The organism is Variovorax paradoxus (assembly GCF_024734665.1).
In the GTDB taxonomy this organism is placed as follows: domain Bacteria; phylum Pseudomonadota; class Gammaproteobacteria; order Burkholderiales; family Burkholderiaceae_C; genus Variovorax.
In genome coordinates, this window is sequence record NZ_CP102931.1 from 6,873,406 (window position 1) to 6,985,720 (window position 112,315).

103 protein-coding genes and 1 riboswitch (2 of these 104 running past the window's edge) are annotated in these 112,315 nt (G+C 66.2%); of the genes, 62 read left to right on the forward strand and 41 right to left on the reverse strand.

The features are described 5' to 3' along the window. From NWF24_RS32150 to NWF24_RS32165, 4 genes are all read left to right on the forward strand, one after another. Positions 1-36 carry the end of a GNAT family N-acetyltransferase gene (locus tag NWF24_RS32150; protein WP_258352064.1) on the forward strand. The gene continues 735 nt to the left of window position 1, outside the view, so only the last 36 of its 771 coding nucleotides appear in the window; its start codon lies off the left edge, out of view; the stop codon is at positions 34-36. Positions 37-80: 44 nt separating this feature from the next. Further along, positions 81-977 (forward strand): pirin family protein, encoded by an 897-nt coding sequence (locus NWF24_RS32155; protein WP_258352065.1) that lies wholly within the window; start codon positions 81-83, stop codon positions 975-977. An 81-nt stretch (positions 978-1,058) separates the two neighbouring features. After that, entirely contained in the window at positions 1,059-2,132 is a 1,074-nt protein-coding gene (locus NWF24_RS32160) for a flavodoxin family protein (protein ID WP_258352066.1), read from the forward strand. Between the two features lie 179 nt (positions 2,133-2,311). Then, the gene (locus tag NWF24_RS32165) at positions 2,312-2,878 is read left to right on the forward strand and encodes a Spy/CpxP family protein refolding chaperone (RefSeq protein WP_258352067.1); all 567 of its coding nucleotides are present in this window, start codon (positions 2,312-2,314) and stop codon (positions 2,876-2,878) included. Between the two features lie 95 nt (positions 2,879-2,973). Here the strand turns inward: NWF24_RS32165 and NWF24_RS32170 are convergent, their stop codons facing one another. Then, positions 2,974-3,408, reverse strand: coding sequence for a serine/threonine protein kinase (locus NWF24_RS32170; protein WP_258352068.1), 435 nt, complete (start codon positions 3,406-3,408; stop codon positions 2,974-2,976). 242 nt (positions 3,409-3,650) lie between these two features. Here NWF24_RS32170 and NWF24_RS32175 point away from each other — a divergent pair, with 242 nt between their 5' ends. The 4 genes from NWF24_RS32175 (at position 3,651) to NWF24_RS32190 (ending at position 7,452) form a co-directional block, all read left to right on the forward strand. Next, positions 3,651-4,445: an endonuclease/exonuclease/phosphatase family protein gene (locus NWF24_RS32175; protein ID WP_258352069.1), complete on the forward strand. Its 795-nt coding sequence runs from the start codon at positions 3,651-3,653 to the stop codon at positions 4,443-4,445. 11 nt (positions 4,446-4,456) lie between these two features. Continuing rightward, positions 4,457-5,728, forward strand: coding sequence for a cardiolipin synthase ClsB (gene clsB / locus NWF24_RS32180; protein ID WP_258352070.1), 1,272 nt, complete (start codon positions 4,457-4,459; stop codon positions 5,726-5,728). Between the two features lie 19 nt (positions 5,729-5,747). Continuing rightward, positions 5,748-6,719, forward strand: coding sequence for a lysylphosphatidylglycerol synthase domain-containing protein (locus NWF24_RS32185; protein WP_258352071.1), 972 nt, complete (start codon positions 5,748-5,750; stop codon positions 6,717-6,719). 235 nt (positions 6,720-6,954) lie between these two features. Further along, a complete protein-coding gene (locus NWF24_RS32190; protein WP_258352072.1) occupies positions 6,955-7,452 on the forward strand; it encodes a polyhydroxyalkanoate granule-associated phasin in 498 nt (165 codons plus the stop codon). Between the two features lie 13 nt (positions 7,453-7,465). On the opposite strand, the gene NWF24_RS32195 is transcribed toward NWF24_RS32190, so the two are convergent. The 3 genes from NWF24_RS32195 to NWF24_RS32205 all read right to left on the reverse strand — a co-directional run bounded on the left by NWF24_RS32195 (position 7,466) and on the right by NWF24_RS32205 (position 9,977). Next, complete coding sequence (locus NWF24_RS32195; protein WP_258352073.1) at positions 7,466-8,713, reverse strand: metallophosphoesterase; 1,248 nt, start codon at positions 8,711-8,713, stop codon at positions 7,466-7,468. A 134-nt stretch (positions 8,714-8,847) separates the two neighbouring features. Beyond that, positions 8,848-9,339, reverse strand: coding sequence for a hypothetical protein (locus NWF24_RS32200; RefSeq protein WP_093174648.1), 492 nt, complete (start codon positions 9,337-9,339; stop codon positions 8,848-8,850). A 113-nt stretch (positions 9,340-9,452) separates the two neighbouring features. Further along, on the reverse strand, positions 9,453-9,977 hold the full coding sequence (locus NWF24_RS32205) for a hypothetical protein (RefSeq protein ID WP_093057146.1): 525 nt from the start codon (positions 9,975-9,977) through the stop codon (positions 9,453-9,455). 321 nt (positions 9,978-10,298) lie between these two features. Here NWF24_RS32205 and NWF24_RS32210 point away from each other — a divergent pair, with 321 nt between their 5' ends. Then, entirely contained in the window at positions 10,299-10,556 is a 258-nt protein-coding gene (locus tag NWF24_RS32210; RefSeq protein WP_258352074.1) for a hypothetical protein, read from the forward strand. A 160-nt stretch (positions 10,557-10,716) separates the two neighbouring features. On the opposite strand, the gene NWF24_RS32215 is transcribed toward NWF24_RS32210, so the two are convergent. The 4 genes from NWF24_RS32215 to NWF24_RS32230 all read right to left on the reverse strand — a co-directional run bounded on the left by NWF24_RS32215 (position 10,717) and on the right by NWF24_RS32230 (position 13,432). After that, on the reverse strand, positions 10,717-10,869 hold the full coding sequence (locus NWF24_RS32215; RefSeq protein ID WP_258352075.1) for a hypothetical protein: 153 nt from the start codon (positions 10,867-10,869) through the stop codon (positions 10,717-10,719). 121 nt (positions 10,870-10,990) lie between these two features. After that, positions 10,991-11,581: a cysteine hydrolase family protein gene (locus NWF24_RS32220; RefSeq protein ID WP_258352076.1), complete on the reverse strand. Its 591-nt coding sequence runs from the start codon at positions 11,579-11,581 to the stop codon at positions 10,991-10,993. A 14-nt stretch (positions 11,582-11,595) separates the two neighbouring features. Next, positions 11,596-12,471: an isocitrate lyase/PEP mutase family protein gene (locus tag NWF24_RS32225; protein ID WP_258352077.1), complete on the reverse strand. Its 876-nt coding sequence runs from the start codon at positions 12,469-12,471 to the stop codon at positions 11,596-11,598. 7 nt (positions 12,472-12,478) lie between these two features. Continuing rightward, positions 12,479-13,432: a tripartite tricarboxylate transporter substrate binding protein gene (locus NWF24_RS32230; protein WP_375338495.1), complete on the reverse strand. Its 954-nt coding sequence runs from the start codon at positions 13,430-13,432 to the stop codon at positions 12,479-12,481. Positions 13,433-13,654: 222 nt separating this feature from the next. On the opposite strand from NWF24_RS32230, the gene prpR reads away from it, so the two are divergent. Beyond that, positions 13,655-15,643, forward strand: a complete 1,989-nt coding sequence (prpR, locus tag NWF24_RS32235) for a propionate catabolism operon regulatory protein PrpR (RefSeq protein ID WP_258352078.1) — start codon at positions 13,655-13,657, stop codon at positions 15,641-15,643. Positions 15,644-15,735: 92 nt separating this feature from the next. Here the strand turns inward: prpR and NWF24_RS32240 are convergent, their stop codons facing one another. Further along, a complete protein-coding gene (locus NWF24_RS32240) occupies positions 15,736-16,638 on the reverse strand; it encodes a LysR family transcriptional regulator (protein WP_258352079.1) in 903 nt (300 codons plus the stop codon). A 55-nt stretch (positions 16,639-16,693) separates the two neighbouring features. On the opposite strand from NWF24_RS32240, the gene NWF24_RS32245 reads away from it, so the two are divergent. After that, entirely contained in the window at positions 16,694-17,443 is a 750-nt protein-coding gene (locus NWF24_RS32245; RefSeq protein ID WP_258355392.1) for an NADPH-dependent F420 reductase, read from the forward strand. Positions 17,444-17,484: 41 nt separating this feature from the next. After that, complete coding sequence (locus NWF24_RS32250) at positions 17,485-18,468, forward strand: MBL fold metallo-hydrolase (protein ID WP_258352080.1); 984 nt, start codon at positions 17,485-17,487, stop codon at positions 18,466-18,468. A gap of 50 nt (positions 18,469-18,518) precedes the next feature. On the opposite strand, the gene gyrB is transcribed toward NWF24_RS32250, so the two are convergent. The 3 genes from gyrB to dnaA all read right to left on the reverse strand — a co-directional run bounded on the left by gyrB (position 18,519) and on the right by dnaA (position 23,835). Beyond that, positions 18,519-21,125: a DNA topoisomerase (ATP-hydrolyzing) subunit B gene (gene gyrB / locus NWF24_RS32255; protein ID WP_093054970.1), complete on the reverse strand. Its 2,607-nt coding sequence runs from the start codon at positions 21,123-21,125 to the stop codon at positions 18,519-18,521. A gap of 134 nt (positions 21,126-21,259) precedes the next feature. Continuing rightward, the gene (dnaN, locus tag NWF24_RS32260) at positions 21,260-22,366 is read right to left on the reverse strand and encodes a DNA polymerase III subunit beta (RefSeq protein ID WP_093054972.1); all 1,107 of its coding nucleotides are present in this window, start codon (positions 22,364-22,366) and stop codon (positions 21,260-21,262) included. A gap of 89 nt (positions 22,367-22,455) precedes the next feature. Then, positions 22,456-23,835 (reverse strand): chromosomal replication initiator protein DnaA, encoded by a 1,380-nt coding sequence (gene dnaA, locus NWF24_RS32265; RefSeq protein WP_019653666.1) that lies wholly within the window; start codon positions 23,833-23,835, stop codon positions 22,456-22,458. 286 nt (positions 23,836-24,121) lie between these two features. On the opposite strand from dnaA, the gene rpmH reads away from it, so the two are divergent. From rpmH to NWF24_RS32300, 7 genes are all read left to right on the forward strand, one after another. After that, entirely contained in the window at positions 24,122-24,256 is a 135-nt protein-coding gene (gene rpmH / locus NWF24_RS32270; protein WP_007834827.1) for a 50S ribosomal protein L34, read from the forward strand. 101 nt (positions 24,257-24,357) lie between these two features. Next, the gene (locus tag NWF24_RS32275; protein ID WP_093054974.1) at positions 24,358-24,771 is read left to right on the forward strand and encodes a ribonuclease P protein component; all 414 of its coding nucleotides are present in this window, start codon (positions 24,358-24,360) and stop codon (positions 24,769-24,771) included. Next, positions 24,768-25,055: a membrane protein insertion efficiency factor YidD gene (yidD, locus tag NWF24_RS32280; RefSeq protein ID WP_093054976.1), complete on the forward strand. Its 288-nt coding sequence runs from the start codon at positions 24,768-24,770 to the stop codon at positions 25,053-25,055. The genes NWF24_RS32275 and yidD overlap by 4 nt, the downstream gene beginning before the upstream one ends. Next, a complete protein-coding gene (gene yidC, locus NWF24_RS32285) occupies positions 25,052-26,743 on the forward strand; it encodes a membrane protein insertase YidC (protein WP_258352081.1) in 1,692 nt (563 codons plus the stop codon). The genes yidD and yidC overlap by 4 nt, the downstream gene beginning before the upstream one ends. Positions 26,744-26,818: 75 nt before the next feature. Continuing rightward, the gene (gene mnmE / locus NWF24_RS32290; protein WP_258352082.1) at positions 26,819-28,225 is read left to right on the forward strand and encodes a tRNA uridine-5-carboxymethylaminomethyl(34) synthesis GTPase MnmE; all 1,407 of its coding nucleotides are present in this window, start codon (positions 26,819-26,821) and stop codon (positions 28,223-28,225) included. 88 nt (positions 28,226-28,313) lie between these two features. After that, entirely contained in the window at positions 28,314-28,775 is a 462-nt protein-coding gene (locus NWF24_RS32295; RefSeq protein ID WP_093054982.1) for a Crp/Fnr family transcriptional regulator, read from the forward strand. Positions 28,776-28,870: 95 nt separating this feature from the next. Further along, the gene (locus NWF24_RS32300) at positions 28,871-29,830 is read left to right on the forward strand and encodes a zinc ribbon domain-containing protein (protein WP_258352083.1); all 960 of its coding nucleotides are present in this window, start codon (positions 28,871-28,873) and stop codon (positions 29,828-29,830) included. Between the two features lie 33 nt (positions 29,831-29,863). On the opposite strand, the gene NWF24_RS32305 is transcribed toward NWF24_RS32300, so the two are convergent. Further along, positions 29,864-31,852: a monovalent cation:proton antiporter family protein gene (locus NWF24_RS32305; RefSeq protein ID WP_258352084.1), complete on the reverse strand. Its 1,989-nt coding sequence runs from the start codon at positions 31,850-31,852 to the stop codon at positions 29,864-29,866. An 86-nt stretch (positions 31,853-31,938) separates the two neighbouring features. Here NWF24_RS32305 and NWF24_RS32310 point away from each other — a divergent pair, with 86 nt between their 5' ends. From NWF24_RS32310 to NWF24_RS32325, 4 genes are read left to right on the forward strand one after another with little or no spacing between them, the layout of a single operon-like run. Next, on the forward strand, positions 31,939-32,940 hold the full coding sequence (locus tag NWF24_RS32310) for a KpsF/GutQ family sugar-phosphate isomerase (RefSeq protein ID WP_258352085.1): 1,002 nt from the start codon (positions 31,939-31,941) through the stop codon (positions 32,938-32,940). Further along, positions 32,940-33,488 carry a KdsC family phosphatase gene (locus NWF24_RS32315; protein ID WP_258352086.1) on the forward strand — a complete coding sequence of 183 codons (549 nt, stop codon included), beginning with the start codon at positions 32,940-32,942 and terminating at the stop codon, positions 33,486-33,488. The genes NWF24_RS32310 and NWF24_RS32315 overlap by 1 nt, the downstream gene beginning before the upstream one ends. Continuing rightward, positions 33,485-34,147: an LPS export ABC transporter periplasmic protein LptC gene (lptC, locus tag NWF24_RS32320; RefSeq protein ID WP_258352087.1), complete on the forward strand. Its 663-nt coding sequence runs from the start codon at positions 33,485-33,487 to the stop codon at positions 34,145-34,147. The genes NWF24_RS32315 and lptC overlap by 4 nt, the downstream gene beginning before the upstream one ends. A 15-nt stretch (positions 34,148-34,162) precedes the next feature. Beyond that, positions 34,163-34,945, forward strand: coding sequence for an SDR family oxidoreductase (locus NWF24_RS32325; RefSeq protein ID WP_258352088.1), 783 nt, complete (start codon positions 34,163-34,165; stop codon positions 34,943-34,945). Positions 34,946-35,023: 78 nt separating this feature from the next. Here the strand turns inward: NWF24_RS32325 and NWF24_RS32330 are convergent, their stop codons facing one another. Then, positions 35,024-35,575, reverse strand: coding sequence for an RNA recognition motif domain-containing protein (locus NWF24_RS32330; RefSeq protein WP_258352089.1), 552 nt, complete (start codon positions 35,573-35,575; stop codon positions 35,024-35,026). Between the two features lie 261 nt (positions 35,576-35,836). After that, positions 35,837-36,024: riboswitch (yybP-ykoY riboswitch) on the forward strand. A 9-nt stretch (positions 36,025-36,033) separates the two neighbouring features. Between NWF24_RS32330 and NWF24_RS32335 the strand changes: the two genes are divergently transcribed. From NWF24_RS32335 to NWF24_RS32350, 4 genes are all read left to right on the forward strand, one after another. After that, complete coding sequence (locus tag NWF24_RS32335) at positions 36,034-36,597, forward strand: TMEM165/GDT1 family protein (protein ID WP_258352090.1); 564 nt, start codon at positions 36,034-36,036, stop codon at positions 36,595-36,597. 127 nt (positions 36,598-36,724) lie between these two features. After that, positions 36,725-37,885: a homoserine O-succinyltransferase MetX gene (metX, locus tag NWF24_RS32340; RefSeq protein WP_093054998.1), complete on the forward strand. Its 1,161-nt coding sequence runs from the start codon at positions 36,725-36,727 to the stop codon at positions 37,883-37,885. Continuing rightward, positions 37,882-38,472: a methionine biosynthesis protein MetW gene (gene metW, locus NWF24_RS32345; protein ID WP_093055000.1), complete on the forward strand. Its 591-nt coding sequence runs from the start codon at positions 37,882-37,884 to the stop codon at positions 38,470-38,472. Before metX ends, metW begins: the two co-directional genes overlap by 4 nt. A 22-nt stretch (positions 38,473-38,494) precedes the next feature. Continuing rightward, entirely contained in the window at positions 38,495-39,082 is a 588-nt protein-coding gene (locus tag NWF24_RS32350; protein ID WP_258352091.1) for an IMPACT family protein, read from the forward strand. Here NWF24_RS32350 and NWF24_RS32355 read toward each other — a convergent pair. Then, on the reverse strand, positions 39,027-39,956 hold the full coding sequence (locus NWF24_RS32355) for an ion transporter (protein ID WP_258352092.1): 930 nt from the start codon (positions 39,954-39,956) through the stop codon (positions 39,027-39,029). The two genes, NWF24_RS32350 and NWF24_RS32355, sit on opposite strands and share 56 nt — an antisense overlap. 114 nt (positions 39,957-40,070) lie before the next feature. Between NWF24_RS32355 and NWF24_RS32360 the strand changes: the two genes are divergently transcribed. Next, a complete protein-coding gene (locus NWF24_RS32360) occupies positions 40,071-40,598 on the forward strand; it encodes a bactofilin family protein (protein WP_258352093.1) in 528 nt (175 codons plus the stop codon). Between the two features lie 3 nt (positions 40,599-40,601). Here NWF24_RS32360 and NWF24_RS32365 read toward each other — a convergent pair whose 3' ends face one another. Further along, entirely contained in the window at positions 40,602-41,372 is a 771-nt protein-coding gene (locus NWF24_RS32365; RefSeq protein ID WP_258352094.1) for a DUF72 domain-containing protein, read from the reverse strand. Between the two features lie 91 nt (positions 41,373-41,463). Here NWF24_RS32365 and NWF24_RS32370 point away from each other — a divergent pair, with 91 nt between their 5' ends. Then, on the forward strand, positions 41,464-42,975 hold the full coding sequence (locus NWF24_RS32370; RefSeq protein WP_258352095.1) for a M20 family metallopeptidase: 1,512 nt from the start codon (positions 41,464-41,466) through the stop codon (positions 42,973-42,975). Continuing rightward, positions 42,972-43,829, forward strand: coding sequence for an alpha/beta hydrolase (locus tag NWF24_RS32375; protein WP_258352096.1), 858 nt, complete (start codon positions 42,972-42,974; stop codon positions 43,827-43,829). The genes NWF24_RS32370 and NWF24_RS32375 overlap by 4 nt, the downstream gene beginning before the upstream one ends. Here the strand turns inward: NWF24_RS32375 and NWF24_RS32380 are convergent. The 6 genes from NWF24_RS32380 to NWF24_RS32405 all read right to left on the reverse strand — a co-directional run bounded on the left by NWF24_RS32380 (position 43,801) and on the right by NWF24_RS32405 (position 51,892). Continuing rightward, on the reverse strand, positions 43,801-44,982 hold the full coding sequence (locus NWF24_RS32380) for an MFS transporter (protein ID WP_258352097.1): 1,182 nt from the start codon (positions 44,980-44,982) through the stop codon (positions 43,801-43,803). The genes NWF24_RS32375 and NWF24_RS32380 overlap by 29 nt on opposite strands. Further along, positions 44,979-47,891 (reverse strand): DUF4132 domain-containing protein, encoded by a 2,913-nt coding sequence (locus NWF24_RS32385; RefSeq protein ID WP_258352098.1) that lies wholly within the window; start codon positions 47,889-47,891, stop codon positions 44,979-44,981. Before NWF24_RS32385 ends, NWF24_RS32380 begins: the two co-directional genes overlap by 4 nt. Before the next feature lie 106 nt (positions 47,892-47,997). After that, positions 47,998-48,450, reverse strand: a complete 453-nt coding sequence (locus NWF24_RS32390) for a YidB family protein (protein ID WP_218132223.1) — start codon at positions 48,448-48,450, stop codon at positions 47,998-48,000. Between the two features lie 101 nt (positions 48,451-48,551). Then, positions 48,552-49,910, reverse strand: a complete 1,359-nt coding sequence (locus tag NWF24_RS32395) for a M20/M25/M40 family metallo-hydrolase (RefSeq protein ID WP_258352099.1) — start codon at positions 49,908-49,910, stop codon at positions 48,552-48,554. Positions 49,911-50,005: 95 nt separating this feature from the next. Then, positions 50,006-50,725, reverse strand: coding sequence for a 16S rRNA (uracil(1498)-N(3))-methyltransferase (locus tag NWF24_RS32400; protein ID WP_258352100.1), 720 nt, complete (start codon positions 50,723-50,725; stop codon positions 50,006-50,008). A gap of 69 nt (positions 50,726-50,794) precedes the next feature. Next, complete coding sequence (locus NWF24_RS32405) at positions 50,795-51,892, reverse strand: aminoglycoside phosphotransferase family protein (RefSeq protein WP_258352101.1); 1,098 nt, start codon at positions 51,890-51,892, stop codon at positions 50,795-50,797. Positions 51,893-52,127: 235 nt separating this feature from the next. Here NWF24_RS32405 and NWF24_RS32410 point away from each other — a divergent pair, with 235 nt between their 5' ends. From NWF24_RS32410 to rsmA, 3 genes are read left to right on the forward strand one after another with little or no spacing between them, the layout of a single operon-like run. Further along, positions 52,128-54,644, forward strand: coding sequence for an LPS-assembly protein LptD (locus tag NWF24_RS32410; protein WP_258352102.1), 2,517 nt, complete (start codon positions 52,128-52,130; stop codon positions 54,642-54,644). Positions 54,645-54,665: 21 nt separating this feature from the next. Further along, positions 54,666-56,072: a peptidylprolyl isomerase gene (locus NWF24_RS32415; protein ID WP_258352103.1), complete on the forward strand. Its 1,407-nt coding sequence runs from the start codon at positions 54,666-54,668 to the stop codon at positions 56,070-56,072. 4 nt (positions 56,073-56,076) lie between these two features. Next, complete coding sequence (gene rsmA, locus NWF24_RS32420) at positions 56,077-56,841, forward strand: 16S rRNA (adenine(1518)-N(6)/adenine(1519)-N(6))-dimethyltransferase RsmA (RefSeq protein WP_258352104.1); 765 nt, start codon at positions 56,077-56,079, stop codon at positions 56,839-56,841. A gap of 68 nt (positions 56,842-56,909) precedes the next feature. Here the strand turns inward: rsmA and NWF24_RS32425 are convergent, their stop codons facing one another. The 4 genes from NWF24_RS32425 to NWF24_RS32440 form a co-directional block, all read right to left on the reverse strand. Continuing rightward, the gene (locus NWF24_RS32425; RefSeq protein ID WP_176928788.1) at positions 56,910-57,053 is read right to left on the reverse strand and encodes a hypothetical protein; all 144 of its coding nucleotides are present in this window, start codon (positions 57,051-57,053) and stop codon (positions 56,910-56,912) included. 77 nt (positions 57,054-57,130) lie between these two features. Continuing rightward, the gene (locus NWF24_RS32430) at positions 57,131-57,556 is read right to left on the reverse strand and encodes a barstar family protein (protein WP_086011111.1); all 426 of its coding nucleotides are present in this window, start codon (positions 57,554-57,556) and stop codon (positions 57,131-57,133) included. Positions 57,557-57,606: 50 nt separating this feature from the next. Then, positions 57,607-58,020, reverse strand: coding sequence for a ribonuclease domain-containing protein (locus NWF24_RS32435; RefSeq protein WP_093055030.1), 414 nt, complete (start codon positions 58,018-58,020; stop codon positions 57,607-57,609). 180 nt (positions 58,021-58,200) lie between these two features. Further along, the gene (locus NWF24_RS32440) at positions 58,201-60,549 is read right to left on the reverse strand and encodes an NADP-dependent malic enzyme (protein ID WP_258352105.1); all 2,349 of its coding nucleotides are present in this window, start codon (positions 60,547-60,549) and stop codon (positions 58,201-58,203) included. 177 nt (positions 60,550-60,726) lie between these two features. Here NWF24_RS32440 and NWF24_RS32445 point away from each other — a divergent pair, with 177 nt between their 5' ends. From NWF24_RS32445 to NWF24_RS32510, 14 genes are all read left to right on the forward strand, one after another. After that, positions 60,727-61,776 carry an SPFH domain-containing protein gene (locus NWF24_RS32445; RefSeq protein ID WP_093055034.1) on the forward strand — a complete coding sequence of 350 codons (1,050 nt, stop codon included), beginning with the start codon at positions 60,727-60,729 and terminating at the stop codon, positions 61,774-61,776. A 103-nt stretch (positions 61,777-61,879) separates the two neighbouring features. Continuing rightward, the gene (locus NWF24_RS32450; protein ID WP_258352106.1) at positions 61,880-63,361 is read left to right on the forward strand and encodes a DUF4178 domain-containing protein; all 1,482 of its coding nucleotides are present in this window, start codon (positions 61,880-61,882) and stop codon (positions 63,359-63,361) included. 57 nt (positions 63,362-63,418) lie between these two features. Continuing rightward, positions 63,419-63,637: a DUF350 domain-containing protein gene (locus NWF24_RS32455; RefSeq protein WP_019653703.1), complete on the forward strand. Its 219-nt coding sequence runs from the start codon at positions 63,419-63,421 to the stop codon at positions 63,635-63,637. Beyond that, complete coding sequence (locus NWF24_RS32460; RefSeq protein ID WP_258352107.1) at positions 63,634-65,190, forward strand: polyamine aminopropyltransferase; 1,557 nt, start codon at positions 63,634-63,636, stop codon at positions 65,188-65,190. Before NWF24_RS32455 ends, NWF24_RS32460 begins: the two co-directional genes overlap by 4 nt. A gap of 6 nt (positions 65,191-65,196) precedes the next feature. After that, positions 65,197-66,840, forward strand: coding sequence for an FAD-dependent oxidoreductase (locus NWF24_RS32465; RefSeq protein ID WP_258352108.1), 1,644 nt, complete (start codon positions 65,197-65,199; stop codon positions 66,838-66,840). Further along, a complete protein-coding gene (locus NWF24_RS32470; RefSeq protein WP_258352109.1) occupies positions 66,837-67,961 on the forward strand; it encodes a saccharopine dehydrogenase family protein in 1,125 nt (374 codons plus the stop codon). The genes NWF24_RS32465 and NWF24_RS32470 overlap by 4 nt, the downstream gene beginning before the upstream one ends. Then, complete coding sequence (locus tag NWF24_RS32475; RefSeq protein ID WP_258352110.1) at positions 67,958-68,341, forward strand: DoxX-like family protein; 384 nt, start codon at positions 67,958-67,960, stop codon at positions 68,339-68,341. Before NWF24_RS32470 ends, NWF24_RS32475 begins: the two co-directional genes overlap by 4 nt. Position 68,342: 1 nt before the next feature. Continuing rightward, positions 68,343-68,819, forward strand: coding sequence for a DUF2269 family protein (locus NWF24_RS32480; RefSeq protein WP_258352111.1), 477 nt, complete (start codon positions 68,343-68,345; stop codon positions 68,817-68,819). Between the two features lie 309 nt (positions 68,820-69,128). Then, positions 69,129-75,140, forward strand: a complete 6,012-nt coding sequence (locus tag NWF24_RS32485; protein WP_258352112.1) for an alpha-2-macroglobulin family protein — start codon at positions 69,129-69,131, stop codon at positions 75,138-75,140. Positions 75,141-75,283: 143 nt separating this feature from the next. Further along, complete coding sequence (gene pbpC / locus NWF24_RS32490; protein ID WP_258352113.1) at positions 75,284-77,569, forward strand: penicillin-binding protein 1C; 2,286 nt, start codon at positions 75,284-75,286, stop codon at positions 77,567-77,569. A 70-nt stretch (positions 77,570-77,639) separates the two neighbouring features. Beyond that, on the forward strand, positions 77,640-78,992 hold the full coding sequence (locus NWF24_RS32495; protein WP_258352114.1) for an esterase-like activity of phytase family protein: 1,353 nt from the start codon (positions 77,640-77,642) through the stop codon (positions 78,990-78,992). A gap of 64 nt (positions 78,993-79,056) precedes the next feature. Then, positions 79,057-79,446, forward strand: a complete 390-nt coding sequence (locus NWF24_RS32500; protein ID WP_309148849.1) for a DUF3649 domain-containing protein — start codon at positions 79,057-79,059, stop codon at positions 79,444-79,446. Then, on the forward strand, positions 79,443-81,110 hold the full coding sequence (locus NWF24_RS32505; protein ID WP_258352115.1) for a PepSY-associated TM helix domain-containing protein: 1,668 nt from the start codon (positions 79,443-79,445) through the stop codon (positions 81,108-81,110). The genes NWF24_RS32500 and NWF24_RS32505 overlap by 4 nt, the downstream gene beginning before the upstream one ends. Further along, a complete protein-coding gene (locus NWF24_RS32510; RefSeq protein WP_258352116.1) occupies positions 81,107-81,469 on the forward strand; it encodes a DUF3325 domain-containing protein in 363 nt (120 codons plus the stop codon). Before NWF24_RS32505 ends, NWF24_RS32510 begins: the two co-directional genes overlap by 4 nt. A gap of 30 nt (positions 81,470-81,499) precedes the next feature. Here the strand turns inward: NWF24_RS32510 and NWF24_RS32515 are convergent, their stop codons facing one another. Further along, positions 81,500-82,567: an aldo/keto reductase gene (locus NWF24_RS32515; protein ID WP_258352117.1), complete on the reverse strand. Its 1,068-nt coding sequence runs from the start codon at positions 82,565-82,567 to the stop codon at positions 81,500-81,502. A gap of 253 nt (positions 82,568-82,820) precedes the next feature. Here NWF24_RS32515 and NWF24_RS32520 point away from each other — a divergent pair, with 253 nt between their 5' ends. Then, entirely contained in the window at positions 82,821-84,575 is a 1,755-nt protein-coding gene (locus NWF24_RS32520; RefSeq protein WP_258352118.1) for an ATP-binding response regulator, read from the forward strand. On the opposite strand, the gene NWF24_RS32525 is transcribed toward NWF24_RS32520, so the two are convergent. Further along, positions 84,576-85,613, reverse strand: coding sequence for a hypothetical protein (locus NWF24_RS32525; protein WP_258352119.1), 1,038 nt, complete (start codon positions 85,611-85,613; stop codon positions 84,576-84,578). A gap of 198 nt (positions 85,614-85,811) precedes the next feature. Then, the gene (locus tag NWF24_RS32530) at positions 85,812-86,459 is read right to left on the reverse strand and encodes a response regulator transcription factor (protein WP_258352120.1); all 648 of its coding nucleotides are present in this window, start codon (positions 86,457-86,459) and stop codon (positions 85,812-85,814) included. A 171-nt stretch (positions 86,460-86,630) separates the two neighbouring features. Between NWF24_RS32530 and NWF24_RS32535 the strand changes: the two genes are divergently transcribed. Both NWF24_RS32535 and NWF24_RS32540 read left to right on the forward strand, forming a co-directional pair. After that, entirely contained in the window at positions 86,631-88,628 is a 1,998-nt protein-coding gene (locus NWF24_RS32535) for a phosphatase PAP2 family protein (protein ID WP_258352121.1), read from the forward strand. Positions 88,629-88,681: 53 nt separating this feature from the next. Continuing rightward, entirely contained in the window at positions 88,682-89,662 is a 981-nt protein-coding gene (locus NWF24_RS32540) for a LysR family transcriptional regulator (protein ID WP_258352122.1), read from the forward strand. Here NWF24_RS32540 and NWF24_RS32545 read toward each other — a convergent pair. From NWF24_RS32545 to speD, 4 genes are read right to left on the reverse strand one after another with little or no spacing between them, the layout of a single operon-like run. After that, positions 89,616-90,191, reverse strand: a complete 576-nt coding sequence (locus tag NWF24_RS32545; RefSeq protein ID WP_258352123.1) for a hypothetical protein — start codon at positions 90,189-90,191, stop codon at positions 89,616-89,618. The genes NWF24_RS32540 and NWF24_RS32545 overlap by 47 nt on opposite strands. 12 nt (positions 90,192-90,203) lie before the next feature. Next, entirely contained in the window at positions 90,204-91,607 is a 1,404-nt protein-coding gene (locus NWF24_RS32550) for an aminopeptidase P N-terminal domain-containing protein (protein ID WP_258352124.1), read from the reverse strand. Then, the gene (locus NWF24_RS32555) at positions 91,604-92,317 is read right to left on the reverse strand and encodes a nucleotidyltransferase family protein (RefSeq protein ID WP_309148892.1); all 714 of its coding nucleotides are present in this window, start codon (positions 92,315-92,317) and stop codon (positions 91,604-91,606) included. The genes NWF24_RS32550 and NWF24_RS32555 overlap by 4 nt, the downstream gene beginning before the upstream one ends. 14 nt (positions 92,318-92,331) lie before the next feature. Further along, positions 92,332-92,712 carry an adenosylmethionine decarboxylase gene (gene speD, locus NWF24_RS32560; RefSeq protein WP_258352125.1) on the reverse strand — a complete coding sequence of 127 codons (381 nt, stop codon included), beginning with the start codon at positions 92,710-92,712 and terminating at the stop codon, positions 92,332-92,334. A 145-nt stretch (positions 92,713-92,857) separates the two neighbouring features. Here speD and tkt point away from each other — a divergent pair, with 145 nt between their 5' ends. Together tkt and gap are read left to right on the forward strand one after the other, a co-directional pair. After that, positions 92,858-94,912 (forward strand): transketolase, encoded by a 2,055-nt coding sequence (gene tkt / locus NWF24_RS32565; RefSeq protein WP_258352126.1) that lies wholly within the window; start codon positions 92,858-92,860, stop codon positions 94,910-94,912. 54 nt (positions 94,913-94,966) lie between these two features. Further along, a complete protein-coding gene (gene gap, locus NWF24_RS32570; protein WP_093076388.1) occupies positions 94,967-95,968 on the forward strand; it encodes a type I glyceraldehyde-3-phosphate dehydrogenase in 1,002 nt (333 codons plus the stop codon). Positions 95,969-96,025: 57 nt separating this feature from the next. Here gap and NWF24_RS32575 read toward each other — a convergent pair whose 3' ends face one another. The 3 genes from NWF24_RS32575 to NWF24_RS32585 all read right to left on the reverse strand — a co-directional run bounded on the left by NWF24_RS32575 (position 96,026) and on the right by NWF24_RS32585 (position 97,684). Next, the gene (locus tag NWF24_RS32575) at positions 96,026-96,574 is read right to left on the reverse strand and encodes a hypothetical protein (protein WP_258352127.1); all 549 of its coding nucleotides are present in this window, start codon (positions 96,572-96,574) and stop codon (positions 96,026-96,028) included. Positions 96,575-96,658: 84 nt separating this feature from the next. Next, positions 96,659-97,222 (reverse strand): hypothetical protein, encoded by a 564-nt coding sequence (locus NWF24_RS32580; protein ID WP_258352128.1) that lies wholly within the window; start codon positions 97,220-97,222, stop codon positions 96,659-96,661. Between the two features lie 153 nt (positions 97,223-97,375). Then, entirely contained in the window at positions 97,376-97,684 is a 309-nt protein-coding gene (locus tag NWF24_RS32585; protein WP_258352129.1) for a putative quinol monooxygenase, read from the reverse strand. Positions 97,685-97,797: 113 nt separating this feature from the next. On the opposite strand from NWF24_RS32585, the gene NWF24_RS32590 reads away from it, so the two are divergent. Continuing rightward, complete coding sequence (locus NWF24_RS32590; protein WP_258352130.1) at positions 97,798-99,123, forward strand: Nramp family divalent metal transporter; 1,326 nt, start codon at positions 97,798-97,800, stop codon at positions 99,121-99,123. On the opposite strand, the gene NWF24_RS32595 is transcribed toward NWF24_RS32590, so the two are convergent. The 3 genes from NWF24_RS32595 to NWF24_RS32605 form a co-directional block, all read right to left on the reverse strand. After that, complete coding sequence (locus tag NWF24_RS32595) at positions 99,120-99,458, reverse strand: protealysin inhibitor emfourin (RefSeq protein WP_258352131.1); 339 nt, start codon at positions 99,456-99,458, stop codon at positions 99,120-99,122. The genes NWF24_RS32590 and NWF24_RS32595 overlap by 4 nt on opposite strands. Continuing rightward, positions 99,455-100,540, reverse strand: a complete 1,086-nt coding sequence (locus tag NWF24_RS32600) for a M4 family metallopeptidase (RefSeq protein ID WP_258352132.1) — start codon at positions 100,538-100,540, stop codon at positions 99,455-99,457. Before NWF24_RS32600 ends, NWF24_RS32595 begins: the two co-directional genes overlap by 4 nt. A gap of 78 nt (positions 100,541-100,618) precedes the next feature. After that, positions 100,619-101,548 carry a LysR family transcriptional regulator gene (locus NWF24_RS32605; protein ID WP_258352133.1) on the reverse strand — a complete coding sequence of 310 codons (930 nt, stop codon included), beginning with the start codon at positions 101,546-101,548 and terminating at the stop codon, positions 100,619-100,621. A gap of 114 nt (positions 101,549-101,662) precedes the next feature. Here NWF24_RS32605 and NWF24_RS32610 point away from each other — a divergent pair, with 114 nt between their 5' ends. From NWF24_RS32610 to NWF24_RS32620, 3 genes are all read left to right on the forward strand, one after another. Then, positions 101,663-102,754, forward strand: a complete 1,092-nt coding sequence (locus NWF24_RS32610; protein ID WP_258352134.1) for a tartrate dehydrogenase — start codon at positions 101,663-101,665, stop codon at positions 102,752-102,754. Between the two features lie 72 nt (positions 102,755-102,826). Beyond that, positions 102,827-103,837 carry a tripartite tricarboxylate transporter substrate binding protein gene (locus NWF24_RS32615; protein ID WP_258352135.1) on the forward strand — a complete coding sequence of 337 codons (1,011 nt, stop codon included), beginning with the start codon at positions 102,827-102,829 and terminating at the stop codon, positions 103,835-103,837. 94 nt (positions 103,838-103,931) lie between these two features. Next, positions 103,932-104,222: a YciI family protein gene (locus NWF24_RS32620; RefSeq protein WP_258352136.1), complete on the forward strand. Its 291-nt coding sequence runs from the start codon at positions 103,932-103,934 to the stop codon at positions 104,220-104,222. Between the two features lie 21 nt (positions 104,223-104,243). On the opposite strand, the gene NWF24_RS32625 is transcribed toward NWF24_RS32620, so the two are convergent. Both NWF24_RS32625 and NWF24_RS32630 read right to left on the reverse strand, forming a co-directional pair. Then, entirely contained in the window at positions 104,244-105,302 is a 1,059-nt protein-coding gene (locus NWF24_RS32625; RefSeq protein WP_258352137.1) for a pirin family protein, read from the reverse strand. Positions 105,303-105,467: 165 nt separating this feature from the next. Further along, positions 105,468-105,884, reverse strand: coding sequence for a VOC family protein (locus tag NWF24_RS32630; protein WP_258352138.1), 417 nt, complete (start codon positions 105,882-105,884; stop codon positions 105,468-105,470). Positions 105,885-106,159: 275 nt separating this feature from the next. Here NWF24_RS32630 and NWF24_RS32635 point away from each other — a divergent pair, with 275 nt between their 5' ends. The 6 genes from NWF24_RS32635 to NWF24_RS32665 form a co-directional block, all read left to right on the forward strand. Next, positions 106,160-107,125 carry a LysR family transcriptional regulator gene (locus NWF24_RS32635; RefSeq protein ID WP_258352139.1) on the forward strand — a complete coding sequence of 322 codons (966 nt, stop codon included), beginning with the start codon at positions 106,160-106,162 and terminating at the stop codon, positions 107,123-107,125. Positions 107,126-107,604: 479 nt separating this feature from the next. Continuing rightward, on the forward strand, positions 107,605-109,125 hold the full coding sequence (locus tag NWF24_RS34235) for an amino acid ABC transporter permease/ATP-binding protein (RefSeq protein ID WP_309148850.1): 1,521 nt from the start codon (positions 107,605-107,607) through the stop codon (positions 109,123-109,125). A 42-nt stretch (positions 109,126-109,167) separates the two neighbouring features. Then, positions 109,168-110,040 (forward strand): phytanoyl-CoA dioxygenase family protein, encoded by an 873-nt coding sequence (locus NWF24_RS32650; protein ID WP_258352140.1) that lies wholly within the window; start codon positions 109,168-109,170, stop codon positions 110,038-110,040. A 26-nt stretch (positions 110,041-110,066) separates the two neighbouring features. Then, positions 110,067-110,897, forward strand: coding sequence for an ABC transporter substrate-binding protein (locus NWF24_RS32655; protein ID WP_258352141.1), 831 nt, complete (start codon positions 110,067-110,069; stop codon positions 110,895-110,897). A 22-nt stretch (positions 110,898-110,919) separates the two neighbouring features. Continuing rightward, positions 110,920-111,651, forward strand: a complete 732-nt coding sequence (locus NWF24_RS32660) for a class II aldolase and adducin N-terminal domain-containing protein (protein ID WP_258352142.1) — start codon at positions 110,920-110,922, stop codon at positions 111,649-111,651. 72 nt (positions 111,652-111,723) lie between these two features. Next, positions 111,724-112,315, forward strand: partial view of a flavin-containing monooxygenase gene (locus NWF24_RS32665; RefSeq protein WP_258352143.1) — the 5' end (the start) only. The gene runs 713 nt beyond the window's last position; the window shows 592 of its 1,305 coding nt (coding positions 1-592); its start codon is at positions 111,724-111,726; its stop codon lies beyond the right edge, outside the window.

Genomic DNA, 112,315 nt, shown 5'->3' on the forward strand with positions numbered 1-112,315 from the left:
AAGTACAACTACTGGCAGCGCCAGCAGTGGCCTTGACGGGGCGGGTGGCGCGGCAGGCGCGTTAGTGCCACCATGGACGCATGATGAATGCCAACCACCACGCCAACCACCCTACCGATCCCGTCGCCACACCGCGCGGCATCGACCACATCGTGGCCGGTGTTTCCACCAGCGACGGCGACGGCGTGAAACTCACCCGCGTGCTGCAGCAGCCCCTGCAGAAGCGGCTCGACCCCTACCTGATGCTCGACGCCTTCGGCAGCGACAACCCGGGCGACTACATCGGCGGCTTTCCCAACCATCCGCACCGCGGCTTCGAGACAGTCACGTACATGATCGCGGGCCGTATGCGCCATCGCGACAGCGAGGGCCACGAAGGACTGCTGGAGAACGGCGGCGTGCAGTGGATGACCGCCGGCCGCGGCCTCGTGCACAGCGAGCTGCCCGAGCAGGAGGAAGGCCTGATGGAAGGCTTTCAGCTGTGGCTCAACCTGCCGGCCAAAGACAAGATGCGCGAGCCCTGGTATCGCGACGTCCAGAGCGAAGAAATTCCCGAGTTCACTACCGCTGGCGGCGCACACGTGCGCGTGATCGCTGGCGCGAGTCACGGCATCGAGGGCGCGGTGCGGCGCGAGCACACCGAGCCGCTGTACCTCGACATCACGCTGCCGCCGGGCGCCGAGTTCGCGCAGCCGCTGCCGGACGATCACAACGCGCTGGTCTACGTGTTCCGCGAATCGCTGTGGATCGCGGGCAGCGAAATCCCGACGCGGCGCATGGCGATCCTGGCCAACGACGCGGGCAGCGACGGCGTGGTGCTGCGCGCCGGCGCAACCAACCACAGCCCGGCGCGCGCGCTGCTCATCGCCGGCAAGCCGCTGCACGAGCCCATCGTGCAATACGGGCCCTTCGTGATGAACACGCAGGAGCAGGTCAAGCAAGCCGTGCACGATTTCCAGAACGGCAAGCTGGGCTGATCGGGCCTGTAGTCGCCCACCTACCGAAAGTCGGCATCGGGCACGGGTCCGGCCGCAGCAGGAGCCGCCTAGATTGCGGACATGCCCTCCACGATCCGGAAAGGACAGGCGCCCGACACGCTGCAGCGCGCCCAGTTCCACGAACGCTTCATGCAGCCCTTCCAGGACCCGGCTTTCCAGGCCGAGACAGATTCGCTGCGGCGCATCGAGCTGATCGCATGGGAGGCCTATCAGCAAGGCCGCAAGGCGCCCGTCACCCGCAAGGCCGGGCCCGGCTACGCGGACCCCGAATACGAACTTTCTGTCGACTGGCTCGAAGCGAAGGCGCGCATCGACGCAGCGCAGGCTGCGTGGAGCCAGCCGCAGACGCCTTCGCGCGTGCTGCTGGTGAACGGCTCGCCGCGCAATGACGGCACCTGCCCCGGCGAAGTCTCCAAGACCTGGCGCCTGGCCGAACTCGCGCGCGAAGTGCTGGACGGCAACGGCATCGAAACCGACCTGCTCGACTTGAGCCTGGTCACCTCCGAATACGGCCTGCAGATCCACCCCTGCAAGGGCTGCGCCTCCACCGCCATGCCGCTGTGCCACTGGCCCTGCAGCTGCTACCCGAACCATTCGCTGCGCCAGACCGGCGACTGGATGAACGAGATCTACGAACGCTGGGTGTCCGCTCACGGCGTGATCCTGCTCACGCCCACGCACTGGTACCAGGCCACGAGCCCGCTGAAGCTCATGATCGACCGCCTGGTCTGTGCCGACGGCGGCAACCCCGACCCCACCAGCACGCACGGCAAGAAACCCGACGAAGCCAAGGCGCTGGAACTGGAAGGCTGGGGCTACCCCAAGCATCTCGACGGCCGCGTCTACGGCGTGGTGGTGCACGGCGACGTGGCCGGCGTCGAGGGCCTGCGGCGCAACCTCTGCGACTGGCTCGACTGGATGGGCCTGGTCGACGCCGGCACGCAGGCGCGGCTCGATCGTTACATCGGCTACTACGAGCCCTACGCCACCAGCCACGACGCGCTCGATGCCGACGCCGACGTGCAGGAAGAAGTGCGCAACGTGGCGCGCGCCGTCGTGCGGGCCGTCGGCGACCTGCGCGCCGGCAAGCTGCAGGTGCCCGATCGCGGGCTGAAGCGGCCGCGGCCCAAGTAGGGCGAGTAGGCTGAGTGATCCAGGAAAAAAGTCACGCTGCGCGGCTGCTCCAGCGGTCGCGGTTCATCATTCTTTACGCAAGCTCACGCAGGGCTAACTGGCGCGACACAGAGCTCTTCCACACTTCGTCTCACCTGCTGCCCATCGGTGGCGGGCTTCTTCGAAAGGAAGCAACTCTCATGATTTCTCTTCGCCAACGCATCGTCTGGGCCAGCCTGCTGGGTTCGGCCGCCCTCGCCTCTTCGGGCGCCTTCGCTCAAGCGCCGGCAGCCGCTCCAGCCGCACCCGCCGCCGCGGTGGCCCAGGCCGACAGCGCCGCCGCGCCCAAGGCGCAGCACAAGCGCATGGACCCCGCCAAGCGCATGGAGCGCATGCAGGAGCACCGCGCCAAGCGTCTTGCCGCCCTGAAGGAAAAGCTCAAGCTCACCTCGGCACAGGAAGGCGCATGGAGCTCCTTCACCACCGCGACGCAGCCGCCCGCCGGCCCGCGCCCGCACATGGATCGCGCCGAGTTCGCCAAGCTGACCACGCCGGAGCGCCTGGAACGCATGCAGACTCGCCAGGCCGAGCGCAGCGCGATGTTCGCCAAGCGTGCCGACGCCACGAAGACCTTCTATGCCGCGCTGACGCCCGAGCAGCAGAAGACCTTCGACACCGAAACCGCGCATTTCGGCGGCCCCCGTGGCCACGATGGCCATCGTGGTCATGACGGCCACCGCGGTGCGCCGGCGCCCGCCAAGGGCTGACCCCCGCTGCGACGCGCCGGTGACGGCGCTGTCGAAGAAAAAGCCCGCAACGCTTTCGCGCTGCGGGCTTTTTCATTGACGGGCGGCCTTGTCAATTAATCCGGCGTGCCGGTGCCGGCCTTGTCCGTCGGGTTGGTCACCACGTTCGGGCGTTCGCCCTTCTGGCCGAACTGCGGCTTGACCTTGCGCCCGGTCTGGCTGACCTCTGCGCGCGACATCTCGCCGGTCGGCTGCGGCATGGCGTTGGGTTGGTGGTTGATCATGGTGGTTGCCTCACCCTTGGGCACCATCGTGGTGGCGTTGCTGCGGTTCTGCGCGCGGGCCTCGGCCTTCACCGCCTCGCGCGATGCGGGCATCGAGTTGTCGGGGCGCTGCGGCGGGTTGGCGACGCCGGCCGGCGTCATGGTGCTGGCCTCGCCGCCCACCGATGCATCGGGCTGGGCGGGAATGGACGTGGTCTGGGCCAGGGCGATGCCTGCCGTGCCCAGCAGCGCGGCGAGAACCGTGGCGCGAAAAGTGACTTGCTTCATGACTTGCTCCTTGTGGCTTGTGTCGGTGTCGATGGATGAAAACGCGGGCTGCTTTTCTCAAGCCCTGAATTCACCGTAGGAGCGGTGAAATCCCCGTCGTGTGGGGGTGCGGCAGGCCTGCCTGTAGGAGCCGGCCGCCATGGGGAGCCCGCCGCCGCGCAGCGAATGGGGCGAATGGGGCCGAAGAAGGTGGCGCGTTCCTACAGTCAGCGCGCGCGGGGCCACGTACAACCCGCACAACGATGTCTTCTTCGCCTATTCCCGACGCCGCGGCGGCCGCGCCAGTCTTGCCGACCTCGCTCAAGGTCATGACGGTGAACACCCACAAGGGCTTCACCGCGCTCAATCGCAAATTCATCCTGCCCGAGTTGCGCGATGCCGTGCGCACCGTGGGGGCCGACGTCGTGTTCCTGCAGGAAGTGCTGGGCACCCACTCGCGCCATTCGCGCAGGGTGAACAACTGGCCCGAGGCGCCGCACTACGAATTTCTGGCCGACACCATGTGGCCGCAGTTCGCCTATGGGCGCAACGCGGTGTACCCGAAAGGCCACCACGGCAACGCGGTGCTCTCGAAATTCCCGATCGTGCATTTCCGCAACCACGACGTGTCGGTGAGCGGCCCCGAGAAGCGCGGCCTGCTGCACTGCGTGCTGCGGCTGCCGGGACGTGTCGTCGACGTGCACGTGATCTGTGCGCACCTCGGGTTGGCCGAGGGGCACCGAGAGCAGCAACTGGAGCTGCTGTGCCACATCGTGCGCGACGAGGTGCCGTCCGATGCGCCGTTGATCGTGGCGGGCGACTTCAACGACTGGCGCGGCCGCGCGCACGACATCCTGGAAAAAGGCGCCGCGCTGCGCGAGGTGTTCGTGCATGCCAACGGCCGCGCGGCCAGGACCTTTCCGGCGCGCTTTCCGGTGCTGCAGCTGGACCGCATCTACGTGCGCAATGCCGGCGTGCACGCGCCCGTGGTGCTGCCGCGCCGGCCGTGGTCGCACCTGTCGGACCACGCCCCGCTGGTGGCGGACATCGACCTGTGAGCGGGCAAGCCATGAGCAACAACAACAACCACTGGATTGGCGGCAACCGCATCGAGCTGCTGGAGAACGGCGAGGAGTTCTTTCCGCGCGTGTTCGACGCCATCAGGCAGGCGCGGCGCGAGGTGATCGTCGAGACCTTCATCCTGTTCGAGGACAAGGTCGGCCTGCAGCTTCATGCCGCCATGCGCGAAGCGGCGCAGCGCGGCGTGAAGATCGATGTGCTGATCGACGGCTTCGGCTCGCCCGATCTCTCGCGCGAGTTCATCGAGGGCCTGACATCGGCCGGCGTGAAGGTGCGGGTGTTCGACCCGGGGCAGCGCTTCATGGGCCAGCGGCTCAATGTGTTTCGCCGCATGCACCGCAAGATCGTGGTGATCGACGGCGAGCGCGCCTTCGTCGGCGGCATCAACTACTCGGCGGACCACATGCTCGACTTCGGTCCCAAGGCCAAGCAGGACTACGCGGTCGAGCTCGCGGGGCCGATCGTGGCGGATATCCACCAGTTCGTACTGCGCGCCATCGCGCTCGGCGGCAAGGGCGCGGGCTGGTTCCGCCGCCGGCTGAAGCAGGCGCCGCGCGCCGGGCAAGTGCACGCCGGCGAGGCCGAAGCCATGTTCGTCACGCGCGACAACCGGCGCCACACCAACGACATCGAGCGCCATTACCGCGCCGCGATCCGGACTGCGCGCGAGCGCATCGTGATCGCCAATGCGTACTTCTTTCCGGGTTACCGCTTCATCAAGGAGCTGCGGCGCGCGGCGCGGCGCGGCGTGGACGTGCGGCTCATCCTGCAGGGCGAGCCCGACATGCCGATCGTGAAGACCGCCGCGAGCATGCTGTACCACCACCTGCTGCACGCCGGCGTGCGCATCTACGAGTACTGCGACCGCCCGCTGCATGGCAAGGTCGCGCTCATGGATGACAAGTGGAGCACCGTGGGTTCGAGCAACCTCGATCCGCTGAGCCTGTCGCTCAACCTCGAGGCCAACGTGATCGTGCGCGACGAAGCCTTCAACAAGGTGCTGTGGGAGCGCATGGACCAGCTGATGCAGCACAGCTGCAAGCAGGTGGAGGCGACCGACCTCGCCAGCGAATGGAGCGGCTGGCGGCTGGTGCGCAGCTTCTTCGTCTTCCACATCCTGCGCTGGTATCCGGCCCTCCTGGGCCGCCTGCCGCGCCACGTGCCGCGCCTGACGCCGGCCGAGGCCACCGACCTTGCGAGCCGGCGCGACACCGGCCGCAGCAATCCGGCCGGCGGTGCTACGCAGACGGAAACCGCCTGAGCGGAAAGGCCGCATCGCAATGAGCACGATGGCTCTCTCCCGCCACAGCTGGTGGCCCTGGGCCCGCCGCGCGGCGATGTGGGGTTTCTTCGCGCTGATCGCGTGGCTGCTCGTGCGGCAGGCGCGCACCATCGACTGGGAAGAGGTGCTCGACGCCATTCGCGCGCTGCCTCTGATCTTCCTGCTCGCGGCCGGCGCGCTGGCTGCCTGCAGCTTCGCGCTCTACAGCACGTACGACCTGCTGGGCCGGTACCTGACGCGGCATCGGCTCGGCACCGGCACGGTGATGGGCGTGACCTTCATCAGCTACGCCTTCAACCTCAACCTCGGTTCGCTGGTGGGCGGCGTGGCGTTCCGCTACCGGCTCTATTCGCGCCTGGGTCTTGCGAACGACACCATCACGCGCGTGCTCGGCTTCAGCATGCTGACCAACTGGCTCGGCTACCTCGTGGTGGCCGGCACGGCCTTCTGCTTCTGGCCGATGACGCTGCCGCCCAACTGGAAGATCGACGGCGGGGGCCTGCGCATCCTCGGCGCGGTGCTGCTGATGGCGGCGCTTGCCTACCTGGTGCTGTGCGCCACGGCACAGGGGCGCACTTGGAGCGTGCGCGGCCATGCGTTCAAGGTGCCGGGGCTGCCGATGGCGCTGCTGCAGCTGGCCATGTCGTGCACCAACTGGTCGTTGATGGGCGGCGTGATCTGGTTCCTGCTGCAGGGACAGGTCGGCTACGCGCATGTGCTCGCGGTGCTGCTGGTGGCGGCCGTGGCAGGCGTCATCACCCATGTGCCGGCGGGGCTTGGCGTGCTCGAGGCGGTGTTCGTGGCGCTGCTCGCGCACGAGGTGCCACAAGCGAAGCTGCTCGGCGCGCTGCTGGCCTATCGCGGTCTTTACTACCTGCTGCCTCTGGTGGTGGCCACGCTGGGCTACCTGGTCACAGAAGCGAGGGCCAAGCGGCTGCGCGTGCCGGCCAGGCCAAGGCACCAGAAGTGACAGGCGTAGCGCAGCTGGTGCATCTCACGATGTGACTTCTGAATGCATGAAGTGGGAATAAGTCGGCATCATTGGTTTCCGCCGCGTTCGATATTCGATCAGCACGTAATTTCCACATCGGAAAGCGGGACTTGATCAACAAAAATGCGGAGTCAGGTTTGCTGCACTGCAACATCTGCAGCCTGCGAAGCCTATAGTGGTCCGACCTCCTCCAAGCGAAATCGCACTGCCCCACATGTCATCTCTTACATCCGCGGCCCGTCTGGCCAATCCGCTCATGCAGTGGCTCGACCTGGCGCTCAAGACCAACGAGATGCTGCTGTCCTCCGGCTCGGTGATCCGCATCCGGACCGAACGCATCGCCAAGGCCGGGCTTGCGCCCAGCGCGGCCGACCTGGCGGAATTCCAGCTCATGGGCGACGAGAAGCTCGCGGCCGCGAGCGAATCGGGCATTGCGATGGTGAAGCAATGGCACCGCAGCCATTTCTCGCTCGCCAACCGCGTGCTGCAGCAATGGGTTCAGAGCACGACGGCTTTCTTCTCGCTGGCGGGCAGCGTCACGCCAGCCCAGGCGGCTGCGCATGGCGACGCATTCGTGCAGTCGGCGGCCGACACGGTCAACGCCGCGAGCCAGTTTCCGGGCATTGCGGTACGCATAGCGCGCGAAGGCCTCAAGCCGATTCACGCGGCGGCCACCTCCAACGCCCGCCGGCTGGCCGAACTGGAATCGTGATCGAGCAGGCCGCTCAGGCCTTCGCCGGCACCAGCGTCAGCAAAGTGATTTCAGAAGGGGCGCCAAAGCGCTTCGGCGGGCCCCAGTAGCCGGTGCCCCGGCTCACGTACACCCACATGTCGTGCAGTCGGTGCAAGCCCGCCGTAAAGGGCTGCTGCATTGGCACGAACAGGTTCCACGGAAAGAACTGGCCACCGTGCGTGTGGCCCGACAGCTGCAGCTGGTAGCCGGCCGCTGCAGCCAGCACGGCGCTGCGCGGCTGGTGCGCGAGCAGCACGCGCGTGTGCACCAGCGGCGGCGCGTCGTGCAGCGCCAGGTGCGGATCGCTGGCATGCGCAGCATCGAAGTGCCCGGCGGTGAAGTCGGTCACGCCGGCCAGCACCAGCGCGCTTTCGAACAGCTCTTCGTCGGTTTGCGCGCCACGCACGTTGCGCGTCTGCAGCACCACGTGTTCATTGAGCAGCACCTTCAGGCCCAGCCGGCGCAGCTCGTCGATCCAGGCATGCGCGCCTGCGTAGTACTCGTGATTGCCCGTGACCACGAAGGTGCCGTGGCGCGCGCGGAGCCCGGCCAGCGGCGCGATGTGCTCGCGCAGTTCAGGCACCGTGCCGTCGACCAGGTCGCCGGTGATCGCGATGGCGTCGGCACCGAGGCGGTTCACCGCATCGACGATGCGCTGGATATAGGCGCTGCGGATCGTCGGCCCCACGTGGATGTCGCTGAGCTGCGCGATGGTGAAGCCTTCGAGCGCCTGCGGCAGGCCCTGGATGGGCACATCCACCCGCTTCACGCTGGCCGTTCGGCGCGCATTGAGAAAACCGACTACCGACGTGGCCGTGGCCATCGCCAGCACCGCCAGCGCGCTCCATGGCTGCAGGGCGTTCCATTGCACCTGCACGCCGCCCAGCGCACTCGCGAGCCAGGTCAGCAGCAGGCCCGCATCGCGCACCAGCGTCAGTACGAACATCGACGAGAACCAGCCCATGCTGATCAGGCCGACCCACTTGAGTACCTCGCCCGTGGAGACATCGCGCCCGATGCGGCGCGATGCGAAAGGCAGCGGAATCGTCACCGCCGACACCACCAGCGCGAGCAGCGCCAACGGCCATGCGGGCGTGAGCATGGCCAGCGCGGGCAGCAGGCGCAGCGCTATATAGACATGCAACAGCGCGGTCAGGGCGCTCAGGGGACGGATCGGCATCGGGGCAATGGGTTCGGGCACTGCCCGGGATACACCACCTGCAAGGCGCATGCCGCGCATTCAAGATACCGGGAGGCGCCGCAATCGCTATTTTTTCTATAGCGCAAGGCGCCCGGATAGCAGGCATTGTGGCCCGGTGGCGTTAACAAAGCGGGTGCCGGCCGGATGCGGTGCCGGCGCCCACTTTCGTCGCGCTACTGCACCGTGCGCGTGCTGGCCGAAGCCATGTCGGTGCCCGCCGGCCAGACGAAGGTCGCCTTGGTCGGCGCGCCCTGCAGCACGTGCAGCGGCTGCTTCAGCACCTGGCTGCCGAGTCGCGCCTCGACCTCGTAGTTGCCCGGGTCCAGCCGCGCCACCATGAACGGGCCGCCCGACACCACGTTGTCGAGCAGCGCGACACCACTGCTGTCGCGCACCGTCACGTGCACATTGGCCGCGAAGTCGGCGCCTTTGCTTTCCTTGACAGCGAACTCGAAGGTGGCGGGCCAGCGCGGCGACACCGTCTCCATCAACTGGGCCTCGTCACTGCCGATGCCGCCGCTCATGTACTCGACGCCGTGCGCCATGTAGATCGGCGGGTTCACAGCCGCCTGGGCCGACGAAAGCGCGCCGAGCAGAACGGCGCCGCAGAACACCGCAGCCGCCAGCGGCCGCATCGTGCGCGATGATGGAAAACGGGGAGTCATGGTCTGGATCCTTTCCTGGTCGTCGTGGCGAGAAGCCACGGTGCCACTGTGCGGCGCGTGGCTTAGGAAAGGCTGACCGGCCCGCCAGGCCGGGTAGCGGAGCGGCCGACCGCTCAGCGGGCGGCGGAAGTTTGCGCGAGAGCCTGCGTCTGGGGCAGCGCCGGCGTCACCGAAGCCATGTCAAAATTCGACGGCCAGACGAACGACGTGCGCGCCGGCATGCCGGCAATCACCACCAGCGACTGCGTCAGCGTGAGACCGCCGAGCGTCACGTTCACGTCATAGGCGCCCGGATTGAGGCGCGCCAGCATGTAGGGGCCTTGCGACTGCACGTCCATCACGACCTGGCCCGTGTATTTCTGGCGCACTTCGATCAAGGCCTTGGCCGGAAAGCCGGCCACCTGCGCGCCCTTGCCGTCGCTCACGCCGAATTCGATGGTCGCGGCCCAGCGCGGCGACACCATTTCCATGAATGCGGCTTCATCCCTGGCGGCGCCACCGCACATGTATTCGATGCCCTGCGCCACCTGGATGGGCGGGTTCGAGAACGCATGAGCCGAAGTCACGGCCCCGAGGAATGCTGCTGTACCGCCCAATACCAGCGCGGCCAGGGGCCGGCGGAGACGCGTAGGGTTCATTGCTGTGTGGTCCTCGATCTTGCGTGACGTGAAATCCGTCGAGGATTTTGCTTAGCAAGAGTCGGGCTAGATATAGCGTTTACGAGGAACGATCTTCGGATTGGAACTGAATGCTATTGTTTTCATAGCTGATGACGGCCGTGTGACGTGCGTGTGGGCTACTTTTATTAACAGACCTCACGGAAACCCTGATCCGTGCCTTTTCGCTGCGTTATGCGGCGTTTTGGCGTCTGAATCCGCAAGCGTGCAGGGGTGCGCGCCTACAGCGGTGCATCGCGGCGCGCGATATGAACTGCTGAACGGACACACGGAGCTTCAGCCATGACCCTCGAATCGACGATCCAAGAGTTCAAGAAAGTGGACGCCCAGCGGGCGGATTACCCGGGCGAGCACTTCGTGGTGCTGGGTGCGGGCGTATTGCTGCTGCTGGCGGCGGGCCGCAGCCGGTCGTTCCTGACGCGCATCGTGGCGGGCGCAGCGGGCGGTGCGTTGATCGGGCGCGCGGCCAGCGGTACTGGCGGAATCGCAAAGCTGGCGGGGACGTTGCAGAGCGGGGGCCTGGCATGGCCGCGGCGCTGAGCGGGCGGCCGGGAACCGGCCTCGGGTCGCAACGCTATTGGGCGCCGTGCCTGGCGCTGGCGTTGCTGGCGGTGTTTCTCTTCTACGTGGCACTGACGGACTTGCTGAGGGAGCGCGCTGCACGAGCGCCTGTCCAGGCGACCGTGGTCCCCGCGGTTGTTCAGTCGCCGCTGGCAACCGCTCGCTCCAGCGATGCGCTACCGGCGAGCACGGCCGCACTGCCCGTTCGGGCATCCACCTTGCCGGCCGCGCCATCCGCCGCCTCCGATGTGTTGCCCGTAGCGGCAACGCCTGCCCGCCTTGCGGTGATCAAGTGCGTCACGCCTTCCGGCACGGCCGAATATTCAGACGGCCCCTGCACCGAAGGCTCGCAGGTCTCGACTCTGCACCTCCAATGACAAGCGCCCGGCAGGACGTGTCCGCGGCGCCCGAAGCTAAGGCGAAATCGCTTCGCAAAACTCCGCCGTACTGACCACGGTCGCCTGTCTTGGAAAGATCTCGCACAACAGGAACTCGTTCACCTTGGCATCCGGATCGGCGCACGCGTCCGACAGGACGATGACCCGGTAGTCGAGGTCGTGCGCCTCGCGAACCGTGGAAAGCACAACGCCACTGGTGTGTACGCCGGCGAGCACCAGGGTTTCGATGCCCGCGCGCTGCAGTTGGGCATGCAGGTCGGTCGTCGAGAAGGCGCCTACCCGCGTCTTGCGAACAATGATGTCGCCCGGCGCGACGCCCAAATCCGGATGGACGGCGGTCGATGGGGAGTCGAGATGCATATGGGCGCCCGCCGCTTTGACGCGCGCGCCCATGGCGCTGTGCCCGGGAAAGCGCTCGAGGTCGGCCGCATCGAAAGCCACGCGCACGAAGCCCACCTTCGCGCCTCGCGAGCGCATTAGCTGCTGTACCGGCATGACCTTCGCGAACAGCTGTGCCGGATCAGGAAGGAAGCCGAGGATGCCGGGCTGGTAGTCCATGATCAGCAGCGCCGATCGCTGGATCTCTGCGGTTGAAAGCCTGTTCATGGCATTGCCTTGACCTAGATGTAGAGACGCTCGAGCGCGTCCCATTGGGGTTTGCCGACGAGACGCTGGCGCTCGGCGAAAGGGGTTACCAGCGCGGGATCTTCCTCCAGGCGCTTGTCGTCGCGCAGGGCGGTGAGCGCTTTCTGCATGCCGGCCACCGCGCCCTGCAATGCGGCGTTGGCGTACAGCACGAAGCCGTAGCCCAGCGCGCCCAGCTCCTGCGCACCGAAGGTCGGCGTCTTGCCGCCGATCACCATGTTCATGAGCTGCGGCTTGTTCAGCCGCTGGGGCATCGCGCGCACTTCGTCGGCCAGTGTCACGGCTTCGACGAACAGGATGTCGGCGCCGGCCTCGCTGAACTTCTGCGCACGCTCGATGGCGGCCTCGAAGCCGTGCACGGCGGCCGCATCGGTGCGGGCCATGACGAGCAGGTCGCTGTCCTGCCGGGCGTCGACAGCCGCCTTGATCTTGCCGAGCATCTCGTCGGTGTCGATCACCGCCTTGCCCGAGAAGTGGCCGCAGCGCTTGGGGCTGACCTGGTCTTCGAGCTGGATGCAATCGGCCCCTGCCCGCTCGAGCACGCGCACCGTGTGACGCACGTTGAGCGCATTGCCGAAGCCGGTGTCGGCGTCGACCAGCAGCGGCAGGTTCACTGCATCGCGGATGCGCGCCGTGTGCTCGGCGATCTCGTGCAGGCCCATGAAGGCCTGGTCGGGCAGGCCGAGGTACATGTTGGTGACGCCCGCGCCGGTGATGTAGATCGCCTCGAAGCCGAGGTCTTCGATCACGCGCGCCGACATCGCGTTGAACGCGCCCGGCACCAGCACGCCACGGCGTGCATCGGCCAGCCGGCGCAGGGTTTTCTTCGGAGATTCGTTGGTCGTGCTCATTGGGTTCTCAGTCTTCCTTCATGCCGGTGGCCTTCACGACGCCACCGAGCCTTGCGCGCTCTTCGTCGACGAACTTGGTGAAGCTCGCACGCGTGCCGCCGATGGGCTCGATGCCCATGTCTTTCAGGCGCTTGGCCGTCTCCGGCGATTTCATGGCCGCGTCGATCGCGGCGGCCATCTTGTCGAGGATGGCATCGGGCGTGCCGCGCGGCGCATGCACGCCGGCCCAGTGCGCGATGCGGATCTCGGGGAAGCCCTCTTCAGTCGCTGTCGGCAGTTCGGGGTAGGCCGAGATGCGTTGCGTCCACGTGCCCGCCAGCGCCTTCAGCTTGCCGCTCTTGATGTACGGCAGCACCACGATACTGGCCTCCGACGTCGCCTCGACCTGGTTGCCCAGCACCGCGGTGATCGACTCCGAGCCGCTCTTGTAGGGCACCACGTCGAGCTTGCTGCCGTACTTCGTTTCGAGAATGCCTTCGACGAAATGCGGCGTGCTGCCGGTGCCCGCCGTGGCCCAGTGGAAGCCGTTGCCGGCCTTCTTCGACGCGGCGACGAACTCTTTCAGGTCCTTGTAGGGTGCATTGGCCGGCACCACCACCACCGAGGGCGCCAGCGCGATCATGGCCACCGGCACCAGTGCGTCGTCTTTGTAGGGCATGTTCTTCTTGATCATGCTGTTCGACACCACGCCGGCCGCGCTCACCAGGAAGGTGTAGCCGTCGGGCGCGCTCTTGGCGACCACGTCGGCACCGAGGATCGCGCCCGCGCCGGGCTTGTTGTCGATGATCACCGGCTGGCCGAGCTGCTTCGAGGCACCTTCGGCCGCGGCGCGCGCCATCAGGTCGTTGGCACCGCCCGCCGAGAAAGGCACGACGAGCCGGATCGGCTTGGTGGGCCATGTCTGTGCCTGGACGCTCGGAGATAGCGTGCAAGCCAGGGCGGCGGCGGTTGCGCATGTCACTGCGGAAAGGCGACGGAAGTTCACGGTTGGCTCCTGGTTATTTGGGAAAACAAGACCACGGGAGGTCTTATCCAAGGTGCGCAAGCGCTATGCCACAGACCGGATTCGCAAGTCGTTAGATATAAGTCATTGATCCAAAACGAATTTATGACTTTCCTCGGCAGTCTTTCCATGCGTGATGTTTCAGATTCATTTCACTTTTGAAACCATAGAATTTGCCGAATGAATGCACTCGTCCTGCCACCTGCCCATTCGTCCGCCGTGCCTCGCCGGCCTCGCATCGTGGCCGTAGCTCGCCACCGATTGGGCCGCGTGCTGATGCGACTGGTACCCGAGGTGGCGGCGCAGGCGCAAATCGAACTGGTTGGTCTTGCCTTCGACGAGGCTGTCGAAGCGGTGCGCGAACTGCATGCGCGCGCACCGGTCGACGCGGTGGTGGCGGCAGGTGCCAGCGGCGAATGGCTGCGCCAGCATCTGGACATCCCGGTGGCCATGGTGGAGGTACGCGGCTTCGACCTGATGCGCGCACTGGCGGCCGCGCGCGCCCTCTCGCCCCGGGTGGGGCTCGTGTCGTTCGACGGTCCCTCGGAGCATCTGGCGCAGCTCGACGCGCTGTTCGGCATGGGCATCGCCCAGTTCAGCTATCGGGGCGCCGACGATGCCCCCGCCTGCGTGGAGGCGCTTCGCGCGGCTGGCGTCCAGGCAGTGGTTGCGCCCGGCCTGGTCGCCGACCTGGCCGAGCAAGCCGGCATCGCCAGCGTGCTGATGTACTCGGACGATGCCGTGCGCCAGGCGCTTCAGGACGCCATCCATCTTGCGCGCCACAGTCTTGCCGAGCGGGCGCGCCACGAACGGCTGAACACCGTCCTAGGCCAGCTGCAGGACGGCGTGGTCGCGGTGGACTTGCAGCAGCGCATCGAGGCGCTGAACCCGGTCATGGCGGAACTGCTGGGAGCCTCCGTCCAGGAATTGGCGGGCCGCGTGCTGGGCGAGGTGGAGCCCGTGCTGGACCTTGGCGCCACGCTGCGCCTGCGCGAGGCCCCGGCCGAGGAGGTGCTGCAGATCGGCATGCGTACGCTGGTGGTTCGGCGCGCGCCCGTCATGGAAGGCGGCGAGGTCACCGGCGCGCTGCTCGTGTGCCGCGACCCGGCAGTGATCCAGCGCGCGGACCGCCACCTGCGTGCCAACCAGCGGCAGCGGGGCGCACCCACGCGATACCGGCTTGAGGCATTCACAGGCAACAGCCCCCTGGCGCAGCGCGTGCGCGAGCTTGCCGCGCAATGTGCCTCAAGCGAGGCCACGGTCCTCATCGTCGGGGAGAGCGGCACCGGCAAGGAGCTCGTGGCGCAGGGCATTCATACCGCCAGCCGGCGAGCGACGCAGCCGTTCCTGGCCGTGAACTGCGCCGCCCTGGGCGAGAGCCTGCTGGAGAGCGAGCTGTTCGGCTACGAGGAAGGCGCCTTCACTGGCGCGCGGCGCGGCGGCAAGACAGGTCTGGTCGAGGCCGCTCACACGGGCACCCTGTTCCTCGACGAGATCGGCGACATGCCCCTGGCGCTGCAGACCCGGCTGCTGCGCGTGCTGCAGGAGCGGGAGGTGCTTCGCCTCGGGGCGACCGCTGCCGTGCCGGTGGACCTGCGCGTGATCGCGGCCACCCATGCCGACCTCGCATCCCAGGTGGAGCGCGGCCTCTTCCGGCGCGACCTGTACTACCGGCTCGCGGTGCTGCGCATCGAGATGCCTCCCCTGCGCGATCGCGAAGCCGACATCGCGCTCCTGGCGGGCGAACTGATGGCCCGTCGCGCCGGCAAGGCTGGTGTACCTGCAGCGCAAGCATCGGCCTGGCTCGCTGCTTTGCTGGAACTGGCCGCGGGCTACGCTTGGCCTGGCAACGTGCGCGAACTGGAAAACCTGGTCGAGCGCCTGCTGGCGTGCCACAGCTACCTGGCGCCCGCCGGCAACCTGGACCGGGCCCGCCTGCTGGAGGTATTTCCCGAATGCACCCAAGCTCGCCCGGCGCCCGTGCGCGAACGCCTGCTGAAGGGCGCACGACGCGCTGCCGAACTGCGTCGCGTGCGCGAGGTGCTTCAATCGGTGCAGGGCGACCAGGCCAAGGCCTGCGCCGTCCTCGGCATCAGCCGAGCCACGCTGTGGCGGCGGCTGCGCGATGAAGAGAACCCTGGCCCCACGCCAAAGAACACGCGCGCCTAGCGTCACGAGCGATCGCCGGGGGCGACTCCGCGCGTGGCTCGCTCAGGTGGCTGTGCCACGCTGCTGCACCAGGGCCATGGCGGCGAGGCTTTTCAAGCGTCGAGGCTCTTCTGTCCGATCGCCTGAACGACCAGGTCGATGAAGCTTCGCAGCTTCGTGGTCTGCCGCCGATCGGCCTGGAACAGCAGGTGCATCGGCCGGGACAGCGTGTCGTAGTCCGGCAGCACCTGTACCAGCTGTCCAGCGGCCAGCGCGGATCGTGCGAGATCCTCTGCGATGAAGGCGATGCCGAAGCCTTCAAGCGCGGCGGCGAGCAGGGCGTTGGCGTTGTTCGCCTGCAGTCTGCCGCTCGCTGGGATGGCGATTTCACGGCCATCGCGCAGGAACCGCCAATCGGTCGACGGCGAGCGCGTGCCCACGAATGCCAGGCATTCGTGGCCCTCAAGGTCTTTCGGGTGACGTGGCGTTCCCCGTTCCTTCAGGTACGCGGGCGAAGCGCAGGCGAGCAAACGGAAGGGACGCAACGCGCGTGCGGCCAGCAACGAGTCCGCCAGCGGCCCGGTGCGAAAGACGGCTTCGAAGCCTTCTTCCACCAGGTCGACGAAGCGGTCGCTCAGGATGAGTTCGACTTCGACGCCCGGGTTCTGGCGCAGATACATCGAGACCAACGGCATCAGGGTGTGCGTGCCGAATGACACTGGGGCGTTGACACGCAACCGTCCTCGCGGCGTGCCCGTGGCGTCGCTGCCCGCCGCATCGGCCCAATCGGCTTCCGCCAGCACCAACTTGCAGCGCTCGTAGTAGACCTTGCCGACCTCGCTGAGGCTCTGGCGCCGCGTCGTCCGGTTCAGCAGGCGTGCTCCCAGCCGCGCTTCGAGGTAGCCAACGTGCTTGGCGACCATCTGTGGCGACATCGCCAGTGCCGAGGCCGCCGCGGCGAACGAGCCCAGATCCGCTGCCCGGACGAACGTGGCCATGCTGGCGAGACGATCCATTCACTACTCCTGATTGTGAGATTAATGCTCTGATGGCTCATTATTGTCGATACAGATGTTAATACACTGGACTTCATCGACAGTTCGTCGAAGCCACGAAGGAACAGAAATGAAGATCGGAATCATCGGTACAGGCAACATCGGCGGCGCCCTGGCGCGCCGCTTCCGTGCAACCGGCCATGACGTGGCCATTGCCAACTCGCGAGGGCCGGTGTCCTTGCAGGAGCTCGCGCGCGAGACCGGAGCGCGTCCGGTCACGATCAACGAGGTAGTGCAAGGTGCCGAGCTCGTGATGGTGGCCATTCCTATGATGAAGGTCGCGTCCCTGCCCGCGCACTTGTTCGCCGATGCGTCGCCCGGCCTGATCGTCGTGGACACGAGCAACTACTACCCGCGCGAGCGCGACGGTCGCATCGCCGAGATCGAAGCCGGCCTGACTGAAAGCGGTTGGGTGCAGCAACGGCTCGGACACCGCGTGGTGAAGGCGTTCAACTCGATCGTCGCGCAGCATCTGCTCGAGAACGGCCGGCCTGCGGGCTCGCCAGACCGGATTGCGCTCGCGGTCTCAGGCGACGACGTTGGCCAGAAATCTGTCGTCGCGAGGTTGCTGGACGACATTGGATTCGACGCCGTGGATGCGGGCACGATCGCGCAGTCCTGGCGCCAACAACCGGGCACGCCCGGCTACCTGCAGGATTTAGGCGTCGAGGGCGTCCGGGCGGCGCTGCAACAGGCCCGACCGGAGCGCGCCGCGCAATGGACTGCGACGGACGCCAGCCCCGGAACCTACGACGCGCCACGGTGACCTGGCATGAAGATTAACCTCATCAAGCCCATGGAGGCACCATGAACCTCACTCGCCTTCGAGCTGCTGTCGCAATTGCCGCGGCGATGTCTTCTGTCCTCGCCGGAGCGCAGGGTACTTCCACCCAGCCTTCAGACCCCGACCGAACGCCTGAATCGTCGGCTCAAACAGTGTTGCAATCCAAGACCGGTGTGTGGACTTATCCTGGGACCGGAACCGTCAACACCTATTGGATCGAGACACCTGGCGGCGGCCTCGTCGTCATCGACGTTCAACGCGATCTGGTCCACGCCGCGCAGGCACTGGCGGCGGTAAAGGCAGTGGGCAAGCCGGTGCGTGCGATCTTCGTCACCCACGCCCATCCGGATCACTACACCGGGCTCGGCCTGTTCCGGCAGGCCTTTCCGGGCGTCCCCGCTTATTCGTCCAAGGCGACGGCCGATGCGATCCGCAACGACACCTATGGTGCGAACGTGGGAACGCAGGCCGATGCGCCCGATATCACGCCGCGCGACTTTGTGGCCCCTGGCATAACTTTCGACGGCGACACGACCTTGCAGATCGACGGGCTGACGATCATCGCGCGCGAATTGGGCGCGGGGGAGGCGCCTGCCACAACGGCGTACTACCTGCCTTCGACGCGAGAACTGTTCACCGGTGACGCGATCTTCAATCGGCTTCACGGTCCGCTTAGAGAAGCACATACCGGACAGTGGCTTGGGATCATCGACCGACTCGACGCGATGTACCCCAACGTCACCATCGTGCATCCCGGGCACGGCGCCTCGGGTCCGAAGCAGCCTATGTTCGATGACGAGCGACTCTATTTAAGGACTTGCCGCGCGATCGCTGCAGAGGAGATTGTTCGCGGGGGCTTCACTGACTCGGCAAAGGCGGCGACTGTCCAGCGGATCAACGCACGCTTTCCCTACACCAACCCGACGGGCATAAAGGACATCGTCAGCGACAGCGTCGACGGCCTCTTCCGGGAGTTCTCCCAGCCCTCGTCAGCGCCGCTCCCGTGATGCGCGCGTGTCAAGCTAGTTTTCAGTGCGAGTGTCCCTCCTGAACAGGCTCACACGTCGATATTCGCGGCCCGCAGCGCGTTCTGCTCGATGAACTCGCGACGCGGCTCCACCTCGTCGCCCATCAGCATCGTGAACACACGATCGGCCTCGATCGCATCGTCGATCTGCACGCGCAGCAGGCGGCGCACGGTCGGGTCCATCGTGGTTTCCCACAGCTGCTCGGGGTTCATCTCTCCCAGGCCCTTGTAGCGCTGGCGCGAGGTGGCGCGTTCGGCTTCGCCGATCAGCCACTTCATGGCCTGGCGGAAGTCGTCGACCTTTTCTTCCTTGGCGCGTTCACCTTCGCCGCGCTTGACCAGCGCGCCTTCGGGGCTCAACAGGCCGCGGAAGGTGTTGGCGGCTTCGGCGAGCGCGGCGTAGTCGGCGCCGTGCACGAAGTCTTGGGTGAGCACGCTGCTCTTGATGTTGCCGTGGTGGCGGCGGCTGATGCGCAGCAGCGGCTTGTCGGTGCGCGCGTCGAACTCGCTGCTCACCTCGGCCGGAATGCCGGTGGTGTTGAGCTCGCGCAGCTTGGCTTGCAGCGCAACGGCCGATGCCTCGGCGGCGGGCGTGGTGTCGAGGTCGAGCGCCACGCCGTCGGCAATGGCGCGCAGCGCCTCGGCGTCCATGAAGTTGCGCAGGCGCGCGATCACGGCCTCGGCCACCTGGTGCTTGCGCGCCAGCTCGCCCAGGGTGTCGCCGCTCAGCGTGGTGGAGTTGGCGCCGCCGGTCTGCAGGCTCGCGTCTTTCAGCGCCACCTTGAGCAGGAAGGCGTCGAGCGCGGGGCCGTCCTTCAGGTACTGCTCTTCCTTACCGACCTTCACCTTGTACAGCGGAGGCTGCGCGATGTAGATATGGCCGCGCTCGACCAGCTCCGGCATCTGGCGGTAGAAGAAGGTGAGCAGCAGCGTGCGGATGTGGGCGCCGTCGACGTCGGCGTCGGTCATGATGATGATGCGGTGGTAGCGCAGCTTGGCGACGTTGAAGTCGTCCGCGCCGCCGCCCGCGGTGGTCGCGCCAGCGCGGCCGATGCCGGTGCCCAGCGCGGTGATCATCGTGAGAATTTCGTTGCTGGTGAGCAGCTTTTCGTAGCGTGCCTTCTCGACGTTCAGGATCTTGCCGCGCAGCGGCAGGATGGCCTGGAACTTCCGGTCGCGGCCCTGCTTGGCGGAGCCGCCGGCGGAGTCACCCTCCACCAGGTAGACCTCGCACAGCGCCGGATCTTTCTCCTGGCAGTCGGCCAGCTTGCCGGGCAGGCCCATGCCGTCGAGCACGCCCTTGCGGCGCGTCATTTCGCGGGCCTTGCGGGCGGCTTCGCGGGCACGGGCGGCCTCGACGATCTTGCCGCAGATGATCTTGGCGTCGTTCGGGCGTTCCTGCAGGTAGTCGGTGAGCAGCTTGCCGACGATGTCTTCCACCGGCGCGCGCACTTCGCTGGACACCAGCTTGTCCTTGGTCTGGCTCGAGAACTTGGGCTCGGGCACCTTCACGCTCAGCACGCAGCACAGGCCTTCGCGCATGTCGTCGCCGGTGACTTCGACCTTCGCCTTCTTCGCGAACTCGTTTTCTTCGATGTACTTGTTGATGACGCGGGTCATCGCGGCGCGCAGGCCGGTGAGGTGGGTGCCGCCGTCACGCTGCGGGATGTTGTTGGTGAAGCACAGCACCTGCTCGTTGTAGCCGCTGTTCCACTGCATCGCCACTTCGACGCCGATGTGCGTGCCGGGGATGCCGCCGTAGGTGTCGGCCGGGCGCTCGCCCTCTGCGTAGAACGAGTTCGGGTGCAGGACGGTCTTGCCTTTGTTGATGAACTCCACGAAGCCGCGCACGCCGCCGGCGCCGGAGAAGTCGTCTTCCTTGCCGGTGCGCTCGTCCTTCAGGCGGATGCGCACGCCGTTGTTCAGGAAGCTCAGTTCGCGCAGGCGCTTGCTGAGGATCTCGTAGTGGAAGTCCGAGTTCTCCTTGAAGATCTGCGTGTCGGGCAGAAAGTGCACCTCGGTGCCGCGCTTGTCGGTGTCGCCGATGATCTTCATGGGCGAGACTTCGACGCCGTTCACCGTCTCGAGCAGGCGGTTCTGCACGAAGCCGCGGCTGAATTCGAGTTCGTGGATCTTGCCTTCGCGGCGCACCACGAGGCGCAGCATCACGCTCAGCGCGTTCACGCAGCTCACGCCCACGCCGTGCAGGCCGCCCGAGACCTTGTAGCTGTTCTGGTTGAACTTGCCGCCGGCGTGCAGTTCGGTGAGCGCAATTTCCGCAGCCGAGCGCTTGGGCTCGTGCTTGTCGTCCATCTTCACGCCGGTCGGGATGCCGCGGCCGTTGTCGGTAACGGAGATCGAGTTGTCGCTGTGGATGGTCACGACGATGTCGTCGCAATGGCCGGCCAGCGCCTCGTCGATGGAGTTGTCGACGACTTCGAACACCAGGTGGTGCAGGCCGGTGCCGTCGGAGGTGTCGCCGATGTACATGCCGGGGCGCTTGCGCACGGCTTCAAGCCCTTCGAGGATCGTGATGGAGCCTTCGCCGTAGCTGGTGTCGGGGGCCACGGTGTCGATCTCGGGGATGTAGACGGGCTCGGTGTGGGGCACGTCGGGCTTGTTTTCTTCAGCACTCATTCGGATATTCCTCTAACTCTCACGGCATTCACGTGATATTTCGGGCTCTCAAAAGCTCAATTCGCAGCCTCTTGAAAGCGCAAACCCGCGGAGGGCCGCGGGCTGTATGCGCAAGGCGCTGTGTGGTGTGTTTTCTAGATACGCATCGGCATCACGACGTACTTGAAAGATGCGTTCTCGGGGATGGTTAACAAGGCCGAGCTGTTGGAGTCGGCAAGGTCCAGCTTGACCATGTCCTGGTCCATGTTCGACAGCGCGTCGATCAGGTAGGTCACGTTGAAGCCGATTTCGATGGCGTCGCCGCCGTAGTCGATGTCGAGCTCGTCCTGGGCTTCTTCCTGCTCGGCGTTGTTCGACGCGATGCGCAGCGTGCCCGGCTCGATGTTCAGGCGCACGCCCTTGAACTTCTCGCTGGTCAGGATGGCGGTGCGCTGCAGGCTGGCCAGGAGCGGCGCGCGGCCCAGCGTGACGGTGTTCTTGTGGTTCTTCGGGATGACGCGGTTGTAGTCGGGGAACTTGCCCTCGACCAGCTTGGTGACGAACTCCATGCCGCCGAAGCTGAACTTGGCCTGGTTGTTCGCGAACTGCATCTCGATGGCGCCTTCGGCGTCGGACAGCAGGCGCTGCATTTCGAGCACGGTCTTGCGCGGCAGGATGACTTCCTGGCGCGGCACTTCGACGTCGAGCGTGGCCGACGAGAACGCCAGGCGGTGACCGTCGGTGGCCACCAGGCTCAGCTGCTTGCCTTCGGCAACGAACAGGATGCCGTTCAGGTAGTAGCGGATGTCGTGCACGGCCATGGCGAACGACACCTGCGAGAGCAGGTCTTTCAGCGTTTTTTGCGGCACGCTGAACACGGGGCCGAAATTGGCGGCTTCCTGCACCAGCGGAAAGTCTTCGGCGGGCAGCGACTGCAGCGTGAAACGGCTCTTGCCGCCCTTGAGCACCAGCTTGCTCGCACTCGATTCGAGGCTCACGGTCTGGTCGGCCGGCATGGTGCGCAGGATGTCGATCAGCTTGCGCGCGCCGATGGTGGTGGTGAAGTTGCCTTCGTCGCCACCGAGCTCGGCGGTGGTGCGGATCTGGATTTCGAGGTCGCTGGTGGTCAGCTGCAGCTGGCCGCCGGTCTTGCGGATCAGCACGTTCGCCAGGATCGGCAAGGTGTGACGCCGCTCGACGATGCCCGCCACCGACTGCAGCGCGGCGAGGACTTTGTCTTGGTTTGCCTTCAAAACGATCATGTCTTCTTCCTCTTCTCTATCTCTTTGAATCAGCTTGTAAGACGCCATTCTCCGCTGTCGCGAGGGGCACCCTTGATGACATTCGGCGGTCAGCCCTTGAGCGTCTGCTCGAGCACGTGGAGCTGCTGGTTGAGCTCGGTGAGCTGCTGGCGCTCGCCCGAGATCTTGCGCACCGCGTGCAGCACCGTCGTGTGGTCGCGCCCACCGAACAGCTCACCGATTTCCGGCAGGCTTTTCTGCGTGAGCTCCTTGGCCAGGTACATCGCGATCTGCCGCGGCCGCGCAATGCTGGCCGGGCGTTTCTTGCTGTACATGTCGGCGACCTTGATCTTGTAGTAGTCGGCCACCGTCTTCTGGATATTCTCGACGGAGATCTGCCGATTCTGGATCGACAGCAGGTCGCGCAGCGCCTCGCGCGCCAGGGCGATCGAGATCTCCTTCTGGTTGAAGCGCGAATACGCCAGGATCTTGCGCAGCGCCCCTTCGAGCTCGCGCACATTCGAGCGCACGTTCTTGGCGACGAAGAAGGCCACTTCTTCCGGCATTTCGGCCGATTCGGCACGTGCCTTGTTGATCAGGATGGCCACGCGCATTTCAAGCTCGGGCGGCTCGATGGCCACCGTGAGGCCCGAATCGAAGCGCGAAACCAGGCGTTCGTGGATGTCCGCCAGCCCCTTCGGATAGGTGTCGCTGGTCATCACGATGTGCGACTTCTTGGCGAGCAGGGCCTCGAACGCGTTGAAGAACTCTTCCTGCGTCCGGTCCTTGTTGGCGAAGAACTGCACATCGTCGATCAGCAACAGATCGAGCGAGTGGTAGCGCTCCTTGAACTCATCGAAAGTCTTGCGCTGATAGGCTTTGACCACATCCGAGACGAATTGCTCGGCGTGGATGTAGAGAACTTTGGAATCCGGCTTGTCGGCCAGCAGCCGGTTACCCACGGCGTGCATCAGGTGGGTCTTGCCCAGGCCGACACCGCCGTAGATGAAAAGCGGGTTGTAAAGATGGCCAGGCATGCCAGCCACGTGCATCGCCGCGGCGCGCGCCATGCGGTTGGCCGTGCCCTCGACCAGGGTGTCGAAAGTGAGGCCGGAATTCAGGCGGTTCTTGAAGCCGGCCGCGGCCGGCTCCTCGCCCGGACCAGCCACGTCGCGCGGCACATCCGTTTCGGTCATGACGGCCACGGGTGCAGAGCGCACGGGCACTTCGCGCGGAGCGAGCGCTAACTCGATGGCAACCGGCTGGCCGTACATCTTCTCGGCCATGGCGGCGATCTTGCCGGCGTACTGGGCCCGAATCCAGTCGAGCTTGAAGCGGTTCGCAACGAACACCGTCATGCGCGACAGGTCGTCAGCGACCTGCGCTGTCAGGGGCTTGATCCAGGTGTTGAACTGCTGCTCGGACAGCTCCTGCGCGAGCTGGTCGACGCAGGCCTGCCACAGGCTTTCGCCGATGCCGTCAGTCGACATGGGCGCTTGAAAAAGTGATGAGACCCTCGGGCATTTTTGGTATAGGTATTGTGGATATTCTCTGCTGGAAGGCGCTCGGCATTCTAACTTGTCAAAACCTTATCCACACGCTGGCCGGTATGCCGAAAGGCCCGCAAATCTGCTCGAAGATTGTTCCGGCGGCCAATGTTTGCGATAATTGCGGGTTTCCCTGAAAACCTCATTGCGTCTTTCGGGGGCCATCCGAAACACGCTCCCCAGCGCCCGCAGGTTTTTTCATGCGGAAATCAGGGAATCTGGAACCATCATGAAACGCACATACCAAGCATCCAAAGTCCGCCGCGCCCGTACCCACGGCTTCCTGGTCCGCATGAAGACCCGCGGCGGCCGTGCCGTCATCAACGCACGCCGCGCCAAGGGCCGCAAGCGCCTGGCCGTCTGACGGCAGACCACCTGCCGTTGCCAGCAGCCGACACGTCAGCGCAGGCTCCCGCAGCCAGCGCTTCCGGTCCAACCGGCAATGACGTGCACAGCCCGGCTTCCATGCAGCGGCTCAAGACCCGCGCGCAATTCCAGGCCGTCCTCGCAGGTGCCACCGTGGCGCGCACTGCTCATTTCGCATTGCATCGCTGTGCGCTCGATCTCGCATCGAGCGCACAGCCGTTGTTCGCGTCCGACGATGTCTGGCTGGGTGCCATGGTGCCCAAGCGCTGGGCGCGTCGTGCTGTCACGCGCAATGCCATCAAGCGTCAGATCTACGCCGTGAGTGCTGCTCCCGGCGTCGCCTTGCCGCGTGCTGCGCACGTGGTGCGCCTGCGCGCCGGTTTCGACCGCAAGGAATTCGTGAGCGCCACCTCGGACAAGCTCAAGGCCGCCGTGCGCGCCGAGCTCCAGCAACTGCTGGCGCGGGCTGCGCGCACTCCCGCGGCGCCTGCGGCACCTTCTTCTTCGCCATGAAACGCCTGCTGATCGGCCTCGTGAAGGCCTACCGTCTGCTGCTGAGCCCCTGGCTCGGCCAGTCGTGCCGCTTCACGCCGACCTGCTCCGTGTATTCGATCGAGGCGCTCGAGGTGCATGGCGCGCTCAAGGGCAGCTACCTGACTCTGCACCGCATCGCGCGCTGCCAGCCCTGGTGCCAGGGCGGCCACGATCCGGTTCCACCGAAATCTCAGCGTCGCACTGACAAGTCAGGATCGCTGTTTTCGTCTCTTCTCTCCTCCGACAAGAAGTCTTCGTCATGAACGATATCCGCCGCACGATACTGTGGGTGATTTTTGGGTTCTCGCTGGTGCTGCTGTGGGACCAATGGCAGGTCTTCAACGGCAACAAGCCGACCTTCCTGCCGTCGACCAAGCCGGCCGCCACGGCCGCAGCCCCGGCCAACGCACCTGCAGCCAGCAACAACGGCGTGCCGACCGCATCCGGCACCAGCGGCAACGCGGGCGCCGTGCCCACGCAAGCCGCCGCGGCCGCGCCGCGCGAGCAGGTCAACGTGACCACCGACCTGTTCAAGGCAACGATCGACAGTGAAGGCGCCACGGTCAACCAGCTTGAACTGCTGAAGTACGACGAAGCCGACCGCACCAAGCACGTGGTGCTGTTCGAAAACGGTTCGTCCGCTACCCGATACGTCGCGCAGACCGGCCTGCTGAACCAGGTCGACACCGGTGAGCGCTTCCCCAACCACCTGACGCCGATGACGCCGAAGGCCGGTCCGCGCGAGATGGCCGATGGCCAGAACACGCTGGAAGTGGGCTTCGAAAGCGCCCCCGTCGGCGGCCTGAAGTACATCAAGACCTACGTGTTCCACCGCGGCGACTACGTCATCGGCGTGCGCCACGAAGTGGTCAATGTGAGCGACCAGCCGCGCGACGCGCAGCTCTACATGCAGCTGCTGCGCCACGGCACCGTGGCCGCCGGCACCATGTTCGGCACCAACACCTTCACCGGTCCGGCCGCGTACACCAACGAGAAGAAGTTCCACAAGCTCGACTTCAAGGACATCGCCAAGGGCAAGATCGAACCGCCGCCGCCGGCCAACGACGGCTGGATCGCGATGGTGCAGCATTACTTCGCGTCGGCCTGGCTGCTCAAGGGCGACCCGGCCAGCGAACAGCTGCGCCGCGAGTTCCGCGTGAAGGACCTGGGCGACAACCTCTTCACTGTGGCCATGGTGGCCACGCTGCCGAAGATCGCCCCGGGTGCCACGCTGGTCGTGAACAGTGCGTTGTTCGCCGGTCCCGAAGAGGAAAAGAAGCTCGAAGCCATCGCCCCGGGCCTGGACTTGGTGAAGGACTACGGCATCTTCGCGATCATCTCCAAGCCGCTGTACTGGCTGCTCACCCAGCTGCACGGCATCCTGGGCAACTGGGGCTGGTCGATCGTCGCGCTGGTGGTGCTGCTGAAGGCGGCCTTTTACTGGCTCAACGCCAAGGCCTACGCCAGCATGGCCAAGATGAAGGCCATCAACCCGAAGATCATGGAAATGCGCGAGCGGCTGAAGGACAAGCCGCAAGAAATGCAGCAGGAAATGATGCGGATCTACAAGACCGAAAAGGTCAATCCGATGGGCGGCTGCTTCCCCATCGTGATCCAGATCCCGGTGTTCATCGCGCTCTACTGGGTGCTGCTGTCGTCGGTCGAAATGCGCCATGCGCCGTGGATCGGCTGGATCACCGACCTGTCGGCACCAGACCCCTGGTACATCCTGCCGGTCGTGATGACGGCCACCTCGCTGTTCCAGACCTGGCTCAACCCGACACCGCCCGATCCGATGCAGGCCAAGCTGATGTGGATCATGCCGCTCGCGTTCAGCGTGATGTTCATCTTCTTCCCGGCCGGCCTGGTGCTGTACTGGATCACGAACAACGTGCTGTCGATCGCGCAGCAGTGGTTCATCAACAAGCGCCTGGGCGTGCTGGGCAAGTAAGCCCCGCAAGCACCTCCGCCACCGCAAAGGGCCGCATCCGCGGCCCTTTTCCTTTTTGCTGAAAGAATCCGCCCCATGCTCGCCCGCACCACCGATCCCATCGTTGCCATCGCCACTGCCTCGGGGCGCGGGGCGGTCGGCATCGTGCGGGTGTCGGGCGCGAAGTTGGCGCCGTTGATCGACGCCCTCTGCAGCCGCGCGCTCAAGCCGCGCGAAGCCACCTACCTGCCGTTCCGCGATGCGGACGGCGAGCCGGTCGACCATGGCTTGGCCATTCACTTTCCCTCGCCGAACTCCTTCACCGGCGAGGACGTGCTCGAACTCCAGGCCCACGGAGGCGCGGTCGTGCTTCAGCTGCTTCTGGCGCGCTGCCTCGAAGCAGCGGCCGAGCCCGATCCTGTCACCGGCCGCCCCCGCCTGCCCGGCCTGCGGGTGGCCGAGCCCGGCGAGTTCAGCCAGCGGGCGTTTCTCAACGGCAAGATCGATTTAGCGCAGGCCGAGGCCATCGCCGACCTGATCGACGCCAGCACCGAGGCGGCCGCCCGCAGCGCCGGACGCTCGTTGTCGGGCGCGTTCTCGCGCGAGATCCACACGCTGCGCGACGCGCTGATCCACCTGCGCATGCTGGTGGAGGCCACGCTCGACTTTCCGGAAGAGGAAATCGACTTCCTGCAAAAGGCCGATGCCACCGGGCAGCTGGCAAGGCTGCAGTCGCAACTCGCCGCGGTGCAACAGCGCGCGCGCCAGGGCGCACTGCTGCGCGAGGGCATCAAGGTCGTGATCGCGGGCCAGCCCAACGCGGGCAAGAGCTCGCTGCTCAACGCGCTGGCCGGCGCCGAGCTGGCCATCGTGAGCGCGGTGGCGGGCACCACGCGCGACGTGGTCTCGCAGACCATCCAGATCCACGGCGTGCCGCTGCACGTGGCCGACACCGCCGGCTTGCGCGAAAGCAGCGACGAGGTCGAGCAGATCGGCGTGGCGCGTGCCTGGGACCAGATCGAAAGCGCCGATGCCGTGCTGTTCCTGCACGACCTGACGCGCGCGCACCTGGGCGACTACGCCGCGGCCGACGCGGAGATCCTGGCCGGCCTGCGGCAGAAGCTGCCCGCGAGCGTGCCGGTGCTCGATGTCTGGAACAAGCAGGACGCGGCGCCCGCCACCAGCCCCGAGCAAGGCATCGCCCTGTCCGCCAAGACCGGCCTGGGCATCGAGGCCCTGCGCGAACAGCTGCTGGCCATGGCCGGCTGGCAGGCCGTGCCCGAGGGTGTGTACCTCGCGCGCGCGCGCCACGTGCAGGCGCTGGCCCGGGTCGGAACGCACCTGGCGCTGGCCGCCAGCCATCTGGCGGCGCAGGCCCAGCTGCTCGATCTGCTGGCCGAAGAGCTGCGGCTGGCGCAGAACGCCCTGAACGAGATCACCGGCGAATTCGGCGCGGACGACCTGCTGGGGGTCATCTTTTCGCGCTTCTGCATTGGTAAATAGCTACAAGCGACCTGAAAAACGTAAACAGTTGTAGCCGAACCTTGCGGCCATCGCGGATACTTCGGCTCACATCGGGGGCCGAAGAAACATGTCAATCCAGAACCTGAGCCGCGCCATCGCGGAGAACATGAGCACCGACGCGTTTGCGTTGACGTTCAATGTCCAGCAGTGGGAAACGCTGGCGGGCTATCTGCAGCCCATCGATGCCGGCGTCGGTGACATATTGATCGAGCAGGGCACGCCCGACCGTTCGGTGTTCTTCATCGAGAGCGGCGCCATCAGCGTGCACCGCGTCAGCAGCAAGGAGCAGATGCGGCTGGCCGTGCTCACGCCCGGCTCGGTGGTCGGCGAAGGCTCGTTCTTCTCGCGGCAGCCGCATTCGGCCAATGTTGTGGTCACGGGTGCGGGCCGCGTGTGGCGGCTCACGGCGATCCGCTTTGCGGAAATGTCGAACCGCCAGCCCAACATGGCACTGGAGATCGCGATGGCGCTCGGCGCCGTGATCGCCAAGCGCATGGCGCACCGCTCCAAGCGCGTCGCCGTGACCTGACGAAACCCCGATCGCCCACCCACCACCGGATAGTCGACCAGCAAGCCAGTTTCCGTTCTGGACCCCGAGAGTAGAGAGTAGTCAGCAAGTAAGCCATGGCCTTGATCTGTCCGGTCTGCAGCACGGAAAACCGTGACGGCGCGAATTTCTGCAGGAGTTGCGGCGTCAAGCTGTCGGCCGCGGGAGACCGGATTCCGCCGCCGCCGAGCCCCGAACGCGAATGGGCCACCACCGCGCCCGCCCAGTTGCGCGCGCCGACCATTCCGGCGCCGCTGTTCGATCCGGACGAGCCGCCGCCGCCCGCGCGTGCCTCGTTCTTCAGCAGGACGCCCGCCGCGCGGCAGAACGACGAACACGCACAGACCGTGTTGATGGTGCACGACGACGGGTTGCCGCGCTCGCCTGCGCCGCCCGCAGCGTCGCCGGGGCTGGAGTCGACCTGGGCCTCGAAGCCCGAAATGAAGAAAAGACGCCGGATCAAAGTCCGGCAGTCCGTGCCGGTCGACCGTCCGCCGCGCGGGCGCGTGATCCTGCTGTGGCTCGGCCTGCTGGTGGTCGCGATGGCGATGATTGTCGCGGGCTGGTATGGCTACGGAACGCGCAAGGCGCCTGCCGCCGCCGAAGGTGCCGCATCGGCCGTCGAGACTCCCGCAGCCCCGCCACTGCCGCCGCCGACCGAGTCGTCACCGCCTGTAGCGCCCGCGGCGCCAGCGGACCCCCAGCCCGTCGAGCCAGCCGAGACGCCGCCTGCCGCGGAAGCAGCACCGGCACCGAAGCCCGTTGCCAAGCCGCGCAAGCAGGCAACCGCCGCCGCCGTGCAGCCGTCGAACGCGCCCGAACCCGCTGCTCCGGTCGCCGCTCCCGCTCCGCCGTCGGCGCCCGCCGCCCCGGCCGAGCCTCAGGCCATGTGCGGCGACCGCAACTTCGTCGCCAAGGCGCAGTGCATGGCGGCCCAGTGCCTGAAGCCCGAGTTCAAGGCCCATGCGCAGTGCGAAGCGGTACGTCGTCAGCAGCGACTCGAAGAAGAAAAGCGCAACCCGAGCCTGATCAACTGATCGGTCGGGACCGAAGCGAAGGCTGCTGGATCGTCAGCCTTTTTGCAGCCGCTCCACGGCCATCGCCAGCGCGGCTGGTTTGCCGGACAGCACCAGCGTGTCGCCGTCCGACAGCACCGGGTTGTCGGCCAGCGCGCGCGGCTGGCCGTCTTGGCGGCGCAGGCTGGCGACGCGCACGCCCAGCGTGTGCAGCGCCACCTGTTCCAGCGTCTGGCCGACCGCACGTGCGCCGGCATTGAGGGTGAAGCTGTTGAGGCGCTCGTGGTCGATCTCGTCGGCGTTGTCGTCGTCGGCGCCGTGGAAATAGCCGCGCAGCAGGTTGTAGCGGGCATCGCGCTGGTCCTGCACCACGCGGATCACGCGCCGCATCGGCACGCCGACCAGCGCCAGCGCATGGCTCGCGAGCATCAGCGAACCTTCGATGGCCTCGGGCACCACCTCGGTGGCACCCGCGGCCTGCAGCTTTTCGAGATCGTGGTCGTCCTGCGTGCGCACGATCACCGGCACGTGCGGCGCATGGGCGCGCGTGTTGGCCAGTACCTTCATCGCGCCCGGCACGTCGAGATAAGTGACGACCACGGCGCTGGCGCGTGCCAGGCCCGCGGCCATCAGGGCCTGCAACCGCGCCGCGTCGCCGAACACCACCGAGTCGCCGGCGGCGGCGGCCTGGCGCACGCGATCGGGGTCGAGGTCGAGCGCCATGTACGGAATGCCCTCGCGTTCGAGGATGCGCGCCAGGTTCTGGCCGCAGCGCCCATAGCCGCAGATGATCACGTGCTGCGCGGTGTTGATGGTCTTGCGCGCGATGCTCGTCATCTGCAGTGACTGCTGCAGCCAGTCGCTGGCCACGAGCTTTCGCACGATGGCATTGCTGTACATGATGATGAAAGGCGTGGCCAGCATCGACAGCACCATCGACGCCAGCACCGGGTTGGCCAGCCACGGCGGCAGCAGGCTGCGTTCCTGCGCCAGCGTCAGCAGCACGAAGCCGAATTCGCCGGCCTGCGCAAGGTAGAGGCCGGTGCGCAGCGATACGCCCGAGGTGGCACCGAGCACCCGCGCCAGCACCGTTACCAGCCCCAGCTTGAACGCCAGCGGCACCAGCAGCAGCACGCCCACCAGCAGCCAGCGCTCGACCACAATGTGCCAGTCGAGCGACATGCCCACGGTGATGAAGAACAGCCCCAGCAGCACGTCGTGGAAGGGGCGGATGTCGGTCTCGACCTGGTGCTTGTATTCGGTTTCCGACACCAGCATGCCCGCGATGAACGCGCCCAGCGCCAGGCTCAGGCCGGCCAGCTCGGTGAGCCAGGCCAGGCCCAGCGTGATCAGCAACACGTTCAGGATGAAGAGTTCTTCGCTGCGCCGCCGCGCCACCAGCGTGAGCCACCAGCGCATGATGCGCGGGCCGCCGTAGAGCAGCACGCCGATCAAAAAGCTCGCCTTCAGCAGCGCCAGCCCCAGCGCCTTGGCCAGCGCCTCGGGCGGCGCGCCCAATGCGGGAATCAGCACCAGCAGCGGCACCACGGCCAAGTCTTGAAACAGCAGTACGCCCATCACGCGCTTGCCGTGCTCGCTCTCGAGCTCGAGCCGCTCGGCCATCAGCTTGACCACGATGGCCGTGCTGCTCATGGTGAGCGCGCCCGACAGCGCCAGCGCTGTCTGCCAGCCCAACTGCCATGTCGGGGGCAGCAGCAGCCGGGCGATCAGCAGCGCGCCGACCGTGGCGATGGACATCGTCAGCAGCACCTGCAGCAGGCCCAGCCCGAACACGTGCTTTCGCATCGCGCGCAGCTTCGGCAGGCTGAACTCCAACCCGATCACGAACATGAGGAACACCACGCCGAATTCGCCCAGGTGCTGGATGCCTTCGGTGTTCTGCGCCAGCGCGAAGGCATGCGGCCCGATCAACACGCCAGCCGACAGATAGCCCAGCATCGGCGGCAGCTTGAGGGAGCGGCACGCCACCACGCCGATCACCGCGGCCAGGAGATACAACAGCGTGAGATCGAACGAAGACATAGGCGCCGATGCTAGAGCAATGTCCGTGCCCCGGGCTTCCCCGGGCCATGTGATCCCGGGCGCCGGCCGGCCCGTAAAATCCGCAGATGAGCTCCCGCCCCGTTCCGGCCCCAGTGGTCGACCCCGAAGCCATCCTTGCTCGGGCACGCCTCACCTTCGACATCGAAGCCGAAGCCGTCACCGGTCTGAAAGACCGCGTCGGTCCGAGCTTCGTCGATGCCGTGCGCAAGATCCTCGAAGTGCGCGGCCGCGTGGTCGTGATGGGCATGGGCAAGAGCGGCCACGTCGGCCGCAAGATCGCCGCCACCCTTGCCTCTACCGGAACGCCCGCGATGTTCGTGCACCCGGCCGAAGCCAGCCACGGCGATCTCGGCATGATCAAGGCGGTCGACCTGGTGCTGGCCATTTCCAACAGCGGCGAGGTCGACGAGCTCACCGTCATCCTGCCGGTCGTCAAGCGCCAGGGCGTGCCCCTGATCGCCATGACCGGCCGCCCCGAATCCACCCTTGCCCGCCATGCCGACATCTTGATCGACGCGGGCGTGTCAAAGGAAGCCTGCCCGCTCAACCTCGCCCCCACCGCCAGCACCACCGCTCAGATGGCGATGGGCGATGCGCTGGCCGTGGCGCTGCTCGACGCGCGCGGCTTCGGCTCGGAAGACTTCGCGCGCTCGCACCCGGGCGGCGCGCTCGGGCGCAAGCTGCTCACTCACGTGAGCGACGTCATGCGCTCGGGCGACGAAGTGCCGCGCGTGCCGCCGTCGGCCAACATCAGCGAGCTGATGCGCGCGATGAGCATCAAGGGCTTCGGCGCCGCCGCGGTGATCGAGCCCGACGGCCGCGCCTCGGGCATCTTCACCGACGGCGACCTGCGCCGGTTGATCGAAGCGGGCGCCGATTTGCGCAGCCCCAAGGCGGTCGACGTCATGCACCGCGACCCGCGCACCATCCGCGTCGACGCGCTGGCGGTGGAAGCCGCAGAGCTGATGGAGCAATGCGGCATCACCCGCCTGTTCGTGATCGACGGCGCGGGGGTGATCGTCGGCGCGATCAACACCAACGACCTGATGCGCGCGAAGGTCATCTGATGCCGCTCGAGTTCCAGGCCGAGACCTTGCTCGCCGCGCAGGACGTGCGCATCGTTTTCTTCGACATCGACGGCGTGCTGACCGACGGCGGCGTGTACTTCACCGAGCACGGCGAAACGCTCAAGCGCTTCAGCATCCTCGACGGCTACGGCCTGAAGCTGCTGCGCAAGGCCGGCATCGTGCCGGCCGTGATCACCGGGCGCGATTCCAAGCCGCTGCGCGTGCGGCTCGAAGCGCTGGGCATCGAGCACGTGCGCTACGGCACCGAAGACAAGCTGCCCGCCGCGCAGGCCATGCTCGACCAACTCGGCTTTACGTGGGCGCAGGCCGCGGCCATCGGCGACGACTGGCCCGACCTGCCGGTGCTCACGCGCGTCGGCTTCGCGGCGGCGCCGGCCAATGCTCACGTGGAAGTGCGCGGCATTGCGCGCTACGTCACCCAGGCGCGCGGTGGCGAAGGCGCGGCGCGAGAGTTCTGCGACCTGCTGCTCACAGCCTGCGGCCAATACCGCGCGATGCTCGACGCTGCCCGAGGCCCGACCACATGAGCAATTTGAAACGCGCATGGGGCATGGTGCGCGAAGTCCTCGACCGCGCCACGATCTACCTGCCGATCATCCTCACGGCTGCCGTCGCGCTCGGCACCTACTGGCTGGTGCGTAACGCACCCAAGCTGCTGGAGCCCACGGCCAAGGTCGCGCCTACGCATGAGCCCGACTACTTCATGCGCGACTTCGTCATCAAGAACTTCCTGCCCAACGGCGACCTGCGCAGCGAACTGCATGGCGTCGAAGGCCGGCACTACCCCGACACCGACACCATCGAGATCGACAAGGTGCGCATGCGCAGCGTGTCGCCCGAGGGCCTGGTGACGCGCGGGTCGGCTGACCGCGGCCTGTCGAACTCCGACGGCAGCGAGGTGCAGTTGTTCGGCAATGCGATCGTCATTCGCGATCCTTCGGTGGGCCCGAACGGCAAGCCTGCGCCGCGCCTCGAGTTCCGCGGCGAGTTCCTGCACGCTTATGTCGACACCGAACGCGTCACGTCGAACAAGCCGGTCACGCTCATTCGCGGCACCGACCAGTTCACCGGCGACACGCTCGACTACGACAACCTGAGCGGCGTGGCCAATCTGAACGGCCGGGTGCGCGGCGTGCTGATTCCGTCGGCGGCTCCAGCCGCTCCTGCTCCCGCCAAGAAGCGCTGAAGAAGACACTCCTGCATGACCACGTCCCCGCTTGTCTTCATCACCGGCGCATCGAGCGGCATCGGCCAGGCGCTGGCCGCGAGCTTCTACGATGCGGGTTATCGCCTGGCACTGGTCGCCCGGCGCACGGGGGAGATCGAAGCGTGGGCGAGCGCCCGCCAGCTTAGCGCAGACCGCTACCGGATCTACAGCGCCGATGTGGCGCAGACCGACAGCATCGTCGCCGCCGGCAACGCCTGTATCGCGCAGCAGGGGCTACCCGATGTGGTGATCGCCAATGCCGGCATCAGCGTCGGCATCGACACGGCCGAGCGCTCCGACCTCGATGTGCTGGCGCAGACCTTCGCCACCAACAACGTCGGCTTGGCCGCCACCTTCCACCCGTTCGTGCAGGCAATGGTGCAGCGCGGCGGTGGGCGGCTGGTGGGCATCGGCAGCGTGGCGTCCATCCGCGGATTGCCGGGGCATGGCGCGTACTGCGCCAGCAAGGCCGGCGTGGTGGCGTACTGCGAGAGCCTGCGCGGCGAGCTGTTCAATAGCGGGGTCAAGGTCGTCACCCTCTGCCCGGGCTACATCGACACGCCGCTCACGCAGGGCAACCGGTACGGCATGCCTTTTCTCATGAAGGCGGAAGATTTTGCGGCCCAGGCACTGCGCGCCATCGAGGCCGGCACGAGCTACCGCGTGATTCCCTGGCAGATGGGCGTGATCGCCAAGATCATGCGCATGCTGCCCAACGCCGTGCTCGATCGGGCGGTGCAAGGGCGCGAACGCAAGAAGCGAAGCGGTGAAGCCTGAGCAACAAGCGCCGGGCGATCGCCCATTGAAAAAGGCTCCCGAGGGAGCCTTTTGTCTGTGTGCCTGGGAGCCCAGGGCTTAGTAGCCGCTGTTGCCGCCACCACCGTAGCCGCCGCCACCGCCGCCGGAGCGGCCACCGCCGCCACCGCCACGGGGACCGGCGCCGTAGGGGCTGCGGAAACCGCCGTCGCCACCACCACCGCCGCCACCGCTGCGGCCACCACCACCGCCGCCGTAGCCGCCGCCACCGCCGGAGCGGCCACCGCCACCACCACCGTAGCCGCCACCACCTCCGCCGTAGCCTCCGCCACCACCGCCGCCATAACCACCACCGCCGCCGCCGCCGTAGCCGCCACCACCGCCGCTGCGCGGGGGACGTGCTTCCATCGGACGTGCTTCGTTGACGACGACGCTGCGGCCACCCAGGGGCTGGCCGTTCATGCCGTTGATTGCTGCTTGTGCTTCCGCGTCACTGCCCATCTCGACGAAGCCGAAGCCCTTCGAGCGGCCGGTGTCACGTTCCATCATGACCTTGGCGCTGGTCACTGCGCCGAACTGCCCGAAGGCCTGTTCGAGATCTCCGTCGCGCACCGAGTAAGGCAGGTTGCCGACGTACAGTTTGTTGCCCATCAAGGGACTCCTATAAACACATCAAGAAAAGCGATGGAGTCCCGAAAGCATCACTCAAACGAGAGCCGTCGAGTCGCGCGAAACTGACCGATCACCGAACTGCCCCCCGACCAAAATGAAGAGGGAGGCTCGTGCATTATGGGTGAAATATCCGAATTGCAAGCGGGAATTTGCGTCTTGAGGTAGCACCTGTCAAAACTATTGGAAAGCTAGTGCCTACTTGCATGTTTGGGCGAGGTCCTTGGCGCTACATGTAGAATTCGCCCCGTCATTGGGGAGTAGCCGCCTTCCGATTTGCGAGAAGGGCCCGCGTCAACAGACTTGTCCTGCCCCACACAGGACATGGCGCGTGCAGTGAACACACCTGGCGAGACCTTTGACCGTGCAACTTCGGGAATATGGCCGAAGGTGTTGCACGGTCAATTGCGTCCTTCGGCCCAAGGAACCCCACGTCCATCATGGAAGCTTTTCTCGTTGCAACCGGCGTAGTTGCGCTCGCCGAAATGGGCGACAAGACCCAACTCCTGGCCCTCTTGCTCGCTGCCCGTTTCAGGAAACCCTGGCCCATCGTCCTGGGCATCTTCGCCGCCACCATCATCAACCACGCGCTGGCGGGTGCCGTCGGCAACTACATCACGCGTTGGCTCGGGCCCGAGGTGCTGCGCTGGATCCTGGGCGGCTCGTTCATCGCGATGGCCGCCTGGATGCTGATTCCAGACAAGCTCGACGACGACGATGCCCCGGGCGCGTCGAAGTTCGGCGTCTTCGGCACCACGGTGATCGCGTTCTTCCTCGCCGAGATGGGCGACAAGACCCAGATCGCCACCGTCATGCTGGCCGCCCGCTTCACGCACGACTACTTCTGGGTGGTCGCAGGCACCACGCTGGGCATGATGCTGGCCAACGCGCCGGTGGTGTGGCTCGGCGAGAAGATCGTGCGGCGCGTGCCGATCAAGCTCGTGCATGCCATCTCCGCCGCGATCTTCCTGGTGCTCGGCATCATCATGATCATCGGCTGGTAGTTATCCGACGGGGCGATATACTGCCTCTTGCGCCGATTTGCTTCAGCTTGCGGGCGCTTTATAAATTCAGCTAAAGACAGGCGCGGCAGACCCGGCTCGTTTTTGGCGAGGCCGGGTTTTTTCATTCATGTCGTCGTCACCACCCTTGGTCGTCACCTCGCAGTCGATGCAGTTCGCAGGCCCGCTGGCCCTGCGCAGCGGCGCGTCGATCAGCGACTACACGCTCGCCTACGAAACCTACGGCACCCTGAACGCCGAGCGGAGCAACGCTGTGCTGGTGTGCCATGCGCTCAATGCCTCGCACCACGTGGCCGGTGTCTACCAGGGCCAGGCCCGCTCCGAGGGCTGGTGGGACAACATGGTGGGCCCCGGCAAGCCTGTCGACACTGACCGCTTCTTCGTCATCGGCGTCAACAACCTCGGCTCCTGCTTCGGCTCGACCGGCCCGATGCACGTCAACCCCGCTACCGGGCGCGTCTACGGCGCCGACTTCCCGGTGGTCACGGTCGAAGACTGGGTCGACGCGCAGGCCGCGCTGCTCGACGCACTCGGCATCCAGACGCTCGCGGCCGTCATGGGCGGCAGCCTCGGCGGCATGCAGGCGCTGTCGTGGACGCTGCAATACCCCAGCCGCGTGCGCCACGCCGTGGTGGTGGCCAGCGCGCCCAACCTCACGGCCGAGAACATCGCCTTCAACGAAGTCGCGCGCCGCGCCATCGTGACCGACCCTGACTTCCACGGCGGCCACTTCTACGAACACGGCGTGATCCCGAAGCGCGGCCTGCGCATCGCGCGAATGATCGGCCACATCACCTACCTCAGCGACGACGTGATGAACGAGAAGTTCGGCCGCATCCTGCGCAGCGCCGTCGAGGGCGAGGTGGCGGGGCTCGACTACCGCTACTCCACACAGGACGTCGAGTTCCAGATCGAAAGCTACCTGCGCTACCAGGGCGACAAGTTCAGCGAGTACTTCGACGCCAACACCTACCTGCTGATCACCCGCGCGCTCGACTACTTCGACCCCGCGCGCAGCCACGGCGGCAAGCTCAGCACCGCGCTGGCCCAGGCCACGGCCAAGTTCCTGCTCGTGAGTTTCAAGACCGACTGGCGCTTCTCGCCCGCGCGCAGCCGCGAACTTGTGAAGGCGCTGCTCGACAACCGCCGCAACGTGAGTTACGCCGAGATCGACGCGCCGCACGGCCACGATGCCTTCCTGCTCGACGACGTGCGCTACATGGGCGTGGTGCGCTCGTACTTCGAACGCGTCGCGAAGGAGTTCCAATGAGCGACCTCGAACATCAACGATTGATTGCAGAGCTCGTGCCCCAAGGCTCGCGCGTGCTCGACCTCGGCTGCGGCGACGGCGCCCTGCTCGACCTGCTGCAGCGCGAGCGCGGCTGCACCGGCTATGGCGTGGAGATCGCCGACGGCAACGTGCTGCAGTGCATCCGCCGCGGCGTCGACGTGATCCAGCTCAACCTCGACGAAGGCCTGGCGATGTTCGACGACGCCTCCTTCGACGTGGTGCTGCAGATCGACACGCTTCAGCACCTGCGCAATGCCGAAGTGATGCTGCGCGAGACCGCGCGCGTCGGCCGCATCGGCGTTGTCGCCTTTCCCAACTTCGCGCACTGGCCCAACCGCCTGAGCGTGGCGCGCGGACGCATGCCTGTGACGCGCCGCCTGCCCTACCAGTGGTACGACACGCCCAACATCCGCGTCGGCACCTTCAAGGACTTCGAGGTGCTGGCCGGCAAGAACAACCTGCGCGTGCTCGACGCCTTCGGCCTGCAGGATGGGCGCGACGTGCGCTGGCTGCCCAACGCGCGCGCCAGCACGGCGGTCTTCAAGTTCGAGCGCGGCGGCGGCTGAACCCTTTGGAGCGCACCACCGGATGAGCTTCACGCTTGCACAGCCGGTTCACAGCGAGCTGCTCATCAAGAAGAGCCGCTTCATCGGCTGCGTGCAGCCGGTGGCCGATCGCGCGGCCGCGCTGGTCGTGGTTGCCTCGCTGCGTGCCGAACACCCTGCGGCTGCGCACGTGTGCTGGGCCTTGATGGCCGGCGGCCAATCGGCCGCGAACGACGACGGCGAACCCGGTGGCACGGCCGGCCGGCCGATGCTGGAAGTGCTGCGCCACCAGCAGGTCGAAGGCGCGCTCGCGACCGTGGTGCGCTACTTCGGCGGCGTGAAACTGGGTGCGGGCGGCCTCGTGCGGGCCTACACCGATGCGGTCGCGCAGGCCCTGCTCGGCGCCACGCTCGTGCCGCTGGTGCACCAGCGCAGCCTCGGTTGCTCGGTGCCTTATGCGCTCGAAGGACTGGTGCGGCGCGAACTCGCCGCCGCTGGCGCGGTGCTCGACGATGTGCAGCACGGCGACGACGTGGCCTTCGCCTTCTCGCTCCCCGAACCCGACGCCGATGCCTTCATCGCCCGTCTCGACGATGCTGCGCAAGGGCGCGTCGTCTGGCCGAAGGCGTAACGCGCTTCGAAGGCACCGCAGGCGCGGGCGCCGTCATCGCGAGAATGCCGCGCGGCGCCACCGGCATCGCCTCGTCGTCGGGCCCGCGCCGCGCCATCTCCGCAGTCACGATGCCGGTCGGCACCGCGAGCACGCCCCAGCCCAGCAGCATCATCACCGAGGCGATCGCACGGCCCAGGTCGGTCTTGGGCACGAGGTCGCCGAAGCCCACCGTGGCCATCGTCGAGATGGCCCAGTAGATCGCCACCGGAATGCTCGTGAAGCCGTGCACCGGCCCCTCGACCACGTACATCAGCGTGCCCATCACCAGCACCACCAGCATCACGAAGCCGACGAACACAGTGATCTTGCGCCGGCTCGATGCCACGGCAGACACCAGCGCGCGGTACTCCACCGAGTAGCGCGATAGTTTGAAGATGCGGAACACACGCAACAACCGCAGGATGCGCACGTCGATCAGGTACGCCATCTCGGGCGCGAAGGCCACCAGAAAGGTCGGCAGCAGCGCGAGCAGGTCGATCACGCCGTAGAAGCTCAGCGCATAGCGCAGTGGCTTGTTCACGCAGCACAGCCGCGCGATGTACTCCAGCGTGAAGAGAATGGTGAACACCCATTCGAGCGCATTGAACAGCGGCCGCCACTGCTCGCGGATCGACTGCACGCTGTCGAGGATCACCACCAGCACGCTGGTGACGATGACCGCGATCAGCGCCAGGTCGAACATCAGGCCCGCGCGCGTGTCGGCCTCGAAGATCACCGTGAACAGCGTGCGCCGCCAGCCGTGCGCGGGCTTGTCGAAGCGCGAGTCGGTGGCCGACGAGATGGCGCGCGAGGGGTGCGTGGCGGAAGGAGTTTCGGAGTTCGGAAGGCTCATGACGCCGCATTGTCATGTCCACAGTCGATTTATTCAGTTACGCTTCTTGCGCAATGAAGTGCCGCAGGCCATGAGTGCGTTCTTACGATAGTCCCTTTCTTGAGGAGCTCCCCTTTGGCTACACAGTCCCCCTTCTTCGGCAAGCGTGATCGTGACACCGACTCGTTGACATCCCGCCCCGCACCGCTCGTCGGTTCGGGCACCAATCTCTCCGGAACCCCCGTCAATCCCTCGTCGCTGACCGCACAGCAAGGCGGCCTGAACCCCGCTGCTGCAACAGCATCTGCTGCCGCCAAGGAAGGCGGCAGCAAGCTCACCGTCGGCCCGAACATCAAGCTCAAGGGCGTGGAGATCACCGACTGCGACACGCTCGTGGTCGAAGGCCTCGTCGAGGCCACCATGGACTCGCGCCTGATGCAGATCGCCGAGCAGGGCGAGTTCAAGGGCTCGGCCGAAATCGACATCGCCGAAATTCGCGGCGTGTTCGACGGCAGCCTCACGGTGCGCGAAAAGCTCGTGATCCACTCGACCGGCAAGGTCACCGGCAAGATCCGCTACGGCAAGATCGTGATCGAGGAAGGCGGCCAGCTTTCCGGCGAAATCAGCTTCGGCGCCAAGCCGTCGCTGCACGCCGCAGGTTAAGGCTCAAGCTTTCGGCGGGATCCACCCAAAGCGCTCCAGCAGGGCACCGGCCGCGGCCGGTGCCTTTTCTTTGGCGCCATTGATGAAGTAGACAAACACGTCGCGCTTCTTCGGCGACACGGCCCAGCCCTGCGCGCGCTCGGCCCAGGTGTCCAGTGCCTTCGGCGCGTAGCCGGTCTTGAGCTTGGCGTCGGCCATCATGAGCCGCGCATAGGCGAAATCGCCTTCGGGCTCCTCGAAGGACGGAAACTTGTCGGCGTCGGTGAACACGGTCGACACCTTGTGCTTCTTCGCGAGCGCCTTGTACGCGGGCACCATGAAGCTCTCATGCCGCACGTCCATCACGTGGCGCAGCACGCGGCTGCCCTCCTTCTTCGGCAGCAGTGCGAGAAAGGCCTCGAAGTCTTCCGCATCGAACTGCTTGGTCGGCATGAACTGCCACACGATAGGCCCCAGCTTGTCGCCGAGCTCGGCCACGCCGCTGTCGATGAAGCGCTTGATCGAATCGCCCGCGCCCGACAGCAGCTTGCGGTTGGTCGCGAAGCGCGAGGCCTTGAGCGAGAACATGAAGTCGGCCGGCGTGTCGTCGTGCCACTTCCTGAAAGTGTCGGGCTTGAAGGTGCTGTAGTAGGTGCCGTTGATCTCGATGGCGCTGACCTTGCGGCTCGCATAGTTCAGCTCCTTCGCGTGCGCGAGCCCCTTGGGATAGAAGTTGTCGCGCCAGGGTTCGTAGGTCCAGCCACCTATGCCCACCTTGATGTTTGCCTTGCTCACATGGCCCTCCGGGTTGAGATCGCCCGCACTCTACGCGCGGTCGCCTCAAGGCGCAAAATGCGCCTTTTCGTCACCCGCGGAGAACCCACCGATGAACGCCCCCCTGCACCGCGAAATGCCCGCCGGCACGCTCGACGCCGAGCGCGCCCTGTCCGACGTCACCGCCCAATGGGACGGCGACATCCTCAAGCAACTCACCGACTACATCGGCATCCCGGCCAAGTCGCCCGGCTTCGACAAGGACTGGTCGGCCAACGGCTACCTCGAGACCGTGCTGCGCAACGCCGCTGCCTGGGTCGAGGCGCAGAAGGTCGAAGGCCTGAAGCTGGAGATCGTGCGCCTCGAAGGCCGCACGCCGGTGCTGTTCTTCGAAGTGCCGGCCACCGGCACCGACATGGGCGAGACCGTGCTGATGTACGGCCACCTCGACAAGCAGCCCGAATTCACCGGCTGGCGCAACGACCTCGGCCCGTGGACGCCCAAGTACGAGAACGGCCTGCTCTACGGCCGCGGCGGCGCCGACGACGGCTACGCGGTGTACGCCAGCATCGCCGCGCTGCAGGCGCTCAAGAGCCAGGGCGCGGCGCACCCGCGCATCGTCGGCCTGATCGAGACCTGCGAGGAAAGCGGCTCCTACGACCTGCTGCCCTACGTCGACGCGCTGCGCCCGCGCCTGGGCAACGTCGAACTGGTGATCTGCCTCGACTCCGGCGCCGGCAACTACGACCAGCTGTGGCTCACCACCTCGCTGCGCGGCATGGCCAGCGGCACGCTCAAGGTGGAAGTGCTGACCGAAGGCATCCACTCCGGCGATGCATCGGGCCTCGTGCCCTCGAGCTTCCGCATCATGCGGCAGGTACTCGACCGCCTCGAAGACAGCGCCACCGGCCGCCTGCTGCCCGCGAGCTTCCACTGCGAAGTGCCGACCGACCGGCTGGCGCAGGCCAGGGCCACTGCCGCCATCCTCGGCGAAGAGGTCTACAAGCGCTTCCCGTGGGCGCACTACGACTGCGGCGGCTCGACCATGTTCGCGCTGCCGACCACCACCGATCCGGTCGAGGCCCTGCTCAACCGCACCTGGAAGCCCACGCTGTCGGTGACCGGCGCCGAAGGCTTCCCGGCGCTGAAGGACGCTGGCAACGTGCTGCGCCCGTACACCGCCTTCAAGCTGTCGCTGCGCCTGCCCCCGCTGGTCGATGCAGCCGAGGCGGTGCAGAACCTCAAGACGCTGCTGGAAGACAACGCGCCCTACCAGGCCCGCGTGACCTTCGAGAGCAACGGCGGCGCCACCGGCTGGAACGCACCCACCATCACGCCGTGGTTCGAGGACGCACTCAACAAGGCCTCGCAGGCGCACTTCGGCGCGTCGTGCGGCTACATCGGCCAGGGCGGCACGATCCCGCTGATGAACATGCTCAGCGCCGGCTTCCCGAAGGCGCAGATGATGGTCTGCGGCGTGCTCGGCCCGAAGAGCAACGCGCACGGCCCCAATGAGTTCCTGCACGTGCCCTATGCCAAGAAGCTCACCGCGGCCGTGGCCGAAGTGATCGCTGCATTGCCGGCTGCGCACCGCGCGGCAACATCGGAGCCGGTGGCCGCTTGAGCGAGGCGCTGCCTTTGCCGCAGCGCGTTTCGCTGTCGACCCCGGACGGCGAGACGCTCGCCCTGCGCCGACTGCCGGCGCCCGGCCCGGCGCGCGCCGTGATCGTCGTGGTCCACGGGCTCGGCGAGCATGCGGGCCGCTATCACGCACTCGCGGAATGCCTGCACGAATGGAACTTCGCCGTGTGGGCGCACGACCACTACGGGCACGGCGAATCGACCGGCGCGCGCGGCGGCCTGCCCAGCGAGTTGCGGCTGGTCGACGACCTTGCACTCGTGATCGACGATGCGCGCCGCGAGAACCCCGGCCTGCCGCTGGTGCTGTTGGGGCACAGCCTCGGCGGGCTCGTCGCCGCGAGCCTGGTGGCGCGCGGTGTGCGGCAAGTCGAGGGGCTGGTGCTCTCCTCTCCGGGGCTCGACCCGGGCCTGAGCGGCTTCCAGAAGGCGCTGCTCGCGGTGCTGCCGCGCATCGCGCCGAACCTGCGCGTGGGCAACGGCCTCGACGACAACTACCTCTCGCATGACCCGGCCGTGGTGCAGGCCTACCGCGACGATCCGCTCACGCACGACCGCATCGGCAGTCGCCTCGCGCGCTTCCTGGCGTACGAAGGCGAGACGGTGCAGCAGCGGGCTGCGAACTGGCCCGTGCCTACATTGCTTCTCTATGCGGGTGACGACCGCCTGGTGATGCCTGCCGCCAGTCGCGCATTCGCTGCGGCCACGGCATCAGGCGGCATGGTCGAGGCGCATTGCTTCGACTCGCTGTATCACGAGATCTTCAACGAACTCGAAGCCGACGCGGTCTTCGCGGCCCTGCAAAGCTGGCTCAACCGGCGCTTTCCGCCGCTGGCCTGACGGCGCGCTTGCGCGCCAGCCAGATCAGCGCGGCGCCCGTCAGCGCCACAGGCACCAGCGAGCCGAAGTTCAGCAGCTGCCAGCCCTGCGTGGTCACCAGCACGCCCGAGGCGAACGAAGTCACCGCCAGCGTCGCGAACACGCAGAAGTTGAGCGCGCCCTGCGCACGGTCGCGCTCCTCGGCGGTGTAGGCTGTGAGCGAGAGCGTGGTGCTGCCGGTGAACAGGAAATTCCAGCCCACGCCCAGCAGGAACAACGCGACGATGAAGTGATGCAGCTCCACGCCCGAGAGCGCGATGGCGATGCAGCCGAGGTTGAGCACCAGCCCCACGCCCATCACCGGCAGCGCGCCGAAGCGGCGGATCAGGTGGCCGGTGAAGAAGCCCGGCGCGAACATGCCAATCACGTGCCATTCGAGCACCAGCGCTGCGTCGGAAAACGGCAGGCTGCAGATCTGCATCGCGATGGGCGTTGCGGCCATCAGCAGGTTCATCACGCCATAGCCCAGCGCGCCCGCGGCGGCCGCCACGATGAACACCGGCTGCCGCATGATCTCGGCCAGCGGGCGCCCGCCGGCCGCCTCCTTGCGCGTGGGCGCAGCCGGGAATTCGATGAAGTGCATCACCGCCATCGACAGCAGCGCCACCAGGGCCAGCGCAATGTAGGCGCCGGCGAACGGCACCGCAAAGGCTTCGCGCGTGGCGGTGGCGAGATTCGGCCCGGCGACCGCGCCGATCAGCCCGCCCGCCATCACCATCGACACCGCCTTCTCGCGCCAGGCCGGCGCTGCCAGCTCGGCCGCAGCGAAGCGATAGAGCCCCGCGTTGGCGTTGTAGTAGCCCGCAACCACCGTGGCGAAGCACAGCAGCCAGAAGTTCTTCGTGACCGCCGCAAAGCAGCACAGCAGCGACGATGCCACCGCCACCGCCAGCCCGATCTGGAACGAGCCGCGCCGGCCGAAGCGCTGCTGCGTGCGCGCCACCAGTCCGGTGCTGAGCGCGCCGCCCACCACGTAGCTCATCACCGGCAGTGTTGCCATCCAGCCGTGCGGCGCGATGGCCAGCCCCACCAGCCCGTTGATGGCGATGAAGGTCACGTTGTTCGTCAGAAGCAGGCCCTGGCAGATGGCGAGCAGCCACAAGTTGCGGTTCATGGCGCCGTCTCCCGGATCGCGCGCTGCAGGTCGCGCTCGATTTCGCTGAAGGCGATGGGCGGCAGCTCGCTCAGCGTGCCTTCGGTGCCGTCGAGCGCCACCGCGCGCACGGTCTGCAGTTCCTTGCCGTCGGGGCTGTCCTGCACGAACCAGCCCTCCTCCAGTTGCAGGCAGATGCGGCGCCCGCCGGGCACGGCCTTGTTGAAGCTGTTGACCATGCCGCCGTCGCCCACCTCGCGCTGCCAGCCGCGCGTTTCCAGGCCCATGAGGGCGGCGTTCGATACGGCGCGGCCGCTCCAGTGCGGGAGTTCGCGGCGGGTGCGCAGGGCCTCGTCGAGCACGAAGGCCGGGCGCATCAGCTGCTCGAAGGGCTGCATGATTTCGTAGTCGGCCAGCACGGCGGCCCATGCGGTCGCCAGCGACGGGTCGAGGGCTGCAATCTCCAGCGGATGCGGCAGGCCGATGCGCGTGCTCTCGGGCAGCTTCACCGCGTCGTCCTGCAGGTCGGCCAGCTCGCCTTCGGCGCTGACGCGAAAGGTGCCTTCGAGCTTGTCCGATGCGTCGAACAAGCCCCAGACCAGCGGCCGGCTGAAGACGCGCAGCACCGGGTGGTTGGCGAAGAAGGGCATGAACTCGTCGGGGGCCCATCGACGCTGTGCGCACATCGCGGCCTCCAGTCGCTTGATCTGCGTGGTGGCGACGGTCTTTGCCAGCTTGCGTAGCTCCTTCAGCTGGGTGGTCGCGGCGGCGGCCTTGCCGGCGTCGTCGTTCGCACCCGGCTTGGGCAGCGTCTTGAGTGCCTTGCCCCTGGCGTCGTGCACCACGGGCTGGAAGTTGTCGTCCATGCGCACCTCGAAGCTGCGCGGGCCGAAGTCGAGCGTCAGGCGCGCGCGGGTGTCGAGGCCCAGGTCGGGCACGGTGCGGTCGGCCAGCTGGTCGAGGCTGAGGCCGCGCTGCTCGGCCACTTCGCCGAGCATGCGGTCGGCGCGGGTGCGCAGGTCGTCGTGGCGGGTCTGGCGCGCGAGTTCGGCCAGGTGCATCAATGCGGCATCGCTGCCGATTTCGCCGAGCATCACCATCGCGTCGTAGGCGCGCACACGGTCGAGGGCGGCGCGCCACTGGCGCAGCAGGCCGTAGAGCTGGCGGGCGGTTTCTCCGTCGCCCAGGCGGCCCTGCAGCGCGAACATCCAGCGCTCCTTGGCCGGGCGGCCATTGCCGATCCACCAGGCCAGCAGCGCGCGGCCGAAACGCGCGAGGGAATCGGGCGTGAGCACGTCCAGCAGCGGGGCGAGCCCCGGATAGGGCGCGTCGGGCTTGCCGAGCATCATCGCCATCAGTACGTCGGGCACCACGTCTTGCGGCAGCGCGAGGCCACCTTCCTTGAGGATCAGGCGGGGCAGCGTCGCCAGCGGCAAGGTCTTCGGCACCACGGGCAGGTTGTCGGGCAGCAGCTCTTGGGGGGCGATGGCCAGCAGCTGCGCCACCGCGTCGGCGGCTTCGGCGCCGTAGGCACGGGCCTGGTTGCGCACTGCGTCGGCGTGGCCGGCATCGTGCAGCCAGCGCAGCGCGGCTTGCGCCGCCTCGTGCGCAGGGCCGGGCTCACCCAGCGCGATGGGAACGAGTCCGCGTGCGGCCGCATCCGGGTAGCGCGCCAGCCACTCGCCCGCTTCGCGCCGGACCCAGCGGTTGGTGTGGAAGCCCTTGGCGATCCAGCCGGCGAGCGGGTCCCATTCGATGACCGATGCCAGCTCGAACATCGCGCGCGAGCCCTGCTTGAGGAAGCGCGGCAGTCCCGGCAGCGCGGCCGCGCCGAATGCATGGAGGATGGGGCGCACGCGCGAGACGTCGCCCATGTAGAGCTCGGGCGCGGGCCCGAGCGTGAACACTGCGATGGCCAGCGGTTCGGGCAGGTGCCAGATGTATTCGGCAACGCTCCAGTGGGTGGCCGGAGGTTCGCCGAAGTCTTCCGGCCCGATCTCGCGGTCGTTCGCCGCGACGGCCTCGATGAGCTCGGGGCGCAGGCCCAGCATCCACAGGGCCTTGTGCACCTTGCCGCCCTCGCGGATCTCCGCGGGTGCGTTGGGCTGGTTGCGCGCGAATTCGTCCATCCACTGGTCGGCGCGTTCGCGCGAGACGCGGAGCTCGCGGGTCAGCCAGTCGGACGATTCGCCCGTGGCCTGCAGGTACTGCGGCGGCGGCAGATTGCTCCAGTGCAGCAGCGCCGTTGGTGGCAGTGGCTGCAGCGCCAGCGTCGGAATGACGGGCAGCGCCTGCCGGTTCTTCCAGGGCGGGCGCCGCAGCAGCGCGGGCCAGGCGTCAGGGGCGGCATCGGTCACGCCGGCGGAGCTGTCTTCCTGCAGGCGCGCGAGCGTCTTGCGCTGGCTGTCGTCGCAGGAGGTCTCCAGCGGTTGCTGCCACTCAGGGTTCGCGGCCAGCAGTTCCAGGATCAGCGCGGCGCCGGCCTGGTGCCGCGCCGGGTTCGCCGACAGCAGCTCGCGCAGCACGAACAGCGGCCAACGCGCAGCTTGCTTGACGAGGGCGTTCTTGCAGTCGATCTGCTTGACCTGGGCCACGAAGAAACGCACGACAGCCGCGTCGTGGATGGCCAGCAGGTCGGTAACGGCTTCCTTGTGCGGGGACGGCTCGAAGAACAGTTCGGCCGCCGCGGCGCCGTGCATGTCGAGCATGCGCAGCCGTGCGGCGCGCGGCGGATAGAAGCTGGAACGGTGGCGGCGAAAGAAGTCGAGGCTGTCGGCCAGACCGCGCTCGTCAGACAGCGAGCCGCCGCACTGGCCGCAGGGCCGGTCGTTGAACTGTGCGAGCGCTTCGCGCATGCCCTTGGACCACCGCACGGTGCCATCGGGCTGCGCGTCCAGACCTTCTTCTTTCGACTTGCGACTGCCCGCCATGCCATTGCTCTCCATTGATGCCAGCGGGATTGTCGGTGAACGCGTTCGGGCCAAAAAAAAAGCGCCCTCGCGGGCGCCGGAATCCTGGAGAACGCAGTCCTTCAGTTCAGGACTGCTTGCCTTGCAGCAGACCGCTGAGCGAACCCAGCAGGTCGTCATGATTGCCCAGACCCTGGTCGGGGACCTTGCCGTGCGGCGTGAGCTGGTCGATGAGCGCCGGCAGCATGGTGGCGAGCATCGGCAGCAGCGTTTGCGCATTGATGCCGAGCTTGGATGCGATGCTGGCGATGGTGTCGCTGCCCAGTGCGTTCTGCAGCTGATCGCCCGACACCGGCTGGTTTTCTCCCTTGCCGATCCACGAGCCGATGACGTCGCCCATGCCGGCCTGCTCGAACTTCGAGACCAGACCTCCCAGGCCGCCCTGCCCGCCGTTGTTGGCGAGCAGGCCGCCGAGCGCGCCAGCCAGGCCTCCCAGATCGCCCAATCCGCCGCCTTGCGGTTGCTGCTGTTGCGCAGCGCCTCCGAGCACTTGACCGAGTACCGAATCGAGCAATCCCATGGCTGTTTCCTTGGTGTGTGACAGAACCGTCTGCATTGTTAAATGCCGCGGACCGTAAGCAGAAAGTGGCACGCCCACTTTCAAACTGGCAACGTGACAAATTACTTGGTACGTGCTGTCCGTTTGGGGAGCAATGCGGGGCTGACCCCTTGCACGCCCACCAGGCCCAGCACGGTAACCAGCGAATTCTGCGCGCCTTTCCATGCATCTGTCACGTCAATGGACTCGCTCAACGAATGGAATCCGGAGGCCTTGCCGCCACCGCCGACGATGATCGCGGGAATGCCCAGCGCGATCGGTACATTGGCATCGGTGCTGCCGCCGCGCAGCAGGGTCTTGTTGCCGAAGGCGGCGTTCGAGCGGATCGCGGCCTCGACGATCACCGAGTCGGGCGGCGTGCGGCCGCCGGGGCGGTCGCCGATGAGCTTGATGCTGGCGCTCAGCGTGCTCACGTTCCAGCGCTTGTTTTCCTCGACCACGGCTTCGTCGATGGCGGCCAGGATCTTCTTTTCGGCCTCCAGCAGCGAGGCCATGTCGTCCGAGCGGATGTCGATGGCCATGCGCGCATCTGGCGCGATGGTGTTGACCGAAGTGCCGCCGCCGACCGTGCCGACAGTGAACGTTGTCTTCGGGAAACTCGGCGTGCGGATATCGGCGATCTTCGCGATGGCGCGGCCCATGCCGTGGATGGCGCTGGGCACCTGGCCGAACGCGCCGAAGCTGTGGCCGCCCGGGCCCTGGAACGTGACTTCGTAGCGGTGGCTCGCGGTGCCGAGCACCAGCACCGCGCCCGGCGACGACGGCTCCAGTCCCACCATGCCGTCGATGTCGAGGTTGTCGCGAAAGATCGCCTTCATGCCGCGCAGGTTGCCGAGTTCTTCCTCGCCGACGTTGGCGACGATCATCAGGTCGCCTACCGTCTGGATCTTGTTGTCGTTCAGCACCTTGAGCCACGACAGCAGCACCGACAGGCCGCGCGTGTCGTCCGCGATGCCGGGTGCGTGCAGCCGGCCGTCGTGCTCCTTCACCTTCACGTCGGTGCCGGCGGGGAACACGGTGTCGAGGTGGGCCGAGATCAGCAGCTTCGGGCCGCCGCCGATGCCCTTGCGCAGACCGACCACGTTGCCTTCGGCGTCGATCTTCGCGTGCGTCAGCCCCAGCGCCTTCATGCGCGCGAGAAACGCTTCGGCGCGCTTGTGCTCCTTGAAAGGCGGAGCCTCGATCTCGGTCAGCGCCTTCAGGTCTTCGACCGAGCGTTCATGGTCGGCCTTGACCGCGTCGAGCAGCTTCTGGATGGCGGGCGAGGCCATCAGCTGGGTGTAGGCCTTGTCGACCTCGGGGCTGACTTGCGCGGGCGTGGGGGCGACGGCCTGGCTTTGGGCGAGCGCGCCCTGTGAGGCGCAGAGCAGCGCGGCCAGGATGAAAGGGGCAAGGCGCAGCGAACTTGGCGAGCGGGACATGGGCCAAAAGTCCTTCTTTTGTCTTAACGAAGTAACGATTGTTTCCCAAGCTTTCCGCATGCGCGTCGCGGAAAACACCCACCTCGCGGTCCTGCCTAGAGCCCGGCCAGGGACACCAGCGCGGCCAGTGCCGCCGTTTCGGCGCGCAGCACGCGCGCACCCAGGGTGATGGGAGCGAAGCCGCGGGCGATGGCCTGCTGTTCTTCGGTGCTGCTCAGGCCGCCTTCGGGGCCGCTCAATACAGTCACGCCTTGGTCGTTCGGGGCCTGAAGCGTGTCGGCGAGGCTGCGGGTGCCCTCGGCAAGGCTCAGCACAAGGCGCACGGCCGAGGCTTCATTGGCTTCGAGCCAGCCCGTGAAGGACTGCACCGGATGGATCACCGGCACCCGGTTGCGCCCGCACTGCTCGCAGGCCGCGACCGCGATCGCCTCCCAATGCGCCCGCTTCTTCTCGGCGCGCTCGCCCGACAGGCGCAGCACGCCGTGGGCGGTGGCCAGCGGCTGGATGCTCGCCACGCCGAGCTCGGTGGCTTTTTCAACCAGCCAGTCCATGCGCTCGTTGGCCGGCATGCCGACCGCGAGGTGCACGGCGCGCGGCGCTTCGCGCTCCACCGGCAGGTGGTCGCCGACCGCCACCGCGACGTCGCTGCGGCCCATGCGCTCGACCGTAGCGGCGTACTCCCCGCCCGCGCCGTCGAACAGCGTGAGCGCGTCGCCGGGCTGCATCCGCAGCACCTGCACATGGCGCGCGGCACCCGCCGGCAGCGCCAGGCTGGCGCCGGCGCTCAGCGGCACGGAACAGTGAAAACGCGGCATGCTATGAAATCGATAGCTGCGAGCGACCGTTGTACGGCCGTCACAGGGTGGTGCTTTTTCAGTTTTCCTTCAGACACGGCCGTAGGCGAAGCCCGTGATGGCCGAAGTGCCCTCGATTTCGTCGATCACGCGCAGCAGCGGCGTCAGCTCCATGTAGCGGCTGGCGGTGGCGCGGATGTAGGCAATGAAGCGCGGCGTGTCGGCCAGGTACTTGGGCTTGCCGTCGCGCAGCGTGAGGCGCGCGAAGATGCCGGGCACCTTCAGATGGCGCTGCAGGCCCATCCACTCGACCGCGCGGTAGAAGGCGCCGAAGTCTTCGTCGACCGGCAGGCCGGCCTTGCGCGCAGCCGTCCAGTAGCGGATCGTGATGTCGAGCACGAACTCCTCGTCCCAGCTCAGGAAGGCATCGCGCATCAGGCTGGCGATGTCGTAGGTGATGGGGCCGTACACGGCGTCCTGGAAGTCGAGTACGCCGAGTGCCGCTCCGTTGCCGATCATCAGGTTGCGCGGCATGAAGTCGCGGTGCACATAGACGCTGGGCGATGCGAGGTTGCTGTCGACGATCAGCTTGAAGCTGCGCTCGAGCCGCTCCTTCAGCTTGCCTTCGACGGCGATGCCGCGGTGGCGGCCGATGTACCACTCGGGGAACAGCGCCAGTTCGCGCTCGAGCAGCGCCCGGTCGTAGGGCGGCAGCACGTCGGGTTTGGAAGCAAGCTGCCAGCGGATCAGCGCGTCGATGGCCTGGTCGTAGAGCGGGCGGCTCGCGTCGGGCTTCGCCGGATCGATCACGTCCAGCATGGTCTGGCGGCCCAGGTCGTCGAGCAGGAGAAAGCCGTTCGGCTTGTCCCATTCGAGCACCGTGGGGGCGAGCACGCCGGCGCCGGCCATCAGCTGCGCCACCTGGACGAAGGGGGCGCTGTTTTCCTTGTCCGGCGGCGCGTCCATCACGATGCGAGTGGGCGCGGCGGGGTCGGTGGAGTCGAGGCGGAAGTAGCGGCGAAAGCTCGCGTCGACCGAGGCGAGCCGCACGGTGCCCGGCAGCAGCTGGTGGGCGGGCGCGATGGCGGCCAGCCAGCCCCGGAACACTTCGGCCCGCTGCGGATCAGTCCAGAGGATGGTCTCGGCGGGGCTTGGGGCTAATGAGGCCGGAGTCGGGGATGCTGTCATGGATAATCGATTCTACAAATCCGCCTGGCGCGGCAATCCCCCTTGGCCGGCTTCCGGCCGATGCGGGTTGCTGCCGGCCCCTGCAACCCGCCGGCCTGCCGCGCCGTCCCCCGACGATTTTTCGTTCCGAACCGATGCCTACGACCCAAAGCCCTCACGCTTGGCACCTTGTGCGCTCGCTGCCCTTCCCGGGCGAGTCGACCGCTTTCCTCGGAACGGCCGGGCGGGAGGCCTGATGAACCGACGTCGTGTTGCCCCGCGGCGCTCGCGCCCGCCGCTACCGCTGGCTGTTCTGTCGCTGGCCCTGATGCATGCGCATGGCGCCTCGGCGCAGACGGCCGGCAACTTCGACGCCCCGCTCACGCTGAAGCGCACGCCGCTGCTGACTGAAACCCTGACGCCCGCGGACCGTGGCCAGATGCCCAGCATCGTCACCGGCGACCGCATCTCCGGCCGGCCCGACCTGGAAACCGTGGTCGAGGGCAACGCTACGCTGCGGCGCGGCGCGGTGTCCATCACCGCCGACCGGCTCGAGTACTACCAGCCCGACGACCGCGCCAAGGCCACCGGCAACGTGCGCGTCAACCAGGCCGGCAACGTGTACGAAGGCCCCGAGCTGCAGCTCAAGCTCGAGACCTTCGAGGGCTTCTTCAACAACGTGCGCTACCAGTTCCTCGTGAACGAAGCGCATGGCGAGGCCAAGCGCATCGACTTTGTCGACGCCAACGTGTCGATCGCCCGCGAAGCCACCTACACCACCTGCCGCCGCGAGGACTTCCCGGGCTGGATGCCGGCCTGGCTGCTGACCGCGACCACGATGACCACGGACACCGAGGAAAACGAGGGCGTGGCCAAGAATGCGCGGCTGAGCTTCATGGGCATCACCACGCCGCCCATTCCGAGCGTGAGCTTTCCGCTGTCGAACGAGCGCAAGAGCGGCCTGCTGCCGCCCACCATCGGCATCGACAACACCAACGGCATCGAGATCGCGCAGCCGTACTACTGGAACATCGCGCCCAACCGCGACGCCACGATCACGCCGACGATCATGAGCAAGCGTGGCATCAATTTCAGCAACGAGTTCCGCTACCTCGAGAAGGGATACAACGGAACGATCCGCTTCGACCTGATGGGCAGCGACCGCCTGATGGGCCAGCGCTACCCTGATCTCAGCAGCACCAAGCGCTGGGGCGTGTGGGGCACGCATCACCAGGACTTCGATGCCAAGGCGCTGGGCCTCGACTCGCTGTCGGCCAACATCAGCATCAACCGGGTAAGCGACAACGACTACTGGCGCGACTTCACGCGCACGCCGTCGCTCGCGCAGCGCCAGCTGCCCAACGATGCATCGCTCAACTGGAGCAAGGGCGACTGGAGCGGCATCGTCCGCACGCTGAAGTACCAGAACCTGCAGTACGACCTGTCGCCGATCGTGCCGGCGTACGACAAGATGCCGCAGATCACGGCCAACTACAACAAGTACGACTGGCACGGCTTCGACGTTTCGCTGAACCTGGACTACACGCACTTCCGCGTGAACACGATCCTGCCGTCGCAACTCGGCTACGACGCCACCCAGCAATCGCAGCCCGACGGCGACCGCGCCATGGCCGTCGCCTCGATCAGCCGCCCGTTCATCACGCCGAGCTCGTTCGTCATCCCCAAGCTGATGCTGAACGCGGCCTCGTACAACTACTACCTGCCGCAGTCGTCCATTCCGACGGTCACGGTCAACGGCGTCCAGTACGTCAACGGCCAGGTCTACAACCCGAGCTCGCTGTATTTCTTCCCGACTTCCAGCAACCGCGTGGTGCCGACCTTCAGCCTCGACAGCGGCCTGACCTTCGAGCGCGACGCCAATTACTTCGGGCGCGCCTTCCGCCAGACGCTGGAGCCGCGCGCCTACTACGTCTACACGCCGTATCGCAACCAGAGCATGCTGCCGAACTACGATTCGGCGGCCAACGACTTCAGCTTCGCGACCATCTACACCGAGAACGCGTTCTCGGGCGGCGACCGCGTCTCGGACACCAATGCCCTCACGCTCGGCGTGACCTCGCGACTGATCGATCCGGCCACCGGCGTCGAGGCCGCGCGCTTCGGCATCGCGCAGCGGCTGCGCTTCAGCGACCAGAAGGTCACGCTGCCCGGCGGCACGCCGGTGACCGACCGCGCGAGCGACCTGCTCGTGGGCGCCCAGATCAACTGGACGCCCAAGTGGAGCCTGGACACCCTCGTGCAGTACAACCCCGACACGCGCAAGTCGGAGCGCTCGGCCATCAGCGCGCGCTACAACCCCGAGCCGTATCACAACCTGAGCGCGGCCTTCCGCTATCAGGCGCCAAGCACCCCGACCGCGACCGACGGCAGCAAGTCGATCGACGTGGGCTGGCAATGGCCCATCAACGACCTGTGGGGCGACAAGGGCAAGAACCTCGGCCCCGGCAAGGGCCAGGGCGGCGGACGCTGGTATGCGGTCGGCCGGCTCAACTACAGCCTGCAGGACAAGAAACTCACGGACGGCGTGCTCGGCTTCGAGTACGACGGCTGCTGCTGGATCGGGCGCGTGGTGCTGCAGCGCATCACCACGGGCCAGGTGACGGCGAACACCCGCATCATGTTCCAGCTCGAATTCGTCGGCTTCTCCAGCATCGGCTCCAGCCCCATGCAGGCCCTGCGGCAGAACATCCAGCGCTACGAACCCCTGCGCCAACCGGGCGAAGCGCCGAGCCGCTTCACCAATTACGACTGAGACGACTGACTGAGCGACGCCATGAAATACATCCGTTCCATCATCACCCTGGGCTGCCTCGCGGCAGTGGCTGCAACGTCGGGTGCGCAGGGCTTCCGCTCCGGCACCGGCATCACGGACATCATGCGCGCCGGACCGCGCCTGGGCCCGCCGGCCGCGCGCCCGTCGACGGCGCCTGCCGCGGCGCCCGTGCAGCGCTCGGCTGAATTCATCGTCGCGCTGGTCAACTCGGAGCCCATCACCAACACCGACGTGCAGACGCGCGTGTCGCGGCTGATCAAGGAGAACCCGGACGCAGAGCGCGTTCCCCGCGGCGAGCTCACGCGACTCGTGCTGGAGCGGCTGATCACGGAGCGTGCGCAGCTTCAGCTCGCGAAGGAAAACGGCATCAAGGTCGACGACGTAGCCATCGATCAGGCCGAGCAGACCGTGGCACGCCAGAACGAGATCAGCATGGTCGAGCTGCGCCGCCGCGTGGCCGCCGAAGGCATCGCGCAGCAGGACTTCCGCAACGACCTGCGTGACCAGCTGCTGCTCACGCGCCTGCGTGACCGCGAGGTCGAGTCGAAGGTCAAGATCAGCGACGTCGAGGCCGACGAATACCTGCGCGATCAGCGCAATCAAACCGTCAAGAACGCGGCGCTGGAGAACCTCAACCTCGCGCAGGTGCTGGTGGCCGTTCCCGAGAACGCCACCGACGCCCAGGTGGCCGCGGCACAGAAGAAGGCACAGGACCTTGCCCAGCGCGCCCGCGCCGGCGAAGACTTCGCCAAGCTGGTGCGCGAGAACTCCGATTCGCCCGACCGCGCCAACGGCGGCGCCATCGGCATGCGCAGCGCCGACCGCTATCCGTCGCTGTTCGTCGAGGCCACGCAATCGACCGCGGTGAACGGCATCGCCGGGCCCGTGCGCTCCAGCGCCGGCTTCCACGTGCTCAAGGTCATCGCCAAGGCCCAGATCGGGTCGGGCGACGCCACGGTCACGCAGACCCAAGTGCGCCACATCCTGCTGCTCAACGACCCCAAGCGCACCACGGCGCAGGCGGTTGCGCAGCTGGCCGAATTCAAGCGCCGCGTGCAGGCCGGCACCGCCGACTTCGCCGGCCTCGCCCGCGACAACTCGCAGGACGGCAGCGCCAAGGACGGTGGCGACCTCGGCTGGTCGCGCCCGGGCCAGTTCGTGCCCGAATTCGAGGAAGCCATGGACCGGCTCGCGCCGGGCCAGATCAGCGATCCCGTGGTGTCGCGCTTCGGCGTGCACCTGATCCAGGTGGTCGGCCGCCGCGATTCCAAGCTCAGCCAGTCGGAGCAGCGCGAAGCCGCGCGCGCCGCGCTGCGTGAACAGCGCGTGGAGGAGGCCTTCACCACCTGGGTGCAGGAAGTGCGCGCGCGCGCCTACGTCGAGTACCGCGACCCACCCCAGTCCTGATTCGATGGCACACATCGCCAGGAAGCGGTTCGGGCAGCACTTTCTGTCCGACGGGGGGATCATCGATGCGATCGTGCGCGAGATCGCGCCGCAGCCTGGCGACGCCATGGTCGAAATCGGGCCGGGGCTCGCGGCGCTGACGCAGCCGCTGGTCGAGCGGCTGGGCCGCCTCACCGTGATCGAACTCGACCGCGACCTCGCCAAGCGCCTGCGCGAGCATGCGCAGCTCGACGTGATCGAGTCGGACGTGCTCAAGGTCGACTTTGCGGAGCTGGCCGCCAGGTTCCCGGCCAAGCCGCTGCGCGTGGTGGGCAACCTGCCCTACAACATCTCCACGCCCATCCTGTTTCACCTGCTGGGCAGCGCCCATCTGGTTGCCGACCAGCACTTCATGCTGCAGAAAGAAGTGATCGACCGCATGGTGGCCAGGCCCGCCACCTCGGACTACAGCCGACTGAGCGTGATGCTGCAGTGGCGCTACGAGATGCAGAACGTGCTGTTCGTGCCGCCCGAGAGCTTCGACCCACCACCGCGCGTGGACAGCGCCGTGGTACGGATGGTGCCGCTGTCGACGCCGCCGGCGGTCGATGCGGCCCGCCTGGGCGAGATCGTGCAGGTTGCCTTCAGCCAGCGCCGCAAGCTGCTGCGCCACACGCTGGGCAAGTGGCTGCAGGAGCACGGCTTTGCCGGTGAATTCGATGTCCAGCGGCGAGCCGAGGAAGTGCCGGTCGACGAATACGTCGCTCTGGCCCAGGCCGTCATCCCGTGAAACCCATGAAAAAAGCCCGTCTGCGACGGGCTTTTTAACGGAGGCTGCAAACGCCTAAGCCTGCTTGCTTATGCGGCGGCGAGCCAATAACCCGCATTGAAGGGGCTGCTCATGCGCAGCGCCAGCGGCGACACGTCGACCAGTTTGTCGGTCGGCATTTTTTCGCCGGCCGGTTCGGTGGAGGCTGCCGCTGCGGTTGCGGTGGTGTTCACTTCGATGCCATCGAGGGTTTCAGCGTTCGGCTGAGCCTCGTTCGCCCGTTCTGCTTGGCTGGTAGATGCAGAACGGGCTACAGAAAAGAATAGAAGCACCGGAACGGGACCTTGCGGTCGCCCCAGTAGTCCGAGGCGTCGCGGAAGATGTCGAGCAGCTGCTCGCGCGCTTCCTTGTCGAACTTGGCGTTTGCCGGGATCTGCTCCAGCACGATGACGAAACCTGGCTGCGGGCCCGATTTATGCAACGGGTCGGTCATGCAGTCGTACAGCGCGTCGAAGTTCTTCCCGAAGTGGGCCGGGAACGTGAACTGCTGCGCGATCAGGTCGAGCACGTCCTGCTTGGTCTGGGCGTTGCCCAGGTTGGCGTACAGGAAGTGCTGGCCGGCCGCGTTGGCCGCGTCCTGCAGGTCGTTCACGCGGAACGCGCGGATCGATTGCACGATGTTCGGGCGTACGGCACGAAGGGATAAGGTCATCTCCGCTGGTCTTTCCATAGTCATCATCATTTCTTCGGGGCGCTTCGGGGCGCCGCTCAGGTCGTTTTCATCGCTCATGGCGCAATCCGTCTGAAACTCGCATAGTGGTCTGCGGTGTACCAGCAGGCCTCAGGCGTCGTGCGTTGTTCACCGCCGCAGACGATTCGTTGTGCACCACGGTTGCGCGAACCGGGCGTCGTAACCGTGTACTCGCGGTAGTGGCCGCGGCGTGCGGGTGGCAAAAGACGCTCGCGATTGCCGAACACCGTGCCGTCCTTGTCATACCGGAAGGGACCGCCACTCAGGATGGCCTGGTAGGTTCGTTGGCCCTGCGCCGGCAATTCGGACAGTGCGATCGTTTCCTCGGTGGACGTTTTTCCGGCGCCGAACCATCCGCGGGCCTCGGCCCCCGTCGTCAACGCCACCAGCATCAGACTGGTGAGCGCAAACTTTGTGACAGAGGACGTGATCGAGGCGTAAGCCGCCATGGGGCACCACAAGAAAAGAGCGGGGGGTTCGAATCGGCGATCAACGTCGGGTTAACCCGCAAATTCAAGCCCGCGAGTGTGCACCACGCTGGCGAAAATAGCAAGCGACTGCTCAAAGTTTGAGCAGTCGCGAGAGGATCGAGTGGCGCTTTAAGTTGGCGGCCACTCTCGCCAAATGGCCTATCTCTCGGCGTTTGCGTCAGCCACTGTCAAGGCTGTCATGTTCACGATGCGCCGAACAGTCGCGCTGGCCGTGAGAATGTGCACAGGTTTGGCCGCACCAAGCAGAACCGGGCCGATCGCGATATTGCCGCCTGCCGCCGTCTTGAGCAGGTTGTAGGAAATATTGGCCGCGTCGATGTTCGGGAAAACCAACAGGTTGGCGTCACCCGCCAGCGCGCTGTGCGGCATGACGACCGCGCGCTGCTTGCTGTCCAGCGCCACGTCGCCGTGCATTTCGCCGTCCACTTCGAGCCAGGGCGCCTGCACGCGCAGCAGGTCGAGCGTCTTGCGCATCTTGATGGCGCTGGGCTCGTTGCTGGTGCCGAAGTTGGAATGCGACAGCAGGGCCGCCTTCGGCTTGAGGCCGAAGCGCATCATTTCCTCGGCCGCCATGGTCGTGATCTCGGCCAGTTCCTCGGGCGAGGGGTCGTAGTTGACGTGCGTGTCGACCAGAAACACCTGGCGGTCGGGCAGCAGCAGGCCGTTCATGCAGGCGTACACCGGCACGTCCTGCGGCGTGCTTTCGCAGCCGCCGGGGCGCTTGCCGATCACCTGGTCGATGTAGTGCAGGTGGATCAGCGTGGTGCCCCAGGTGCCGCAGATCATGCCGTCGACCTCGTCCTTGTGCAGCAGCATCGCGCCGATCAGCGTGAGGCGGCGGCGCATCTCGATCTTGGCGGTCTGCACCGTCTGGCCCTTGCGCTCGGTCATGCGGTGGTAGGTCTGCCAGAAGTCGCGGTAGCGGTGGTCCTGCTCGACGTTGACGATGTCGTAGTCCAGCTCTTCCTTCAGGCGCAGGCCGAACTTCTCGATGCGCTGCGCGATGACGGCCGGACGGCCGATCAGCGTCGGGCGCGCGATGCCTTCATCGACCACGATCTGCGCGGCGCGCAGCACGCGTTCTTCCTCGCCTTCGCAGTACGCCACGCGCTTCTTGGCGGCACGCCGGGCGGCTTCGAAGATCGGCTTCATCGTCGTGCCCGAGGCATAGACGAAGTTCTGCAGCTTGTCGCGGTAGGCGTCCATGTCCTTGATCGGACGAGACGCCACGCCGCTTTCTTCGGCCGCCTTGGCCACGGCCGGCGCGATCTTCATCATCAGGCGCGGGTCGAAAGGCTTCGGGATCAGGTATTCGGGGCCGAAAGACAGCTTTTCACCCACGTAGGCAGCGGCCACGCGCTCGCTCTGCTCGGCCTGCGCCAGCTCGGCAATGGCCCGCACCGCGGCGATTTCCATCTCGTCGGTGATCGTGGTCGCGCCACAGTCGAGCGCGCCGCGGAAGATGTACGGGAAGCACAGGACGTTGTTGACCTGGTTCGGGTAGTCGGTGCGGCCCGTGGCCATGATCACGTCGTTGCGCACCGCATGGGCGTCTTCGGGCGCGATCTCGGGGTTCGGGTTGGCCAGCGCGAAGATCACCGGCTTGGCCGCCATCTTCGCCACCATCTCGGGCTTGAGCACGCCGCCGGCCGACAGGCCGAGGAACACGTCGGCACCTGCAATCACTTCCGCCAGCTTGCGCATGTCGGTCTTTTGCATGTACTGGCGCTTGTCGTCATCCATCAGCTCTTCGCGGCCTTCGTAGACCACGCCGGCCAGGTCGGTGACGAACACGTTCTCGCGCTTGAGGCCCACCTTGAGCAGCAGGTTCAGGCAGGCCAGCGCCGCGGCGCCTGCGCCCGAGGTGACCAGCTTGACTTCGGCGATGTCCTTGCCCGCAACCTTCAGGCCGTTGAGCATGGCGGCCGCCACCGTGATGGCCGTGCCGTGCTGGTCGTCGTGGAACACCGGGATCTTCATGCGCTTGCGCAGTTCGCGCTCGACGTAGAAGCAATCGGGTGCCTTGATGTCCTCGAGGTTGATGGCGCCGAAGGTCGGCTCCAGAGAGGCAATGATCTCGACCAGCTTGACGGGGTCTTTCTCGTCGATCTCGATGTCGAACACGTCGACACCGGCGAATTTCTTGAAGAGAACGCCCTTGCCTTCCATCACCGGCTTGGAAGCCAGCGGGCCGATGTCGCCCAGGCCGAGCACGGCAGTGCCGTTGGAGATGACGCCGACGAGGTTGCCGCGCGAGGTGTACTTGAAGGCGTTGGCCGGGTCCTTGACGATCTCCTCGCAGGGCGCGGCCACGCCGGGCGAGTAGGCCAGCGACAGGTCGCGCTGGTTGACCATCTGCTTGGTCGCCGCGATGGCGATCTTGCCGGGAACGGGAAACTCGTGGTACTCGAGGGCGGCACGTCGCAACTCGGCGCGTTTGTCTTCGGGCGTGGGAGTCGATGAGGTCGAGGGGGTCGAATCTGACATGTGCCGTAGCTCCTGGTGGCGCTTCTTCTGGGGGCGCCGATTGTAGACCTCGGTTCGTAAAGCCATACACCGCATGGCCGGTGCCAACCATGACCAAAAGCACGGGTGCGCTGTCAAGTCGCTGTGGCAATATGCAGGGTTCGGATAAAACCTGAAAAAACCTGACGAGGAGCAACCATGGCCCTGATGGATTTCATCAAGAAACAGTTCATCGACATCATCCAGTGGACCGAGACCGGCGATGGCACGCTGGCCTGGCGCTTCCCGATGGCGGAGATGGAAATCCAGAACGGCGCCTCGCTCACCGTTCGCGAGTCGCAGGTTGCCGTCTTCGTCAACGAAGGCAAGGTGGCCGACGTGTTCGGCCCCGGCATGTACAAGCTCACGACGCAGACGCTGCCCGTGCTCACGTACCTGAAGAACTGGGACAAGCTCTTCGAGTCCCCCTTCAAGAGCGACGTCTATTTCTTCAGCACCCGCCAGCAGGTCGACCAGAAGTGGGGCACGCCCCAGCCGATCACGATCCGCGACAAGGACTTCGGTGCCGTGCGCCTGCGCGCCTTCGGCAACTACTCCTTCCGCATCGGCGATGCCAAGGCCTTCCACACCGAAATCTCCGGCACGCGCGACATCTATTCCGTGGCCGACCTCGACGGCCAGTTGCGCGGACTGGTGCTGCAGAACATCAGCAACGCCATCGCCTCCAGCGGCGTGCCCTTCCTCGACCTCGCGGCCAACCAGATCCAGTTCGCGCAGGCGCTCGCTGCGCAGCTCGTGCCCGAGTTCGAGAAGATCGGCATCAAGCTCGAGAACATCACGGTCCAGAACGTCTCGCTGCCCGAAGAGCTGCAGAAGATCCTCGACCAGAAGATCGGCATGGGCATGGTCGGCAACGACATGGGCAAGTTCATGCAGTACCAGACGGCGCAGGCCATTCCCAAGTTCGCCGAAGGCGCTGCCAATGGTGGCGGCATCGCGGGCGACGCGATGGGCCTGGGCGCCGGCGTGGCGCTCGGTCAGGTGCTCGCGCAGAACCTCGCGCAGGGCCTGAGCCCCAACGCGGCGGCCCAGGCCGCGGCGACGCAGCAGCAACCCGCCGTGGCCGTGGTGAGCCCCACCGACGTGATGACCACGCTCGAGAAGCTCGGCGAACTCAAGACCAAGGGCATCCTCACCCAGGAAGAGTTCGACGCCAAGAAGGTCGAACTACTCAAGAAGCTCGTCTGACCCGGCGCTATGTTCCCGATAGCGCCTGACGCCCGTTCGACGGGCGTCAGAAGCCTCATTGGCTTGAAAAACTCGTGGCCGTCCACGCCATGGCTGATGTGCCATGGCTGAGGAAACCGGCAACCAACGCTACTACCGCGCGCCCTGCCCCGGCTGCGGCGCGCCGGTCGAATTCCGCTCGGCGCAATCGACGCACGCGGTCTGCCCCTACTGCCAGAGCACCGTTGTGCGCCAGGGCGACACGCTTGCGCGCACCGGCAAGATGGCCGAGCTGTTCGACGACTTCAGCCCGCTGCAGCTGTTCGCCGCCGGCCGCATCCAGGACAAGCCCTTCACGCTGATCGGGCGGCTGCAGTACACCTACCCGGGCGGCCGCTGGACCGAATGGATCGCCGCGCTCGACGGTGACCGCACCGCGATCCTCAGCGAGGACAACGGCGCCTACGTCTTTGCGTTGCCCTTCGACCTCCAGCGCGCCGCGCCGCCCTGGAACGAGCTGCGCGTGAGCGCGACCACGGCCTTCGCCGGCCAGAGCTACACCGTTACCTCGAACGAGCAGGTGGCGCTGACCTCTGCGCAAGGCGAACTGCCGCACCTGCCCGAGCTTGGTCGCCCCTTCGCGATGGTCGAGCTGCGCAACGACAAGGGGCTGGTGCTCAGCATCGACTACGGCACCGCGACGCCCGGCGCCTACCTCGGCCGCTCGGTGCAGCTCGAAGACCTGCAGCTCACCGGCCTGCGCGAGGAGTCCGCCAAGGACGAAAAGGGCCGCAGCTTCAACTGCCCCAACTGCGGCTCGCCCGTCACCGTCAACCTGGCCGACAGCAAGAGCATCACCTGCCGTTCGTGCAACAGCATCATCGACCTGTCGCAGGGCATCGGCGGAGAGCTCAGGCACGCCACGCAGGACGAGCCCGTGCGCCCGCTCATCGCGCTCGGCAGCATGGGGCAGTTGCAGGGCGCGCAGTGGCAGGTGGTCGGCTTCCAGCACCGCATGGGCAGCGAGCCCGGCGACGACGAGCAGTTCGGCTGGGACGAGTACCTGCTCTACAACAAGAAGCGCGGCTTCAGCTTCCTGGTCGATGCGGAAGACGGCTGGAGCATGGTCAAGCCGACCACCGGCGCGCCGGTGATGGCTGAGAACGGCAGCACCGCCACCTACCTCAGCAAGCGCTACCAGCAGCAGTACGCCTACAACGCCGAAACGACCTACGTGGCGGGCGAGTTCTACTGGCAGGTCGAGCGCGGGCAGAAAACCTTCAACCGAGACTTCGCCAACGGCGGCGCACTGCTGTCGATGGAGCGCTCGGCCAACGAGCTGACGTGGTCGTCGGGCAGCAAGATCGACAGCGGCGCGGTGGCCACCGCCTTCAAGCTCGACACCAAGAAGGACATGTTCAAGCGCGCCGACGCGCTGCCCGTGAGCGCGGCCTCCGGGCTGGGCTGCGGCACCATCATCCTCATCATCGTCGTGATCATCATCCTGCTGATCATCCTGAGCACCTGCAGCGGCGGTTCGTCGAGCGGCTATCGCAGCTCGGGCGGCTCATATGGCGGCTCTTCGAGTGGCGGCGGCCACAAATGACGGCGAAGATGCACGCGATGTCTGTCTCGTCTCTCACTACTACGACTGGAGGTCCCCATGGGATTTGAATGGCTGAAACCGGGCGTGGTCCTCGGATCGCTCGTGTACGCGCTGATCGGCGTCGTGATCTTCTGGCTCTGCTTCCTGATCATCGACAAGATCACGCCCTATGACCTGTGGGGCGAGATCGTCGAGAAGCAGAACGTGGCGCTGGGGCTGGTGGTTGCCGCGATGAGTCTGGGCATCAGCATCATCGTCGCCGCAGCAATCCATTGAACGACGCGGCCCTGCCCGCGCGCACCCCGGATGCGCGGGGGCCGCAACCCGTAGAGATCGCGCTGCTAGCCAGCGTGTTCGTGGTCGCTGCCTGCGGCCTGGTCTACGAACTGAGCGCGGCCGCGCTCAGTTCCTACCTGCTCGGCGACTCGGTGCTGCAGTTCAGCACCATCATCGGCACCTATCTGTTCGCCATGGGCGTGGGCTCCTGGCTCTCGCGCTATTTCGACCGGCAACTGCCGGCGCACTTCCTTCGCATTGAATTGATGGTGGCGCTGATCGGCGGCGCGCTGCCGGCGATCCTGTTTCTTGCCAACGCCTACGTGCCGAGTGCTTTCCGGCTGCTGCTGTACGGCTTGGTGATGGTCGTCGGCACGCTGGTGGGGCTCGAGATTCCGCTGGTGATGCGCATCCTGAAGCGCAACATCGTGCTCAAGAACCTGGTGTCGCAGGTCCTCACCTTCGACTACCTCGGCGCGCTGGCCGTGTCGGTGGCGTTTCCGCTGATCCTCGTGCCGCAGCTCGGCATGATTCGCACCGGCCTGCTGTTCGGCTTCATGAACGCGGCCGTGGCGGTGTGGGCGCTGTGGCTGTTCCGCCATGAGCTGCGCCGCGTCGGTGCGCATGCGATGGCCTGCTTTCTCGCGCTGGCTGCGCTGGTGGCGGCCTTCGTCTGGGCCGACCACATCACCACGCTGGCGGAAGACAAGTTCTACCAGGACCGCATCGTCTTCAGCGCCACCTCGCCCTACCAGCGCATCGTGGTCACACGCGGGCTGCTCGGGCACCGCCTGTTCCTGAATGGCAACCTGCAGTTTGCAGAGCGCGACGAGTACCGCTATCACGAGGCGCTGGTGCACCCGGTGATGGCCGCGCAAGGCGCGCCGAAGAAAGTCGCGGTGCTCGGCGGCGGCGACGGCATGGCGGTGCGCGAGATCCTGAAGTACCCCTCGGTCGAGTCGGTCACGCTCGTGGAGCTCGATCCGAACATGACCAAACTCTTCACCGATCACGAGACACTGGCTGCGCTCAACGGCCATTCGCTCTCGTCGCCCAAGGTGAAGATCGTCAACACCGACGCTTTCCAGTGGCTGCAGCAGCCGGGCGACATGTTCGACGTGATCGTGGTCGACTTTCCCGATCCGACCAACTTCGCCATCGGCAAGCTCTACACCAACAGCTTCTACGCGCTGCTCGAAAAGCGCCTGTCGGCCAGCGGCTACGCGGTGATCCAGACGACTTCGCCGCTGGTCGCGCGCAAGAGCTACTGGACCGTGGCGACCACCATCGAATCGGTGGGCCTGCGCGCCACGCCGTACCACGCACACGTGCCGAGCTTCGGCGAGTGGGGCTACATCATCGCGAGCCGCCGGCCGTACCGCATGCCCGATGCGCTGCCTTCGGGCCTGCGCTTCCTGTCGCCTTCCACGCTGCCGCTGATGTTCGACTTTCCGCTCGACATGGCGCGCGTGCCGGCCGAAGTGAACCGGCTGTCGAACCAGATCCTTGTCACCACTTACGAGCAGGAGTGGGGCAAGGTGATGGCGCACTAGCCGACCATGCAAAGGCGCGAATTCCTCGGCGTGGCGGCAGGTGCGGCGGGCGCCCTCGCGCTCGCGGGCTGCGAGTCGCCGACACCGCCCATCGAAGGCGGCTTCACCGGCATCGATGTCACGCGTGGCCATGCAATGCGCGACGGCACACTCAAGAGCCAGGCGCCTGCGGTCGTGAAGCGCACCCGTGTGGTGATCGCTGGCGGTGGCGTTGCCGGCCTCGCCGCCGCCCGTGCCCTGCGGCTTTCAGGCGTCGACGACTTCACCCTGCTCGAACTCGAAGACACCGCCGGCGGCAACGCGCGCGGCGGCATCGTCAACGGCATCGCCTGCCCGCTCGGTGCGCACTACCTGCCCGTGCCCGGCGACGACGCGCGCGAGGTGCAAGACCTGCTCGAAGAGCTCGGCCTGCGCCGCCGTGTGGCGGGCCGTTGGGAATACGACGAAGTCACCCTCTGCCACAGCCCGCAGGAGCGCCTGTTCATCCATGGCGAGTGGCAGGACGGCCTGCTGCCCACGCACGGCGTGGGCGAAGGCACGCTCGCGCAGTACCGCAAGTTCGCGCAGCGCATCGACGCGCTGCAGCACGCCGCGCACTTCGCCATTCCCACGCTGAAGGTCGCCGTCACGCCCGAGTTGCTGGCGCTCGACGCCATCACCTTCGCCAGCTGGCTCGACAGCGAAGGCTTCAGCGACGCGCAGCTGCGCTGGTACCTCGACTACTGCTGCCGCGACGACTACGGCGCGGGCATCGAGCAGGTGTCGGCCTGGGCCGGCATCCACTACTTCGCGAGCCGGCACGGCTTCCATGCGCCCGGCGATCCGACAGGCAGCGTCAACGACTCGAGCCCCGAGCGCGACGGCATCCTCACCTGGCCCGAAGGCAACGGCTGGCTCACGAAGCAGCTGGCCAAGCCGCTCGGCGAACGCCTGCGCACAGGCCAGGTCGTCACGCGTATCGCCGAAGTGCGTGGTGGCGTCGAGGTCGATGCGTGGGACGCGGCCACGAAGTCCCTCGTGCGCTGGCAGGCCGAGCGCTGCATCGTCGCGCTGCCCGTGTTCATCGCCGCGCGCGTGGTCGAGAACCCGCCCGAGGTGCTGAAGACCGCCGCCGCGCACGTGCGCTACGCCCCCTGGCTCGTGGCCAACGTGCACCTGCGCGGCCCACTGGCCGACCGGCCCGGCGCCGCGCCGAGCTGGGACAACGTGATCTATGGCACCAAGGGCCTGGGCTACGTCGACGCACGCCACCAGTCGCTCGACCCAACGCCGCGCGGCACCGTCCTCAGCTGGTATCGGCCGCTGGGCCCGAGCAGCTACGACACCGCCGACGGCCGCAAGCTGCTGCTGGAGCGCCCGTGGACCGGCTGGCGCGACGATCTGCTCGCGGAGCTGTCGGCGCCGCATCCTGATCTGCCTTCGCTCGCGACGCGTATCGATATCACGCGCTATGGGCATGCCATGTCCATCCCCCGGCCCGGCCTGCTGGCGCGGATCGGCCCGCAGCGCACCGCGCCGGACGCGGCGCATCGCGGTAGCGTCGTGGCGGGCCGCTTGTCTTTCGCGCATGCCGACTGGTCGGGCTACTCGATCTTCGAAGAGGCGTTCACGCGCGGGCACGTCGCGGGCGGCGACGCGGCAGCGGCATGAAAACGCTGGTGCTCGGCGGCTATGGCAACTTCGGTGCGCGCATCTCTCGCGCGTTGGCAGGCGATCCGGGCATTGAGCTGCTGGTGGCGGGGCGCGATGCCCAGCGCGCCACGGCGTTCGCGGCATCGCTGGGCGGCGGCGCGCGCGGGGTTCGCATCGATGTGCAGGCCGCCGACTTCGCGAGCACCTTGCGCGAGTTGGGCGCCCAACTGGTGATCCACACGGCCGGCCCGTTTCAGGGCCAGGACTACCGCGTGCCGCAGGCCGTCGCGGCGGCGGGCGCGCACTACATCGACCTGGCCGATGGCCGGCGCTTCGTGTGCGACTTTCCGTCGGCGCAAGACGCTGCCTTCCGCGATGCGGGCCGTACAGCCATCAGCGGGGCCAGCACAGTGCCGGCACTTTCCTCGGCGGTGGTCGACCGTCTCACTGCCGGTTGGCAGGGCATCCGCAGCATCGACATCTGCATCGCCCCGGCACAAGGCGCGCCGCGCGGCGAGGCCACGCTGGCCGGCGTGCTCGCCTACTGCGGCGAGCCGATCCGCGTCTGGCAAGGCGGCCGCTGGATCGAGCAACCCGGCTGGGCCGACCCCGTGGAGGTCGAGTTCGCGCGCATGAAGCCGCGCCGCGGTGCGCTCTGCGACATTCCCGATCTCGAGCTCTTTCCTGTGCGCTATGCCGGCGTGCAGTCGGTGATGTTCCGCGCCGCACTCGAAGTCGGGCTGGCGCAGCATGCCTTCGCCTTCATGGCGTTCATGCACCGCATGGGCCTGCTGCCCGCGCCGCAGAAGCTGGCGCCGCTACTGCATTCGGCCGGCGGTGTGTTCGACGCGCTCGGCACTGCGCTGGGCGGCATGGTCGTGCGCGTGGAAGGCACGGATGCGCGGGGCATGCCGGCACGCCGCGCCTGGCACATAGCAGCCGACGACAACCACGGCCCCGAGATTCCTTGCATGGCGGCCATCCTGTTGGCCAGGCGCCTCGCGCGCGGCGACGATGCATTGCCCGTGGGCGCGCATGCCTGTGCCGGCCTGCTCGCCCTGTCCGAGTTCGAGCCCGAGTTCGCGCACTGGGGCATGGTGACCGACGTGGTCGAAGAAAAAGGCGCAGCCACCGCATGAGCAGCAGCCCCGCCGACGAGACCGACCGCCTGCCGCGCCTCAGCCTCGTCGCCGTGTGGCTCTTCACTGCCGTCGCCAGCATCGTCGAACTGAACGGGCAGAGCCGCCAAGTGTTGGCCGAAGCGGGCATTGCTTCGCCGCAGTGGCTGGTGCAGTTGCTGATCGTCGGCGGCGCGGCGGCCGATCTCGCGATCGGTCTTGCCCTGTGGCTGCGACCCGGCCGCATCGTCTACCTGGCGGCCCTCGCCCTGATGCTCACCATGACCCTCGTGGCGACGATGCTCCAGCCGAGCCTGTGGCTGCATCCCCTCGGCCCGCTGCTCAAGAACCTTCCCATCGCCGCCCTGCTCTGGCACCTGTACCGCCGTGCAGCGCAATGACATGAACACCTACCTCGTCCTCAAGTGGTTGCACATCGTCTCCAGCGTGCTGATGGTCGGCACGGGGCTGGGCTCGGCGTTCTACATGTTCTTCACCAACCGCAGCGGCAGCGTGCCCGCGCAGGCGGTGGTGAGTCGGCTGGTGGTGCGCGCCGACTGGTGGTTCACCACGCCCACCGTCATCCTCCAGCCGGCCACCGGTTTCGCGCTGGCGCACATGGCGGGCTGGCCGCTGTCCACGCCGTGGCTCGCGCTGTCGCTGGGGCTGTTCGTGTTCGCGGGCATCTGCTGGCTGCCGGTGGTGTGGCTGCAGATTCGCATGGCCGCTATCGCGGCACAGGCGCATCGTGAGGCGACACCGCTGCCGCCGCTCTACGCGCGCTATCAACGCTATTGGGAACTGCTCGGCTACCCGGCCTTCGTGGCCATGGTCGTGGTGTTCTACCTGATGGTGAACAAGCCCCAGCTTTCGTTCTGAGATGAAAACCCGCTTTCTCCTCACTTCGTCGATGGAACAGCCGCGCCCATTGTGCGAAGGGCGCCGGGTGCTCCCCGCAGCGAAATAAAGGAGGAGGCCGCAGGCCGGGGGACATTCGCGGAGGGGAGCACCCGGTGTCCTTCGCACACCCCCCGAACAGGAGCGCCCCGAACGCCCCGCCATGAATCATTGAGATAAAGGCCCCGCGCAGGCCTGTGCAGTTTTCACCAAGACTTCACACACAGCGCCATTGCTTCACAGATGGTCCGCAAACTCGCGGACGCCAACAAAAACACAGTGGGAGCGTCCATGCTTCAAGTCGCCAATCGAAAACTCGCGTCGTTCAGCGACGTGCTCTTCACCGGACTGGGCCGCGTGCTCGGCTTTCTGCGTCCGGTGGCCCGTGGGCTCATCGGTTCCTGGCGACCACCGGGCTGGCTGCGCATCGCGGGCGCCTTCCTGCTCTTCGGACTGCAGTGGCTGCAGCAGCGGCTGGCCTGGGTGGTGTTGCTCCTTCTGCTCGTGCTGGCCGGCTGGATGGCCAGCCCCCATGTGATCAAGTGGTGGCACGGCCTCACGCCCGATCGAGTCGAACCCGTCGTTGCCACCGCGAAGACCGAGCCGCCGCAGCGCACGCAGATCGAGCTCGACAGGAGCCCGAACCCCTTCGTCATCAACTTCTCGGCCTCGGTGGCGCCCATTGCGCGCATCGGCCAGGAGGCCACCGGCGTCACCATCGAGCCCGCCATTGCCGGCCGCTGGACGTGGACCAAGCAGAACCGGCTTGAATTCCTGCCCGCGCAAGACTGGCCCATCGGCCAGCCGTACAAGGTGCAGATCGCCGACAGCGCACTCGCGCCGCACATCGAGATGGCGCTGCGCAAGTACGAGTTCATCTCGCCCGAATTCACCGCGCAGATCAACGCCGCAGAGTTCTATCAAGACCCGGTGCAGGCCAATGTGCGCCGCGCGCTCTTTCAGGTGCACTTCTCGCACCCCGTGAACACGGCCGAGTTCGAGAAGCGCCTGGTGCTGACCTACGACCAGCCCTGCAGCACCTCGTTCTTCAGCGTGGGCAAGTGCGCGAGCGAGAAGTTCACGGTCAGCTATGACAAGCTGCGCCTCAACGCCACCTTGCAATCAGAACCGTTGCCGATTCCCGAGAAGACGCGCCCGGCGATTCTCAGCCTCACCTCCGGCACGGTCGCGCAGAAGGGCGGCCCGGCGCTGCGCGCCGACATGTCCCGCGCGGTCGACATCCCCGGCCTCTTCAGCCTGAGCATCGCCAGCATCGAACCCACCATCGTCACCGGTGAAAACGGCGAGCCCGAGCACGTGATGCACGTCGCCGCCTCCATGCCTGTGCACGAGCGCGAAATGGCACGCGTGGTGCAGGCCTGGCTCCTGCCCGTGACAGAAGAAGCCAAGGGCGACCCCGACGAAAAGTTCGACTGGTCCGCCGATCCGTCGAAGGTCACCGACGCCGTGCTGCGTCGTGCCAAAAAGATCAACCTGCAGCCCATCGCCAGCGAGCGCGAAGTGACGGAGATGGTCAGCTTCCGCATGCCGCAGGCCGAGGGCGGCCGCTACCTGCTGGTGCGCGTGGCCAAGGGCCTGAAGACGCCCGGTGGCTACCAGCTCGGCGCTGCACGGCAAGACGTGCGCCTGCTCAAGACCTTCGCACCCGAGCTCACCATCATGAGCCAGGGCTCGCTGCTTGCACTGTCGGGCGAGCGCAAGCTGCCGATCCTCGTGCGCGACCTGCCCGGCATCCGACTCGAAATCGGCCGCCTGTTGCCGCAGCAGCTGCAGCACCTGGTGACGCAGACCAACGGCGACTTCGCGCATCCGCAGTTCTACAGCGGCCTGCAGTCGGACAACCTCGTCGACCGCTTCCAGAAGGAGATTCCGCTCAGCATTCCCGCCGGCAAGGCGCACTACGAAACCGTCGACTTCGCCGAGTACCTGCGCAACGACGTGGCCGACCGCCGCGGCGTGTTCCTGCTCAAGGTGCAGGGCTACGACCCCAAGGCGAAGAAGAAGCCCGAGGGCGATGAGCAGCAAGCTCAGCCCGAAGACGAACAGCAGCAGGAAGAACAGTCGTCCGACGAAGAAGGCAACGGCGAAGCCGGTAGCCCCGAGCAGCAGCTCGACCAGCGCCTCGTGCTCGTCACCGACCTGGGCATCGTCGCCAAGAAGTCGCTCGACGGCACGCGCGACGTGTTCGTGCAGAGCATTGCCAACGGCCAGCCCGTGGCCGGCGCGCTGGTCGAGGTGTGGGGCCGCAACGGCATGATCGTCGCGTCGCAGGCCACAGATGCGACGGGCGCCGCCAAGCTGCCCAACCTCGCCGGCTACCAGCGAGAGAAGGCACCGGTGGTGCTCGTCGTGCGCAAGGATGGCGACCTGAGCTTCCTGCCCTTCAATCGCAACGACCGCACGCTCGACATTTCCCGCTTCGACGTCGGCGGTCTGCGTGCGGCCGGCGTGCCGAACCAGATGACGGCCTATGTCTTCAGCGACCGCGGCATCTACCGTCCCGGCGACACCATGCACATCGCGATGATGGTCAAGGCCGGCAACTGGGGAACCTCGCTGCGCGACCTGCCGCTCGAAGCCGAGATCATCGATGCGCGCGGCCTCAGCGTGCGCCGCGAAAAACTCAAGCTCGGCCCCGGCGGTGCGGCGGAAATTGCCCACACCACGCAAGACACATCGCCCACCGGCAACTACACCGTCAACCTCTACCTGCCGCGCGAATCGTCGCCCGGCACGCCCGAGGTCGAAGGCCTGCTGATCGGCAGCACCACGGTGAAGGTGCAGGAGTTCCTGCCCGATCGCACCAAGGTCACGGCCAAGCTCAGCAGCGAGATTGCCGAGGGCTGGGTCAAGCCCAAGGACCTGAAGGCGCTCATCGACGTGCAGAACCTCTTCGGTACGCCTGCGCCCGATCGCAAGGTCGAAGGCACGCTTACGCTGAGCCCCGGCTTCCCGATGTTCCGCGCCTTCACCGACTACGCCTTCTTCGATCCGCAGCGCGCCGCCGACAAGCAGGTCGACGACCTGGGCAGCGTTCAGACCAGCGCCGACGGCAAGGCCGAGTTCGACCTGCGCCTGTCGCGCTTCGACGCCGCCACCTACCAGGTGCACGTGCTCGCCAAGGCCTTCGAGCCCGAGGGCGGGCGCAGCGTGTCGGCCGAGGCGCAGACGCTGGTGAGCGACATGCCCTACCTCGTCGGCGTGAAGGTCGACGGCGACGTCGGCTACGTGAGCAAGGGCGCCGCGCGCAACGCCACCGTGATCGCCATCGACCCGCAGGCGAAGAAGACGGCCGTGGCCGACCTGAAGATCGAGCGCGTGGAGCGCAAGGTGCTGTCGGTGCTCATCAAGCAGGACAACGGCTTGTACCGCTACGAGTCGCGCCGCAAGGAAGTCGTGCTCGACGAGAAGCCCTTCGCCATCGCCGCGGCCGGCAACAACGTGGCGCTGGACACCAGCGCGCCCGGCAACTTCGCCTACGTGGTGCGCAATTCGCAGGGGCTGGAGCTCAACCGCGTGGAGTACAGCGTGGCGGGCAATGCCAACGTATCGCGCTCGCTCGACCGCAACGCCGAGCTGCAGCTCACGCTCGACCGCAAGGACTACGAGCCGGGGCAGGAGATTGCGGTGAGCATCCGCGCGCCGTACGTGGGTGCGGGTCTCATCACCATCGAGCGCGACAAGGTCTATGCCCACGCATGGTTCAAGACCGACAAGACCGCCTCGGTGCAGAAGATCGTGCTGCCCAAGGACTTCGAGGGCACCGGCTACATCAACGTGCACTTCGTGCGCGACCCAGCCTCTGACGAGGTCTACATGAGCCCGTTGTCGTACGGCGTCGTGCCCTTCGCCACCGCGCTGACCAAGCGCACCGCCAACCTGCAGCTCACCAGCAGCGAACTGGTGAAGCCGGGGCAGACCGTGAAGATGAAGCTCACCAGCGACAAGCCCACGCGCGCCGTGGTGTTCGCGGTGGACGAAGGCATCCTGCAGGTGGCGCGCTACAAGACGCCCGACCCGCTGAAGCACTTCTTTCAAAAGCGCGCGCTCGAAGTCGGCACCCTGCAGACGCTCGACCTGATCCTGCCGGAGTTCAAGAAGCTCATGCAGGGCGCCGCACCCGGCGGCGACGGAGAAGGCGAACTCGGCAAGCACCTGAACCCGTTCAAGCGCAAGCGCGACAAGCCGGTGGCCTACTGGTCGGGCCTGGTCGACGTGAACGGCAGCCGCGAGTTCAGCTACACCGTGCCCGAGAGCTTCAACGGCAGCCTGCGTGTGATGGCCGTGGCAGTGAACGACGAGACCACCGCCGCCAAGACCACCCGCACCGTGGTGCGCGGCGACATGGTGATACTGCCGAACGCACCGCTCGCGATGGCGCCCGGCGATACGGTCGAAGTGGGCGTGGGCCTTGCGAACAACATCGTGGGCTCGGGCAAGGAAGCGCCTATTGCGCTCACGCTCACCGCCTCCGGCGGGCTCGAAGTGGTGGGCGACGCCACGCAGACGCTCAAGGTCAACGAGCGCGGCGAAGCCAGCACCAGGTTCAACGTGCGTGCCAAGCCGGGCGAACAGGCGGTGCTGGGTTCTTCCGCGCTGGTGTTCACCTCGACGCACAAGACCTTCAGCGCGCGCCTGTCGACCGAAGTGAGCGTGCGGCCCGCATCGCCCTTCGTCACGCTGGTGCAGGCCGGCAGCTTCCAGCGCGCGGGCGAGCTGTCGAGCCAGGCCGACCTGTACCCGAACTTCCGCCAGAGCGACGTGGCCGTATCGGCTGCACCGTGGGCCTTCGCGACCGGGCTCATGCAGTATCTGGAGGCGTACCCGCACGGCTGCACCGAGCAGATCACGAGCCAGACTTTCCCTGCAGTGCTGCTCGCGGGTCGCCCCGAGCTGGTGAAGGAAATGGCGCGCGGCCGCACGGCCGAGCAGGGCCCGATGCCCGAGGCGCGCAAGACCTTCGAGCGCTACCTCGTGCAGCTGCGTGCACGGCAGACGGCCGACGGCGGCTTCTCGCTGTGGCCCGGCGCCGGCACCGATGCCTTCGCCACGCTGTACGCAGTGCACCTGCTGGTCGAAGCCAAGGACCACAAGCTGCCGGTGCCGCAAGACCTGCTGCAGAAGGCGAACGCCTACCTGCAGGGCTGGCTCGGCAGCGGCGACGCTTCGCTAGACGGCTGGCGCCAGCGCACGCAGGCCGCCTACCTGCTGACGCGCCAGGGCATCATCGCGCCGGCCGCGCTGGCCAACCTGCGCGAAGCATGGCGCAGCAAGCAGACGCAGGGCTGGAGCGACGACCTCGGCGCCGTCTACCTTGCCGCGAGCTACCAGCTCGTGAAGCAGGAGCAGGTGGCCAACGAGCTGCTCAACCCGGTGTGGGCCGACCTGCTCGCGCGCACGGAGAAGAAACAGCGCCGCAACGTCTGGGGTGCCTACTACGACCCGCTGGTGCACGACAGCATGACGCTGCACCTGGTGGGCCGGCACTTCCCGTCGCGCCTGAAGACGCTGAAGCCCGCGGTGTGGGAAGGCATGGCGGCGATGGTGCGCGACGGCTGGTACAACAGCCTGTCGTCGGCCTCGATGCTGCTCGCGGTCGATTCGTACTTCGAGGCCGTGGGGCAGAACGTCGAGGGCAAGCTCACGGCGAGCGCCGTCAACGCGCAAGGCCAGGCCGCAGCGCTCGCGCTGGGTGCGGTGAACCCGATCACGCGCGCCGCGGTGCCGGCCGGCACTGCCAAGCTGAAGCTGTCGAACGACAGCGACTTCAACCTGTACTACAGCTGGGCCGAGCAGGGCTTCGAGCGCAACGTGCCCGCCACGGCGGTGAACAAGGGCCTCGAAATCTTCCATGAAGTGCTCGATGCCAAGGGCAACCCGATCACCAAGGCGAAGCTCGGCGAAGAGGTCACGGTGCGGGTGCGCGTGCGCAGCCTGGAGCGCGCGCAGCTCAATGACGTGGCGCTGGTCGACGTGCTGCCCGGTGGCCTCGAGCCGGTGCTGCAGGCCGTGGGTGATGACGACGATGCCAACGCCGACGCGCCGATCTGGAAGAAGCGCCTGGGCGGAGGCGGCTCGTGGAAGGTGCAATACGCCGACATCCGCGAAGACCGCGTCGTGTTCTACGGCAGCGTCAACAAAGACCTGCTCGAAGTGACCTACAAGGCTCGCGCCACCAACGTCGGCGACTACGTGGTGCCGGCGGCGTATGGCGAGGCGATGTACGACCGGCGCGTGTTCTCGCGCTCGGCGGGTGCGCGCTTCCAGGTGGTGGGGAATTGAAAACAGCGAGCCCCGCCTTTGTCCCCTCTCCCGCTTGCGGGAGAGGGCCAGGGTGAGGGTGCAGCGTCACCATGACCACCGTGCCCGATCCATCGCCGCCGCCCTCACCCCAACCCTCTCCCGGAGGGAGAGGGAGGAAAGCCGTGATTGCCTTGGCGCTCATCGCCGCATTGCTCGCCCTGTTGCGCTTCTGGCCGCACGCACCGTTGAGCGAAACCGTAGGCAGCTCCCGCGCCGTGTATGCGCAAGGCGGCGAGCTGCTGCGCCTCACGCTCGCAGGCGACGAGCAATACCGGCTCTGGGTGCCGCTCGATCGCATCTCGCCCACGCTGGTCGACGCGGTGCTGCTGTACGAAGACCGGCGCTTCTATGCGCACCCAGGCGTCAACCCCGCCGCGCTGGCGCGCAGCGCCTGGCGCATTGCCAGCGGCGAGCGCAGGCAGGGCGGCTCGACGCTCACGATGCAGCTCGCGCGCCGCGTCTACGGCATCGACAGCCGCACGCCTACCGGCAAGGTCGCGCAGATATTCGCGGCGCTGTGGCTCGAAGCGCGCTTCAGCAAGCACGACATCCTGGAGGCGTATCTCAACACCGCGCCCTACGGCGGCAACATCGAAGGCGTGCAGGCCGCGAGCCTCATCTACTTCCGCAAGGACGCCGCCAAGCTCAGCCTGCCCGAGGCGCTGACGCTCGCCGTGATTCCGCAGAATCCCGTCAAGCGCATCGCCGAGCGCGGCCGCAATGCCGAGCTGCAATCAGCACGCGAACGCCTGTGGGCGCTGTGGGCCGAGCGCGATCCGACCGCGAAGCAGCACGCGCCTGATGCGCAGCTTGCGTTGTCGGCGCAGTCGCGCGGCAGCCTGCCCTTTCTTGCGCCGCACGCCACCGACATGCTGCTTGCGCAGGAGCGCGGCGTGCAGGAAGTGCGCACCACCATCGACCTGCGCATGCAGGTCACGCTCGAACGCGTGATGGGCCAGTACCTGCGCACGCATGCCGACGTGGGCATGACGAATGCGAGCGCGCTGCTGCTCGACGCCTCGACCATGCAGGTGCGCGCCATGATCGGCTCGGCCGACTTTCGCAACGACGCCATCTCGGGCCAGGTCAACGGCGTGCTGGCCAAGCGCTCGCCGGGCTCCACGCTCAAGCCCTTCATCTATGCGTTGGCGCTCGACCAGGGGCTGCTGCATCCTAAGACGATGCTGAAGGACGCGCCGACCTCCTTCGGCCCCTACACGCCCGAGAACTTCGACCATCGCTTCGCCGGCCCGCTGCCGGCGCAGGAGGCGCTGATCCGCAGCCGCAACGTGCCCGCGGTGGCCCTGGCCGCGAAGCTCTCGAAGCCGGGTCTCTACGACTTCATGCGGCTCGCGGGCGTGCAGAAGCTGCAGAGCGAATCGCACTACGGCCTTGCGCTGGTGCTGGGTGGTGGCGAGGTGACGCCCGAGGAGCTGGCGGGCATGTACGCGACGCTGGCCAACGGCGGCATCTCGCAGCCCATTCGCTACACGCAGCCCGCGCCCGACGAACGGCCCACGCAGCCGCTGCGCCTGCTGAGCGAGGAGGCTTCTTTCATCACGCTCGACATGCTGCGCCACACGCCGCGCCCCGACACCACGCTGCCCGCGCGCCCCGCCATCGCGTGGAAGACGGGCACGTCCTGGGGCTTTCGCGACGCATGGACGGCCGGCGTGTTCGGCCGTCACGTGCTGGTGGTGTGGGTGGGCAACTTCGATGGCACCAGCAACCCCGCGCTGGTGGGCGTCGATGCGGCCGCGCCGCTGTTCCTGCGCATGGTCGATGCGCTGCGCGCCGAGCGGCTCGACCCCGGCGAGGTCGCGTCGCGCCAGCCGCCGGATCTGAGGCAGGTCGAGGTCTGCGCTGCGACGGGCGGCCTGCCCGACGCGCTGTGCCCGGTGCGCACCATGACGTGGTTCATCGCCGGCAAGTCGCCGATCCAGGTCAGCAACCTGCACCGCGCGGTGTGGGTTGACGAGACGACCGGCAAGGTGGTCTGCGGCCCGCAGCCCAACGCGCGCCAGCAGGTGGTGGAGCAATGGGGCAGTGACATGCGCCGCCTGTTCCGACAGGCCGGCCTGCCGCGCGCGAGCGCACCGGCCGATGGCTGCGAGAAAGACGGCGACGCACCTGAAAGCGCGCCACTCATCACCTCGCCCCTGCGCGGCGTGCGCCACACGCTGCGCGCGAAGAAGCCCGAGCCGCTGGTGCTGCGCGCCGAGGCCGCTGCGGGCACGCAGACGATCTACTGGTTTGCTGACGACGCGCTCATCGGCCGCGCCGCGCCCGGCGAAGGCATCACGTGGATGCCCGACCTCGCGGCGTCGGGCCGGCGCTATGTGCTGCGCGCGGTCGACGACCAGGGGCGCGCCGAGTCGCGCGAGGTGACGGTCGACATTGCACCTTGAAGGGATGTCATGGCTGCGTCATGCCTTCTCGGCATGGTCGCGTGTCTTTAACTTGAACACTTTCCTGCTCATGATGCGTCTTGCTTCCCTGTCCTTCGTCGCCCTCGCCGCTGCGCTCGCATGCGGCGCCGCGGCCGCACAGACCGCCTTCCCCGCCACGCTCTCCGGCCACGCCGTGCTGCCCGCGCAAAGCTTTGTGGCCGCGCCCAAAGATGCGCCGGCCGACCTGCAGGTCAGCGGCAAGTTCACGACCGGCAAGCGCGTCGAAGCGGTCGGCACGGTCGAAGGTCTTTCGGCCGGCCGCGGCACCGGCGTGTCGGTGCCCTTCAAGGGCCAGCCCCTGCAGGGCCACTCGGGCATCAAGAAGATGGACGACGGCAGCTTCTGGATCCTCACCGACAACGGTGCGGGCGCGAAGGCCAACTCGCCCGACTTCATGCTCTACCTGAACCACTACAAGGTGGACTTCAAGGGCGGCAAGCTCAATCGCATCAACACCATCTTCCTGCACGACCCCGACAAGAAGGTGCCCTTCCGCATCGTCCACGAAGGCACGAAGCAGCGTTACCTGACGGGCTCCGACTTCGACCCCGAGAGCTTCCAGTTTGCCGGCGGCGCGCTGTGGATCGGCGAAGAATTCGGCCCCTTCCTCATCAAGGCCGACCTGAAGGGCAAGGTGCTCGCGGTGTTCGACACGCAGGTCGACGGCAAGGTCGTGCGCTCTCCCGACCATCCGGCCGTGACCACGCCGGGCGCACCGGGTGGCGCGGTCGACTTCCAGATCAAACGCTCCAAGGGTTTCGAAGGCATGGCCTCGTCGAAGGACGGCAGCAAGCTCTATGCGTTGCTCGAAGGCCCGGTGTGGAACGCCGAGGCCAAGGACTACGAAAAGGTCGAAGGCAAGGAAGCGCTGCGCGTGCTGGAGTTCGACGTGGCCACCGAGAAGTGGACCGGCCGCCACTGGAAATACGTGCTCGAAGCCAATGGCAACGCCATCGGCGACTTCAACATGATCGACGGCACCACGGGCCTGATCATCGAGCGCGACAACGGCGAAGGCACGAGCGACAAGGCCTGCCCCGAAGGCCAGAAGCGCACCGATTGCTTTCATGACATCGCCAAGTTCAAGCGCGTCTACAAGGTCGAGCTGAGCGACGCGAACGTGGGCGGCCCGGTGCGCAAGATCGGCTACATCGACCTGCTGAACATCGCCGACCCCGACAAGCTCGCACGCAAGCCGCTGAACGACGGCGTGCTGAAGTTCCCTTTCTTCACGATCGAAAACGTCGACGTGGTCGACGCCACGCACATCGTGGTCGGCAACGACAACAACCTGCCCTTCTCGAGCAGCCGCGAGCCGAACAAGGCGGATGACAACGAGCTGGTGCTGCTGGAAGTCGGGGCATTGCTGCAGGCGAAGTAAGTTGCCCTGGCCGGGGCGAAAGCCCCGGCTCGCAGACTGGGCGGTAGGGAAAAGTTCTTGCCAGATGAGTATCATTCTCATCTTCGTTAGCCCTTTTCCCTTTCATGAATCCCCGAACGACCCCGCCCGCCGTCCGGCGCGCGCCGTGACCATCGGCGTTCGTTATCGCCTCGGCGTGGCCTCTCGCGCAGCAGCAGCCATCTTCGGCGGCTACGGCGTCGCCGCCCTGTCCGCCGCCGTGCTTGCGCTCTGCCTGCCTGCCGCTTTCGGCATGGCCCGCAGCGAAGCCGCGATGACCGGCACGCTCGCTTCCTTCGCCATCTTCGCGTTCGCGGTGATGTGGGTTTTTGCCGCGCGCACCGCGCTGCGGGCCTGGTCCGGCCTCGTCATCGTCGCGGCACCGCTGGCCCTGCTGTTGCTGCTGCTCATGCGCACCACCGGAGGCGCCGCATGAAGGAAGGCTTCCGCCAGTCGATGGCTTGGCTGCACACATGGTCGGGCCTGCTGGTCGGCTGGGTGCTGTTCATGGTGTTCGCGGCTGGCACGGCTTCGTATTTCAAGGACGAGATCACGTTCTGGATGAAGCCGGAGCTGCACGCGGTCGCGCAGAACGCCGTGCCGCCGGTCAAGGCCGTCGAGAGCGCCGTAGCCTACCTGCAGCAACGCGCTGCGGACAGCCCGCGCTGGTTCATCAACCTGCCGAATGAGCGCCAGCCGTCGACCGACGTGCTGTACCTCGCGCCGCCCGCACCGGCCGGTGCTGCAGCAACTGCCAAGGCCGGCGAGAAGCCCCGCCGCCGCTTCGACCGCGCCTCGCTCGATCCCGCCACCGGCGAAGCCATCAGCGCACCGCGCGTCACGCGGGGCGGCGAATTCTTCTACCGCCTGCACTTCGACCTGCACTACATGCCCGCGCTGTGGGCACGCTGGATCGTCGGCTTCTGCGCGATGTTCATGCTGGTCGCCATCTTCAGCGGCATCGTCACGCACAAGCGCATCTTCAAGGACTTCTTTACCTTCCGCCCGAAGAAGGGCCAGCGCTCGTGGCTCGACGCGCACAACGTCACCGCCGTGCTCGCGCTGCCCTATCACCTGATGATCACGTACACGGGCCTGGTCACGCTGATGTTCATGTACATGCCCTGGGGTCCGCAGGTGGCCTACAAGGACCGCGGCGGCGAGCAGGCCTTCTTCTCCGAGGCCTTTCCCGGCAGTGGCCGCGACCAGTTCAAGGCCTCGGGCAACAGGGTGCCGCTAGCGCCCATCGCGCCGATGATGGCGCAGGCCTCCGCGCACTGGGGCGGCGCGGCGGTGGGCCGCGTCACGGTGCATCAGCCCAACGACGCCAACGCGGTGGTTTCGCTCACGCGCGCCGAGGGGCCGCAGCTGTCGTACGACCAGCCGTCGATGCAGTTCAACGGCGCGACCGGCGCGCTCATCGGCGCGTTCGGCGATGTGCCCAAACCGGCGGCCGAGACGCGCGGCGTGCTCTACGGCCTGCACATCGGCCGTTTCGGCGATCCGCTGCTGCGCGCGCTGTTCTTCCTCTCGGGGCTCGCGGGCTGCCTGATGGTCGCGACGGGGCTTCTGATGTGGGCCGTGAAGGAACGGCAGAAGTTCGCGAAGACGCTCAAGCAGGGCGGCCGCGTCAGCTTCGGGCTGCGGCTGGTCGATGGACTGAACCTCGGCGCCGTCGCCGGCCTGCCCGTCGCGATGGCTGCCTTCTTCTGGGCCAACCGCCTGCTGCCAGTCGATGTGGTCGAGCGTGGCGAAGCGGAGATCCGCTGGTTCTTCATCGTCTGGGGCACGACCGCCGTGCTGGGCCTGCTGCGGCCCACCTTGCGCATGTGGCAAGCGCAGCTTGCGTTGGGCGCGCTGTTGTTCGCGGGGCTGCCGGTGCTCAATGCGTTCACCGGCCCCGCGCCGCTGACGGTGAGCCTGCGCAACGGCCCGACCTCGGTGGCGGGCTTCGACCTGGTCGTGATCGCGCTGGGCCTGGGGCTCGCGGGCGCTGCATGGCTCGTGGAGCGCAAGCGCCGCAAGTCGATTGCGAAGCAGGCGGCGGCGAAGACGCCACCACCATCATCGACGCTTGCCACTTCGGGCCAGGGCTCATGACGAGCGACTCGCTGCTCCTCGGCCTCGTGTTCGCCGCATCGCTTGCGGGCTTCTGCGCGCTGAGCCTTGCGATGGACCGCCACAGCGAAGACGTCTTCGGCCGCGGCAGCACGCCGGGCCCGTGGCGGCGCTGGCTGCAACTGGGTGGCGCCGTGCTGCTGTGCCTGTCGCTGGTCGCGAGCCTGCGGGTGGCGGGCAGCACGATTGGCTGGGTGCTTTGGCTGGGTGCGCTCACGGCGGCAGCGCTATCCACGGTGGGGTTGCTCAGCTATGCGCCGCGCCGCTTTCACTGGATCGCATTCGCGGCCGCAGCGGTCACGCTGTGCAGCCTGCTGCTGGCCGCGTCGATCACGGCGTGATGCGCAGCGCCTGCCCGCAGATCGCGCTCTTCATGCCGGCCGCCGCACCGAGCTGCCGCCCGAGAGCACGCCCTGCGTCATCGGCAGCGCCATGAAGTCGTGCGGGAAGCCCATCGCGACGGCGCTGGCCGCATCGAGGCGCTGCAGCGCGGAGCCGTCGAGCTCTACATCGAGCGCACCAAGGTTGTCCTCGAACTGAGCGAAGGTGCGCGCGCCGATGATCGGCATCACCGTCGGCGCGCTGCGGTGCAGCAGCCACGCCAGTGCAATCTGCGCGGGCGAGCGGCCCTGCTCCTTCGCGACCTGCGCGACCACCTCGGCGATGTCGAGCGAGCGGGCGGTCAGCGCGCCGTTGCCTGCTGCCACGTCCTTGCGCGAGCCGGTCACGCCCGAATCGGGGTCCTTGCGATAGTCCAGGTCGGCGCGCGTGTACTTGCCCGACAGCACACCGCTGCCCAGCGGCGACCACGCCATCACGCCCAGCCCGAGCTCGCGCGCCATCGGCAGCAGCTCGCGCTCCACGGTGCGTTCGATCAGGCTGTACTCGATCTGCAGCGCCACCAGCGGCGCCCAGCCGCGCAGCTCGGCCAGCGTCTGCATGCGCGCGACCTGCCAGGCCGGCGTGTCGGAGATGCCCGCGTAAAGCACCTTGCCTGAGCGCACGAGATCGTCGAAGGCGCGCATCACTTCGTCGAAGGGCGTCAGGTTGTCCCAGATGTGCAGGTACAGCAGGTCGATGTAGTCGGTGCCCAGGCGCTTCAGGCTGGCCTCCACCGAGCGGACCATGTTGCGGCGGTGGTTGCCGCCCGCGTTCGGGTTGCCTGGCTGCATGTTGAGCGAGTACTTGGTGGCCACGACCACCGACTCGCGCCTGTCGGCGATGAACTGGCCCAGCAGCCGTTCGGAACTGCCGTTGGTATAGAAGTTGGCGGTGTCGATGAAGTTGCCGCCGCGCTCCACATACGCATCGAACATGCGGCGCGATTCGCCCGCGTCCGCGCCCCAGCCCCATTCCTGGCCGAAGGTCATCGTGCCCAGCGACATGGGGCTGACGCGCAGGCCGGAGCGGCCGAGGGTGAGGTAGTTGTCGAGCTTCATGGTGAATGTCCTTTTCGAGTTGAGATGGCAGCGTTGGCCTGGCGATAAAGTTACCTGCCGGGCGTTGTGGAACAAAGCCGTGCCACCTTCAAGCTTTATGAAGCCGCGCTTCAAGACGCAGGACCTGGCGGCGCATTGGACTAAAGTCCGATGACGGGCTCGATGGCTTGCATCAGCATCCGGATTTCCTTGTTGCTGCGGCCAGTCGACCTCACGGGGCTGGCCGTTTTCACGCCTTGGCCTTGACCATCCGATGAGTACTTCGCCGCCCGCGCCCTCCGACGATCCGGTGTTCGCCTCCCGCATGGCCGCGCTGCGGCGCAATCTGCCCTTCGCATTGCTCGGCGTCATGCTGACCGTGGCGCTGGTCATCGCAGCGCTGTACCGCGTTGTGCCGCATGCGCAGCTGGCCGCCTGGGCCGCAGCCAACGCAGTGCTGACCGCCGCTCGTGGCTGGGGTGCGTGGCGCTACCGCCTCGCGAAAGATGGCGCGGCCCTGCATCGCTGGCGCCGCTACACGCTGGCAGGCACGGTGCTCGGCGGCCTGCTGTGGGGGCTGCCCATTGCCTGGTGGATGCTGAGCGTGCCCATGGCCCATCAGATGTTCCTGGTCATCGCATTGCTGACCATGGGAACGGGCGCCATCTATGCCTACTGCATCGACCTTCCGCTGCTCTACGGCTTCCAGGTGCCGTACTTCCTGCCGTCCATGATTTCGATGGCCTTTCTTCAGGAGCCGCTGCTGGAGGTGATGGCGTTTGCTGGCGTGCTCTATCTCTTCGTGACCCTGGCCTTTGCGCACCGCATGCACCGCACGCAGGTCGACTCCCTGCGGCTGGGCTTCGAGAACCTCGACCTCCTGAAGCAGCTGCAACTGGAGAAGGAAGCCGCCGAGCGCAGCGACCTTGCCAAGTCACGCTTTCTGGCTGCTGCCAGCCACGACCTGCGACAGCCGGTGCATGCCCTGAGCTTGTTCGTCGGCGTGCTGCGCGAACAGGCGCTGCCTTCGCTCAGCCGCCATCTGGTGGACAACATCTCGCGTGCGACGCAGGCCATGGGCGCGTTGTTCGAAGGCCTGCTCAACCTCTCGCGGCTGGATGCCGGCGTGGTGCGGGCGCGGGTGCAGCCTGTTGCGCTGGCCGGACTGTTGGAGCAGATCGCGCTGGAGTTCGCGCCGCAGGCCGCGGCCCGTTCTCTGGCGCTGCGCATGCGGCCTTCCGATGCCTCGGTGCTGTCCGACCCGGCGCTGCTCGACCGCATCCTGCGCAACCTGGTGGACAACGCCATCCGCCACACGAAGCACGGCGGCGTGCTGGTTGGCTGTCGGCGCGCGGGCAATGCCCTTCGCGTCGAGGTGTGGGACACCGGCCCCGGCATTCCGCCCGAGGAGCATGAGCGCGTGTTCTGGGAGTTCCACCAGCTGGGCAACCCCGAACGTGACCGTGCCAAGGGATTGGGTCTGGGCTTGGCCATCGTGCGCCGCACGGCTGCATTGCTGAAGCATCCGCTTGCGATGCGATCGCGTGTCGGGCGGGGCACCGTCTTTGCGTTGACGGTGCCGACGGCGAAAGTCGGCGCCCCCGTGCATGGCGCGGCCCCGGACACGGCTTCGCAGGCGCTCCCGCAGGCAGAGTCGGAGTCCGCACTCATCCTCGTGATCGAGGACGATGCGCCCAGTCGCCACGGTCTGCAGCTGCTGCTGCAAGGCTGGGGCCATCGCGTGATCGCCGCTGCCGGCGCAGCCGAAATGCTCGAGCTGACCGCCGCGACGCCCGGCAAGCCGAGCCTCATCGTCAGCGACTACCGCCTGCGCGAGCATGAGACCGGCATCGAGGCCATCGACCGCCTGCACGAGGAATACAACGACGACGCCATTCCCGCGTTGCTGGTCAGCGGCGATACCGATCCGCAGCGCCTGATCGAGGTGGCCGCGCGCGGATGGCCGTTGCTGCACAAGCCGGTGGACCCGGCGCTGCTGCGCGCGGCAATGGCGCAGCTGCTGGCCTGATCAGCGGACCCAGGGCCGCGGTGGCACCGGTGGCGGGATGCGCGGCGGCTGCCCGCCGATGGGCGCCACGGCATTGCCGAGTGAACGGCCGACAGGCACGGCGGGATTGGAAGAAGACACCAGCGTGGGCGCCGAAATTTCGAAGGCGTCGTAGTTGCCCAGCGCCAGCGCATAGGCGACCAGGTTGGCCAGCTGCGTGGCGCCGCCCTCGTTCGCCGACGGCGGCTTGAGCACCGGCTTGCTGCCGGGCTGGTACGGCTTGCCCTTGGGGTTCATACCCGTCAACACCTGTCGGGCATCCGCGCGGGCCGTGTGATAAGCGTTGAACACCACGTCCTTGGCGATATCGACCATGCGTTCCGAGATCTGGTCGGTGTCCTTGTGCATCAGCTCGGCAACGCGCTCGGCACGCACTTGCATGCCTTCCACGTAGGCGTTGATCTTGATGAGCTGCTGGCGCAGGTCGGACGCGGCCATGCGCACCTTGGCCGCCACGCCCGGATAGAGCACGGCGTCGTTCAGGCCGGTGATCTGGTCCGGCATGGAATTGATCAGATTGGCGATGTGCTTGTACTGCGACATGGCCGCTTCCGCGGCGGCCATCGCATCGCGGTCATCGCGAAAGAGCGCTGCGGCGTCCTCGTTGCCGCGCTTGGCGATCACGCCGTCGGCCTCACGGATGCTCTTGCCGTGCAGGTAGCGGTCGAGGCCGCCTTCGGCCTCGCCGACGATCAGGCCCCCGAGCTTGATGGTGCCAGTCACCACCTGCTTGAGGTACTTGGCGCCGGGCACCGGAATGGCGCCCAGCCCCGCCTTGGCCACGGCGGCAACGCCCTTGAGCACCAGCTTCTGCATGTCGGCTGTGTTGCCGCAGTACTCGCCCAGCAGCATGGTGAGCTTCTTCTTGAACGGCACGCTGAAGCTGTCGTTCGACTTGGCGCGGAAGGCATCCCAGGTCCGCTCGACCAGGTCGGTCTTCTGGACGACGGCCGCGCTCACCACGCCCCAGTCCTTGGTGCGCATCCGGTCAAGGAGCATGCGCACACCTGCCGACATTTCTTTCTCGTAGTACTCGCAGAGGCTCTTTCCGAGCTCGTCGAATCTGGTTTGCGGAATATCAAGCATGTATGCAGAACTCTCGGTGTGTGTGGTGGCGGAGCGATCGGCCTCGATGCTAGGCCGGGCTCGTGTGCGGCGCATTGAACCAAAGGCCAATGACAGGCGCCATCACACAAACTAGCGAGGGCGGCCCAGGAGCCCGGCACGGCGGGCCACGATCACGGCCTGGGTGCGGCTGTTCACCTCGAGCCCGGCGAAGATGGCCGAGATGTGCGCCTTCACGGTTCGCTCGGTGGTGCTCAGCCGCTGCGCGATGTCGGCGTTGCGCAGGCCCTCGCACAGCAAGTGCAGCACCTCCGTCTGGCGCGCGGACAGGCGGGTCAGCGGATCGACGGCGCCCGCCAGGATCGGCATCGATGCCGGGCCGAGCGGCGATGCCCACACCACGCCGCTTTGCCCCTGCATGACGCGGCGCAGGGCATCCATCAGCTGCCTGCTGTCGGCCGACTTGTGCACGAAGCCGTGCGCGCCTTCGGCCAGCGCGGTTTCGGCGTCCTGCGGATCTTCGGATGCCGACAGCACGAGGATGCGCAGGCCGGCCCGGCGCCGGCGCAACTGGCCCAGGAGCGCGGCGCCCGCCACGTCGGGCAGGTAGAAGTCCGTCATCACCGCATCGGGCACCGACGGCATCTGCGCAAGCATGGCCAGCGCTTCGGTGCCATTGCCGGCTGTCTCGATCACAAGGGTGGGATCTTCCTGGCGCAAGGCCAATGCCAGGCCCTCGCGGAACATGGCGTGATCGTCGATCAGCAGGATGGTGGGCATGGGCTGGGAAATGACCCGGGCGGGCTCTTGTTAACTGGCTCGGGACTCTACCTGTGCCCTCGGCCGGATGATTATTAATAAAAACGACTTGTTGCGTGGATAGATTGCGCGGACTGCATCGGACGACCGGTCCGGTCCGTTTGCGTTTTCAATCTTTCCATTCACTTCGCCATGTCGCCCCTTTCGTCTTTCAGCCGGCCCTTCGCCATCACTCTTGTCGCGGCACTCTGCCTTTCGGCATGCGGAGGAGGCGGCGACGGCGGCGCCTCGTTCCCCATCACCGGCACGCCGCCGGCCACCACGAATCCGCCCGCCGTTGTCGTGGCCGGTCCGCCGAAGGACCTGGGCTTCACCGACACCGCGCCCGTGCCCGATACGGTCGCCATACCGCCCTTCGTCGACAACGTCGCGACCAACCAGCGCGGCGATGCGCGCTATGCGACCAAGGAAACGAATGCCGGCGTGCGTGTGGTGGCGGGCTTCCTCGACTTCTGGCAGCCCAGCACGCTGCTGGTCGACGCAGGCGTATCGGCCCCTGCGCAGGGCAGCTTTCCGGCTGTCGTTGCATCCACGTGGAGCGGTATTCCGGGCGACGCCACGGACGGCAAGATCCTCAACAGCGGGGTGCTGAACAGCAATATCCAGTACGTCGTCGACGCCACCAATGCGCGCACCAGTGCGCAGGAGCTGGCCGCCTACCTGGACGACCGCCGCGGCAAGGGCTACAGCATCAGCGACGGCATGGGGCCGCTTACCAGTGCCTGGCGCACTGCCACGCAGCAGAGCACCACCATCACCGGCATCGCCGCCGACGCCACCACCGTGCTCTACAACGACGGCGGCAGCGACATCGGCGTGCCTGGCGCAGCCAACCCCACCTTCGGCACCGTGGTGGACCTGCTCAACAACATCGGCGAGAACGCCTCCACCGAACCCGCCAAGCGCTATTACAAGTACGCGCGCCCATGGCGCTGGAGCAGCAGCGTGAAGGTGGTGCCTGCGCTGGAGCCCGCCAAGAGCAGCACGCCCACCACCGACGGCGGCTTCGTGAGCGGCCACACGGCCGAGGCCGTGCGCAAGGCCATCGCGTTCGGCTACGTGGTGCCGCAGCGCTTTCAGGAGATGGTGGCGCGAGGCCTAGAGCTCGGCGAGAACCGAATCCTGGCGGGCATGCATTCGCCGCTGGACGTGGTCGGCGGCCGCATACAGGGTCAGGCCGCGGCGGCCGCGAGCCTGGCCACTGGCGCCAACGTTGCGCGCAAGAGCGCAGCGTATGCGCAGGCGCAGTCCGTGCTGATGGCCGCGGTGGGTGCGAGCGATGCAGCCGCCTTCAACAACTTTGCCCATTCACAGGGCACCGCGACTGATCGCTTCGCCGACCATGCCGCGAGCAAGGCCGACTATTTGCGCCGCCTGACCTTCGGCTTCAAGCAGGTGGCCGATGCGACCAAGCCCGCCGTGGTGCCCAAGGGCGCCGAAGTGCTGCTCGAAACGCGCCTGCCCTACCTCGACGCCACCCAGCGCCGCGTGGTGCTCAAGACCACGGCGGTGGCTTCGGGCTACCCGGTGATGGACGACCCCGAAGGCTGGGGCCGCCTCAACCTGTTCGACGCGGCCGACGGCTACGGCGTCTTCAACGGCGACGTGGTCGTGACCATGGACGCCAGCCTCGGCGGCTTCAATGCGATGGACAGCTGGCGCAACAACATCTCCGGCGCCGGCAAGCTCACCAAGAAGGGCAGCGGCACGCTCGCGCTCGGCGGCAGCAACAGCTACGCGGGCGGCACGCAGCTCGTGGAAGGCACGCTGCAGGCAGACGCTGCGGCGGCCTTCGGCAAGGGCAATGTCTACGTCGGTGGCGGCACGCTGGTCTGCAATGCGCCTTCGGCGGTCACGATGGCGGGCGCCTACACGCAGCTGGCAGGCACCACGCTGCAGCTGAATCTCGGCGGCAATGGTGCCGGCCGCCTGAGCGTGGCCGGCGTGGCCGCGCTGGACGGAACGCTGACCCTGAGCTTCAAGCCCGGCTTTGCGCCCAGCGCGGGCGACACGCTCACCGTCATCAGCAGCGGCGCGCTGACCGGCCGGTTCTCGGCCATCAATGCGCCGGGCTTCAAGGTCACGCCGACCTATACGGGAACGCAGCTCGTCGTGCGCTTCGACGCATGAGCTAGGGTGGCTGCCATGGCTTCTTTGTGAAGCCCGTCTTCATAATGGCCGCCATGTCCCCCGAGCTCCTGCCCGCCATTGCCGCCTTCGCCCGCGTGGCGCACCACGCCAGCTTCACGCGCGCCGCGCAGGAGCTGGGCGTGTCGCCCTCGGCCCTCTCGCAGACCATGCGCACGCTCGAACAGAAGCTAGGCGTGCGCCTGCTCGACCGCACCACGCGCCGCGTCGGCGTGACGGAGCTGGGCCAGCAGTTTCTCGAAGGCGCGCAGCCCGCGCTGGCCGCGCTCGCGCAGGCGGTCGAAGGCATCGACGAGGCGCGCGACAAGCCTGCCGGCCTGTTGCGCCTGAACGTCTCGCGCGTGGCGGCCGAGCTGCTCTTCTTTCCGCACTTCGGCGCCTTCGCCGCCGCCTATCCGGACATCACGCTCGAGTTTGTCTGCGACAACCGCATGGTCGATCTCGTGGAAGGCGGCTTCGATGCCGGCATTCGCCTGGGCGAAAGCCTGGCGCAGGACGTGATCGCCGTGCCGGTGGGCGGGCCGGTGCGCATGGTGACCTACGCGGCGCCCAGCTATCTGAAGGGACGCAAGCTGCCGCGCACGCCCGAAGACCTGCGCGAGCACCAGTGCCTGAACTACCGCTTGACCACAGGCGGCATCTATCGATGGGAATACGCGCAGGACGGGCGCGTGCTGGACGTCGAACTCGCCGGCCCGCTGATCAGCAACGACAGCGACCTGCTGCTGGCGGCAGCACGTTCGGGTGCGGGCATTGCAACGTCTTTCGAGGGTGCGGTGCGCGAAGACTTTGCAAGCGGCAAGCTGGTGCCGCTGCTGGAGGCCTGGTGGCCGACCTTTCCGGGCTTCTACCTGTACTACCCGAGCCGTGCGCAGATGCCGCGCAAGCTGCGGGTGTTCATCGACTTCCTGCATGCGCGGCATGCGCCGCCGCCGGTGTCGCAGCGGGCCGTCAAGAATGCGTCGGCTGCTACAGCTCGCGCGCAGCGCGCGGCAACCGCTCGGCCAAGATCGTGATCAGCGAACGGGCCTCGGCCTCGTCGAGCGAAGGCGCGATCCTGAAGCTGCGCTGCCCGTAGTCGAACGCGATCAGTCCCATGCCCGCGCCGAACAGCGGCGGCATCGACGCGCGTTGATTGCGGAAGATATCGAACGAGAACTCGACGACCCGCAAGCGCGAAATCGCATGCACCGCATAGGCGCGCGTGCGCCCCAGGCCCCAGATTTCCACGCGATGAACCAGCGACCCTTCTTCGACCGAAATCAGTTCGCGGCCGAAGACTTGCCACAGCACGCAGAAGAATGCCCATGCACCACCCAGGGTCCAGCCCGTGAGCCAGAGCGTGAGGAACCACCGGTCGGTGTCGTGGCGGCTCGGGTGCAGTAGCTGGTTCGCGGCCGTGAACTCGCCGAAGCACCAGCCAGTCAGCCACACGCACATGAAGAGCAGAAACAGCCAGTGCTTGCGCGCGGGCACCACGGCCCGAAGCCCGCCGCCGGGCGTCGTTTCGATGGCGTAGCGGGCGGCCAGCGGCTGGACGTTCATGGCGTCCGGGCGTCAGGCCCGCATCAGCGCCTCGATCTCGTCCGCCTTCACCGGCACGCCGCGCGAAATGAGCTCGCAGCCGGTGGCCGTAACGATCGCGTCGTCCTCGATGCGGATGCCGATGTTGTGGAACTGCTCCGGCACGCCGTCGGCGGGCCGCACGTAGATGCCGGGCTCCAGCGTCAGCACCATGCCGGGATGCAGGATGCGACTGGGCCGGTTCTTGATGACTTCGTTCGACAGCGGATCTTTCCGCTCGCTCACTTCGCCGACCTGCGTGGGCTCGACGTAGCTGCCGCAGTCGTGCACGTCCATGCCGAGCCAGTGGCCGGTGCGGTGCATGTAGAACTGGAAGTAGGCGCGCGAGTCGATCACGTCCTGCACGCCGCCGACCTTGTTGGCATCGAGCAGGCCGAAGTCGAGCATGCCCTGCGCCAGCACCTTCACGGCGGCGTCGTGCGGGTCGGTGAAACGATTGCCCGCCTTGGTGGCGGCGGCCGCGGCGTCCTGGCTGGCCAGCACCAGGTCGTACAGCGCGCGCTGCGGGCCGCTGAACTTGCCGTCGCCCGGGAAGGTGCGGGTGATGTCGCTGGCATAGCCGTCGAGCTCGCAGCCGGCATCGATCAGCACCAGCTCGCCCTTGCGCACCGGCGCCGCGTCGGCGCGGTAGTGCAGCACGCAGGCATTGGCGCCGGCCGCGACGATGGAGTAGTAGGCCGGGTACTGCGAGCCGCCCAAGCGGAACTCGTGCAGCAGCTCGGCGTCGAGGTGGTACTCGCGCGCATCCTTGCCCTCGCGCAGCATGCGGGCCGAGAGCTGCATGGCGCGGACGTGCGCGCGGGCGCTGATCTGCGCGGCGCGGCGCATGATGTCTTGTTCGTGCGCGTCCTTGATCAGGCGCATCTCGTCGAGCGGGCCGCACAGGTCGCGCTGCTCCTCGGGGCACAGCGCGCCGTAGCGCACGCGGGCGCGCACCGACTGCAGCCAGCCGTCGATGCGGGTCTCCAGGCCCTTGTGGATGGCGAACGGGAACCACACGGTCGAGCGGTTCTCGAGCAGCTTGGGCAGCTTCGCGTCGAGGTCGGTGACCGAGAAGGCCTCGTCGACGCCGAGTGCCGCGGGCGCCGCGTCGGGGCCGAGGCGGTAGCCGTCCCAGATCTCGCGCTCCAGGTCTTTCGGCGCGCAGAACAGCGTGGCGCGGCCGTCGCCTGCCAGCACCAGCCAGGCGTTGGGCTCGGTGAAGCCGGTCAGGTAATAGAAGTAGCTGTCGTGGCGGTACAGGAAGTCGGTGTCGCGGTTGCGCGGACGCTCGGGCGCGGTCGGGATGATCGCGATGCCATCCTTGCCCAGTTGCGAGGCGAGGCGCGCGCGGCGCTCGGCGTAGATCGTCATCGTGGAGGCTGCTGCTGAAGTCATCTTGGCGTGGTGTTCAGTTGGGCGAGTCGTTCGGGGGTGCCCACATCGGTCCAGGGGCCGGTGTAGAGCTCGGCGCTCACGAGTTCATTGTCCATCGCGGCGCGCAGGATCGGCGCCAATGGGGCTTTGCGGCCGGCCGGGTTGCCGGGCGGGATGTCGCAGTACGGCGGCGCGAAGAGTGCGGCTCGGTAGAGGCCGATGGTCGAGAAGGTGAACTTCTGGTCGGCCGTGTTGAGCGCGAGGCCGCCCGCCGAGAGGCCGAAATCGCCCTTGAGGTTGTGCGCCGGGTTCGGCACCAGCCACAGGTGCGCGAGCTTGCCGCTGGCGATGAAACGGTCGACCGAGGCCTGTGCGAACGCGAAATCGGGCGCGAACACGTCGCCGGCCGCGACCCAGAACACATCGCCAAGCAGGGGCAGCGCACGCACGATGCCGCCGGCCGTTTCGAGTGCGCCGCCGAAGTCGCGGCCTTCGTCGGAGTATGAAATCGATAGCGCAACACGCCCGCTCAGCAATGGATTCGGGCCGAAGCGGTCAGAAATCTGCGCGCCGAGCCAGTCGGTGTTGACCACCAGTTCGGTGAAGCCGCCAGCGGCCAGCGCCTCCATCGGCCACTGCATCAGGGGCTTGCCGCGCACTTCGAGCAGGGGCTTGGGCGTGGCGTCGGTCAGCGGCCGCATCCGCTCGCCGCGCCCGGCGGCCAGGATCATGGCCCGCACGGCGCTCACGCTGCGATCTGCCCGCGCCGCAGTTCGTTGCGCTCGCTATGACGGGGCTGGAACACCGAAATCAGGCACTCCATCAGCGCATGCGCCTTGGCCGAATGGTCGCCGCCGAAGTTGCAGACGTACACATCGAGCGTCACGCCGCGCTGCTCGGGCCAGGTGTGGATGCACAGGTGCGATTCGGCCAGCAGCACCGTGGCCGTGACCCCGCCCGGCCCCTGCGGCGTGGCGGGAAAGGAGTGAACTATCTTGCCCACCGCCTGCAGCCCCGCGGCCGACACCGCCTTGATGCAGACCGCCCCCAAGGCGGGGCCGTCGGTGAGCCATTGAAGGCCGCATTGGCAGTCGTGAAGGTCGGCGGTGAGGTGCAGCCCATGCATGGGTGGCAACTCTAGCAGTCCGCCCGCCGCACAAGAACATCGGAAGGGTGTTCAGGCTGTATCGGGGGCGGTCGGGGCTCGCCCGGTAAAATCACGGGTTCTCCCGACCCCAATCCTCCCTTTTCCCTCCGAAAGTCCACCGCACATGGCAAACCACGCCCTGATGGCCAACGCAATCCGCGCTCTGGCTATGGATGCCGTCCAACAAGCAAATTCCGGACATCCGGGCGCACCGATGGGCATGGCCGACATGGCCGTCGCACTCTGGGGCGAACACCTGCGCTACAACCCCGCCAACCCGCACTGGTTCGACCGCGACCGCTTCGTGCTCTCGAACGGCCATGCCTCGATGCTGCTGTACTCCGTGCTGCATCTCACCGGCTACGACCTGCCCATTGGCGAGCTCAAGAACTTCCGCCAGCTGCACAGCAAGACCGCCGGCCATCCTGAAGTCGACGTGACCCCGGGCGTGGAAACCACCACCGGCCCGCTGGGCCAGGGCATCACCAACGCCGTGGGCTTCGCGCTGGCCGAGAAGCTGCTCGCCGCCGAGTTCAACCGCAAGGACCACGACGTGGTCGACCATCACACCTACGCCTTCCTGGGCGACGGCTGCATGATGGAAGGCATCAGCCACGAAGCCTGCGCACTGGCCGGCGCCTGGCACCTGAACAAGCTGATTGCGCTGTACGACGACAACGGCATCAGCATCGACGGCCAGGTCAAGCCCTGGTACATCGACAACGTGGCCGAACGCTTCCACGCCTATGGCTGGCACGTGATCGGCCCGATCGACGGCAACGACGCCGCCGAAGTGTCCAAGGCCATCGCCAAGGCCAAGCAGTCGACCGACAAGCCCACGCTGATCAACTGCAAGACCGTCATCGGCAAGGGCAGCCCGAACCGCGCCGGCACCGCCAAGGCGCACGGCGAGGCGCTCGGCGCCGAAGAAATCAAGCTCACGCGCGACGCCATCGACTGGCACTACCCGCCCTTCGAGATCCCGGCCGAGGTGTACGCCGACTGGGACCACAAGGCCGCTGGCGCCAAGACCGAAGCCGCCTGGAACGACAAGTTCGCCGCCTACGCCGCCGCGTTCCCCGAACTGGCTGCCGAGTTCACCCGCCGCATGAAGGGCGAGCTGCCCAAGGACTTCCACCAGGTCGCTTTCGACACCGTGGTCGCCGCCCACACCAAGGCCGAGACCGTCGCCAGCCGCAAGGCCAGCCAGCTCGCGCTCGAAGCCTTCACGGCCGCGCTGCCCGAAATGCTCGGCGGCAGCGCCGACCTGACCGGCTCGAACCTCACCAACACCAAGAGCACCGCCGCTCTGCGCTTCGATTCGAAGACCGGCGCCGTGGTCCGCACCGAGCCCACCGAACAGCACCCCGAAGGCCAGATCGGCCGCCACATCAACTACGGCGTGCGCGAATTCGGCATGGCCGCCATCATGAACGGCGTGTCGCTGCATGGCGGCTACATCCCCTACGGCGGCACCTTCCTCACCTTCAGCGACTACAGCCGCAACGCCATCCGCATGGCCGCGCTGATGAAGCGCCGCGTGGTGCACGTGTTCACGCACGACTCCATCGGCCTCGGCGAAGACGGCCCGACGCACCAGTCGATCGAGCACGCCGCCTCGCTGCGCCTCATTCCGAATCTCGACGTCTGGCGTCCGGGCGACACGGCGGAAACCGCCGTGGCCTGGGCCGTGGCGCTGCAGAACCAGTCGCGCCCAACTGCGCTGCTGCTGAGCCGCCAGAACATCGCCTACGCGGCGAAGAGCGAACTCGGCGACATCAGCCGCGGCGCCTACGTGCTGTCCGAGCCGGAAGCCGTCGGCCTGAAGAACAAGAAGACCGTGGCCGTGATCATCGCCACCGGTTCGGAAGTGCAGCTCGCGATTGCCGCGCAGAAGCTGCTGGCCGACAAGAAGATCGCCGTGCGCGTGGTGTCGATGCCCTCGACCACCACCTTCGACCGCCAGGACCTCGCCTACAAAAAGGCCGTGCTGCCGAAGAAACTGCCGCGCATCGCCGTCGAAATGGGCTGCACCGGCGGCTGGTGGAAGTACGGCTGCGCCGCCGTCGTCGGCATCGACACGTACGGCGAATCGGCGCCCGCGCCGGAGCTGTTCAAGTACTTCGGATTCACGGCAGAGAACGTTGCCGCCACGGTGGAAGCGGCATTGCGCGACTGATCGGATCGTGCCGGTTCACGACAAACAAGTTTTTCAACCTTAGGAGCAAGTCAGATGGCTATCAAACTCGGTATCAACGGCTTCGGCCGCATCGGTCGCAACGTGCTGCGCGCAGCAGTGCAGAACTTCAAGAACGACATCGAGATCGTTGCCATCAACGACTTGCTCGAGCCCGACTACCTCGCCTACATGCTCCAGTACGACTCGGTGCATGGCCGCTTCAAGGGCGAAGTCACGGTTGAAGGCAACACGCTGATCGTGAACGGCAAGAAGATCCGCTTGACGCAGGAGCGCGACCCCGCGCAACTGAAGTGGAACGAAGTCGGCGCCGACGTCGTGCTCGAATCGACGGGCCTGTTCCTCACCAAGGAAACGGCGCAGAAGCACATCGACGCGGGCGCCAAGAAGGTCATTCTGTCGGCACCGTCGAAGGACGACACCCCCATGTTCGTCTACGGCGTGAACGACAAGAAGTACGCCGGCGAAGCCATCGTCAGCAACGCCAGCTGCACCACCAACTGCCTGGCCCCGCTGGCCAAGGTGCTGAACGACAAGTGGGGCATCAAGCGCGGCCTGATGACCACCGTGCACGCAGCCACCGCCACGCAGAAGACCGTGGACGGCCCGAGCAACAAGGACTGGCGCGGCGGCCGCGGCATCCTGGAAAACATCATTCCCTCGAGCACCGGTGCCGCCAAGGCCGTGGGCGTGGTGATCCCCGAGCTCAACAAGAAGCTCACGGGCATGAGCTTCCGCGTGCCGACCTCCGATGTGTCGGTGGTCGACCTGACGGTCGAGCTGGTGAAGGAAGCCACGTACAAGGAAATCTGCGCCGAAATGAAGGCACAGAGCGAAGGCGCGCTCAAGGGCGTGCTGGGCTACACCGAAGACAAGGTCGTGGCCACCGACTTCCGCGGCGACCCGCGCACTTCGATCTTCGACGCCGAAGCCGGCATCGCGCTCGACGGCACCTTCGTGAAGCTCGTGAGCTGGTACGACAACGAATGGGGCTACTCGAACAAGTGCCTGGAGATGGTGAAGGTTGTTTCGAAGTAAGGCTTCGCGGCTTCAACGAAAACGCGCCCGAGGGCGCGTTTTTTTATTGGGGCACTCTCAACGCAACTTCTCGTTCCTGCGAATCTCGCTGCTCAGCTGCGACGTCAACCGCGTTGCAGCCCTTCGAGCCGCCAGTCCGAAGTCGCCCTTGAACTCGCCGAACTCCGCCGTGCCGTTGCCCGTCGCACGCACGTGCGTGACCTCGGCGCCCGCTGCATCGGTCACCACGCACGAGACCTCGGCCGTGAACGAGGTCGGCGGCCAGCTGATGAACGACGACGAGCTGGAGTCGGTCTTGATACGCGGCGCGAACACCAGCGATACACCGGCCGCCTCGTTCGCCTTCGTGTCACCGGCGGTGCGCAGCACCACCACGTCGCGGTACACCGCGCGCAGCGCATCGCGGATCGACTTCTCCAGGTCGCGGTACGGGAAGTAGCTCACGCGGTCGCCGCTGCCGCCGGGGGTGATCACTTCCAGGTCGCGATCGGCATCGGTCATCACGTAGGCGACCTTCTTTTGAATCAGGTGCGCCTGCGAACGTTGCGGCGCGGTCTCGGTGATCATCGTGATCGGATGCACGCAGCCAGCGAGCAGCAGGGCCATGAGTGCCGCGCCCGTAACACGTCGAATCGCGGTCATCGGAAGTAAGAAGAACATCGTCATCGAAGCGCCTCCAGGCCTGTGAGGTCAGCGGCCGATGGCGGCCACGAACTGCGGATCGGCATACACCTGCCGCAGCAAGGCGCGCACGAGGCGCGGGTACGCAGCCTGTCCGGCTGGCACCGCAACGATGCTTGCGTAGCTCGAATCGAAGGCGGTCTCCGCGCGGTAGGCCTTGCGCAGGCGCTGAGCGCCGTCGCGCGTGACGGTGACTTCGACGTCCATGCGGCCGGTGCCGTTGATCACGCCGAGGTCGATCTCGTTGACCAGGATGCGTGCCGCGATGCGCGTGGGCGCCTTCGGGTCGTAGACGGAGATTTCGCTCAGGTCGCGCATCAGCGCGTCCTGCAGGTATTGCGCGAAGCTGCCGCTGGGCGACAGCAGCCTGGCGCTGCGAAGGCGCACGGTGTTGACCTTGTCTTCCGGCTCGGTCGGTTGCGCTTTCACGAGCGCCACCGGTCCGGGGCGCGTGGCCTCGAGGCGGTCGAGCGTCTCGTAGTCGGCCGCGTAGGGTGGCGCCAGCAACGGCGCGCAGCCGGTCGTCAGAACAAGGGCGGCCAGTAGTGCGCCGGGCGCGAGCCGAGCGCGCAAGCGGAAACCTCGCGAACGAAAGATCGCCATGCCTGCTGTCCCTCTCTCCATGCGGCCGTGCGATGCATGCATGGTGCATCCGCGATGCCTGCTCCCCGGCGCGACGGTAGCACGCATCGCGCCGCGCGCGAAGGCGGGAAACTCAGGCCGGCTTCAGACCGGTTCGAGCACGTGAATCAGCTTGCTCTCGGTGAACTCTTTCGTCTTCTCGCTGTGGGCCTTCATGTGGGGTGCGACCGCGTGCGCCTGCAGGTGCGCCAGCGTTTCCCACTTCTCGACGACCACGAAAGTGTCGGGGCCGAAGCTGGCCTTCGATGCCGGGACGCCCTGCGCATCGACCGTGGCGCCGTATTCGATGCAGCCCTCTTCGGCCAGCACGGCTGCGCGGTTGGCAGCAAAGGCTTCGAGCAGCTTGGCGCGCTGGCCCGGCTTGGCGGTGATGACGGCGACGACGTGAATCATTGAAAGAGTCTCCAGTTGGTAAGGTAGTACGACGGTCGAATCTAAGAGATTCGGCGCCGTCGCGCTGGTCCGGTCCGCGACAACACCACGGCCTTGTCCCTATCATCGCCCGCATGTTCTTCCCGCTGCCCCGCACGGCCACAGCGCCCTTCTGCCCATCCGAAGTGAAGGGCAGCGTGGCCGTTCCGCAAGACCTGCCCTTCTTCAAGAAGCTGATGCGCTACGCGGGCCCGGGCCTTCTGGTGTCGGTCGGCTACATGGACCCGGGCAACTGGGCGACCGACATCGAGGCCGGCTCTCGCTTCGGCTACGGCCTGCTGTTCGTGGTGCTGCTCGCGAGCCTCGCGGCGATGCTGCTGCAGACGCTGTGCGTGCGGCTGGGGCTCGTGGCGCAGAAGGATCTGGCGCGCGCCTGCCGCGAGCATTACTCGCCGCGCGTCAACCGCCTGCTATGGCTGGGCGCCGAGCTGGCCATCGTGGCCTGCGACCTCGCCGAGGTGCTGGGCAGTGCGCTCGCGCTGCATCTGCTGTTCGGCGTGTCGATTCCGGTGGGCATTGCCATCACGGCCTTCGACACGCTGCTGGTGCTGGGCCTGCAGGGCGCGGGTTTCCGCCGCGTGGAGGCCATCGTGCTCGGGCTGGTCGGCACCATCGCGGGCTGCTTCGTCGTCGAGCTGGCGATGTCGCCGCCCAACTGGTTCGGCGTGGCGATGGGCTTCGGCCCGAGCCTGGAGCGGTTGCACCAGCCGGGCGCGCTGTACCTGGCCATCGGCGTCGTCGGCGCGACGGTGATGCCGCACAACCTGTACCTGCATTCGTCCATCGTGCAGACCCGGCTGATTGCCAACACCGATTCGGCGCGCCGCGAGGCGGTGCGCTTCTGCACGCTCGACGCGGTGGTGTCGTTGTCGCTCGCGCTGCTGGTCAACGCGGCCATCATGGTGCTCGCCGCCAGCGCCTTTCATGCCACGGGCCACCGCGAAGTGACCGAGATCGACGACGCCTACCGGCTGCTCGAACCCATCGTCGGCAGTGCTTTCGCGGCCACGCTGTTCGGCATTGCGCTGCTGGCTTCGGGGCAAAGCTCGACCTTCACCGGCACCATCGCGGGCCAGATCATCATGGAAGGTTTTCTCGACCTGAAGATCCCGTGCTGGCAGCGCCGGCTGATCACGCGTGGGCTGGCGCTGGGCCCGGCCTGGCTCGGCGTCTGGTGGTTCGGCGATGGTGGCGTGGGCAAGATGCTGGTGCTCAGCCAGGTGGTGCTGAGCTTCCAGCTGCCCTTTGCGATGTGGCCGCTCATTCGCTTCACGAGCAGCCGCGCGATGATGGGCGGCTTCGCCAACGGGCCGGTGGTGAAGTCGCTGGCTTGGCTGTTGTTCGGCGTGATCAGTGCGGCCAACGTGTGGCTGATCGCTACGGTGGTCTCGGGCAGCTAGCGCTTGCCGGCGTCCTTCCACAGGTGCACCAGCGCTTCGGGTGCTTCGGCTTCCGGCACCTCGAAGCTCACTGAAATCTTCTGGTCTTCTTCGGCGCTTTCCACGACCACCTCGACGCGGTAATAGCGCTGGTCGCCGCTGGACAGCGCAGCACCAGCCTGCCCCGCATGCGGCACGGCGCTTTGCAGCGCATCGCCGATCTGCTGGCGCAGTTCGTCGGTGCAGTCGCCGAGCTGGAAGCTGCGCGGCTGAGACAGGCCGGGCATGTAGGCCACCCCGCCCTCGCGCGTCACACGCACGATGGTCGCTTTGTTCAATGGCGGCAGGCGGATCATGGCGAGATCACTCCCACGCCCTGCCAGGCGCCAGCCACTGCCTTGTGCACCGCGCTGCCGGCGCCGAAGCGCCGCGAGGCGACGTCGGTGCTGAGCGTTGCGAAGGCCTCGAAATCGGCGTCCTGGCGCAGGCGCTTGTCGCATACCGCGTCGTACCAGACACGGCCCGCGGTTTCCCATGCCTGCCCGCCGATGGCCATGGCCGCCAGATAGAAGGCACGGTTCGGAATGCCCGAGTTGATGTGCACGCCGCCGTTGTCCTGCGAGGTGGTGACGAAGTCTTTCATGTGCGCCGGCTGCGGGTCCTTGCCGATCACCGGGTCGTCGTAGGCGGTGCCGGGCTCGGCCATCGAACGCAGGGCCTTGGCCTTCACGCTCGCCGTGAAGAGGCCCGCGCCGATCAGCCATTCGGCCTGCTGCGCCGTCTGCCGCAGCGAGTGCTGCTTGACGAGCACGCCGAACACGTCGCAGATCGATTCGTTGAGCGCGCCGGGCTGCCCCTGGTAGATGAGCCCGGCCTCGTGGTCGATCACGCCGTGCGTGAGCTCGTGGCCGATGATGTCCACCGCGATGGTGAAGCGGTTCATGACCTCGCCGTCGCCGTCGCCGAACACCATCTGCTCGCCGTTCCAGAAGGCGTTGTCGTAGTCCTTGCCGTAGTGCACGCTGCCGGTCAGCGGCATGCTCGCGCCGTCGATGGAGTCGCGCTCGTACACGTCGTGGTACAGCCGCCAGGTTGCGCCCAGGTGGTCGTAGGCCTCGTCGGCCGCGATGTCGCCGGTGGCGGGCCGGCCCTCGGTGCGCACCAGCTTTCCTGGCAGCGTGGTTGTGTGCGCCGCGTCATGGATGGCGCGCTCCGGCGAGTTCGGTCGCGCCGGGCGTGGCCGCGCGGCCGTCGTGCTCGCTGTGCCCGAGGCAAGCTTTGGCGGCACGAAGCCGCGCAGCGCGCGGTGCTCGCGATCGATCGTCAGGGTGTTCACCGCACGCGCGCTGATGGATGCGCTGGCGTGCTCGGCGAGGCGGCTCAGCAGGTACGGCGGTATGAAGCCAGGCGGCAGGGTCTGCGGTGTGCGCGACGGCATGGGCGGGCCTTTCGTCGGGTGTCGATTGATTCAAAACACCGTAGCAGAAACACCCGTCCGCGCTTGTCGGATTGCGGCTCAAGCCCTCGGCGGCATGTCGTCTTTTCCGAGCGCGGCGGCCATGAAGTCGACGAAAGTTCGCACGCGCGCCGACAGCTGGTGGCGCTGCGGATACACCGCGTAGATATCGGCGTCGGGCGTGCGGTAGTTGGCCAGCACCTGCACCAGCCGGCCGCTGCGCAGGTAGCGCGCAATGTCCCACTCGGCGCGCATCAGGATGCCGTGGCCGTCCAGCGCCCAGTTGACCGCGATCTCCCCGTCGTTGGTGCTGAGCGCGCCGCGCGTCTTCACGGCCTCGGTGCGCTGCGCCGTGCCGCGCCCGGTGCTCAGCCGCCATATGCCGTAGGCCTCGTCGCCCTGGCGGATGCCGATGCAGCGGTGGTGCGTGAGGTCGTTGGGCACCTTGGGCTGTCCGGCGCGCGCCAGGTAGGCGGGCGAGGCGCACAGCAGCCGCCGGTTCGACGCGATGCGCCGCGCGATCACGCGGGCCTCGGGCGGCGCGCCGAAGCGTATGCAGACGTCGAAGGCATCGTCGGTCAGCGGCGGCGGGTTGACCGAGAGCTGCAGCTGCACTTCCACCTGCGGATGCTTGCGTGCGAACTTCGAGATCAGCGGCGCCACGTGACTGCGCCCGAAGCCCAGCGTGGCGTTCACGCGCAGCAGGCCCTGCGCCTCGCCCTTTGCGCCGCCCAGCAACTGAGCCATGTCGTCGATCTCACCGAGGATGCGGCGCGCGTGCGCCACGTACAGCTCGCCCTCGGGCGTGAGGCTCATGCGCCGCGTGGTGCGGTTCACCAGCGTGACGCCCAGGCGCGCCTCCATCAGCGCGAGCCGCTTGCTCACCGCGGGCGTGCTGATGCCGAGTTCGCGCGCCGCCGCGCTCAGGCTGCCGCAGGCCGCGAGCGAGGAGAAAAAGCCGAGGTCGGCAGGCTGGACCGGAGCAACCATGAGCGATCCGATTGTTGAACTGAGGTTAATGATGGATTCACTTTCGGCGTGAATCGTTCGGCGCGTCGGATCCTACAGTGGGCCACCACTACTACAGCGCACACAAGGACATCGATGAGCAGCTACAGCATTGCCACCATTCCCGGCGACGGCATCGGCAAGGAAGTGATCCCGGCGGGGCGCCAGGTGATGGAAGCGCTGGCCGCGGCCTCCGGTGGCGCGCTGCATTTCAGCTTCGAAGACTTCGGCTGGGGCGGCGACTGGTACCGCGCGCACGGCGAGATGATGCCGGCCGACGGCCTCGACGCACTGCGCAAGAAAGACGCAATTCTTTTCGGCTCCGCTGGCGATCCGCACATTCCCGACCACATCACGCTCTGGGGCCTGCGCCTGAAGATCTGCCAGGGCTTCGACCAGTACGCCAACGTGCGGCCCACGCGCATCCTGCCGGGCATCGACGGGCCGCTCAAGCGCTGCGCGCCGGGTCAGCTCGACTGGGTGATCGTGCGCGAGAACTCCGAGGGCGAGTACGCCGGCGTCGGCGGCCGCGTGCACCAGGGCCACCCCATCGAAGCCGCCACCGACGTGAGCATGATGACCCGCGCGGGCGTCGAACGCATCATGCGTTTCGCCTTCAGGCTGGCCCGCTCGCGGCCGCGCAAGCTGCTCACCGTGGTCACCAAGAGCAACGCGCAGCGCCACGCGATGGTGATGTGGGACGAGATCGCGCTGCAGATCTCGAAGGAGTTCCCCGACGTGACATGGGACAAGGAACTGGTCGACGCCTGCACCGCGCGCATGGTCAACCGCCCGGCCTCGCTCGACACCATCGTCGCCACCAACCTGCACGCCGACATCCTCAGCGACCTCGCGGCGGCGCTGGCGGGCAGCCTGGGCATCGCGCCCACCGGCAACATCGACCCGGAGCGGCGCTATCCGTCGATGTTCGAGCCCATCCACGGTTCGGCCTTCGACATCATGGGCAAGGGGCTGGCCAATCCGGTCGGCACCTTCTGGTCGGTGGTGATGCTGCTCGAGCACCTGGGCGAGGCCGAGGCCGCGCGCCGCGTGATGGCTGCGGTGGAGCACGTCACGGCCAACCCGTCGCTGCACACCCGCGACCTGGGCGGCAGCGCGACCACGGAGCAGGTGACGCGCGCGGTATGCGCGCACATTGCCGGCGAGGCCGTGCGGCTTGCGGCCTGACCGATTCGAGCGACACGACGGTATCCGCGCGCCTCGATGCGCGCATCACAACAGCGAGCCGGAGACAAAACCATGACAGCAGCTTCCTTCCCCCAGCGCCACCGGCGCACGGTGCTTCGGGCCGCGGCGCTCGCGCTCGGCCTCGGCGCCTCTGCGCTGGCGTTTGCGCAGCAGGCACCCGCCGGCTGGCCGACGCGGCCCATCAGCCTCGTCGTGCCCTTCCCGGCTGGCGGCACCACCGACGTGCTGGCCCGCGCGCTGGCCGACAGGCTTTCGCAATCGCTCGGCCAGCCGGTGGTGGTCGAGAGCAAGCCCGGCGCCGGCGCCACGCTCGGCGCCGACTACGTGGCCAAGGCCAAGCCCGACGGCTACACGCTGCTCATGGGCGCGGTGCACCACACCATCGCAACCAGCGTCTACAAGAAGCTGCCCTACGACTTCCAGAAAGACCTGGCGCCGATCACCGTCGTGGCCATGGTGCCCAACGTGCTGGTCATCAACGCCGCCAACACGCCCGCGAAGAACGTGGCCGAACTGGTTGCGTTCGCCAAGGCCTCGCCCGGCAAGCTGGCCTACGGCTCCAATGGCAACGGCACGGCGCAGCACCTGATCGGCACGCAGTTCCAGTCCAGCACCGGCACCACGCTGCTGCACGTGCCCTACAAGGGCAGCGGCCCGCTCACCACCGACCTGCTCGGCGGGCAGGTGGCGATGTCCTTCGACACCATCACGCCGGTGCTGCAGCACATCAAGGGCGGCAAGCTGCGCGCGCTGGCCGTGACCACCGCGCGCCGCTCGTCGGTGCTGCCGGACGTACCGACGCTGGAGGAAGCGGGGCTCAAGGGCTTCGACATCGGCACCTGGTTCGGCGTGCTTGCGCCGGCAGCCACGCCGAAGGAGATCGTTGCGCGCCTCAACGCCGAGATGGTGAAGATCATCCACTCGCCCGATTTCGCGCAGCGCATGCAGGCCATCGGCGCCGAGCCGCTGGGCGGCACGCAGGAAGAAATGGCGCGGCAGATTCGGGAAGAGACGGCCAAGTTCGCGAAGCTGGTGAAAGAGGGGGGCGTGGTGATCGACTAGCGAGCAGTCTGTTACGGGTGTGCACACCTCGCCCGGGCGGGCGTCTTGCCAAGGTCATAGGATCGGGGCTTCCGAATTCACCGCCATCCTGCCCATGTTCATCGTCACCCTTACCTACATCCGCCCGCTCGAAGAAGTCGACGCGCTGATGGACCCGCACATGGTCTGGTTGAGGAAGCACTATGAAAGCGGGCTGTTCGTGGCTTCGGGCCGCCAGGTGCCGCGCACGGGTGGCGTGATCCTCGCCCGTTCGGGCGACCGCGAAGGGCTGGAGGCCGTGCTGGCGCGCGACCCGTTCGTGCAGGGCGGCGTGGCGCGCGCCGACGTGACCGAGTTCGTGCCGAGCATGACGGCCCCCAGCATCGAGGTTCTGAAGACGTTCTGACGAAGAACGTCTTTTTTTCGCTCAGGCTCCCGGCACTTCCTCGTGGCCGCCGGGGTGCCGCGCAAAGCGCGCGGCCTCGCGGTCGTGCACCGGCGCCGGATCGTCCCATGGCCAGCCGCCGAATTGCGTGCGGCGGTAGTCGGCCATGGTCTGGCTGATCTCGGCCTGCGTGTTCATCACGAAGGGGCCGTACTGCGCCACCGGTTCGGCGATCGGGCGGCCCTGCAGCACCAGGAACTCGCTCGTTTCACCGTCGCCGTTGACGATTTCCACGGCCGCATCCGCGCGCAGCTCGACGGCCGCCGGGCCTTCCACGCGCTCGCCGGCAATGTGCGCCATCGCCCCCTTGAAGAAGTACAGCATGCGCCGCGTGCCTTCGCCCGTGGCGGCCGGCAGCGTCCATTGCGCGCCGGGCGTCATCTTCAGCGTCCAGATCGCCACGTCGGCGTCGGCCTGCGCGGCCCATGAATCGGGCGGCGGCGCCAGCGGCTGGATCGGGTCCTGCCCGCTGGCGGCATCGCCGAGCCGGCCCGCGATCACTGCAACCTCGGTGCGGCCGCCCTTCGCGTCGTCGGAGGCGAAGCGCGGAATGGCGTCGGACCAGAACATCGTGAAGTGCGGCTCGGCCATCTTGCTCCTGGCGGGCAGGTTGAGCCAGATCTGGAACAGCTCCAGCGGGTTCGGCGCGCCGGCGTCGAGCAGCGGGAACATTTCAGAGTGCACGATGCCTTTGCCGGCCGTGAGCCACTGCACGTCGCCGCCGCCGAAGCGCGCGGTGGCGCCCAGCGAGTCGGAATGGTCGACCAGGCCTTTGCGCACGATGGTCACGGTTTCGAAGCCGCGGTGCGGGTGCGAGGGAAAGCCCGGCACCGTGTCGCCGTGGTACATGCTCCAGCCGTCCTTGCGGCTGAAGTCCTGGCCGATCTGGCGGCCGGCCAGCGAGGCCTCGGGGCCCATCTGGCCGTTGGCCTTCGGGTAGGCGTCGTCGTGGTAGACGCAGAACAGGAACGGGTCGATCGTCTGCCACGGGAAGCCGAGTGGCTTGACCTGGACGACGGGGCCCTTGTTGTTGTCGGACATTTCAATATTCCTTTCCATGTGGGGCGCGGCCGATGATGCCGTGCCAGTGGATGGAATATCGGGGCGCCGCCGCCTTCCGGTAGAGGCCTTCCGTGCAACAGTGAAGAGCGCGTATGGAACGATGGGCATCGCTCTTTTTCCCTTTCGGGCGTGCCTGCCGGCGCTTTACTGCTTCGGCATTTCGGCGTTCGGGTCCATGTACACCAGCTCCCACAGGTGGCCGTCGATGTCCTGGAAGCCGTGGCCGTACATGAAGCCGTAGTCCTTCGGCTCGCTCGGGGTGGTGCCGCCGGCGGCCTTGGCCTTGGCCACGAGCTCGTCGACTTCGGCGCGGCTCTCGCATGAAAGGCACAGCAGCACTTCGGTGCTCTTCGACGTGTCGGTGAGGCTCTTTGTGGTGAAGGTCTTGAAGAACTCCTCGACCAGCAGCATGACGTGGATGCTGTCCTTCTGGACGACCATGCACGCGGCGTTGGCGTCGGTGAACTGCGCGTTGAAGGTGTAGCCCAGCGCGGCGAAGAAGGTCTTGGTCTTCTCGAGGTTCTTGACGGGGAGGTTCACGAAGATCTGCTTGGTGGCCATGGTGTCGTCCTGTATCGGTGGATGGATGGATGTGGAGGCATTTCGCGGCGCCTTGTGTACGCCGTCCACAAAAGATACCAAAGAAAATGGACGGCGTCCACATATTTTCTCGGACGTGCAGCTAGGAGGCATTTTTCGGCAGAAATTTCACGACAGCCAAACCCTGCCGCTTGCGGCCCCTGAAATGCGTTGCATCCAAATGAGATCAGATCGTCAGGCACGAAGTTTGCATCAGAAAAAACTATGCAAAGGCGTGACCAAGAAGGGTGATTTCTATGAGTCAATTAACGGCGCGTTTCACCTTAAGGCAAATTAAGTACTTTGTTGCCGTGGTGGAAGAGGACAGCATCGTCGAAGCTGCGCGGAAGCTTCACATCTCTCAGCCATCCATCTCCGTTGCCATAAAAACACTGGAAGAAATACTGGATCAACAGCTGTTGATCCGGCATCACGCACAGGGTGTCTCGCTTACATCCAACGGGCGCAGAGTTTATGAACAGGCCAAGCATCTATTGCAGCTTTCTCACGATCTGGAGCAAAACTCAAACGCCGAATGGAACCTGATATCCGGAACCATTGCCTTGGGCTGCTTTGAATCCATGGCTCCGCTGTACATGCCAAAGTTGATTGCCGGATTCAAGGGTGTCTATCCGCAGATCAATATCCAGCTGCACGATGGCGAACAGCACGAACTGATGCAGGGATTGCATCGAGGGCGATTTGATCTGGCATTCTTATACGATCTGGAGCTGGGCAATTCGATATACAAGGAGGAATTGAATGCACCGCATAAACCTTATGCGCTGCTCCCGGTTGACCATCGATTGGCAAGAAAAAAATCAGTGACATTGGAAGATTTGAGCATCGAGCCAATGATCCTGCTGGACGTCGTGCCAAGTCGAAACTACTTCATCGACATTTTCAAAAACCGGGGATTCCATCCAACCGTTGCGTATAGCTCGCCGTCGATCGAGATGGTCCGCTGCATGGTAGGTCGAGGTCTGGGATTTTCGTTGCTGGTCACTCGCCCGTGCACCGAAAGCACATACGACGGAAAGCAACTGGTTCAGTTGGATATAGAAGATGAAATGCCTGCTTCCACGTTGATCATGGCATATCTGAAAAATAACCAGCCCTCGCCGGCAACAAGGCTGTTCATGGACTATTGCCGCAGCGTGGATTTGACCCCGCCATCACAAATCTCGCGGCAAGTCAGTTCGGATATCGAATCATGCCAATGACCCCCTCGCAGGTCGTTTATTGATCGCACCAAGGGCAAGCACCTTGAGCCATTGCTAGGGGCCAGCAGCACATACCCCACTCGCGCGCGTCCCAGCGCGCAGTCGCCCCTCCAGCCGGATCAGCTCACCGAGCCGGCAGTCCAGACCGCACAGACCAGTCCACTCCGCGCAAGGGCAGGTCGACAAAGTCCATTGGCAAATCTCAGACGACGCCAACGACAAATAAACAAGCTGAACCCGTTCGCACCAGAACCGTGAAACCGCACCATCATGGAATATTTAAAACCAAAAAGAGGCGCATTCAGGCCCATAACTCAGGATTTTCGACCAGATGTTTGTATAGGGCACGCCTATATAAGACTTAGGTATTTGATAGTTGACCCGATGCAAGGCCGAGCCAGATACTCAAGTCGTCTTGCAAAGCCCTGTCATCGACTTTTCCAACCCACCTTTAATTGCTATTGCTGCGAAAAGTAAATATGACATTTGATTGGCAATACATGTTCAGCCTGTTAAGGCTGCAGGATTTCTGGCTGGCGACGCTGACTGTCATAAAGCTCAGTATTTGCACCTGGGTCGTGAGTGTCGTTTTCGGATTTGTTCTGGCACTTGCAAAGCAGTCTTCGAAGCCGTTGATCAGCCTGCCTGCGCGTTGCTATATCTGGTTGTTTCGCAGTCTGCCCCTGCTGGTGTTGTTGATCTTCACTTACAACCTGCCTCAAGCGTTTCCGTCCAGTCAGGTTGTTCTCAATGATCCATTCTGGGCCGGCTTTATTGCCTTGGTGATTTGCGAAACCGCATACATCGCAGAAATTCACCGCGGCGGTCTGCTTTCGATTCCCAAGGGCCAGTACGAAGCTGCCATTGCGCTGGGGCTGCGATTCATGGGAATTCAATACAGGGTGGTGGTACCTCAAGCCATTCGCGTGGCCCTCCCGTCATTGACCAACGAGTTCATCTCGATCGTCAAACTCAGTTCCCTGGTATCCGTCATTTCGTTGACGGAAATTCTGATGGTCGGCCAACGCCTTTATTCGCAGAATTTCCTGGTGATGGAAACCATGACAGCAGTTGCGATTTACTACGTCTTGATTGTGACGGTATTTGATTTTGTCCTGAAAAGACTGGAACATTTTCTGGACGTTACCAAGCGCAAAGTGGCAAGGACGCCTGATGAGGATGTATTCGAGAAAGCCAGGAACAGTGCGACGCAATCTCGCCGTCCACAGACCAGCTCGAACATCCCGGCACTCGAAGCATTCAGACTGCACAAGGCTTACAACAATGTCGAGGTTCTGGGCGCAGTCAACCTGAAAGTTGAGCAAGGGCAAGTCGTATCCGTGATCGGCCCTTCCGGCTCCGGAAAAACCACGCTGATTCGCCTTCTCAATGGTTTGGAAAAACTCGACAACGGCGATATCAAGATCAATGGTGAACCGTTTATTCATCTGAGCAGGCAGGGTGCTCAGAAGCCCAGGCTGATCGAGGATCTCAAGCACCGCTTGGACATCGGAATGGTTTTCCAGAGTTTCAACCTGTTCCCGCATCTCACGGTATTGAATAACCTGCTTTTGGCGCCGCGTTATCACGGCACTGCGCCAATCTCCGATCTGAAGCAGCAAGCATACGAATTACTGCTGAAAGTCGGCATGCTCGAGCATGTCTTCAAATACCCCCATCAGCTGTCCGGGGGGCAACAGCAACGCGTGGCAATTGCCCGGGCACTGATGATGCGCCCTCAAATCATGCTGTTCGATGAGCCGACCTCGGCATTGGATCCGGAGAAAGTCACCGAAGTGCTTCAAGTCATCGAAACGCTTGCCAGCGAGGGCATCACCATGGTGATCGTCACACACGAAATGAATTTCGCGTTCAAGGTGTCGGACCGGATTGTATTCATGGAAAAAGGACGCGTGGTTTGCGATGACACGCCCGAAGTTTTCAGAAGTGGAAAAAATGCACGTGTTGAAGCGTTCCTGAAAGACGTTTCATTGGCATGAATATTTGCGATGTGTCAATTTATATTTTCCGAAGGAATTGAAATGATCGAGCAGTGGCAAATTGACAAATACCACGAAGAAGGTGTGCTGGTTGTGGAAGGGGTCCTGTCTCCCGAAGAAGTCAAATCGTTGAACGACGATTTCGAACAATGGGTTGAAGAAAGCCGCGCCAGGACCGCGCCATGGGGTGAAACGCAGGATGGGCGCCCGCGATTCGACATCGAAGATGACCATCGGGCGGACCATCCGTCGCTCCGGCGCGTCAATTCACCCACCGAGATTTCGGCGGCCTACAAGAAGATTGCGCTGGAATCCCGCATGGCCGCCATTGCGGCCCAGTTGATCGGTGGCTCGGGGGCGCGCTTTCACCACAGCAAGATCAATTCGAAACTGCCTCACACCAAGACCGTGGTGAAGTGGCATCAGGACTTTCCCTTCACGCCGCACAGCAACGACGATCTGGTCACGGCGCTGCTGATGGTGAGCGATGTCACACCCGAAAACGGACCTCTGCAGGTTGCAACCGGCAGCCATAAAGGGCCGCTCTGGTCGCATTGGCAAAACAACCGATTCACAGGAACGGTTGAAAACGCTGTGGTGGATGAACATTGCCAGGATCCGGTGTCATGTTATGCGCCGTCGGGCTCCGTATGTTTCATGCACACGCGTCTGTTGCACGCGTCGAGCCCCAATAACACCGAGCTTCCCCGCACGCTGTTCATCAGTGTCTATGCGGCAGAGGATGCCTTGCCGTTTTGCGAGAGCCCATTGCCCAGCGTGCACGCCGGACTCATGGTCGCAGGACAGGAGAGCGGGCTGGTTCGAAGTACGGTGAATGAATTGCGCTTGCCGCAAAAACCGCGCGGCGCATCGTTTTTTCTGCAACAAGCCGGCACTGACACCGCGGCTGCCTAATTCCTCAACTCGGAAGTTTTACCATCATGAATTACCGTTCGATCTGCAAAAGCATTCCTCTGGTCTTGAGCGCTGCGGTCATTGCAACCGCTTCTTTCAACGCCGCGGCTTTCCAACAGCCGGGCAAGATCACCGCCGGTTCCGACCTCACATTTTTTCCATATGAATATATGGACAACAACCAGCCTGCAGGTTTTGATGTCGAATTTCTCGACGGTCTTGCAAAAATAATGGGGCGTAAGGCCGAGAACATCGATACCAGGTTTCCCAATCTGATCACGGGGCTGCAGGGTGGTCGTTTCGACATCATCAATTCATCGATGTACATCACTGCCGAGCGCGTCAAGGTGATGGACATGATTCCGTACCTGAAAAGCGGCGAGTCGATCCTGGCGCTCAAGGGTGCCGAGTACCAGCCGAAAAAGCCCGAAGACTTCTGCGGTCACAAGATCGGCTCGATGGGCGCCACGTCCTGGCTTCAGCAAATGAGAAAGCTCTCCACCGAATACTGTGTCAAGAACGGCAAGAAGCCCATTGAGATCAGTGAATACGGCACCGATCCGCAAACCACCCAGGCGCTGCTGTCCAAGGCCGTGGAAGCTCAAATCACCGACGCCGCCGTCGCTCGCGGTGCGATCGAGAAACTGGGTGATCGGATCTCGATTTCTTCCGACACGCTCATCTACCCGGTCCTGAACGGTTTCGGGGTGAAAAAGGGCAATGATGAAGTCAAGAAAGCATTGATTGATGCCTTGAACAAATACAAGGTAACGCCGGAATATGCCGCGCTGCTGAAGAAGTACAAGTTCGAGCCGCCAGCAGAAAAAGACCTGCAAGAGCTGATGCCCAAGCCCTGACCTGTTTGCGGAGCAAGAAGCCATGGCGTTAAACCACGAAGAAAATCTGCGCGTCGATCTTGCCGCGACTTTTCGAATCATCGCGCATCTCGGAATGCACGAGGCTGTGGCCAACCACTTCAGCGCTGCGGTTTCGGACGACGGCAAGAAATTCTTGCTCAATCCGAAGTGGATGCATTTTTCCCGCATTCGTGCCGGCGATTTGCTATTGCTCGATGCAGACGACGAGTCAACTGCCAGCCGTAAAGATGTGGACGCCACGGCCTGGGCCATTCACGGCCAGATCCACCAGATGCTGCCTGCCGCGCGGGTGGTGCTTCATTTGCACCCGGTCTTTGCAACCAGCATCGCATGTTTGCAGAACCCGCAGATTTCTCCCATCGATCAAAACACCGCGCGCTATTTCAACAGGGTCGCGGTGGACGAGATGTACGGAGGAATGGCCGACACGACCGCCGAGGGTGCCCGGCTGGCGGGTCTGTTGAAAGACAAAACACGTCTTTTGATGGGCAACCACGGTGTGATGGTCGTCGGCAAGACCATCGGCGAGGCATTTGACGACATGTGGACGCTCGAAAGATCTTGTCAGATCCTGGTTACCGCGTGGTCAACGGGCCAGCCGCTTCGGGTTCTTTCAGACGAAGTCGCGGAGAAAACAGCGCGGAGCTGGGAAAAGATTACGGATTTCTCCGAGCAGCATTTCGAAGAAATGAAGTATTTGATGATCAAGCACGATCCATCGCTGGCTGATTGAGCCGTCACCGTGATTTGTTGATGGCAATTCCTATTGCCATGCAGCCGGAAAACTTCGCCCGAGAGATGAGCAATGACCGAAATTGTGAATGAAATTGACACGCTCGTTGTTGGCGCCGGACAAGCTGGCGTTGCAATGAGCGAACATTTGAGTCGAACTGGAGTTCCGCACGTGGTGCTGGAAAAAAACCGTATCGCCGAAGCGTGGCGCACGGGTAGATGGAATTCATTGGTCGCCAACGGCCCGGCGTGGCATGACCGTTTTCCGGGCCTCGAGTTCGATGTTGCTCCGAACTCCTTCGCAAGCAAGGACCAGGTTGCAGAGTACTTCGAGCGCTACGCAAAGAAGTTCGACGCGCCCATCCGCACCGGGGTGGATGTCCAGCGCGTGACCCGCAACCCGGGCCGCACCGGATTCGTGGTCGAGACCTCTCAAGGTACTTTCTGGGCCCATCGGGTTGTCGTTGCGACCGGTCCTTTTCAAAAACCCGTCGTGCCGTCCATTGCGCCCGTCGATCCCGCGCTGTACCAGATTCACTCGGCGAAGTACTTCAGTCCTGACCAGTTGCCCGCGGGCGACGTGTTGGTTGTGGGTGCTGGCTCGTCTGGCGTGCAGATTGCCGAAGAACTGCATTCTTCCGGCAAGAAGGTCTACCTTTCGGTCG

What these genes read in the sequence shown, in the direction of transcription:
- lptC (WP_258352087.1), top strand. Translation starts at nt 33,485, where the DNA reads ATGAGCAATTTGAAACGCGCATGGGGCATGGTGCGCGAAGTCCTCGAC.
- NWF24_RS32310 (WP_258352085.1), top strand. Translation starts at nt 31,939, where the DNA reads ATGAGCTCCCGCCCCGTTCCGGCCCCAGTGGTCGACCCCGAAGCCATC.
- NWF24_RS32505 (WP_258352115.1), top strand. Translation starts at nt 79,443, where the DNA reads ATGAAGGAAGGCTTCCGCCAGTCGATGGCTTGGCTGCACACATGGTCG.
- NWF24_RS32590 (WP_258352130.1), top strand. Translation starts at nt 97,798, where the DNA reads ATGTTCTTCCCGCTGCCCCGCACGGCCACAGCGCCCTTCTGCCCATCC.
- NWF24_RS32615 (WP_258352135.1), top strand. Translation starts at nt 102,827, where the DNA reads ATGACAGCAGCTTCCTTCCCCCAGCGCCACCGGCGCACGGTGCTTCGG.
- yidC (WP_258352081.1), top strand. Translation starts at nt 25,052, where the DNA reads ATGAACGATATCCGCCGCACGATACTGTGGGTGATTTTTGGGTTCTCG.
- NWF24_RS32540 (WP_258352122.1), top strand. Translation starts at nt 88,682, where the DNA reads ATGTCCCCCGAGCTCCTGCCCGCCATTGCCGCCTTCGCCCGCGTGGCG.
- NWF24_RS32225 (WP_258352077.1), bottom strand. Translation starts at nt 12,471, where the DNA reads ATGAGCACGACCAACGAATCTCCGAAGAAAACCCTGCGCCGGCTGGCC.
- NWF24_RS32400 (WP_258352100.1), bottom strand. Translation starts at nt 50,725, where the DNA reads ATGCCGCGTTTTCACTGTTCCGTGCCGCTGAGCGCCGGCGCCAGCCTG.
- NWF24_RS32330 (WP_258352089.1), bottom strand. Translation starts at nt 35,575, where the DNA reads ATGGGCAACAAACTGTACGTCGGCAACCTGCCTTACTCGGTGCGCGAC.
- NWF24_RS32555 (WP_309148892.1), bottom strand. Translation starts at nt 92,317, where the DNA reads ATGATCCTGGCCGCCGGGCGCGGCGAGCGGATGCGGCCGCTGACCGAC.
- NWF24_RS34235 (WP_309148850.1), top strand. Translation starts at nt 107,605, where the DNA reads ATGACATTTGATTGGCAATACATGTTCAGCCTGTTAAGGCTGCAGGAT.
- NWF24_RS32455 (WP_019653703.1), top strand. Translation starts at nt 63,419, where the DNA reads ATGGGATTTGAATGGCTGAAACCGGGCGTGGTCCTCGGATCGCTCGTG.
- NWF24_RS32635 (WP_258352139.1), top strand. Translation starts at nt 106,160, where the DNA reads ATGAGTCAATTAACGGCGCGTTTCACCTTAAGGCAAATTAAGTACTTT.
- NWF24_RS32485 (WP_258352112.1), top strand. Translation starts at nt 69,129, where the DNA reads ATGCTTCAAGTCGCCAATCGAAAACTCGCGTCGTTCAGCGACGTGCTC.
- NWF24_RS32240 (WP_258352079.1), bottom strand. Translation starts at nt 16,638, where the DNA reads ATGGATCGTCTCGCCAGCATGGCCACGTTCGTCCGGGCAGCGGATCTG.
- NWF24_RS32295 (WP_093054982.1), top strand. Translation starts at nt 28,314, where the DNA reads ATGTCAATCCAGAACCTGAGCCGCGCCATCGCGGAGAACATGAGCACC.
- NWF24_RS32465 (WP_258352108.1), top strand. Translation starts at nt 65,197, where the DNA reads ATGCAAAGGCGCGAATTCCTCGGCGTGGCGGCAGGTGCGGCGGGCGCC.
- NWF24_RS32605 (WP_258352133.1), bottom strand. Translation starts at nt 101,548, where the DNA reads ATGGTTGCTCCGGTCCAGCCTGCCGACCTCGGCTTTTTCTCCTCGCTC.
- gap (WP_093076388.1), top strand. Translation starts at nt 94,967, where the DNA reads ATGGCTATCAAACTCGGTATCAACGGCTTCGGCCGCATCGGTCGCAAC.
- dnaA (WP_019653666.1), bottom strand. Translation starts at nt 23,835, where the DNA reads ATGTCGACTGACGGCATCGGCGAAAGCCTGTGGCAGGCCTGCGTCGAC.
- NWF24_RS32370 (WP_258352095.1), top strand. Translation starts at nt 41,464, where the DNA reads ATGAACGCCCCCCTGCACCGCGAAATGCCCGCCGGCACGCTCGACGCC.
- NWF24_RS32525 (WP_258352119.1), bottom strand. Translation starts at nt 85,613, where the DNA reads ATGCTCCTTGACCGGATGCGCACCAAGGACTGGGGCGTGGTGAGCGCG.
- tkt (WP_258352126.1), top strand. Translation starts at nt 92,858, where the DNA reads ATGGCAAACCACGCCCTGATGGCCAACGCAATCCGCGCTCTGGCTATG.
- NWF24_RS32600 (WP_258352132.1), bottom strand. Translation starts at nt 100,540, where the DNA reads ATGCCGTCGCGCACACCGCAGACCCTGCCGCCTGGCTTCATACCGCCG.
- NWF24_RS32530 (WP_258352120.1), bottom strand. Translation starts at nt 86,459, where the DNA reads ATGCCCACCATCCTGCTGATCGACGATCACGCCATGTTCCGCGAGGGC.
- metW (WP_093055000.1), top strand. Translation starts at nt 37,882, where the DNA reads ATGAGCGACCTCGAACATCAACGATTGATTGCAGAGCTCGTGCCCCAA.
- NWF24_RS32245 (WP_258355392.1), top strand. Translation starts at nt 16,694, where the DNA reads ATGTTAATACACTGGACTTCATCGACAGTTCGTCGAAGCCACGAAGGA.
- NWF24_RS32445 (WP_093055034.1), top strand. Translation starts at nt 60,727, where the DNA reads ATGGCCCTGATGGATTTCATCAAGAAACAGTTCATCGACATCATCCAG.
- NWF24_RS32170 (WP_258352068.1), bottom strand. Translation starts at nt 3,408, where the DNA reads ATGAAGCAAGTCACTTTTCGCGCCACGGTTCTCGCCGCGCTGCTGGGC.
- NWF24_RS32405 (WP_258352101.1), bottom strand. Translation starts at nt 51,892, where the DNA reads ATGACAGCATCCCCGACTCCGGCCTCATTAGCCCCAAGCCCCGCCGAG.
- yidD (WP_093054976.1), top strand. Translation starts at nt 24,768, where the DNA reads ATGAAACGCCTGCTGATCGGCCTCGTGAAGGCCTACCGTCTGCTGCTG.
- NWF24_RS32515 (WP_258352117.1), bottom strand. Translation starts at nt 82,567, where the DNA reads ATGAAGCTCGACAACTACCTCACCCTCGGCCGCTCCGGCCTGCGCGTC.
- clsB (WP_258352070.1), top strand. Translation starts at nt 4,457, where the DNA reads ATGAGCAACAACAACAACCACTGGATTGGCGGCAACCGCATCGAGCTG.
- NWF24_RS32440 (WP_258352105.1), bottom strand. Translation starts at nt 60,549, where the DNA reads ATGTCAGATTCGACCCCCTCGACCTCATCGACTCCCACGCCCGAAGAC.
- NWF24_RS32390 (WP_218132223.1), bottom strand. Translation starts at nt 48,450, where the DNA reads ATGGGATTGCTCGATTCGGTACTCGGTCAAGTGCTCGGAGGCGCTGCG.
- speD (WP_258352125.1), bottom strand. Translation starts at nt 92,712, where the DNA reads ATGCATGGGCTGCACCTCACCGCCGACCTTCACGACTGCCAATGCGGC.
- NWF24_RS32610 (WP_258352134.1), top strand. Translation starts at nt 101,663, where the DNA reads ATGAGCAGCTACAGCATTGCCACCATTCCCGGCGACGGCATCGGCAAG.
- NWF24_RS32175 (WP_258352069.1), top strand. Translation starts at nt 3,651, where the DNA reads ATGTCTTCTTCGCCTATTCCCGACGCCGCGGCGGCCGCGCCAGTCTTG.
- NWF24_RS32655 (WP_258352141.1), top strand. Translation starts at nt 110,067, where the DNA reads ATGAATTACCGTTCGATCTGCAAAAGCATTCCTCTGGTCTTGAGCGCT.
- NWF24_RS32315 (WP_258352086.1), top strand. Translation starts at nt 32,940, where the DNA reads ATGCCGCTCGAGTTCCAGGCCGAGACCTTGCTCGCCGCGCAGGACGTG.
- NWF24_RS32195 (WP_258352073.1), bottom strand. Translation starts at nt 8,713, where the DNA reads ATGCGCGGCATGCGCCTTGCAGGTGGTGTATCCCGGGCAGTGCCCGAA.
- gyrB (WP_093054970.1), bottom strand. Translation starts at nt 21,125, where the DNA reads ATGAGTGCTGAAGAAAACAAGCCCGACGTGCCCCACACCGAGCCCGTC.
- metX (WP_093054998.1), top strand. Translation starts at nt 36,725, where the DNA reads ATGTCGTCGTCACCACCCTTGGTCGTCACCTCGCAGTCGATGCAGTTC.
- NWF24_RS32200 (WP_093174648.1), bottom strand. Translation starts at nt 9,339, where the DNA reads ATGACTCCCCGTTTTCCATCATCGCGCACGATGCGGCCGCTGGCGGCT.
- NWF24_RS32155 (WP_258352065.1), top strand. Translation starts at nt 81, where the DNA reads ATGATGAATGCCAACCACCACGCCAACCACCCTACCGATCCCGTCGCC.
- NWF24_RS32220 (WP_258352076.1), bottom strand. Translation starts at nt 11,581, where the DNA reads ATGAACAGGCTTTCAACCGCAGAGATCCAGCGATCGGCGCTGCTGATC.
- rpmH (WP_007834827.1), top strand. Translation starts at nt 24,122, where the DNA reads ATGAAACGCACATACCAAGCATCCAAAGTCCGCCGCGCCCGTACCCAC.
- NWF24_RS32205 (WP_093057146.1), bottom strand. Translation starts at nt 9,977, where the DNA reads ATGAACCCTACGCGTCTCCGCCGGCCCCTGGCCGCGCTGGTATTGGGC.
- NWF24_RS32585 (WP_258352129.1), bottom strand. Translation starts at nt 97,684, where the DNA reads ATGATTCACGTCGTCGCCGTCATCACCGCCAAGCCGGGCCAGCGCGCC.
- NWF24_RS32535 (WP_258352121.1), top strand. Translation starts at nt 86,631, where the DNA reads ATGTCGCCCCTTTCGTCTTTCAGCCGGCCCTTCGCCATCACTCTTGTC.
- NWF24_RS32450 (WP_258352106.1), top strand. Translation starts at nt 61,880, where the DNA reads ATGGCTGAGGAAACCGGCAACCAACGCTACTACCGCGCGCCCTGCCCC.
- mnmE (WP_258352082.1), top strand. Translation starts at nt 26,819, where the DNA reads ATGCTCGCCCGCACCACCGATCCCATCGTTGCCATCGCCACTGCCTCG.
- NWF24_RS32545 (WP_258352123.1), bottom strand. Translation starts at nt 90,191, where the DNA reads ATGAACGTCCAGCCGCTGGCCGCCCGCTACGCCATCGAAACGACGCCC.
- NWF24_RS32415 (WP_258352103.1), top strand. Translation starts at nt 54,666, where the DNA reads ATGAAATACATCCGTTCCATCATCACCCTGGGCTGCCTCGCGGCAGTG.
- NWF24_RS32660 (WP_258352142.1), top strand. Translation starts at nt 110,920, where the DNA reads ATGGCGTTAAACCACGAAGAAAATCTGCGCGTCGATCTTGCCGCGACT.
- NWF24_RS32325 (WP_258352088.1), top strand. Translation starts at nt 34,163, where the DNA reads ATGACCACGTCCCCGCTTGTCTTCATCACCGGCGCATCGAGCGGCATC.
- NWF24_RS32300 (WP_258352083.1), top strand. Translation starts at nt 28,871, where the DNA reads ATGGCCTTGATCTGTCCGGTCTGCAGCACGGAAAACCGTGACGGCGCG.
- NWF24_RS32625 (WP_258352137.1), bottom strand. Translation starts at nt 105,302, where the DNA reads ATGTCCGACAACAACAAGGGCCCCGTCGTCCAGGTCAAGCCACTCGGC.
- NWF24_RS32650 (WP_258352140.1), top strand. Translation starts at nt 109,168, where the DNA reads ATGATCGAGCAGTGGCAAATTGACAAATACCACGAAGAAGGTGTGCTG.
- NWF24_RS32410 (WP_258352102.1), top strand. Translation starts at nt 52,128, where the DNA reads ATGAACCGACGTCGTGTTGCCCCGCGGCGCTCGCGCCCGCCGCTACCG.
- NWF24_RS32395 (WP_258352099.1), bottom strand. Translation starts at nt 49,910, where the DNA reads ATGTCCCGCTCGCCAAGTTCGCTGCGCCTTGCCCCTTTCATCCTGGCC.
- NWF24_RS32475 (WP_258352110.1), top strand. Translation starts at nt 67,958, where the DNA reads ATGAGCAGCAGCCCCGCCGACGAGACCGACCGCCTGCCGCGCCTCAGC.
- NWF24_RS32355 (WP_258352092.1), bottom strand. Translation starts at nt 39,956, where the DNA reads ATGAGCCTTCCGAACTCCGAAACTCCTTCCGCCACGCACCCCTCGCGC.
- NWF24_RS32630 (WP_258352138.1), bottom strand. Translation starts at nt 105,884, where the DNA reads ATGGCCACCAAGCAGATCTTCGTGAACCTCCCCGTCAAGAACCTCGAG.
- NWF24_RS32335 (WP_258352090.1), top strand. Translation starts at nt 36,034, where the DNA reads ATGGAAGCTTTTCTCGTTGCAACCGGCGTAGTTGCGCTCGCCGAAATG.
- rsmA (WP_258352104.1), top strand. Translation starts at nt 56,077, where the DNA reads ATGGCACACATCGCCAGGAAGCGGTTCGGGCAGCACTTTCTGTCCGAC.
- NWF24_RS32480 (WP_258352111.1), top strand. Translation starts at nt 68,343, where the DNA reads ATGAACACCTACCTCGTCCTCAAGTGGTTGCACATCGTCTCCAGCGTG.
- NWF24_RS32510 (WP_258352116.1), top strand. Translation starts at nt 81,107, where the DNA reads ATGACGAGCGACTCGCTGCTCCTCGGCCTCGTGTTCGCCGCATCGCTT.
- NWF24_RS32620 (WP_258352136.1), top strand. Translation starts at nt 103,932, where the DNA reads ATGTTCATCGTCACCCTTACCTACATCCGCCCGCTCGAAGAAGTCGAC.
- NWF24_RS32550 (WP_258352124.1), bottom strand. Translation starts at nt 91,607, where the DNA reads ATGACTTCAGCAGCAGCCTCCACGATGACGATCTACGCCGAGCGCCGC.
- NWF24_RS32385 (WP_258352098.1), bottom strand. Translation starts at nt 47,891, where the DNA reads ATGGCGGGCAGTCGCAAGTCGAAAGAAGAAGGTCTGGACGCGCAGCCC.
- NWF24_RS32210 (WP_258352074.1), top strand. Translation starts at nt 10,299, where the DNA reads ATGACCCTCGAATCGACGATCCAAGAGTTCAAGAAAGTGGACGCCCAG.
- dnaN (WP_093054972.1), bottom strand. Translation starts at nt 22,366, where the DNA reads ATGATCGTTTTGAAGGCAAACCAAGACAAAGTCCTCGCCGCGCTGCAG.
- NWF24_RS32595 (WP_258352131.1), bottom strand. Translation starts at nt 99,458, where the DNA reads ATGATCCGCCTGCCGCCATTGAACAAAGCGACCATCGTGCGTGTGACG.
- NWF24_RS32430 (WP_086011111.1), bottom strand. Translation starts at nt 57,556, where the DNA reads ATGACTATGGAAAGACCAGCGGAGATGACCTTATCCCTTCGTGCCGTA.
- NWF24_RS32275 (WP_093054974.1), top strand. Translation starts at nt 24,358, where the DNA reads ATGCAGCGGCTCAAGACCCGCGCGCAATTCCAGGCCGTCCTCGCAGGT.
- NWF24_RS32350 (WP_258352091.1), top strand. Translation starts at nt 38,495, where the DNA reads ATGAGCTTCACGCTTGCACAGCCGGTTCACAGCGAGCTGCTCATCAAG.
- NWF24_RS32380 (WP_258352097.1), bottom strand. Translation starts at nt 44,982, where the DNA reads ATGAACCGCAACTTGTGGCTGCTCGCCATCTGCCAGGGCCTGCTTCTG.
- NWF24_RS32575 (WP_258352127.1), bottom strand. Translation starts at nt 96,574, where the DNA reads ATGGCCCTGCTGCTCGCTGGCTGCGTGCATCCGATCACGATGATCACC.
- NWF24_RS32165 (WP_258352067.1), top strand. Translation starts at nt 2,312, where the DNA reads ATGATTTCTCTTCGCCAACGCATCGTCTGGGCCAGCCTGCTGGGTTCG.
- NWF24_RS32470 (WP_258352109.1), top strand. Translation starts at nt 66,837, where the DNA reads ATGAAAACGCTGGTGCTCGGCGGCTATGGCAACTTCGGTGCGCGCATC.
- NWF24_RS32500 (WP_309148849.1), top strand. Translation starts at nt 79,057, where the DNA reads ATGAGTATCATTCTCATCTTCGTTAGCCCTTTTCCCTTTCATGAATCC.
- NWF24_RS32520 (WP_258352118.1), top strand. Translation starts at nt 82,821, where the DNA reads ATGAGTACTTCGCCGCCCGCGCCCTCCGACGATCCGGTGTTCGCCTCC.
- NWF24_RS32495 (WP_258352114.1), top strand. Translation starts at nt 77,640, where the DNA reads ATGATGCGTCTTGCTTCCCTGTCCTTCGTCGCCCTCGCCGCTGCGCTC.
- NWF24_RS32250 (WP_258352080.1), top strand. Translation starts at nt 17,485, where the DNA reads ATGAACCTCACTCGCCTTCGAGCTGCTGTCGCAATTGCCGCGGCGATG.
- prpR (WP_258352078.1), top strand. Translation starts at nt 13,655, where the DNA reads ATGAATGCACTCGTCCTGCCACCTGCCCATTCGTCCGCCGTGCCTCGC.
- NWF24_RS32190 (WP_258352072.1), top strand. Translation starts at nt 6,955, where the DNA reads ATGTCATCTCTTACATCCGCGGCCCGTCTGGCCAATCCGCTCATGCAG.
- NWF24_RS32185 (WP_258352071.1), top strand. Translation starts at nt 5,748, where the DNA reads ATGAGCACGATGGCTCTCTCCCGCCACAGCTGGTGGCCCTGGGCCCGC.
- NWF24_RS32435 (WP_093055030.1), bottom strand. Translation starts at nt 58,020, where the DNA reads ATGGCGGCTTACGCCTCGATCACGTCCTCTGTCACAAAGTTTGCGCTC.
- NWF24_RS32160 (WP_258352066.1), top strand. Translation starts at nt 1,059, where the DNA reads ATGCCCTCCACGATCCGGAAAGGACAGGCGCCCGACACGCTGCAGCGC.
- NWF24_RS32305 (WP_258352084.1), bottom strand. Translation starts at nt 31,852, where the DNA reads ATGTCTTCGTTCGATCTCACGCTGTTGTATCTCCTGGCCGCGGTGATC.